Annotated in this window: 102 protein-coding genes, 1 tRNA gene and 1 pseudogene (2 of these 104 only partly in view); 67 read left to right on the plus strand and 37 right to left on the minus strand. The window is 56.8% G+C overall.

Annotation, left to right across the window (positions count from 1 at the left end):
* Both hisM and hisP read left to right on the plus strand, forming a co-directional pair.
* Positions 1–429, plus strand: the 3' portion of a protein-coding gene (gene hisM / locus SIK97_RS07480) for a histidine ABC transporter permease HisM (protein ID WP_004852883.1). The gene continues 288 nt to the left of window position 1, outside the view; 429 of the gene's 717 nt are visible here — the last part of the coding sequence; the start codon falls outside the window, past its left edge; it ends in the stop codon at positions 427–429.
* A 7-nt stretch (positions 430–436) separates the two neighbouring features.
* Entirely contained in the window at positions 437–1,210 is a 774-nt protein-coding gene (gene hisP / locus SIK97_RS07485; RefSeq protein ID WP_004852881.1) for a histidine ABC transporter ATP-binding protein HisP, read from the plus strand.
* Positions 1,211–1,251: 41 nt separating this feature from the next.
* On the opposite strand, the gene SIK97_RS07490 is transcribed toward hisP, so the two are convergent.
* The 6 genes from SIK97_RS07490 to yfcG all read right to left on the minus strand — a co-directional run bounded on the left by SIK97_RS07490 (position 1,252) and on the right by yfcG (position 4,824).
* Positions 1,252–1,749 carry a GNAT family N-acetyltransferase gene (locus tag SIK97_RS07490; RefSeq protein ID WP_071957318.1) on the minus strand — a complete coding sequence of 166 codons (498 nt, stop codon included), beginning with the start codon at positions 1,747–1,749 and terminating at the stop codon, positions 1,252–1,254.
* A gap of 67 nt (positions 1,750–1,816) precedes the next feature.
* Positions 1,817–2,383 carry a hypothetical protein gene (locus SIK97_RS07495; protein ID WP_032750748.1) on the minus strand — a complete coding sequence of 189 codons (567 nt, stop codon included), beginning with the start codon at positions 2,381–2,383 and terminating at the stop codon, positions 1,817–1,819.
* A gap of 3 nt (positions 2,384–2,386) precedes the next feature.
* Positions 2,387–2,641 carry a hypothetical protein gene (locus SIK97_RS07500; RefSeq protein WP_032720494.1) on the minus strand — a complete coding sequence of 85 codons (255 nt, stop codon included), beginning with the start codon at positions 2,639–2,641 and terminating at the stop codon, positions 2,387–2,389.
* A 211-nt stretch (positions 2,642–2,852) separates the two neighbouring features.
* Complete coding sequence (locus tag SIK97_RS07505) at positions 2,853–3,746, minus strand: TIGR01777 family oxidoreductase (protein WP_047723159.1); 894 nt, start codon at positions 3,744–3,746, stop codon at positions 2,853–2,855.
* Positions 3,747–3,766: 20 nt separating this feature from the next.
* Positions 3,767–4,129: a dihydroneopterin triphosphate 2'-epimerase gene (gene folX, locus SIK97_RS07510; protein ID WP_004104107.1), complete on the minus strand. Its 363-nt coding sequence runs from the start codon at positions 4,127–4,129 to the stop codon at positions 3,767–3,769.
* Between the two features lie 65 nt (positions 4,130–4,194).
* On the minus strand, positions 4,195–4,824 hold the full coding sequence (gene yfcG / locus SIK97_RS07515; RefSeq protein ID WP_025106668.1) for a GSH-dependent disulfide bond oxidoreductase: 630 nt from the start codon (positions 4,822–4,824) through the stop codon (positions 4,195–4,197).
* A 209-nt stretch (positions 4,825–5,033) separates the two neighbouring features.
* Here yfcG and yfcF point away from each other — a divergent pair, with 209 nt between their 5' ends.
* Genes yfcF through yfcD form a run of 3 tightly spaced genes read left to right on the plus strand, consistent with a single transcriptional unit; the run spans position 5,034 to position 6,899 of the window.
* Positions 5,034–5,678, plus strand: a complete 645-nt coding sequence (yfcF, locus tag SIK97_RS07520; protein ID WP_014839128.1) for a glutathione transferase — start codon at positions 5,034–5,036, stop codon at positions 5,676–5,678.
* Positions 5,679–5,734: 56 nt separating this feature from the next.
* Positions 5,735–6,286, plus strand: coding sequence for a phosphodiesterase (yfcE, locus tag SIK97_RS07525; RefSeq protein WP_014230262.1), 552 nt, complete (start codon positions 5,735–5,737; stop codon positions 6,284–6,286).
* 58 nt (positions 6,287–6,344) lie between these two features.
* Entirely contained in the window at positions 6,345–6,899 is a 555-nt protein-coding gene (gene yfcD / locus SIK97_RS07530) for an NUDIX hydrolase YfcD (RefSeq protein ID WP_004852867.1), read from the plus strand.
* 4 nt (positions 6,900–6,903) lie between these two features.
* Here the strand turns inward: yfcD and SIK97_RS07535 are convergent, their stop codons facing one another.
* A complete protein-coding gene (locus SIK97_RS07535) occupies positions 6,904–7,923 on the minus strand; it encodes a LacI family DNA-binding transcriptional regulator (RefSeq protein ID WP_004852866.1) in 1,020 nt (339 codons plus the stop codon).
* A 235-nt stretch (positions 7,924–8,158) separates the two neighbouring features.
* Here SIK97_RS07535 and SIK97_RS07540 point away from each other — a divergent pair, with 235 nt between their 5' ends.
* From SIK97_RS07540 to SIK97_RS07560, 5 genes are all read left to right on the plus strand, one after another.
* On the plus strand, positions 8,159–8,602 hold the full coding sequence (locus SIK97_RS07540) for a PTS sugar transporter subunit IIA (protein ID WP_032750745.1): 444 nt from the start codon (positions 8,159–8,161) through the stop codon (positions 8,600–8,602).
* A 79-nt stretch (positions 8,603–8,681) separates the two neighbouring features.
* Entirely contained in the window at positions 8,682–8,954 is a 273-nt protein-coding gene (locus tag SIK97_RS07545) for a PTS sugar transporter subunit IIB (protein ID WP_004870916.1), read from the plus strand.
* Between the two features lie 20 nt (positions 8,955–8,974).
* Positions 8,975–10,366, plus strand: coding sequence for a PTS ascorbate transporter subunit IIC (locus SIK97_RS07550; RefSeq protein WP_004852862.1), 1,392 nt, complete (start codon positions 8,975–8,977; stop codon positions 10,364–10,366).
* Positions 10,363–11,193, plus strand: coding sequence for a transketolase (locus SIK97_RS07555; RefSeq protein WP_014230259.1), 831 nt, complete (start codon positions 10,363–10,365; stop codon positions 11,191–11,193). The genes SIK97_RS07550 and SIK97_RS07555 overlap by 4 nt, the downstream gene beginning before the upstream one ends.
* Positions 11,186–12,139, plus strand: coding sequence for a transketolase family protein (locus tag SIK97_RS07560; protein WP_032750744.1), 954 nt, complete (start codon positions 11,186–11,188; stop codon positions 12,137–12,139). The genes SIK97_RS07555 and SIK97_RS07560 overlap by 8 nt, the downstream gene beginning before the upstream one ends.
* 46 nt (positions 12,140–12,185) lie before the next feature.
* Here the strand turns inward: SIK97_RS07560 and pta are convergent, their stop codons facing one another.
* Positions 12,186–14,330, minus strand: coding sequence for a phosphate acetyltransferase (gene pta / locus SIK97_RS07565; RefSeq protein ID WP_014230257.1), 2,145 nt, complete (start codon positions 14,328–14,330; stop codon positions 12,186–12,188).
* 200 nt (positions 14,331–14,530) lie between these two features.
* Positions 14,531–15,733, minus strand: coding sequence for an acetate kinase (gene ackA / locus SIK97_RS07570; RefSeq protein ID WP_004123156.1), 1,203 nt, complete (start codon positions 15,731–15,733; stop codon positions 14,531–14,533).
* A 336-nt stretch (positions 15,734–16,069) separates the two neighbouring features.
* On the opposite strand from ackA, the gene yfbV reads away from it, so the two are divergent.
* The 4 genes from yfbV to SIK97_RS07590 all read left to right on the plus strand — a co-directional run bounded on the left by yfbV (position 16,070) and on the right by SIK97_RS07590 (position 19,686).
* The gene (yfbV, locus tag SIK97_RS07575; protein WP_004104090.1) at positions 16,070–16,525 is read left to right on the plus strand and encodes a terminus macrodomain insulation protein YfbV; all 456 of its coding nucleotides are present in this window, start codon (positions 16,070–16,072) and stop codon (positions 16,523–16,525) included.
* A gap of 86 nt (positions 16,526–16,611) precedes the next feature.
* On the plus strand, positions 16,612–17,106 hold the full coding sequence (locus tag SIK97_RS07580; protein WP_004123152.1) for a YfbU family protein: 495 nt from the start codon (positions 16,612–16,614) through the stop codon (positions 17,104–17,106).
* Between the two features lie 11 nt (positions 17,107–17,117).
* Positions 17,118–17,777 carry a sugar phosphatase gene (locus tag SIK97_RS07585; protein WP_009654668.1) on the plus strand — a complete coding sequence of 220 codons (660 nt, stop codon included), beginning with the start codon at positions 17,118–17,120 and terminating at the stop codon, positions 17,775–17,777.
* Positions 17,778–17,853: 76 nt separating this feature from the next.
* Positions 17,854–19,686 (plus strand): SLC13 family permease, encoded by a 1,833-nt coding sequence (locus tag SIK97_RS07590; RefSeq protein WP_014230256.1) that lies wholly within the window; start codon positions 17,854–17,856, stop codon positions 19,684–19,686.
* 49 nt (positions 19,687–19,735) lie between these two features.
* Here the strand turns inward: SIK97_RS07590 and yfbR are convergent, their stop codons facing one another.
* Positions 19,736–20,335 (minus strand): 5'-deoxynucleotidase, encoded by a 600-nt coding sequence (gene yfbR, locus SIK97_RS07595; protein WP_004852850.1) that lies wholly within the window; start codon positions 20,333–20,335, stop codon positions 19,736–19,738.
* 87 nt (positions 20,336–20,422) lie between these two features.
* Positions 20,423–21,640, minus strand: a complete 1,218-nt coding sequence (alaA, locus tag SIK97_RS07600) for an alanine transaminase AlaA (RefSeq protein ID WP_004852849.1) — start codon at positions 21,638–21,640, stop codon at positions 20,423–20,425.
* An 886-nt stretch (positions 21,641–22,526) separates the two neighbouring features.
* Here alaA and SIK97_RS07605 point away from each other — a divergent pair.
* The 21 genes from SIK97_RS07605 to SIK97_RS07705 all read left to right on the plus strand — a co-directional run bounded on the left by SIK97_RS07605 (position 22,527) and on the right by SIK97_RS07705 (position 46,289).
* Positions 22,527–23,453 (plus strand): LysR family transcriptional regulator, encoded by a 927-nt coding sequence (locus SIK97_RS07605; protein WP_047723162.1) that lies wholly within the window; start codon positions 22,527–22,529, stop codon positions 23,451–23,453.
* Positions 23,454–24,104: 651 nt separating this feature from the next.
* Positions 24,105–24,551 carry an NADH-quinone oxidoreductase subunit NuoA gene (gene nuoA / locus SIK97_RS07610; RefSeq protein WP_004123140.1) on the plus strand — a complete coding sequence of 149 codons (447 nt, stop codon included), beginning with the start codon at positions 24,105–24,107 and terminating at the stop codon, positions 24,549–24,551.
* Positions 24,552–24,566: 15 nt separating this feature from the next.
* Positions 24,567–25,241 (plus strand): NADH-quinone oxidoreductase subunit NuoB, encoded by a 675-nt coding sequence (gene nuoB / locus SIK97_RS07615; protein WP_002913178.1) that lies wholly within the window; start codon positions 24,567–24,569, stop codon positions 25,239–25,241.
* Positions 25,242–25,327: 86 nt separating this feature from the next.
* Positions 25,328–27,136, plus strand: coding sequence for an NADH-quinone oxidoreductase subunit C/D (nuoC, locus tag SIK97_RS07620; RefSeq protein WP_100248247.1), 1,809 nt, complete (start codon positions 25,328–25,330; stop codon positions 27,134–27,136).
* A 2-nt stretch (positions 27,137–27,138) separates the two neighbouring features.
* The gene (gene nuoE, locus SIK97_RS07625; protein ID WP_004104075.1) at positions 27,139–27,639 is read left to right on the plus strand and encodes an NADH-quinone oxidoreductase subunit NuoE; all 501 of its coding nucleotides are present in this window, start codon (positions 27,139–27,141) and stop codon (positions 27,637–27,639) included.
* Positions 27,636–28,973, plus strand: a complete 1,338-nt coding sequence (gene nuoF / locus SIK97_RS07630) for an NADH-quinone oxidoreductase subunit NuoF (RefSeq protein WP_004852841.1) — start codon at positions 27,636–27,638, stop codon at positions 28,971–28,973. Before nuoE ends, nuoF begins: the two co-directional genes overlap by 4 nt.
* Positions 28,974–29,005: 32 nt before the next feature.
* A complete protein-coding gene (nuoG, locus tag SIK97_RS07635) occupies positions 29,006–31,732 on the plus strand; it encodes an NADH-quinone oxidoreductase subunit NuoG (protein WP_025106677.1) in 2,727 nt (908 codons plus the stop codon).
* On the plus strand, positions 31,729–32,706 hold the full coding sequence (gene nuoH / locus SIK97_RS07640) for an NADH-quinone oxidoreductase subunit NuoH (RefSeq protein ID WP_004104068.1): 978 nt from the start codon (positions 31,729–31,731) through the stop codon (positions 32,704–32,706). The genes nuoG and nuoH overlap by 4 nt, the downstream gene beginning before the upstream one ends.
* Before the next feature lie 14 nt (positions 32,707–32,720).
* Positions 32,721–33,263, plus strand: coding sequence for an NADH-quinone oxidoreductase subunit NuoI (gene nuoI / locus SIK97_RS07645; protein WP_004104066.1), 543 nt, complete (start codon positions 32,721–32,723; stop codon positions 33,261–33,263).
* A gap of 10 nt (positions 33,264–33,273) precedes the next feature.
* Positions 33,274–33,828 (plus strand): NADH-quinone oxidoreductase subunit J, encoded by a 555-nt coding sequence (gene nuoJ, locus SIK97_RS07650; RefSeq protein ID WP_014230252.1) that lies wholly within the window; start codon positions 33,274–33,276, stop codon positions 33,826–33,828.
* Positions 33,825–34,127, plus strand: coding sequence for an NADH-quinone oxidoreductase subunit NuoK (gene nuoK, locus SIK97_RS07655; RefSeq protein WP_004104062.1), 303 nt, complete (start codon positions 33,825–33,827; stop codon positions 34,125–34,127). The genes nuoJ and nuoK overlap by 4 nt, the downstream gene beginning before the upstream one ends.
* Complete coding sequence (gene nuoL / locus SIK97_RS07660; protein WP_057173171.1) at positions 34,124–35,965, plus strand: NADH-quinone oxidoreductase subunit L; 1,842 nt, start codon at positions 34,124–34,126, stop codon at positions 35,963–35,965. Before nuoK ends, nuoL begins: the two co-directional genes overlap by 4 nt.
* A gap of 163 nt (positions 35,966–36,128) precedes the next feature.
* Positions 36,129–37,658, plus strand: coding sequence for an NADH-quinone oxidoreductase subunit M (nuoM, locus tag SIK97_RS07665; protein WP_004104059.1), 1,530 nt, complete (start codon positions 36,129–36,131; stop codon positions 37,656–37,658).
* Between the two features lie 6 nt (positions 37,659–37,664).
* On the plus strand, positions 37,665–39,122 hold the full coding sequence (nuoN, locus tag SIK97_RS07670) for an NADH-quinone oxidoreductase subunit NuoN (RefSeq protein WP_004852828.1): 1,458 nt from the start codon (positions 37,665–37,667) through the stop codon (positions 39,120–39,122).
* Positions 39,123–39,323: 201 nt separating this feature from the next.
* Positions 39,324–39,875, plus strand: a complete 552-nt coding sequence (locus SIK97_RS07675) for a tyrosine-type DNA invertase (protein WP_025106679.1) — start codon at positions 39,324–39,326, stop codon at positions 39,873–39,875.
* A gap of 426 nt (positions 39,876–40,301) precedes the next feature.
* The gene (locus tag SIK97_RS07680; protein ID WP_014230249.1) at positions 40,302–40,838 is read left to right on the plus strand and encodes a fimbrial protein; all 537 of its coding nucleotides are present in this window, start codon (positions 40,302–40,304) and stop codon (positions 40,836–40,838) included.
* A gap of 62 nt (positions 40,839–40,900) precedes the next feature.
* Entirely contained in the window at positions 40,901–41,563 is a 663-nt protein-coding gene (locus tag SIK97_RS07685) for a molecular chaperone (protein ID WP_032750740.1), read from the plus strand.
* 30 nt (positions 41,564–41,593) lie between these two features.
* Positions 41,594–44,143 (plus strand): fimbria/pilus outer membrane usher protein, encoded by a 2,550-nt coding sequence (locus tag SIK97_RS07690; RefSeq protein ID WP_057173170.1) that lies wholly within the window; start codon positions 41,594–41,596, stop codon positions 44,141–44,143.
* A gap of 19 nt (positions 44,144–44,162) precedes the next feature.
* Complete coding sequence (locus tag SIK97_RS07695) at positions 44,163–45,203, plus strand: fimbrial protein (protein ID WP_057173169.1); 1,041 nt, start codon at positions 44,163–44,165, stop codon at positions 45,201–45,203.
* 12 nt (positions 45,204–45,215) lie between these two features.
* Complete coding sequence (locus tag SIK97_RS07700; RefSeq protein ID WP_032750733.1) at positions 45,216–45,725, plus strand: fimbrial protein; 510 nt, start codon at positions 45,216–45,218, stop codon at positions 45,723–45,725.
* Positions 45,726–45,758: 33 nt separating this feature from the next.
* Positions 45,759–46,289: a tyrosine-type recombinase/integrase gene (locus tag SIK97_RS07705; protein WP_025106684.1), complete on the plus strand. Its 531-nt coding sequence runs from the start codon at positions 45,759–45,761 to the stop codon at positions 46,287–46,289.
* Positions 46,290–46,335: 46 nt separating this feature from the next.
* Here the strand turns inward: SIK97_RS07705 and rnz are convergent, their stop codons facing one another.
* Positions 46,336–47,256, minus strand: coding sequence for a ribonuclease Z (gene rnz, locus SIK97_RS07710; RefSeq protein ID WP_014230243.1), 921 nt, complete (start codon positions 47,254–47,256; stop codon positions 46,336–46,338).
* Between the two features lie 59 nt (positions 47,257–47,315).
* On the opposite strand from rnz, the gene SIK97_RS07715 reads away from it, so the two are divergent.
* From SIK97_RS07715 to menE, 7 genes are all read left to right on the plus strand, one after another.
* The gene (locus SIK97_RS07715; protein ID WP_032750729.1) at positions 47,316–47,777 is read left to right on the plus strand and encodes a GNAT family N-acetyltransferase; all 462 of its coding nucleotides are present in this window, start codon (positions 47,316–47,318) and stop codon (positions 47,775–47,777) included.
* 97 nt (positions 47,778–47,874) lie between these two features.
* Positions 47,875–49,170: an isochorismate synthase MenF gene (menF, locus tag SIK97_RS07720; protein WP_057173168.1), complete on the plus strand. Its 1,296-nt coding sequence runs from the start codon at positions 47,875–47,877 to the stop codon at positions 49,168–49,170.
* Between the two features lie 77 nt (positions 49,171–49,247).
* Positions 49,248–50,918: a 2-succinyl-5-enolpyruvyl-6-hydroxy-3-cyclohexene-1-carboxylic-acid synthase gene (menD, locus tag SIK97_RS07725; protein ID WP_057173167.1), complete on the plus strand. Its 1,671-nt coding sequence runs from the start codon at positions 49,248–49,250 to the stop codon at positions 50,916–50,918.
* The gene (gene menH / locus SIK97_RS07730; protein ID WP_032750726.1) at positions 50,915–51,673 is read left to right on the plus strand and encodes a 2-succinyl-6-hydroxy-2,4-cyclohexadiene-1-carboxylate synthase; all 759 of its coding nucleotides are present in this window, start codon (positions 50,915–50,917) and stop codon (positions 51,671–51,673) included. Before menD ends, menH begins: the two co-directional genes overlap by 4 nt.
* A gap of 14 nt (positions 51,674–51,687) precedes the next feature.
* Positions 51,688–52,545, plus strand: coding sequence for a 1,4-dihydroxy-2-naphthoyl-CoA synthase (gene menB, locus SIK97_RS07735; RefSeq protein WP_004123101.1), 858 nt, complete (start codon positions 51,688–51,690; stop codon positions 52,543–52,545).
* Positions 52,545–53,510, plus strand: a complete 966-nt coding sequence (gene menC / locus SIK97_RS07740; protein WP_032750724.1) for an o-succinylbenzoate synthase — start codon at positions 52,545–52,547, stop codon at positions 53,508–53,510. The genes menB and menC overlap by 1 nt, the downstream gene beginning before the upstream one ends.
* Entirely contained in the window at positions 53,507–54,898 is a 1,392-nt protein-coding gene (menE, locus tag SIK97_RS07745; RefSeq protein WP_057173166.1) for an o-succinylbenzoate--CoA ligase, read from the plus strand. Before menC ends, menE begins: the two co-directional genes overlap by 4 nt.
* On the opposite strand, the pseudogene SIK97_RS07750 reads toward menE, so the two are convergent.
* From SIK97_RS07750 to SIK97_RS07765, 4 genes and pseudogenes are all read right to left on the minus strand, one after another.
* Positions 54,875–55,042: pseudogene (locus SIK97_RS07750) on the minus strand (DUF2238 domain-containing protein); the annotation flags it as partial. The gene menE and the pseudogene SIK97_RS07750 sit on opposite strands and share 24 nt — an antisense overlap.
* A 138-nt stretch (positions 55,043–55,180) precedes the next feature.
* Entirely contained in the window at positions 55,181–56,701 is a 1,521-nt protein-coding gene (locus SIK97_RS07755) for a tripartite tricarboxylate transporter permease (RefSeq protein ID WP_032750713.1), read from the minus strand.
* Positions 56,702–56,712: 11 nt separating this feature from the next.
* Positions 56,713–57,144: a tripartite tricarboxylate transporter TctB family protein gene (locus SIK97_RS07760; RefSeq protein WP_025106692.1), complete on the minus strand. Its 432-nt coding sequence runs from the start codon at positions 57,142–57,144 to the stop codon at positions 56,713–56,715.
* Positions 57,145–57,159: 15 nt separating this feature from the next.
* Positions 57,160–58,134 carry a Bug family tripartite tricarboxylate transporter substrate binding protein gene (locus tag SIK97_RS07765; RefSeq protein ID WP_171972776.1) on the minus strand — a complete coding sequence of 325 codons (975 nt, stop codon included), beginning with the start codon at positions 58,132–58,134 and terminating at the stop codon, positions 57,160–57,162.
* Positions 58,135–58,274: 140 nt separating this feature from the next.
* On the opposite strand from SIK97_RS07765, the gene tctD reads away from it, so the two are divergent.
* Positions 58,275–58,949, plus strand: a complete 675-nt coding sequence (gene tctD / locus SIK97_RS07770; protein WP_032750708.1) for a transcriptional regulator TctD — start codon at positions 58,275–58,277, stop codon at positions 58,947–58,949.
* Complete coding sequence (locus SIK97_RS07775) at positions 58,936–60,351, plus strand: sensor histidine kinase (protein ID WP_057173165.1); 1,416 nt, start codon at positions 58,936–58,938, stop codon at positions 60,349–60,351. The genes tctD and SIK97_RS07775 overlap by 14 nt, the downstream gene beginning before the upstream one ends.
* Here the strand turns inward: SIK97_RS07775 and nudI are convergent.
* A complete protein-coding gene (nudI, locus tag SIK97_RS07780) occupies positions 60,343–60,768 on the minus strand; it encodes a nucleoside triphosphatase NudI (RefSeq protein WP_046877167.1) in 426 nt (141 codons plus the stop codon). The two genes, SIK97_RS07775 and nudI, sit on opposite strands and share 9 nt — an antisense overlap.
* 137 nt (positions 60,769–60,905) lie before the next feature.
* Between nudI and SIK97_RS07785 the strand changes: the two genes are divergently transcribed.
* A complete protein-coding gene (locus SIK97_RS07785) occupies positions 60,906–61,886 on the plus strand; it encodes an Rpn family recombination-promoting nuclease/putative transposase (RefSeq protein ID WP_014839101.1) in 981 nt (326 codons plus the stop codon).
* Between the two features lie 48 nt (positions 61,887–61,934).
* Here SIK97_RS07785 and SIK97_RS07790 read toward each other — a convergent pair whose 3' ends face one another.
* Positions 61,935–63,383: a catalase gene (locus tag SIK97_RS07790; RefSeq protein WP_047723175.1), complete on the minus strand. Its 1,449-nt coding sequence runs from the start codon at positions 63,381–63,383 to the stop codon at positions 61,935–61,937.
* Between the two features lie 269 nt (positions 63,384–63,652).
* Here SIK97_RS07790 and SIK97_RS07795 point away from each other — a divergent pair, with 269 nt between their 5' ends.
* The 6 genes from SIK97_RS07795 (at position 63,653) to yfaU (ending at position 69,854) form a co-directional block, all read left to right on the plus strand.
* On the plus strand, positions 63,653–64,195 hold the full coding sequence (locus tag SIK97_RS07795; protein WP_004123076.1) for a YfaZ family outer membrane protein: 543 nt from the start codon (positions 63,653–63,655) through the stop codon (positions 64,193–64,195).
* 96 nt (positions 64,196–64,291) lie between these two features.
* The gene (locus SIK97_RS07800; RefSeq protein WP_049079639.1) at positions 64,292–65,488 is read left to right on the plus strand and encodes a nicotinamide mononucleotide deamidase-related protein YfaY; all 1,197 of its coding nucleotides are present in this window, start codon (positions 64,292–64,294) and stop codon (positions 65,486–65,488) included.
* 204 nt (positions 65,489–65,692) lie between these two features.
* On the plus strand, positions 65,693–66,475 hold the full coding sequence (locus SIK97_RS07805) for an IclR family transcriptional regulator (protein ID WP_004852774.1): 783 nt from the start codon (positions 65,693–65,695) through the stop codon (positions 66,473–66,475).
* Positions 66,476–66,488: 13 nt separating this feature from the next.
* Positions 66,489–67,694: an L-rhamnonate dehydratase gene (rhmD, locus tag SIK97_RS07810; protein ID WP_014839100.1), complete on the plus strand. Its 1,206-nt coding sequence runs from the start codon at positions 66,489–66,491 to the stop codon at positions 67,692–67,694.
* A 52-nt stretch (positions 67,695–67,746) separates the two neighbouring features.
* Complete coding sequence (locus SIK97_RS07815) at positions 67,747–69,036, plus strand: MFS transporter (RefSeq protein ID WP_004852770.1); 1,290 nt, start codon at positions 67,747–67,749, stop codon at positions 69,034–69,036.
* A 14-nt stretch (positions 69,037–69,050) separates the two neighbouring features.
* Positions 69,051–69,854 (plus strand): 2-keto-3-deoxy-L-rhamnonate aldolase, encoded by an 804-nt coding sequence (gene yfaU / locus SIK97_RS07820; protein WP_025106698.1) that lies wholly within the window; start codon positions 69,051–69,053, stop codon positions 69,852–69,854.
* Between the two features lie 22 nt (positions 69,855–69,876).
* On the opposite strand, the gene glpC is transcribed toward yfaU, so the two are convergent.
* From glpC to glpA, 3 genes are read right to left on the minus strand one after another with little or no spacing between them, the layout of a single operon-like run.
* Positions 69,877–71,055, minus strand: a complete 1,179-nt coding sequence (glpC, locus tag SIK97_RS07825; RefSeq protein WP_049079640.1) for an anaerobic glycerol-3-phosphate dehydrogenase subunit GlpC — start codon at positions 71,053–71,055, stop codon at positions 69,877–69,879.
* Positions 71,052–72,311, minus strand: a complete 1,260-nt coding sequence (glpB, locus tag SIK97_RS07830) for a glycerol-3-phosphate dehydrogenase subunit GlpB (RefSeq protein WP_057173321.1) — start codon at positions 72,309–72,311, stop codon at positions 71,052–71,054. Before glpB ends, glpC begins: the two co-directional genes overlap by 4 nt.
* Entirely contained in the window at positions 72,301–73,923 is a 1,623-nt protein-coding gene (gene glpA / locus SIK97_RS07835; RefSeq protein WP_057173322.1) for an anaerobic glycerol-3-phosphate dehydrogenase subunit A, read from the minus strand. The genes glpB and glpA overlap by 11 nt, the downstream gene beginning before the upstream one ends.
* A gap of 271 nt (positions 73,924–74,194) precedes the next feature.
* On the opposite strand from glpA, the gene glpT reads away from it, so the two are divergent.
* Together glpT and glpQ are read left to right on the plus strand one after the other, a co-directional pair.
* The gene (gene glpT / locus SIK97_RS07840) at positions 74,195–75,541 is read left to right on the plus strand and encodes a glycerol-3-phosphate transporter (RefSeq protein ID WP_004852762.1); all 1,347 of its coding nucleotides are present in this window, start codon (positions 74,195–74,197) and stop codon (positions 75,539–75,541) included.
* A 9-nt stretch (positions 75,542–75,550) separates the two neighbouring features.
* Positions 75,551–76,621: a glycerophosphodiester phosphodiesterase gene (gene glpQ, locus SIK97_RS07845; protein ID WP_057173323.1), complete on the plus strand. Its 1,071-nt coding sequence runs from the start codon at positions 75,551–75,553 to the stop codon at positions 76,619–76,621.
* Positions 76,622–76,692: 71 nt separating this feature from the next.
* Here glpQ and yfaE read toward each other — a convergent pair whose 3' ends face one another.
* From yfaE to ubiG, 4 genes are all read right to left on the minus strand, one after another.
* On the minus strand, positions 76,693–76,947 hold the full coding sequence (yfaE, locus tag SIK97_RS07850; protein WP_004104002.1) for a class I ribonucleotide reductase maintenance protein YfaE: 255 nt from the start codon (positions 76,945–76,947) through the stop codon (positions 76,693–76,695).
* Positions 76,947–78,077 carry a class Ia ribonucleoside-diphosphate reductase subunit beta gene (gene nrdB, locus SIK97_RS07855; protein ID WP_004852757.1) on the minus strand — a complete coding sequence of 377 codons (1,131 nt, stop codon included), beginning with the start codon at positions 78,075–78,077 and terminating at the stop codon, positions 76,947–76,949. Before nrdB ends, yfaE begins: the two co-directional genes overlap by 1 nt.
* A gap of 103 nt (positions 78,078–78,180) precedes the next feature.
* Positions 78,181–80,466, minus strand: coding sequence for a class 1a ribonucleoside-diphosphate reductase subunit alpha (gene nrdA, locus SIK97_RS07860; RefSeq protein ID WP_004852755.1), 2,286 nt, complete (start codon positions 80,464–80,466; stop codon positions 78,181–78,183).
* 344 nt (positions 80,467–80,810) lie between these two features.
* Positions 80,811–81,539 (minus strand): bifunctional 2-polyprenyl-6-hydroxyphenol methylase/3-demethylubiquinol 3-O-methyltransferase UbiG, encoded by a 729-nt coding sequence (gene ubiG, locus SIK97_RS07865; RefSeq protein WP_057173324.1) that lies wholly within the window; start codon positions 81,537–81,539, stop codon positions 80,811–80,813.
* Between the two features lie 185 nt (positions 81,540–81,724).
* Here ubiG and gyrA point away from each other — a divergent pair, with 185 nt between their 5' ends.
* A complete protein-coding gene (gene gyrA / locus SIK97_RS07870) occupies positions 81,725–84,358 on the plus strand; it encodes a DNA topoisomerase (ATP-hydrolyzing) subunit A (RefSeq protein WP_014839094.1) in 2,634 nt (877 codons plus the stop codon).
* Between the two features lie 130 nt (positions 84,359–84,488).
* Positions 84,489–87,335, plus strand: a complete 2,847-nt coding sequence (gene rcsC / locus SIK97_RS07875; RefSeq protein ID WP_057173325.1) for a two-component system sensor histidine kinase RcsC — start codon at positions 84,489–84,491, stop codon at positions 87,333–87,335.
* A gap of 44 nt (positions 87,336–87,379) precedes the next feature.
* On the opposite strand, the gene rcsB is transcribed toward rcsC, so the two are convergent.
* Both rcsB and rcsD read right to left on the minus strand, forming a co-directional pair.
* Complete coding sequence (rcsB, locus tag SIK97_RS07880) at positions 87,380–88,030, minus strand: response regulator transcription factor RcsB (protein ID WP_004103995.1); 651 nt, start codon at positions 88,028–88,030, stop codon at positions 87,380–87,382.
* A gap of 16 nt (positions 88,031–88,046) precedes the next feature.
* Positions 88,047–90,707 (minus strand): phosphotransferase RcsD, encoded by a 2,661-nt coding sequence (gene rcsD, locus SIK97_RS07885; protein ID WP_057173326.1) that lies wholly within the window; start codon positions 90,705–90,707, stop codon positions 88,047–88,049.
* Between the two features lie 771 nt (positions 90,708–91,478).
* On the opposite strand from rcsD, the gene SIK97_RS07890 reads away from it, so the two are divergent.
* The 6 genes from SIK97_RS07890 to mgtE all read left to right on the plus strand — a co-directional run bounded on the left by SIK97_RS07890 (position 91,479) and on the right by mgtE (position 98,840).
* A complete protein-coding gene (locus SIK97_RS07890) occupies positions 91,479–92,573 on the plus strand; it encodes a porin OmpC (RefSeq protein ID WP_057173328.1) in 1,095 nt (364 codons plus the stop codon).
* Positions 92,574–92,675: 102 nt separating this feature from the next.
* Positions 92,676–93,728 (plus strand): FAD:protein FMN transferase ApbE, encoded by a 1,053-nt coding sequence (gene apbE, locus SIK97_RS07895; RefSeq protein WP_057173329.1) that lies wholly within the window; start codon positions 92,676–92,678, stop codon positions 93,726–93,728.
* A gap of 72 nt (positions 93,729–93,800) precedes the next feature.
* Positions 93,801–94,865 carry a bifunctional DNA-binding transcriptional regulator/O6-methylguanine-DNA methyltransferase Ada gene (gene ada / locus SIK97_RS07900; RefSeq protein ID WP_057173330.1) on the plus strand — a complete coding sequence of 355 codons (1,065 nt, stop codon included), beginning with the start codon at positions 93,801–93,803 and terminating at the stop codon, positions 94,863–94,865.
* Positions 94,865–95,515, plus strand: a complete 651-nt coding sequence (gene alkB / locus SIK97_RS07905; protein ID WP_057173331.1) for a DNA oxidative demethylase AlkB — start codon at positions 94,865–94,867, stop codon at positions 95,513–95,515. Before ada ends, alkB begins: the two co-directional genes overlap by 1 nt.
* 76 nt (positions 95,516–95,591) lie before the next feature.
* Positions 95,592–97,235: a multidrug ABC transporter permease/ATP-binding protein gene (locus SIK97_RS07910; RefSeq protein ID WP_032750684.1), complete on the plus strand. Its 1,644-nt coding sequence runs from the start codon at positions 95,592–95,594 to the stop codon at positions 97,233–97,235.
* 168 nt (positions 97,236–97,403) lie between these two features.
* Positions 97,404–98,840, plus strand: coding sequence for a magnesium transporter (gene mgtE / locus SIK97_RS07915; RefSeq protein WP_014230209.1), 1,437 nt, complete (start codon positions 97,404–97,406; stop codon positions 98,838–98,840).
* Here mgtE and SIK97_RS07920 read toward each other — a convergent pair.
* Positions 98,803–100,050, minus strand: coding sequence for a SulP family inorganic anion transporter (locus tag SIK97_RS07920; protein WP_057173332.1), 1,248 nt, complete (start codon positions 100,048–100,050; stop codon positions 98,803–98,805). The genes mgtE and SIK97_RS07920 overlap by 38 nt on opposite strands.
* 279 nt (positions 100,051–100,329) lie before the next feature.
* On the opposite strand from SIK97_RS07920, the gene mqo reads away from it, so the two are divergent.
* Entirely contained in the window at positions 100,330–101,964 is a 1,635-nt protein-coding gene (gene mqo / locus SIK97_RS07925; RefSeq protein WP_025106713.1) for a malate dehydrogenase (quinone), read from the plus strand.
* Between the two features lie 44 nt (positions 101,965–102,008).
* Here mqo and eco read toward each other — a convergent pair whose 3' ends face one another.
* The 5 genes from eco to SIK97_RS07950 form a co-directional block, all read right to left on the minus strand.
* Complete coding sequence (gene eco, locus SIK97_RS07930; protein ID WP_032750679.1) at positions 102,009–102,500, minus strand: serine protease inhibitor ecotin; 492 nt, start codon at positions 102,498–102,500, stop codon at positions 102,009–102,011.
* Positions 102,501–102,771: 271 nt separating this feature from the next.
* Complete coding sequence (locus tag SIK97_RS07935; protein ID WP_009653963.1) at positions 102,772–103,878, minus strand: AI-2E family transporter; 1,107 nt, start codon at positions 103,876–103,878, stop codon at positions 102,772–102,774.
* Between the two features lie 178 nt (positions 103,879–104,056).
* A tRNA-Pro gene (locus SIK97_RS07940) sits at positions 104,057–104,133 on the minus strand.
* A 77-nt stretch (positions 104,134–104,210) separates the two neighbouring features.
* Positions 104,211–105,971 carry an LPS biosynthesis-modulating metalloenzyme YejM gene (gene yejM, locus SIK97_RS07945; protein ID WP_014230182.1) on the minus strand — a complete coding sequence of 587 codons (1,761 nt, stop codon included), beginning with the start codon at positions 105,969–105,971 and terminating at the stop codon, positions 104,211–104,213.
* 19 nt (positions 105,972–105,990) lie between these two features.
* Positions 105,991–106,218: a YejL family protein gene (locus SIK97_RS07950; RefSeq protein WP_004133900.1), complete on the minus strand. Its 228-nt coding sequence runs from the start codon at positions 106,216–106,218 to the stop codon at positions 105,991–105,993.
* A 178-nt stretch (positions 106,219–106,396) separates the two neighbouring features.
* Here SIK97_RS07950 and yejK point away from each other — a divergent pair, with 178 nt between their 5' ends.
* On the plus strand, positions 106,397–107,404 hold the full coding sequence (yejK, locus tag SIK97_RS07955) for a nucleoid-associated protein YejK (RefSeq protein WP_004122954.1): 1,008 nt from the start codon (positions 106,397–106,399) through the stop codon (positions 107,402–107,404).
* 48 nt (positions 107,405–107,452) lie between these two features.
* Here the strand turns inward: yejK and SIK97_RS07960 are convergent, their stop codons facing one another.
* Positions 107,453–108,211 carry a DeoR/GlpR family DNA-binding transcription regulator gene (locus tag SIK97_RS07960; protein ID WP_014230181.1) on the minus strand — a complete coding sequence of 253 codons (759 nt, stop codon included), beginning with the start codon at positions 108,209–108,211 and terminating at the stop codon, positions 107,453–107,455.
* A gap of 80 nt (positions 108,212–108,291) precedes the next feature.
* Between SIK97_RS07960 and SIK97_RS07965 the strand changes: the two genes are divergently transcribed.
* A complete protein-coding gene (locus SIK97_RS07965; RefSeq protein WP_032693687.1) occupies positions 108,292–108,885 on the plus strand; it encodes an NUDIX domain-containing protein in 594 nt (197 codons plus the stop codon).
* 61 nt (positions 108,886–108,946) lie between these two features.
* On the opposite strand, the gene rplY is transcribed toward SIK97_RS07965, so the two are convergent.
* A complete protein-coding gene (rplY, locus tag SIK97_RS07970) occupies positions 108,947–109,231 on the minus strand; it encodes a 50S ribosomal protein L25 (RefSeq protein WP_004114143.1) in 285 nt (94 codons plus the stop codon).
* A 137-nt stretch (positions 109,232–109,368) separates the two neighbouring features.
* Positions 109,369–111,126 carry a DEAD/DEAH box helicase gene (locus SIK97_RS07975; RefSeq protein ID WP_057173885.1) on the minus strand — a complete coding sequence of 586 codons (1,758 nt, stop codon included), beginning with the start codon at positions 111,124–111,126 and terminating at the stop codon, positions 109,369–109,371.
* 148 nt (positions 111,127–111,274) lie between these two features.
* Between SIK97_RS07975 and rsuA the strand changes: the two genes are divergently transcribed.
* The 3 genes from rsuA to SIK97_RS07990 all read left to right on the plus strand — a co-directional run bounded on the left by rsuA (position 111,275) and on the right by SIK97_RS07990 (position 113,862).
* On the plus strand, positions 111,275–111,994 hold the full coding sequence (gene rsuA, locus SIK97_RS07980) for a 16S rRNA pseudouridine(516) synthase RsuA (protein ID WP_057173884.1): 720 nt from the start codon (positions 111,275–111,277) through the stop codon (positions 111,992–111,994).
* Entirely contained in the window at positions 111,991–113,187 is a 1,197-nt protein-coding gene (locus tag SIK97_RS07985; RefSeq protein WP_057173883.1) for a Bcr/CflA family multidrug efflux MFS transporter, read from the plus strand. Before rsuA ends, SIK97_RS07985 begins: the two co-directional genes overlap by 4 nt.
* 330 nt (positions 113,188–113,517) lie before the next feature.
* A complete protein-coding gene (locus SIK97_RS07990) occupies positions 113,518–113,862 on the plus strand; it encodes a YejG family protein (protein WP_004122937.1) in 345 nt (114 codons plus the stop codon).
* A 3-nt stretch (positions 113,863–113,865) separates the two neighbouring features.
* On the opposite strand, the gene yejF is transcribed toward SIK97_RS07990, so the two are convergent.
* Positions 113,866–115,343 carry the 3' portion of a microcin C ABC transporter ATP-binding protein YejF gene (gene yejF / locus SIK97_RS07995; RefSeq protein ID WP_057173882.1) on the minus strand. The gene runs 112 nt beyond the window's last position, so 1,478 of the gene's 1,590 nt are visible here — the last part of the coding sequence; the start codon falls outside the window, past its right edge — the gene reads right to left on this strand; it ends in the stop codon at positions 113,866–113,868.

Genomic DNA, 115,343 nt, shown 5'->3' on the forward strand with positions numbered 1-115,343 from the left:
TTCTTTCGCAGCGGCCTGAACTGTACGGTGCTGGCGCTGACGCTGAATACCTGCGCCTACACCACGGAGATTTTCGCCGGGGCGATTCGTTCAGTGCCGGCAGGCGAGATAGAAGCCGCCCGGGCGTACGGTTTTTCTTCGGTCAAAATGTATCGCTGCATTATTTTGCCTTCCGCGCTGCGTATTGCGCTGCCTGCATACAGCAACGAAGTGATTCTGATGCTGCATTCCACCGCGCTGGCTTTTACCGCCACGGTGCCGGATCTGCTGAAAATTGCCCGCGATATTAACTCGGCAACCTACCAGCCGTTTACCGCCTTCGGTATTGCCGCAGTACTGTATTTAATTATCTCGTATGTGTTGATTAGCCTGTTCCGCAGGGCGGAAAAGCGCTGGCTCCAGCATATCAAACCTTCTTCGACGCACTGAGAACGCCATGTCCGACAATAAATTAAATGTAATCGATCTGCATAAACGTTACGGCGAGCATGAAGTACTGAAGGGCGTCTCACTGCGGGCGAAAGCCGGAGACGTGATCAGTATTATTGGTTCATCCGGTTCCGGGAAAAGTACCTTTTTGCGCTGTATTAACTTTCTTGAGAAGCCCAGCGAAGGGACGATCGTTGTTAACGGGCAAAACATTGGCCTGGTTCGCGATAAAGACGGTCAGTTAAAGGTTTCTGATAAAAATCAGCTACGTTTGCTACGTACTCGCCTGACGATGGTATTCCAGCATTTTAACCTGTGGAGCCATATGACGGTGCTGGAAAACGTGATGGAGGCGCCGATTCAGGTACTGGGCCTGAGTAAACAGGAAGCGCGCGATCGGGCGGTAAAATACCTGGCGAAAGTCGGTATTGATGAACGTCAGCAGATTAAATATCCGGTTCATCTCTCCGGCGGCCAGCAGCAGCGCGTTTCCATTGCCCGCGCGCTGGCGATGGAGCCCGACGTACTGCTGTTTGATGAACCGACGTCGGCGCTTGACCCTGAACTGGTGGGCGAAGTGCTGAGGATCATGCAGCAGCTGGCGGAAGAGGGGAAAACCATGGTCGTGGTCACCCATGAAATGGGCTTTGCACGCCACGTCTCCTCGCACGTGATCTTCCTGCATCAGGGCAAAATTGAAGAAGAAGGGCATCCTGACGAGGTTTTCGGCAACCCGAAAAGCCAGCGTCTGCAGCAGTTCCTGAAGGGCTCTTTGAAGTAAACACTGTCCAGCCCCCGGCGGAACACTCTCCGTCGGGGCGGCTAACGCTCCAGCCGATACACCCAGTCGTCATAGTCAATGCCGTTCAGATGATACGCTTTTTCGAGCACCTGAATGCGGATAAAGCCGTGTTTTTCCAGCAGACGGGAAGAGCCCGCGTTACTGCCCAGCACCCAGGCATTTATTGCGTGAACGCCGAGCTGCTGAAATCCGTAGTCGCAAATCGCTTTTAGCGCTTCACTGGCGTAACCCTTCCCCTGAGCATCAGGCAGGAGAGCGTATCCGACATCTGCTTCGTGCGGATTTTTACCGCTGATGCGCAGGCCAATATCGCCAACCGCCGCGCCGCTGGCGTCGCGCAGTACGAATACGCCCGGGTCAGCGCAGCGTGATGCAAACAGCGTCCGCAGCGCCGGCTCCTCAAGAATCTCGCCCATATAGCGCATCACTTCCGGGTCTCGTCGTAAGCGCAGGAAAAAAGGCCAGTCGGATGAGTGAAACGGAGAGAGGCGCAGGCGCGGAGTGGTGAGTATTCTCATAAAGCGGTCCATAGCGGTGGATTATTCCGCCACCTTAACATCATAAAGCGCCGGAAGGGCAATGCGTCTAAGCAACCGTCGGACAAGCCCGGGGCTGATTTCCGAAGCCGCGCAGATAGCGCAGCACGGTGGTGCTCTCCGGCGTCGCCCTCAGTTGTAGCGCCAGGTTGAGGTTATCCAGAACTGTCGCGTGGGCGACCAGCGGTGAATCTTCGGCAAGCCGTCCTTCCATCACCAGCCAGCCCACGACGGTTTTCCAGCGCCACAGCGGGGAATTGCCTTTAACCCGCTGTACCGGCCCGGGAAACTGACCTGAGCCTCTTGCGCCATCTTTTAATAAGGCGACGGCCTGTCGCGTCAGGCCGGTAAGTTCGGCAATATCGCTTAACCCTACCAGCGCGGAATCGACGGATTCAACCCGCGCGTTCAGAGCCGATGCGGATTCGATATCGGCAATCGCTGACAGAATAGCCTGCTCAAGAGAGTCTCTTTCGCGATCGAACTCCAGATAGACCGCCGTTCCGTAAAAACAGACCAGGGCGTCAGCGCAGCCTGCGGCATGCAGCGCATCTTCCAGACCCACGGTACGAGCAGTTACGCCGGAGAGGGTGAGCGTAAAATTATACAGCGCCATGGTTTAATCCTTCTTGTGGTTAATCTGACCCGAGGCAGGCGGCTGGCAGCGGTCGACCATTCTGATAATTTGCCTGGCGTGGTTAATGGGTACCGCAGGCGTTGACCAGATGCTCATCATATGTTCCCGGTGCCGGGCTGTCCCACACATCAACCTGCCAAAACAGTGAGCGCTTTTGCCGCCAGTGATAAAAATCCAGTCTCGTGCCAGCGCGTAGTCAATAGCTGCTCTGATATGTTTATCCGGATGTTCCTTCATCAATTCGTCCTGGTAATGCTGAATAAATTGTTGACGAATGTCAACGGTGTGATGGTGTTAAATTACACACAGGGGTTATGGCAGAGTGAAAGGCATATCACTGGAATGCGATTCACAGTTAAGGGGACACAGGACGGGTGATTTTTGCGCGCTGCGAGGCTGGTTCCATAAATTAATCAGGGAGAGCGATACTCTCCCTGATGGAGCTGGACTACCGCAGCACGTTGGCCAGCGCTTCTTCCAGATCGTACCAACGAAAGCCAAATCCGGCGGCTTCCAGGCGTTTAGGCAGCGCGCGCTGGCCGCCGAGTACCAGAACGGAAGATTCTCCCATCAGCAGGCGAATAGCCGCCGCCGGGACGCGGAAAATGGCAGGGCGATTTAGCGCATGCCCCAGCGCGTGGGCGAACTGCTCGTTGCGCACAGGGTAAGGGGAAACCATATTAAACGGCCCCCGCAGGTCGTTATCCAGCAGCCAGAGAATACCGTTGACCATGTCGTCGATGTGGATCCACGCCAGATATTGCCTTCCGCTACCGATAGGGCCGCCGAGGCCGAGCTTAAAGGCCGGCGTCATTTTGGCCAGAATGCCGCCTCGCGGCGCCAGCACCACGCCGGTACGCAGCAGGCAGACGCGGGTGCGATCGCTCTGCGCTTCGCAGGCGATTTGCTCCCAGCGGGCGCAAAGCTTGTGGGTAAACTCGTTGTGCGGCGGCTCCTCTTCGGTTACCACGACTTCACCGAGGTCGCCATAATAACCGGCGGCGGAGCCGCTAATCAGCACCGCGGGCGGCGTATCGCTGGCGTTGAACAGCGTGACCAGCTTTTGGGTGGTATCCCAGCGGCTGTGGCAGAGACGCTGTTTCTGCTCCGCCGTCCAGCGCTTATCGGCGATCGGCTCGCCGGCCAGATTAATGACGGCATCAATGCCGTTGAGGTTCGCCTGATGCTCGAAATCGCGCCACAGGGTGACGCGCGAATCGAGGCGGCTTTTGGCCTTTTCAGGGCTGCGCGTTGAAACCGTTACGTGATGTCCAAGCTCCAGTAGCCGGGGGATCAGATGGCGGCCAATCAGGCCGGTACCGCCAGTAAGCAGAACGTTCATAGCGCCTCCCTAAGATGCGTCTAGCGCCGCCAGCTCATCGTCATGGATACCGAATCGGCGTAGCGCAGCGCATGCAGTTTATCGATCTCTACTTCAGCATATGTGACCCAGTGATGTTCGCGTGCGATGTCGAGCACATCCTGAGTTAATTTTTCCAGCAGAGAGAAGCGGTTATTCTCAATATGGCTAATAATGCGCTTGGTGATGGTGCGGTAGTTCAGCGCATCGTTAATATCTTCGCTGTTGCGTGATTTTTCCGCCGGGTAGTGGATCGCGACGTTAACCACCACGTCCTGGCGGTTGGCGATCTCTTCCTCTTTAATTCCGATAAAAGTACGCAGGCGCAGGTTCTTAATTCGAATAATGGCGTCTGGTTGAGACATGGCAGGCTTCCTCCGTGTAGTAATTTCCGCAATCATACATCAAAGCTTCCCGGGCGAGCAGGGGGTTAATGGGCTTCTGTTTTCAGAAGCGCTTCAACGGTGGCCGGGCGCTGGCGAATGCGTTCAAACCAGTTATGCACCGCCGGGAAATTGGCAAGGTCGATACGCTGGCGCTGATGGGCATTCACCCACGGCCAGCAGGCGATATCGGCGATGCTGTAGTGATTGCCGCCAAGCCAGGGACTCTCGCCAAGGCGCCGATTGAGCACGCCATACAGGCGCTGCGTTTCCACCTGATAGCGCTCAATGGCGTAGGGCACAGCCTGCGGAGCAAAGTGGTTGAAGTGATGATTTTGTCCGAGCATCGGCCCCAACCCGCCGACCTGCCAGAATAACCACTGTAGGGTGACGTGGCGCTCGCGGAGCTCGCCGCTCAGTAATTTTCCCGTTTTTTCAGCCAGATAGAGCAGGATGGCGCCGGATTCAAACAGGCTTAATGGGCCACCACCGTCGGCGGGAGCGTGGTCAACGATCGCCGGGATCTTGTTGTTGGGTGAGATCGCGAGAAACTGCGGATGAAACTGTTCCCCCTTGCCGATATCCACCCGGATGAGGCGATACGCCAGCTGCGCTTCTTCGAGGAATAACGTGATTTTGTGGCCATTAGGAGTGGGTGCGTAGTAAAAATCGATCATGAAAATTCCTCGCCGTCACAGGTCGCAAACTTTTCGAGTATAGGTGAACTGGCATCATCCGACAGGTTTGCCTTATCCTGGATGACTTTCGCCGATCGCATTCACCCCCTGAGAAGTATGTAAGATCCTCAGCGTGGCGGTCAGTGACATCATCTGAAAGACAGGATATGTTGGCGTATCGCCCCATTACATTAGCCATTGAGGATGCTATGAGCCAGCCCGCGATTACCCTGTGGTCCGACGCCGATTTTTTCTCGCCATATGTGATGTCCGTATACGTTGCCCTGCAGGAAAAGAGCCTGCCTTTTACCCTAAAAACCGTCAACCTCGACAGCGGCGAACATTTGCAAAGCGGCTGGAAAGGCTACAGCGCGACGCGTCGCGTACCGCTGCTGGAGATCGGGGAGTTCTTCCTGAGCGAATCCTCCGCGATTACCGAATATCTGGATGAGCGCTTTGCGCCCCCAGAATGGGAGCGGCTTTACCCGCATGACCTGCAAAAGCGCGCGCGGGCGCGTCAGGTGCAGGCCTGGCTGCGTAGCGATTTAATGCCGATTCGCGAAGAGCGCTCCACGGACGTGGTCTTTGCCGCAGCAAAGAAACCTCCGCTCAGCGAAGCCGGGAAAAAAAGCGCCGACAAGCTGTTTGCAACGGCTGGCGTTCTGCTGTCCCATGGCGGGCAGAATCTATTTGGCGAATGGTCCATTGCCGATACCGACCTGGCGCTGATGCTCAATCGCCTGGTCCTGAACGGCGATGAGGTTCCCGCCGCGCTGGTGGATTACGCCACCTTCCAGTGGCAGCGGGCGTCGGTTCAGCGCTACGTCGCACTCTCAGCCAAACGCGCGGGCTGATAAGCGCCAGCGGTTCCGTTATCATAGCGGCATCGTAATGCGTGGAGATGAAATGTATGAAGCTGATGTTTGCCTCGGATATCCACGGCTCTCTGCCTGCCGCTGAACGCGTGCTTGCGCTGTTCGCGCGCAGTGGGGCGCAGTGGCTGGTTATCCTCGGCGATGTGCTCAATCACGGGCCGCGTAACGCCCTTCCCGAAGGCTATGCGCCAGCCCAGGTCGCGGAGGCGCTAAATAGCGTGGCGGAGCGGGTGATTGCCGTACGCGGCAACTGCGACAGCGAAGTCGATCAAATGCTGCTGCGGTTCCCCATTACCGCCCCCTGGCAGCAGGTTTTGAGCGCGCGAACCCGTCTGTTTCTGACCCACGGGCATCTGTATAGCCCCGAAAATTTGCCTCCTCTCGCCGCTGGCGATGTGCTGGCTTATGGCCATACTCATATTCCGGTTGCCGAGAAACGCGGCGAGATTTTTCTCTTCAATCCCGGCTCGGTCAGCATCCCTAAAGGGGGATTTACCGCCAGCTACGGTCTTCTGAACGAGGGGCAATTGCAGGTTTTAGCACTCGATGATAATCAGGTTATTGCAGAGGTCGCAATTTACCCGTAATTTACCCCTCAACCGTATAGACGCGCCGCAAGAGCGCTTTAAAAAGTAAGGTTTCCTGATGGCGGAACAGAATCATTTGGCAAGCACAGAATGGGTCGATATTGTTAATGAAAACAATGAGGTGATAGCACAGTCCAGCCGCGAACAAATGCGTGCGGAGTGCCTGCGTCATCGAGCGACCTACATTGTTGTTCATGATGGGATGGGCAAAATCCTGGTGCAGCGTCGTACCGAAACAAAAGATTTCCAGCCGGGCATGCTGGACGCCACCGCCGGCGGCGTGGTGCAGGCTGACGAGCAAATGCTGGAATCCGCGCGCCGTGAGGCGGAAGAAGAGCTCGGTATTGCCGGCGTGCCTTTTGCTGACCACGGGCAGTTCTACTACGAAGATAAACACTGCCGCGTCTGGGGCGGCCTGTTTAGCTGCGTATCGCACGGGCCGTTCGCGCTGCAGGAAGAAGAAGTGAGCGAAGTATGCTGGCTGACGCCGGAAGAGATCACCGCCCGCTGCGATGAGTTCACTCCGGACTCATTAAAAGCGCTGGCGCTGTGGATGACCCGCAATGCGAATAATGAGTCAGCAAAAAGCGAAAAGCAGGAAGAGGCTGAGTAGTTTTCTAACAGCTGTCCCTCATGCATAAACTGGACGCGATGGGCTTTCTGTCGCTCCAGTTTCCCTCCGTAAGACGCTCCAGAAGGGCGCGCCCGGCTTCTATACCAATCTTATGGTGCGGTACCGCCATGGTCGTTAACGGCGGCTGGCAGACCCGGCTCACGTCGCTGTCGCCAAAACCGACGACGGCTAAATCATCCGGTACCTTTATGCGCCGACGCTGACATTCATACAGCGCTCCGCATGCCAGTTCATCGGAAACGCAAACCAGCGCATCCAGCTCCGGCCATGCCAGCAAAAACTCCGGCAGCTGTGAAGCGCCGGTGGAAAAGTTGGCGGGCAGCGCGGCGTTAATTACCCGGTTAGGCGACATATGATGGCGCAGCATGGCTTTATACCACCCCTGCAAATGCTGCTGAAAAATCCACTGTTCCTGATTGGCGCATAGCAGACCGATATTCTGATAGCCGCGGTGGATAAGCATCTCGGTCAGCTCGAACATCGCCGCTACGTTATCAATGCCAATATTCATGTCGATCGGATCGGCGCGCATTGCGCCCATCTCCACCACCGGAATCGAGGCGTTCTTCAGCCAGTGGCGTACGGTATCGCTGTGTTCAACGCTAAGCAGAATGGCGGCGGCGATGTTAGAGGCCAGCAGCGTTTCCAGCAGCTTTTCTTCCTGCTCCAGACGGTGCAGCGATTCTGCCAGCATGATTTGATACCCTGCCGGCTGTAATACCTGCTGAAGCCCGGCAAACATCGCCGAACAGCCCGCCTCTGCAAGATTTGGCACCACCATCGCGATGGTTCTTGAGGAGGCAGACGCCAGCGCGCTGGCGGCGAGATTAGGCATGTACCCTAGCTCTTGCACCGCCGCTTCGATTTTTTCACGTAGCTTATCGGAAACCTGTTCCGGCGTGCGAAGGGCGCGGGACACGGTCATGGTTCCCACACCAGCCAGCTGAGCAACATCGGCGATCGTGACTTTACCGGTACTACGCCGTTTTCGGGTTAGAGACATACATATTCCTGCTAAACAGACGTTTTTATTATCATCCATTACTTCACGTGTCAGGGAGTATACGCCTTAAACGGGTCTTTTTGCTGCGTTTTGATGGGATGATTACGAATTGATAGCGCTATCACAAATCTGAATGTTCAGCATTGGTAGCGCTATCTTTGTGATCGTTCTCGCAGATAACTATTGGCTGCTTGCATAAAGTTTGCCCATCTTTTGCTAAAAGAGGCGGGACAAAATGCTCAAGACTTGGCTCTCTGATGCCACCATCGCGCTGCGGCAAAGCGTAGAGACCTGGCCACAGGCGCTGGACATCTGCGCCCGGCCGCTGCTGAAGGCCGACGTTATCGAACCTGCCTACGTGACGGCCATCGTGGAGCAGCATCAGCGGCTCGGGCCGTACTACGTGCTGGCCCCGGGACTGGCGATGCCGCATGCGCGGCCTGAGGAGGGCGCGAAGGGCCTGGGGCTGTCGCTGTTGAAACTGCAACAAGGGGTATCGTTTGGCTCTGAGGAGTTCGACCCGGTTGATATTATTATTATGCTTGCGGCGCCGGATAAACATAGCCATATCGAAATGATTTCTGCCCTGGCGGAATTATTTTCCAGCGATGAAGATATGAATAAATTACATCAGGCAACCAATATTGAGGAGATAAAAACGATCATCGCGCGCTACTGATTCAATTTTATTATCCGGCTTATAACCCATTACGCGCCTGCGTGATGTGGACGTACTCTACCCAAAAAAGGTGATAACAATGAAAATTATGGCAATTTGCGGCTCTGGCCTGGGCAGTAGTTTTATGGTTGAGATGAATATAAAAAAAGTGCTTAAAAAACTCGATATCGAGGCCGAGGTAGAGCACTCCGATCTGTCGTCGGCAACGCCGGGCGCGGCGGATTTATTCGTGATGGCAAAAGACATTGCCGCCAGCGCCAGCGTGCCGGAAAGCCAGCTGGTGGTGATTACCAACATCATCGATATTAACGAACTCGAAGCGCAGCTGCGCGCGTGGTTCGCCAGACAATAATTATTGATAGCGAGGTGGATATGTTTATCCTTGAAACGCTGAATTTTGTTGTTGATATTCTAAAAGTACCCTCGGTGCTGGTCGGTTTAATTGCGTTAATTGGTCTGGTAGCGCAAAAGAAATCTTTCTCAGATGTCGTCAAGGGAACCATTAAAACAATTCTGGGTTTTATTGTTCTTGGCGGCGGTGCGACGGTATTAGTCGGTTCGCTGAATCCGCTGGGGGGCATGTTTGAACATGCTTTTAATATTCAGGGCATTATTCCTAATAACGAGGCGATTGTTTCTATTGCCCTGGAAAAATACGGTGCTTCAACCGCGCTGATTATGGCGTTCGGGATGGTAGCGAATATTGTGGTCGCCCGGTTTACACGTCTGAAGTATATCTTCCTGACCGGTCACCACACTTTCTATATGGCCTGTATGATCGGCGTGATTCTTACCGTGGCGGGTTTCGAAGGCGTCGGGCTGGTCTTTACCGGCTCCCTGATCCTCGGGCTGGTGATGGCGTTCTTCCCGGCGCTGGCCCAGCGCTATATGAAGCGTATTACCGGTACGGATGATATCGCTTTCGGCCATTTCGGCACCCTGGGCTATGTGCTGTCGGGTTGGATCGGTAGCGTCTGCGGTAAAGGATCGCGTTCAACTGAAGAGATGAACCTGCCGAAAAACCTGAGCTTCCTGCGCGACAGCTCCATCTCCATTTCGCTGACCATGATGATCATTTATCTGATTATGGCGGTGAGCGCGGGGCGCGAGTACGTGGAAAGCACCTTTAGCGGCGGCCAGAATTACCTGGTTTACGCCATCATTATGGCGATTACCTTCGCCGCCGGGGTGTTCATCATCCTGCAAGGGGTACGTCTGATCCTCGCGGAAATCGTGCCGGCCTTTACCGGATTTTCAGAAAAGCTGGTGCCCAACGCCCGTCCGGCGCTGGACTGCCCGGTCGTTTATCCCTACGCGCCCAACGCGGTGCTGATTGGCTTCCTGTTTAGTTTCCTCGGCGGTCTGGTCGGGCTGTTCCTCTGCGGGCAGTTTAAATGGGTGCTGATCCTGCCCGGCGTGGTGCCGCATTTCTTTACCGGCGCGACCGCAGGCGTCTTTGGCAACGCCACCGGCGGGCGTCGCGGGGCGATGATCGGCGCGTTTGCCAACGGCCTGCTAATCACCTTCCTGCCGGTGCTGCTGCTGCCGGTACTGGGGGCGATTGGCTTTGCCAACACTACTTTCTCGGATGCGGATTTTGGCGCCGTGGGTATCGTGCTGGGTAACCTGGCCCGCTACCTGTCGCCGTTTGCGATTACCGGCCTTGTTGTGGCGTTGTTTGTGCTGCTGGTGGCGTACAACGTTTTTGTGAAAAAGAAACCTGTGGGCGGCGGCGCGCAGGAGAACAGCGGAGCGAAATCATGAATGTGCAAGAAGTGACTAACCTGGCGCGGGACATTCGCGTCGCTACCCTGAAATCGCTGACGGACCTCGGTTTCGGCCACTACGGCGGCAGTATGTCGGTCGTGGAGACGCTGGCGGTACTGTACGGCGCGGTGATGAAAATTGATCCCGCGGACCCGGACTGGCCAGAGCGCGACTACTTTGTGTTATCAAAAGGTCATGCCGGCCCCGCGCTGTACAGTACGTTAGCGATTAAGGGGTATTTCCCGATGGAGGAGCTGAGCACGCTAAACCAGAACGGTACGCGGCTGCCAAGCCATCCGGACCGGCTGAAAACGCGTGGGGTGGACGCCACTACGGGCTCGCTGGGGCAGGGGATTTCCATCGCCGGCGGCATGGCGCTGTCGCATAAGCTGGCGGGGCGGGCGAATCGCGTGTTCTGTATCGTTGGCGACGGCGAGCTGAATGAAGGCCAGTGCTGGGAGGCCTTCCAGTTTATTGCCCATCACCGTCTGAATAATCTGACCGTGTTTGTTGACTGGAACAAGCTACAGCTTGACGGCAGGCTGGATGAAATCATTTGCGCTTTCAACCTGGAGGATAAATTCCGCGCCTTTGGTTTTGATGTTGTCACCGTCAAAGGCGATGACATCCCCGGGCTGCTGGCCGCGGTTCAACCCGTACCTCCCGTCGATGCGCGCCCGCGCGTGGTTATTCTCGATAGCGTGAAAGGCCAGGGCGTGCCGTATCTCGAGAATCTCAGTAATAACCACCATTTACGCCTGACGGCGGAGATGAAAGAGACGCTAAACGAGACGATTCGCCAACTGGAGGCTGAACATGATTAAGGTTGCACCCGCAGGGCAAAAAGATGCCGTAGAGATGCGTAAAGTCTATGCCGGATTCGTCGCGCAGCAAATTGAAGCCAGGAGCCCGATTATCGCGCTGGAAGCGGATCTGATGAGCTCCATGGCGATGGATGGCGTCGCGCGGCAGCATCCGCAGCACGTCATCAACTGCGGCATTATGGAAGCCAACGTGATCGGCACCGCCGCCGGGCTATCGTTGACCGGACGCAAGCCGTTTGTCCATACCTTTACCGCTTTCGCCAGCCGCCGCTGCTTCGACCAGCTGTTTATGTCGCTCGATTATCAGCGGAATAACGTCAAAGTGATCGCCTCTGACGCCGGGGTGACCGCCTGCCATAACGGCGGAACCCATATGTCGTTTGAAGATATGGGGATTGTGCGCGGTCTGGCGCATTCGGTGGTGCTGGAAGTGACCGATGCGGTGATGTTTGAGGATATTCTGCGGCAGCTTATCGATCTCGACGGTTTTTACTGGGTACGCACGATCCGCAAACAGGCACCGAGCGTCTATGCGCCGGGTTCAACGTTTACTATCGGCAAAGGGAATGTGCTGCGCGAAGGCGACGACATCACCCTGATTGCCAACGGGATCATGGTGGCGGAAGCCCTTGAGGCGGCGCGTCAGCTTGAGCAGGAAGGGGTCAGCGCGGCGGTGATTGATATGTTTACCCTGAAGCCCATCGACCGCATGCTGGTGAAAAATTATGCCGAGAAAACCGGGCGTATCGTGACCTGTGAAAACCACAGTATTCATAACGGACTGGGATCGGCGGTGGCGGAAGTGCTGGTGGAGACCTGCCCGGTTCCGATGCGTCGCGTGGGGGTGAAGGAGCGCTACGGCCAGGTGGGAACGCAGGAGTTTTTGCAGAAGGAGTATGGCCTGACGGCGCATGATATTGTCTCGGCGGCGCGAGAGCTGCTGTAAATAAAAAGGCGACCGGATGGTCGCCTTTTTTCATGCAGCGGGCAGATTATGCTTGCTGCTGGGACGACTGAATCGCGGTCAGGGCGATGGTATAGACGATATCGTCAACCAGCGCGCCACGGGACAGGTCGTTCACCGGCTTACGCATCCCTTGCAGCATCGGCCCGATGGAGATCAGGTCGGCAGAACGCTGTACGGCTTTGTAAGTGGTGTTACCGGTGTTCAGATCCGGGAAGATGAACACGGTCGCGCGGCCGGCAACCGGGGAGTTCGGCGCTTTGGATTTCGCAACGTCAGCCATGACCGCCGCATCGTACTGCAGCGGGCCGTCGATCATCAGGTCAGGACGTTTTTCCTGCGCCAGACGCGTGGCTTCGCGTACTTTCTCTACATCGCTGCCGGCGCCAGAGGTGCCGGTGGAGTAGGAGAGCATGGCCACGCGCGGTTCGATGCCGAAGGCAATTGCGGAGTCTGCGGACTGGATGGCGATTTCAGCCAGCTGTTCAGCGGTCGGATCCGGGTTGATCGCGCAGTCGCCGTAAACGTAAACCTGTTCCGGCAGCAGCATGAAGAATACGGAGGAGACCAGGGAGCTGCCCGGCGCCGTTTTGATCAGCTGCAGCGGCGGACGGATGGTGTTGGCGGTGGTGTGAACCGCGCCGGATACCAGACCGTCGACTTCGTCCTGCTCCAGCATCAGGGTGCCGAGAACCACGTTGTCTTCCAGCTGCTCGCGGGCAACCGCTTCGGTCATCCCCTTGCTCTTACGCAGCTCGACCAGGCGAGCAACGTAGCTTTCGCGAACCACTTCCGGGTCAACGATTTCAATACCGGCGCCCAGCTCTACGCCCTGAGAGGCGGCCACGCGGGTGATTTCATCCGGGTTACCCAGCAGTACGCAGGTGGCGATACCGCGCTCGGCGCAGATAGCCGCGGCTTTAACGGTACGCGGCTCGTTGCCTTCCGGCAGCACGACGCGCTTGCCTGCTTTACGCGCCAGCTCGGTAAGCTGATAGCGGAAGGCTGGCGGAGAGAGGCGACGGCTGCGCTCGGAAGTTGCGGTCAGCGATTCAATCCAGTCGGCGTTGATATAGTTAGCCACGTATTCCTGAACTTTCTCGATGCGCTCGTGATCGTCAACCGGAACTTCCAGGTTGAAGCTCTGCAGGCTCAGAGAGGTTTGCCAGGTGTTGGTGTTAACCATGAATACCGGCAGGCCGGTTGCAAACGCGCGTTCGCACAGTTTGCTGATGCGGGCGTCCATTTCGTAGCCGCCGGTCAGCAGGATAGCGCCGATTTCCACGCCGTTCATCGCGGCCAGGCAGGCGGCGACCAGAACGTCAGGACGGTCTGCGGAAGTGACCAGCAGGGAGCCTGCGCGGAAGTGTTCCAGCATGTGCGGAATGCTACGCGCACAGAAGGTGACGGACTTCACGCGACGGGTATTGATGTCGCCTTCGTTGATGATGGTGGCGTTCAGGTGATGCGCCATATCAATCGCGCGGGTGGCGATCAGATCGAAGCTCCACGGCACCGCGCCCAGAACCGGTAATGGGCTACCGCTCTGCAGCTGAGCCGGATCGATCTTCACGACTTTTGCTTTGGAAGAGTCGTCGAAGATTTCCGACAGGTCAGGGCGAGTACGGCCCTGTTCGTCAACCGGCGCATTCAGCTTGTTGACGATCACGCCGGTGACGCTGGTGTTTTTCGCGCCGCCGAAGCTGCTGCGAGTCAGCTCAATGCGCTCTTTCAGCTGTTCCGGAGTATCGGTACCCTGGGACATCACAAAAACGATTTCAGCGTTCAGCGTTTTCGCGATTTCGTAGTTCAGAGACTGGGCAAACTGATGTTTGCGGGTCGGGACCAGACCTTCAACCAGCACCACTTCCGCATCCTGCGCGTTGGCGTGGTAGTTGGCGATGATCTCTTCCATCAGCACGTCTTTCTGGTTGCTGGAGAGCAGCGACTCAACGTGGCTCATCTTCAGCGGTTCTGCGGCCGGAAGGTCGGAGTTCGCGCGAATAATAGTGGTAGTCTGGTCTGGCGCATCGCCACCGGCACGCGGTTGAGCGATAGGTTTAAAGACGCTCAGACGAACGCCTTTACGTTCCATAGCACGGATAACACCGAGGCTGACGCTGGTCAGGCCTACGCTGGTTCCGGTAGGGATCAGCATGATTGTACGGGACACGATATATCCTCTTTCGTTACCGCCAGTATCAGGCGGGATACAAAACTGCACCACCAGCTTCCCGTCATACTTCAAGTTGCATGTGCGTTGGCTTTACTCGCTCACCCCAGTTACGTACTACTCGTACGCTCCTGGGGATTCTCTGCGTCGCCGCCTTCCTGCAACTCGAATTATTTAGGGTTATGGCTGGCGGTGTGGAATCAGGCGGTCAGACGGTTGGCGTCTTGCGCGATGACCAGCTCTTCGTTGGTCGGAATGACGATAGCCGGGCGAGTGCCTTCTTTGTTGATGAAGCCAGACTTGCCGAAACGGGCTGCCAGGTTGCGCTCGTGATCAACTTCAAAGCCCAGTACGCCCAGTTTGCCCAGAGACAGTTCGCGAACCATCGCGGCGTTCTCACCGATACCACCGGTGAATACGACGGCGTCCAGACGACCGTCCATCAGCGCGGTGTAGGAGCCGATATATTTCGCCAGGCGGTGGCAGTAAACGTCCATGGCACGTTTAGCGTCAGCTTTTTCCTGGTAGTTGTCTTCAACGTAGCGGCAGTCGCTGGTCACTTCGGTCAGACCGAGCAGACCGGACTCTTTGGTCAGCATTTTGTTGATGGCGTCTACGCTCATGCCCAGCGCATCGTGCAGATGGAAAATGATTGCCGGGTCGATATCGCCAGAACGCGTACCCATAACCAGACCTTCCAGCGGAGTCAGACCCATGGAAGTGTCAACGCATTTACCGTTGCGGATAGCGGAAACGGAACCACCGTTGCCCAGGTGGCAGGTGATGATGTTCAGTTCTTCAACCGGTTTGTTCAGAACTTTCGCGGCTTCCTGAGTCACGTAGAAGTGGCTGGTGCCGTGCGCGCCGTAGCGACGTACGCCGTGTTCTTTGTACAGGCTGTACGGCAGGGCATAGAGGTAAGATTCTTCCGGCATGGTCTGATGGAACGCGGTGTCGAACACGGCAACGTTCTTGTCTTTCAGATTAGGGAAAGATTTCAGCGCCTCAGCGATACCGATCAGGTGCGCCGGGTTGTGCAGCGGAGCGAAAGAGGCGGAGTCTTTGATTCCCTGAATCACGGAGTCATCGATAACGACGGAGCTGGTGTATTTTTCACCACCGTGAACGATGCGGTGGCCGATTGCGGTCAGCTGAGCAGACAGTTCTGGTTTTTGTGCCAGAATAGTGTTAACGATAAAGTTCAGCGCTTCACTGTGAGCAGCGCCAGCGCCTAATTCGGCTTCTTGCTTGCTGCCGTCCATTTTCCATTTGATACGGGCTTCAGGAAGATGGAAACATTCTGCTAAACCAGACAGGTATTCGTCGCCGTTGACGGCATCAAGGATAGCGAATTTCAGAGAGGAGCTACCGCAGTTCAGAACCAGTACTAACTTACTCGACATGGAAGTACCTTTTATGATACGTGGCTAAAAAAACGTCAGTGTGTCACAAAGCGTAGCGCAGGATGACATCGACATTTATGATTAACATCATGCCTTGTACTGTTTTCGGGCACGATGAGAGAAGTACATTTGATTTTATGTCATTTTGCATAATTTTCAGCCGGTGGCAGAATATGCGATAATTTGACTAACCTGGTAAAAGGGTCTAACCGCCCCTCAGGTGCGCACAGAATACCTGATTGAGGCCGCCATTGCCAAAATCTTTTGAACGTTGTCATGCACAGTTGGTGTTTTGCACAAATTTTTTAAGTTTTATATGTAAAGTTGAGGTAAGCCATGTCCGGTCCCGAGAATCGCCCTGTGAGTTTTTTTGGCTTGTTTCGCCACGGGCAGCACTATGCAAAGACCTGGCCTCTGGATAAGCGCCTTGCCCCGGTGTTTATTGAAAACCGTATTATTCGCGCCACGCGCTATGCGATTCGCATCATGCCGCCGGTGGCGATTTTCACGCTGTGCTGGCAAATCGCCCTCGGCGGCCAGCTGGGCCCTGCCGTGGCTACCGCGCTGTTCGCGCTGAGTCTGCCGATGCAAGGCTTATGGTGGCTGGGTAAGCGTTCGGTAACGCCGCTGCCGCCGTCGATACTGAACTGGTTTTATGAAGTACGGGGTAAACTGCAGGAGGCGGGACAGGCGCTGACGCCGGTTGACGGCAAGCCGGATTATCAGGCTTTAGCTGACACGCTTAAGCGCGCCTTCAAACAACTGGATAAAACTTTCCTTGATGATTTGTAATTGCATCGGGAAAACGCATATAAAAGAAGGCGCATGAATTATGCGCCTTCTTTTTTCACGTCGTAAAAGTGCCACAGGAGTCAAAAATGGAAATGACCAATGCGCAGCGTCTGATTCTGTCGAATCAATACAAAATGATGACGATGCTCGATCCGGACAACGCTGAACGTTACCGCCGCCTGCAGACCATCATTGAGCGTGGATACGGGCTGCAGATGCGCGAGCTGGACCGCGAGTTTGGCCAGCTTACCGAGGAAACGTGTCGTACCATCATTGATATCATGGAGATGTATCACGCGCTGCATGTCTCCTGGACGAACCTGAAGGATGCCAGCGGAATTGACGAGCGTCGGGTCACCTTCCTCGGCTTCGACGTGGCGACCGAAGCCCGCTATCTCGGCTATGTTCGCTTTATGGTTAACGTTGAAGGGCGCTACAGCCACTTTGACGCCGGCACTCACGGTTTTAACTCCCAGACCCCGATGTGGGAAAAATACCAGCGCATGCTGAGCACCTGGCACTCCTGCCCGCGTCAGTACCATTTAAGCAGTAACGAAATTAACCAAATTATCAACGCCTGATGGAGGTTCCCGTGCAGTGTAAAGGTTTCCTGTTTGATCTTGACGGGACATTGGTCGATTCGTTGCCGGTTGTGGAGCGTTCGTGGTGCAAATGGGCGGATCGGTTCAGTATCCCTCATGATGAAGTGCTGAACTTCATTCATGGCAAACAGGCGATAACCTCGTTGCGTCATTTTCTCCCCGGCCGCAGCGAAGAGGAGATTCAGGCAGAGTTCACCCTGCTGGAAACGGTAGAAGCAACGGATACGGATGGCGTAACGGCGCTGCCGGGCGCGGTGGCGTTGCTCAGGACGCTCGATCGCGCGGGGATTCCGTGGGCGATCGTGACGTCGGGGTCGATACCCGTCGCCCACGCTCGTCATCGTGCCGCGGGGCTGCCTGAGGCGAAGGTTTTTGTTACCGCCGAGCGCGTAAAGCACGGGAAACCCGCACCGGACGCCTACCTGCTGGGGGCCGAACTGTTGGGGCTGGCGCCGGGGGATTGCGCCGTCGTGGAGGATGCGCCTGCCGGTCTGCTCGCCGGGCTGAACGCCGGCTGTCGCACCATCGCGGTCAATGTGCCCGCCGATGCGCCGCGTCTTGATGAAGCGGATTTAGTATTAACGACGCTGGAGAGCCTGCAGGTTGAACGCCTGCCTGACGGCAACGTGAATATTATCCTTAAAGATTAATCTCATGATTTAGCCCCGCGCCGGCGGGGCTTTTTTATGCCAGACTTCCAACTCCATCTTCTGACAAGGATAAGTTGTGAACGGTGAATTGATTTGGGTGTTATCTCTTCTTGCCGTAGCCGTCGTGCTCTTTGCCACCGGAAAAGTGCGCATGGACGCTATCGCATTGCTGGTGATTGTCGCTTTCGTCCTCAGCGACACTTTAACGCTCAGCGAGGCCTTCTCCGGCTTTAGCGATCCTAACGTTATTCTTATTGCCGCGCTTTTTATTATTGGCGATGGGCTGGTGCGCACCGGGGTCGCCACCAAAATGGGCTCCTGGCTGGTGAAGGTTGCCGGCAACAGCGAAACCAAAATGCTGGTCTATTTGATGTTAACCGTTGCCGGATTAGGGGCGTTTATGAGCTCGACCGGCGTGGTGGCCATTTTTATCCCCGTGGTGCTCAGCGTGTCGATGCGCATGAACACCTCCCCTTCGCGGTTGATGATGCCGCTCAGTTTTGCCGGACTTATCAGCGGGATGATGACCCTGGTGGCCACACCGCCCAACCTGGTCGTTAACAGCGAACTTTTACGCGAAGGGCTGCAAGGATTCAGCTTTTTTAGCGTTACGCCGATAGGTCTGGTGGTGCTGGTTCTGGGCGTTTTCTATATGCTGGTGATGCGCTTTATGCTCAAAGGGGAAGAGGGCGAGCAAGCGCGAGATGGCCGAAAAAGAAGCACCTTCCGCGATCTCATTAAAGATTATCATCTCACGGGGCGCGCGCGCCGCCTGGCCATACGCCCCGGCTCGCCGATGATTGGCCAGCGCCTGGACGACCTGAAGCTACGCGAGCGCTACGGGGCGAACGTTATCGGCGTTGAGCGCTGGCGGCGCTTTCGACGGGTTATCGTTAACGTTAACGGCGTATCGGAATTCCGCGCCCGCGACGTCTTGCTGATCGATATGTCGGCCTCAGACGTGGATTTACGCCAGTTCTGCGGCGAGCAGATGCTCGAACCGATGGTGCTGCGCGGCGAATATTTTTCCGATCAGGCGCTGGACGTGGGGATGGCGGAAGTCTCTCTGATCCCGGATTCAGAACTGATTGGCAAGTCGGTGCGCGAAATCGCCTTTCGTACCCGTTTTGATTTGAACATCGTGGGGCTGAAACGCGATGGCAAAGCCCTTGACGGCGCGGTGACCGATGAAGCCTTGCAGCTTGGCGATATCATGCTGGTGGTGGGCAACTGGCGGCAGATAGCGCTGCTGGCTAAGCGGGGCCGTGACTTTGTGGTGCTGAATATGCCCATCGAGGTCAACGACGCCTCGCCGGCGCACAGCCAGGCGCCGCACGCGATTTTCTGTCTGGTGCTGATGGTCGCGCTGATGCTGACTGACGAAATTCCTAACCCTATAGCGGCCATCATTGCCTGCCTGCTGATGGGGAAATTCCGCTGTATTAACGCCGAGAGCGCCTATAAAGCTATCCACTGGCCGAGCATTATCTTGATTGTCGGAATGATGCCTTTTGCTCTGGCGCTGCAGAAAACCGGCGGCGTGGATCTGGTGGTTCAGGGACTCATGGATGTGGCGGGGAGCAAAGGACCGTACCTGATGCTTGGCTGTCTGTTTGTGATGTGCGCGGCTATCGGCCTGTTTATTTCCAATACCGCCACCGCGGTGCTGATGGCGCCCATTGCGCTGGCCGCGGCAAAGTCGATGGGGGTTTCGCCTTATCCCTTTGCGATGGTGGTCGCCATGGCGGCCTCGGCGGCGTTTATGACCCCGGTATCGTCGCCGGTGAACACCCTGGTGCTGGGGCCGGGGAAATATTCATTCAGCGATTTTGTCAAAATCGGCGTGCCGTTCACCCTCCTGGTGATGGTGGTGTGCGTCCTGCTGATCCCGGTGCTGTTTCCGTTCTGATTCAGCGGCGTCCTTCCCCGGTCAGGCTGACGCTGGCCGGGGAAGGGGGTTATAACGGCGAATCCTGGCTGATTTCATCGAGGGAAAGATGGAAGCTCGGGACGAACACCTGCATAAAGTAGTCCATCTCTGCGCTGCGGCGCGATTCCAGCGTTTTCTCAAGGCGGCCTTTGGCCAGCAGAAATTCATTGTTCCCCGCCGATAGCTCTTCCAGACACTTCAGGTAGGCGCAAAGCGCATCCGCCTGCTTGACAAGGGATTTTTCCTCTTCGCTGTAGTGATGCTCATCGATCAGCGGTTCAAAAATGTCGCGCAGTTCATCAGGAACCATATCGACCAGCTTCTGCTGGGCGATTTTTTCGATGGCTTTGTACTCTTGCGCGATCTGCGAATTGAAATATTTTACCGGCGTCGGCAGGTCGCCGGTCAGGACTTCCGAGGCATCGTGATACATCGCCAGCAGCGCGATGCGTTCGGCGTTAACCCGCCCGCCGAATTTACGATTTTTGATCGCCGCCAGCGCATGGGCCACCATCGCGACCTGTAAGCTGTGTTCGGAGACGTTTTCGGTGCGCACATTACGCATCAGCGGCCAGCGGTTGATCAGTTTCAGGCGGGAGAGGTGGGCAAAGAAATGACTCTGACTCATAGGAACCCTTAATCAGTTACGACGTCGGGTGCCATTGTGCGCAGGGATTGCCGCCGGATGCAAATCCCGGCGGCTGGACAGATAAAATCAGAGCTGGTGGTAGCCGGAAAGGAAACGCCCGAAACGGGTAATTGCCATTTCAAGATCGTCTTCGCGCGGAAGGGTCACAATACGCACGTGGTCCGGCCACGGCCAGTTAAAGGCGGTACCCTGAACCAGCAGGACTTTCTCCTGCAGCAGAAAATCGAGCACCATCTTCTGGTCATCGTGAATATTAAAGCGTTTAGCGTCGATTTTCGGGAACATATACAGCGCGCCTTTCGGCTTAGTGCACGAGACGCCCGGAATGTCGTTAATCAGCTCCCAGGCGCGATTACGCTGTTCATACAAGCGTCCGCCGGGAACAATAAATTCGCTGATGCTCTGATAGCCGCCGAGAGCGGTTTGGATCGCATGCTGGGCCGGGACGTTGGCGCACAGGCGCATAGAGGCCAGCATCTCCAGGCCTTCGATATAGCCTTTTGCGTGTTTCTTCGGCCCGTTCAGTACCATCCAACCCTGGCGGAAGCCGGCAACGCGGTAGGTTTTTGACAGGCCGTTAAAGGTAACGGTGAGCAGATCCGGGGCCAGCGGCGCAATTGAGTGGTGCTGCGCTTCATCGTAGAGGATCTTATCGTAGATCTCATCGGCGAAAATAATCAGGTTATGCTGGCGGGCGATCTCGACGATCTCCATCAGCAGCTCTTTTGAGTACACCGCGCCGGTTGGGTTATTCGGGTTGATAATCACGATGCCGCGGGTACGCGGGGTGATTTTCGCGCGGATATCGTCGAGGTCCGGGAACCAGTCGGAAGACTCATCGCAAAGATAGTGCACCGCTTTACCGCTGGAAAGCGCGACCGCGGCGGTCCACAGCGGATAATCCGGCGCCGGGACCAGCATTTCATCGCCGCTGTTAAGCAGCGCCTGCATGGCCTGGACGATAAGCTCCGAAACGCCGTTACCAATATAGATATCTTCGACCGTCACATCACGCATACCGCGGGCCTGGTAATGCTGCATGATGGCTTTACGGGCGGAATAGAGGCCCTTTGAATCGCTGTAGCCCTGCGAGGTAGGGAGGTTGCGGATAACGTCAACGAGGATTTCGTCAGGCGCGTCAAAGCCAAACGGCGCTGGGTTGCCGATGTTCAGCTTCAGGACTTTATTGCCTTCTTCTTCAAGGCGTTTCGCCTCTTTCAGAACCGGGCCGCGGATGTCGTAACAGACGTTATCTAACTTGCTGGATTTTTCGATGGGGGACATGAACCTTGACCTTTTAGCTGTTATCGCCACTCCCTGCCGTGGAAGTCAGCACGGAATAATGTACTCCGCCTCCCCGCTGTTTTGAAGGGTTAACAGGAGAAGATTTTGCTATTCATCGCTTTTTGGTTTAATCAATTTCTCTGGTGGAAAGCGATTTTGTTTATACATTACACCTTTAATAATTTTATTGATGGTCTTATGTTGTGCCTGGTGGTGTTTTGGTGAACGTTTATCTGGTTTGTTGATTTAAAGAAGATGGGCGCTTGTTTTTTGCGCGTAAAACGAATCATCGTCTGGTGAACGTTTAATTCACAATACGCTGAAGGTTGTAACAACTTTGCTAGATATTTTTAATGAAAGATTTAATAGTTAAATGAGTTTTATTTTATGCAAGGAATATTCTTAGATTTGTTAATTTAATTAAAGCGCTGACCAGCATTTAAAGTGGCCTGAGATAATACTGATTAACGCTTATAAATATTGTGGTTTTCGGTTAGAATATCGCCGTTAATACCGACATATGGCTATGCCAGGTAGCTTATTTCTTTATTAATACATTGTTATTGCAGGTTTTTGTTCTGCCTGAGCCCGATGGTAAGGTTTGTCGCCGGTGAGGATGCAGACAATGGTCATTGACGGCTATTTTTTGCGTCACATCACAAAAACAAATGCGTCGTAATTAAAAGTGCTTAGGCGTACGAGCAAAATATTACTCTGAAATTCCGCGCATTTGCTGCGGATGAGTGCTTTCTAATGCAATAACGTTCGTCCAGTTGTTCATCCGTCCGTCTCTGGCGGGTAACGCGAAGCTTAAGGATTAGCCGGAAGCCTGGAGCACAGCATCAACAAGGCAGGTCAGCATTAGCCGCCTGAATGTGAAGCAAATATGATAAATGAAAATCGTTCGATACTAAATTTAGACCTCGATCTCTTGAGAACCTTTGTTGCCGTCGCCGATCTCAGTACCTTTGCCGCTGCCGCCGTCGCGGTGCGCCGGACCCAGTCAGCGGTTAGCCAGCAGATGCAGCGGCTGGAGCAGCTGGTTGGCAAAGAGCTTTTTGCTCGCCACGGGCGCAATAAGCTTCTGACCGAGCAGGGCATTCAGCTGCTGGGCTATGCGCGGAAAATTCTGCGCTTTAACGATGAAGCCTGTATGTCGCTCATGTTTGGCAGCCTGCAGGGAACGCTGTCCGTGGGAGCCTCTGATGAGACGGCGGATACCATTTTACCGTGCCTGTTAAACCGGATTGGTAGTTTTTATCCCAGGCTGACGCTGGAAATCAAAGTCCTCAAACACCTTGATATCGTCGATATGCTGAAGAGCGGGGCAATCGATCTTGCGCTGACGACCCGACAAACCAAGGGTTCTGACATGCTGACGCTGCGCACGTCGCCAACGCTGTGGTACTGCGCAGCGGATTATGTCCTCCCTCAGGGCGAGTCTGTCCCGCTTGTTTTGCTGGATGCCCCGGATCCGTTTCGGGAAGAGATCGTTGAGGTACTCAACGCCGCCGGCGTTGCGTGGCATCTTTCCCATGCGGCAAGCTCAATGGCCGGGGTGAAGGCGGCGGTGAAAGCCGGGCTTGGCGTGACCGCGCAGCCGGTAGAGATGATGAGCCCCGAATTTCGCGTACCGGGCCGGAGTGACGGTTTACCCGTGCTGCCGGATACCCGCTACATGCTGAACTGCAATCCGCAGAAGGCAAGCGAGCTGACGCAGGCCATTTTTCAGTCGCTGAGCGCAGAGTACCAGCCGTGGTCCACGCAACGCGTTTATACTCCCGAAGGGGGAGATAATTCCCTTATTTCCTGAGCGGGAAAAGCTAACAAACATCACAAAAACTGGTAACAAAATGTAAGTGTAAAAACGAACCCCAGACGTGTGAAATTGCCGCTGCGGTTCGTTTTTTTCAAATTTTATTGATTAATAGAAACTTTTGTTGATTTCTTTTGAGCTAAATCAGTAAGTTAGATCCGCTCCTCCTCTCATTTCTCGACTTTTCTCTGCACTTTCAATACTTCCTGCTAATGTTAAAAAACCATCTGGTTTGTTGCTGTTTTCTTGGTTGAATTAACAAAAGCGTGTCGCAGATCAAGAAAATACCCCTCCTTAGGGGGAGGAATCGTGTCTGAATCCTGTCAAAATAGGCGGGCCATTTTGATTTACGGCGGAAACGGACACGATTCAACAACACTAAAGCCGAACAGTATGCAAGGTTATTCCGCATGAAAGGGCATTTAATGTTAATGAAAAAAATCCAATGTAAATTAATGTTGTGAAAACTTTTGTTAAAGTTGACAAAAGGTTAATGAAAGGAGTAAAAAGCCACCGCAACTGGCCTTCCACATCACCCAGGGACGCTTTTTTGCACGGCTATTTTTTTATTCCTCCCCGTGAAACGCTGTGGCGTTCATCTGCCAGTAAGAGCAGAGGGTTTTAGCGCTACACTTTTTTGGTTAAGCAATGCGTATGTCAACATCCACTGAAGTCATCGCTCATCATTGGGCATTCGCTATATTTCTCATCATCGCTATCGGCCTGTGCTGCCTGATGCTCGTCGGCGGCTGGTACCTTGGCGGACGCGCGCGCGCGCGAAGCAAGAACACGCCGTTTGAATCCGGGATCGACTCCGTCGGTTCGGCTCGCTTACGTCTTTCTGCGAAGTTTTATCTGGTTGCCATGTTCTTCGTTATCTTCGACGTGGAAGCCCTGTATCTCTACGCATGGTCGACTTCTATCCGTGAAAGCGGCTGGGTCGGCTTTGTGGAAGCCGCAATTTTCATTTTAGTGCTACTGGCTGGTCTGGTTTACCTCGTTCGTATCGGCGCACTGGACTGGACGCCTGCGCGCTCCCGTCGCACGCTGGTTAACCCGGAAACAGACAGTCCCACTAACCGTCATACGCAGTAAAAGCGAGGCAATAAGATGGATTATACGCTCACCCGCATCGATCCTAACGGTGAGAACGACCGTTACCCCCTGCAAAAACAGGAGATCGTAACCGACCCCCTGGAGCAAGAAGTCAATAAAAGCGTGTATATGGGGAAACTCGAACACGCCTTGCATGACATGGTGAACTGGGGCCGTAAGAACTCAATCTGGCCTTACAACTTCGGCCTTTCTTGCTGCTACGTGGAAATGGTGACGTCATTCACCGCGGTGCATGACGTTGCGCGCTTTGGTGCAGAAGTATTACGTGCCTCCCCGCGTCAGGCTGACCTGATGGTGGTTGCCGGCACCTGCTTTACCAAAATGGCGCCGGTCATTCAGCGTCTTTATGACCAGATGCTGGAGCCGAAGTGGGTTATCTCGATGGGCGCATGTGCCAACTCCGGCGGAATGTACGATATTTACTCTGTCGTCCAGGGCGTGGATAAGTTTATTCCGGTCGATGTTTACATCCCGGGCTGCCCGCCGCGTCCGGAAGCTTATATGCAGGCGCTGATGCTGCTGCAGGAATCCATTGGTAAAGAACGCCGTCCGCTCTCGTGGGTGGTTGGCGATCAGGGCGTGTACCGCGCCAATATGCAGTCGGAACGCGAGCGTAAACGCGGCGAACGTATTGCAGTGACCAATCTGCGGACTCCGGACGAGATTTAACTTGCGCCTGCGGGCGGGATAAAAACTTCGCAAATCAATCTACTACAGCGCGAAGCCTCGCCGGCAGTCACCACGGACCTTTTGCAATGGTGAACAATATGACCGATTTAACCGCGCATGACGCCGCACCAGCCTGGCAAACCCGCGATCACCTTGATGACCCGGTGATCGGCGAACTGCGCAACCGTTTTGGGCCGGATGCCTTTACCGTTCAGCCAACCCGCACCGGCGTTCCGGTGGTTTGGGTGAAGCGTGAACAGCTGCTTGAGGTGGGTGATTTCCTGAGGAAATTGCCGAAGCCTTACGTGATGCTGTTTGACCTGCACGGCATGGACGAACGTCTGCGCACGCACCGCGACGGTTTACCCGCCGCGGATTTTTCCGTTTTCTATCATCTGATTTCAATAGACCGCAACCGCGACATCATGCTCAAGGTTGCCTTGTCTGAAAACGATCTGCATCTGCCGACCTTCACCAAACTGTTCCCTAACGCCAACTGGTATGAGCGTGAAACCTGGGAGATGTTTGGCGTGACCTTCGATGGTCACCCGAATCTGCGCCGCATCATGATGCCGCCGACCTGGGAAGGTCATCCGCTGCGTAAAGACTACCCGGCGCGCGCCACCGAATTTGACCCGTTTGAGCTGACCAAAGCCAAACAGGATCTGGAAATGGAAGCGCTGACCTTCAAACCGGAAGAGTGGGGCATGAAGCGCGGGACCGAAAACGAGGACTTCATGTTCCTTAACCTCGGCCCGAACCACCCCTCCGCTCACGGTGCGTTCCGTATTATTCTGCAGCTTGATGGCGAAGAGATCATCGACTGCGTGCCAGATATCGGCTACCACCACCGCGGCGCCGAGAAAATGGGCGAGCGCCAGTCCTGGCACAGCTACATTCCGTATACCGACCGTATTGAATATCTCGGCGGCTGCGTTAACGAAATGCCTTACGTGCTGGCGGTTGAGAAACTGGCGGGGATAACCGTGCCGGATCGCGTCAACGTGATCCGCGTGATGCTCTCCGAGCTGTTCCGTATCAACAGCCATCTGCTGTACATCTCCACCTTTATTCAGGACGTCGGGGCGATGACGCCGGTGTTCTTTGCCTTTACCGACCGTCAAAAGATCTACGATCTGGTGGAAGCGATTACCGGTTTCCGTATGCACCCGGCCTGGTTCCGTATCGGCGGCGTCGCGCACGACCTGCCCCGCGGTTGGGATCGCCTGCTGCGTGAATTCCTCGAGTGGATGCCGAAGCGTCTGGATTCCTATGAAAAGGCCGCGCTGCGCAACTCCATCCTGATCGGTCGTTCGAAAGGGGTTGCCGCCTACAACGCCAAAGAAGCGCTGGAGTGGGGCACCACCGGCGCGGGCCTGCGCGCGACCGGCATCGGCTTCGACGTGCGTAAATGGCGTCCTTATTCTGGCTATGAAAACTTCGACTTTGAAATCCCGACCGGCGGTGGCGTCTCCGACTGCTACACCCGCGTGATGCTGAAAGTGGAAGAGCTGCGCCAGAGCCTGCGCATTCTTCAGCAGTGCCTCGATAACATGCCGGAAGGCCCGTTCAAGGCGGATCATCCGCTGACGACGCCGCCGCCAAAAGAGCGCACGCTGCAGCATATCGAAACCCTGATTACGCACTTCCTGCAGGTTTCCTGGGGCCCGGTCATGCCGGCGCAAGAATCCTTCCAGATGATTGAAGCGACCAAGGGTATTAACAGTTACTACCTGACCAGCGACGGCAGCACCATGAGCTACCGCACCCGCGTGCGCACGCCAAGCTTCGCGCACCTGCAGCAGATCCCGGCCGCTATTCGCGGCAGTCTGGTCTCCGACCTGATTGTCTATCTGGGTAGTATCGATTTTGTTATGTCAGACGTGGACCGCTAATTATGCACGAGAATCAACAACCACAAACCGAGGCTTTTGAGCTGAGTGCGGCAGAGCGTGAGGCGATTGAGCACGAGAAGCACCACTACGAAGACCCGCGTGCGGCGTCCATTGAAGCGCTGAAGATCGTTCAGAAGCAGCGCGGCTGGGTGCCGGACGGCGCGATCTATGCTATCGCCGATGTGCTGGGGATCCCGGCCAGCGACGTAGAAGGCGTTGCGACCTTCTACAGCCAGATTTTCCGCCAGCCGGTGGGCCGTCACGTGATTCGCTACTGCGACAGCGTGGTGTGCCACATCACCGGGTTCCAGGGCATTCAGTCGGCGATTGAGAAGAAGCTGGATATCAAACCGGGTCAAACCACCTTTGATGGCCGCTTCACCCTGCTGCCGACCTGCTGCCTGGGCAACTGCGACAAGGGGCCGACCATGATGATTGATGAGGACACTCACAGTTATCTGACGCCGGAAGCGATTCCTGACCTCCTGGAGCGGTATAAATGAAAACCATTATTCGTACTGCCGAAACCCATCCGTTAACCTGGCGTCTGCGCGACGACAAACAGCCGGTATGGCTGGATGAATACCAGAGTAAAAACGGCTACGCCGGGGCGCGTAAAGCGCTCTCCGGCATGGCGCCGGATGAAATCGTCACTGCGGTAAAAGACGCTGGCCTGAAAGGGCGCGGCGGCGCGGGCTTTTCCACCGGTCTGAAGTGGAGCCTGATGCCGAAAGACGAGTCCATGAACATCCGTTACCTGCTGTGTAACGCCGATGAAATGGAGCCGGGCACCTATAAAGACCGCCTGCTGATGGAACAGCTGCCGCACCTGCTGGTGGAAGGCATGCTGATCTCCGCGTTCGCGCTGAAAGCCTGGCGCGGCTATATCTTCCTGCGCGGCGAATATATCGAAGCGGCGCAGCATCTGCGCCGGGCCATTGCCGAAGCGACCGAAGCGGGCCTGTTGGGTAAAAATATCCTTGGCACCGGTTTTGACTTCGAACTGTTTGTGCACACCGGGGCAGGGCGCTATATCTGCGGCGAAGAAACCGCACTGATTAACTCCCTCGAAGGCCGCCGCGCCAACCCACGTTCGAAGCCGCCGTTCCCGGCCAGCTCGGGCGTCTGGGGCAAACCGACCTGCGTAAACAACGTTGAAACCCTGTGCAACGTCCCGGCGATTCTGGCCAACGGCGTCGAGTGGTATCAGAACATTTCGACCAGTAAAGACGCCGGCACCAAGCTGATGGGTTTCTCCGGCCGCGTGAAGAATCCGGGCGTCTGGGAGCTGCCGTTCGGCACCACCGCGCGCGAGATCCTCGAAGAGTACGCGGGCGGCATGCGCGATGGCCTGAAGTTCAAAGCCTGGCAGCCGGGCGGCGCGGGCACCGACTTCTTGACCGAAGCGCATCTCGACCTGCCGATGGAGTTCGAAAGCATTGGTAAAGCGGGCAGCCGTCTGGGCACCGCGCTGGCGATGGCGGTTGACCATGAGATTGGCATGGTGCCGCTGGTACGCAACCTGGAAGAGTTCTTTGCCCGTGAGTCCTGCGGCTGGTGTACGCCTTGCCGTGACGGTCTGCCGTGGAGCGTGAAAATTCTGCGCGCTCTCGAGCGCGGCGAAGGCCAGCCGGGTGATATCGAGACGCTTGAGCAACTGTGTCGATTCCTCGGTCCGGGTAAAACCTTCTGCGCGCACGCGCCGGGTGCGGTTGAGCCGCTACAGAGCGCGATTAAATATTTCCGCGAAGAATTCGAAGCTGGCATTAAACAGCAGTTCAGCAATACCCATGCAATCAACGGGATTCAGCCGAACCTGCTTAAGACGCGCTGGTAATCTAAAGGTTTTTTTATTTTGGAAGCACGCTAATGGCTACGATTCATGTAGACGGCAAAGAGTACGAGGTCAACGGAGCGGACAACCTGTTAGAAGCTTGTCTCTCTCTGGGCCTTGATATTCCTTACTTTTGCTGGCATCCGGCGCTGGGAAGCGTTGGTGCTTGCCGCCAGTGTGCGGTGAAGCAATATCAGAACGCGGAAGACACGCGTGGCCGCCTGGTGATGTCCTGTATGACACCGGCATCCGACGGCACTTTTATTTCCATCGATGACGCAGAAGCGAAGCAGTTCCGCGAAAGCGTAGTTGAGTGGCTGATGACCAACCACCCGCACGACTGTCCGGTGTGCGAAGAGGGCGGCAACTGCCACTTACAGGATATGACCGTAATGACCGGTCATAGCTTCCGTCGCTACCGCTTTACCAAGCGTACCCACCGCAACCAGGATCTGGGGCCGTTCATCTCTCACGAAATGAACCGCTGCATCGCCTGCTACCGCTGCGTTCGCTACTACAAAGACTATGCTGACGGTACCGACCTGGGCGTCTACGGCGCTCACGACAACGTCTACTTTGGCCGTCCGGAAGACGGTACGCTGGAAAGCGAGTTCTCCGGTAACCTGGTGGAAGTCTGTCCGACCGGCGTCTTTACCGATAAAACGCACTCCGAGCGCTATAACCGTAAGTGGGACATGCAGTTTGCGCCAAGCATCTGCCAGCAGTGTTCCATCGGCTGTAACATCAGCCCCGGCGAGCGCTACGGCGAACTGCGTCGTATCGAAAACCGTTATAACGGTACCGTTAACCGTTACTTCCTCTGCGACCGCGGTCGTTTCGGCTATGGCTATGTCAATCTGAAAGATCGTCCGCGTCAGCCGGTTCAGCGCCGCGGCGACGATCTGATCACCCTCAACGCCGAACAGGCGATGCAGGGGGCGGCAGATATCCTGCGCCAGTCGAAGAAGGTGATTGGTATCGGCTCCCCGCGCGCCAGCATTGAAAGCAACTTTGCGCTGCGCGAGCTGGTCGGCGCCGAAAACTTCTATACCGGCATCGCGAAGGGCGAACAAGCGCGCCTGCAGATGATGCTGAAAGTGCTGCGCGAAGGCGGTATTCATACCCCGGCGCTGCGCGAGATCGAATCCTACGATGCGGTGCTGATCCTCGGTGAGGACATCACCCAGACCGGCGCGCGTATCGCGCTGGCGGTGCGTCAGGCGGTGAAAGGCAAAGCGCGTGAAATGGCGGCGGCGCAGAAAGTCGCCGACTGGCAGATCGCCGCGATCCTTAACATCGGCCAGCGCGCGAAGCATCCGCTGTTCGTGACCAATATCGACGACACGCGTCTTGATGATATCGCCGCATGGACCTACCGCGCGCCGGTGGAAGATCAGGCGCGTCTTGGCTTCGCCATCGCCCACGCGCTGGACGATAGCGCGCCGGCGGTCGAAGGGCTGAGCAGCGAGCTGAAAGGCAAAATCGACGTGATCGTTCAGGCGTTAGCCGGAGCGAAAAAACCGCTGATTGTTTCCGGAACCAACGCCGGCAGCATCGAGGTGATTCAGGCCGCCGCGAACGTGGCGAAAGCCCTGAAAGGCCGCGGCGCTGACGTTGGCGTGACCATGGTCGCCCGGGCAGTGAACAGCGTAGGACTCGGGATGATCGGCGGTGGCTCGCTTGAAGAGGCGCTGAGCGAACTGGAGACCGGTAACGCCGATGCGGTTATCGTGCTGGAAAACGACCTGCACCGCCACGCTTCAGCCGCCCGCGTTGACGCGGCGCTGGCGAAAGCGCCGCTGGTCATGGTGGTTGACCATCAGCGTACCGCGATTATGGAAAAAGCGCATCTGGTGCTCTCCGCGGCAAGCTTCGCGGAAAGCGACGGTACCGTGGTCAACAACGAAGGTCGCGCCCAGCGCTTCTTCCAGGTTTACGACCCGGCCTACTACGACGCGAAAACCGTGATGCTGGAAAGCTGGCGCTGGCTGCACTCATTGCACAGCACCGTTAACAATCGCCAGGTTGACTGGACGCAGCTGGACCACGTGATTGACGCCGCCATTGCCGCGCTACCGCAGCTGGCCGGTATCAAAGACGCCGCGCCGGATGCGACCTTCCGCATTCGCGGTCAGAAGCTGGCCCGTGAACCGCACCGCTATAGCGGTCGTACGGCGATGCGCGCCAACATCAGCGTGCATGAACCCCGTCAACCGCAGGATAAAGACACCATGTTTGCCTTCTCCATGGAAGGGAACAACCAGCCGTCCGCGCCGCGCTCGCAAATTCCCTTTGCATGGGCTCCGGGCTGGAACTCCCCGCAGGCGTGGAACAAGTTCCAGGATGAAGTGGGCGGTAAACTGCGCCACGGCGATCCGGGCGTGCGTCTGATTGAAGCCTCCGCCAGCGGTCTTGAGTACTTTACCGCGGTACCGGCAAGCTTCCAGGCTGAAGAAGGGAAATGGCGTATCGCGCCTTACTACCATCTGTTCGGCAGCGACGAGCTGTCGCAGCGTGCTCCGGTATTCCAGAGCCGCATGCCGCAGCCGTACGTTAAGCTGAACCCGGCAGATGCCGCGAAGCTTGGCGTGAACGAAGGGGCGATGGTTTCCTTCAGCGTTGATGGCCAGGCGCTTAGCCTGCCGCTGGTAATCTCGGCGGGGCTGACGGCAGGGCAGGTTGGCTTACCGATGGGCATGCCAGGGATTGCGCCGGTGCTGACCGGAGCGCGTATTGATACTCTGCAGGAGGCGAAAGCATGAGTTGGTTAACTCCCGATCTCATCGACATTCTGTTAGGCATCCTTAAAGCGGTAGTGATTCTGCTGGTGGTGGTGACCTGCGGCGCGTTTATGAGCTTTGGCGAACGTCGTCTGCTGGGCCTGTTCCAGAACCGTTACGGGCCTAACCGCGTGGGCTGGGGCGGTTCGCTGCAGCTCGTCGCCGACATGATCAAAATGTTCTTTAAAGAGGACTGGGTTCCGCGCTTCTCGGATCGCGTGATCTTTACTCTGGCGCCGGTGATTGCCTTTACTTCGCTGCTGCTGGCCTTCGCCATTGTGCCGGTCAGCCCGACGTGGGTGGTGGCCGATCTGAACATCGGGATCCTGTTCTTCCTGATGATGGCAGGTCTGGCGGTCTATGCGGTGCTGTTCGCCGGCTGGTCGAGCAACAACAAATACTCGCTGCTTGGCGCGATGCGTGCTTCTGCCCAGACCCTGAGCTACGAAGTGTTCCTCGGGCTTTCCCTGATGGGCGTGGTGGCGCAGGCCGGTTCATTCAACATGACCGATATCGTCAACAACCAGGCGCATCTGTGGAACGTCATCCCTCAGTTCTTCGGCTTCGTGACCTTTGCGATTGCGGGCGTAGCGGTATGTCACCGTCACCCGTTTGACCAACCGGAAGCGGAACAGGAGCTGGCTGACGGTTATCACATCGAATACTCCGGCATGAAGTTCGGTCTGTTCTTCGTCGGTGAATATATCGGGATTGTTACCGTATCGGCGCTGATTGTGACGCTGTTCTTCGGCGGCTGGAATGGCCCATGGTTACCTCCTTTCATCTGGTTCGCGCTGAAAACCGCGTTCTTTATGATGATGTTCATTTTGATCCGCGCATCATTACCGCGTCCGCGCTATGACCAGGTAATGTCCTTTGGCTGGAAGGTATGCCTGCCGTTAACGCTGATCAACTTGTTGGTAACGGCGGCTGTCATTCTCTGGCAGGCGCAATAAGGGGTGAATTGACCATGACCTTAAAAGAATTATTGGTAGGGTTTGGCACCCAGGTCCGCAGTATCTGCATGATCGGGATGCACGCCTTTGCCAAACGTGAAACTCGGATGTACCCGGAAGAGCCGGTATATCTGCCGCCGCGCTACCGTGGCCGCATCGTGCTGACGCGCGATCCGGACGGCGAAGAGCGCTGCGTTGCCTGTAACCTGTGTGCGGTAGCCTGTCCGGTAGGCTGTATCTCTCTGCAAAAAGCGGAGACCAAAGACGGCCGCTGGTACCCGGAGTTTTTCCGCATCAACTTCTCGCGCTGCATTTTCTGCGGCCTGTGCGAAGAAGCGTGCCCGACCACGGCGATTCAGTTGACCCCGGACTTTGAGCTGGGCGAATACAAACGTCAGGATCTGGTGTACGAAAAAGAGGATCTGCTGATTTCCGGTCCGGGTAAATACCCGGAATATAACTTCTACCGGATGGCGGGTATGGCAATCGACGGCAAAGATAAGGGCGAAGCAGAGAACGAAGCTAAGCCTATCGACGTCAAGAGCCTGTTACCGTAAGGAGAGGGCAATGGAATTCGCTTTTTATATCTGTGGCCTGATAGCCATCCTCGCAACCCTGCGGGTGATCACCCACACCAATCCGGTGCACGCGCTGCTGTACCTGATCATTTCGCTGTTGGCGATCGCCGGGGTGTTCTTCTCCTTAGGGGCTTATTTCGCCGGTGCGCTGGAAATTATCGTCTACGCCGGGGCCATCATGGTGCTGTTCGTGTTCGTGGTGATGATGCTCAACCTGGGCGGCAGCGAAATCGAGCAGGAGCGCCAGTGGCTGAAACCTGGGATCTGGATCGGTCCGGCCATTCTCGCAGCGGTACTGCTGGTGGTTATCGTTTACGCCATCCTTGGTATTAACGATCAGGGTATCGACGGCGCGGCGATTAACGCCAAAGAGGTCGGTATTGCGCTGTTTGGTCCGTACGTTCTGGCGGTGGAGCTGGCCTCCATGCTGCTGCTCGCGGGCCTGGTTGTTGCCTTCCATATCGGCCGTGAAGAGCGCGTCGGGGAAGTGCTGAGCAACCGTCCGAACGACAGCGATAAAAGAAAAACGGAGGAACACGCATGATCCCCTTAACACATGGACTGATCCTCGCCTCTGTCCTGTTTGTCCTCGGCCTGACGGGGCTGGTCATCCGCCGCAATCTGCTGTTTATGCTGATTAGCCTGGAGATCATGATCAATGCCGCGGCGCTGGCTTTCGTGGTTGCAGGGAGCTACTGGGGCCAGACCGATGGCCAGATAATGTATATCCTCGCCATCACCCTCGCCGCCGCGGAAGCGAGTATCGGCCTGGCGCTGCTGCTGCAGCTCCATCGTCGTCGCCAAAACCTGAACATCGATTCAGTAAGTGAGTTGCGCGGATGAACATGCTTGCCTTAACCATTCTTTTGCCATTGATTGGCTTTGTTTTGCTGGCCTTCTCTCGCGGCCGCTGGTCGGAAAACTTATCCGCCACCGTGGGGGTAGGCTCGGTAGGCCTGGCGGCGCTGGTCACGGCCTTTGTCGGCATTGACTTCTTCGCCAACGGCAAACAGGCGGTCAGCGTGCCGCTGTGGACCTGGATGTCGGTGGGCGACTTCAACGTCGGCTTCAACCTGGTGCTGGACGGTCTCTCTCTGACCATGCTGTCCGTGGTGACCGGCGTCGGCTTCCTGATCCATATGTTCGCCTCCTGGTACATGCGCGGCGAAGAGGGCTACTCTCGCTTCTTCGCCTATACCAACCTGTTTATCGCCAGCATGGTGGTTCTGGTGCTCGCTGATAACCTGCTGCTGATGTATCTCGGCTGGGAAGGCGTGGGCCTGTGCTCCTATCTGCTGATCGGCTTCTACTACACCGATCCGAAGAACGGCGCGGCGGCGATGAAAGCCTTTGTGGTGACCCGCGTCGGCGACGTGTTCCTGGCGTTCGCGCTGTTCATTCTCTACAACGAGCTGGGCACCCTGAACTTCCGCGAAATGGTCGAACTGGCGCCTGCGCACTTCGAAGCCGGTAATAACATGCTGTGGTGGGCAACTCTGATGCTGCTGGGCGGCGCGGTGGGTAAATCTGCGCAGCTGCCGTTGCAGACCTGGCTTGCGGACGCGATGGCCGGTCCAACCCCGGTCTCCGCGCTGATCCACGCCGCCACCATGGTGACCGCCGGCGTCTACCTGATTGCGCGTACCCATGGCCTGTTCCTGATGACCCCGGAAATTCTGCATCTGGTGGGTATCGTCGGAGCGGTAACGCTGGTGCTGGCAGGCTTCGCCGCGCTGGTGCAGACCGATATCAAACGCGTGCTCGCGTATTCCACCATGAGCCAGATTGGCTACATGTTCCTCGCGCTTGGCGTGCAGGCGTGGGATGCGGCGATTTTCCATCTGATGACCCATGCGTTCTTTAAAGCGCTGCTGTTCCTGTCGTCCGGTTCGGTGATTCTGGCCTGCCACCACGAACAGAATATCTTCAAGATGGGCGGCCTGCGTAAGTCTATTCCGCTGGTATACGTCTGCTTCCTGGTGGGGGGCGCGGCGCTGTCCGCGCTGCCGCTGGTGACGGCAGGCTTCTTCAGTAAGGATGAGATTCTGGCGGGCGCGATGGCGAACGGTCATCTGAATCTGATGGTTGCCGGCCTGGTCGGGGCGTTTATGACTTCCCTGTACACCTTCCGTATGATTTTCATCGTGTTCCACGGCAAAGAACAAATTCACGCTCACGCAGGGAAGGGGATTACCCATCATCTGCCGCTGATTGTGCTGCTGGTGCTCTCGACCTTCGTTGGCGCGCTGATTGTGCCGCCGCTGGAAGGCGTACTGCCGCAGACCACCGAGCTTGAACACGGACGCGTCATGACGCTGGAAATTGCCTCCGGGGTGATTGCTATCGCCGGTATTCTGATTGCCGCCTGGCTGTGGCTGGGTAAACGCACGCTGGTGACGTCGATTGCCAACAGCGCGCCGGGTCGTCTGCTCGGTACCTGGTGGTACAACGCCTGGGGCTTTGACTGGCTGTATGACAAAGTGTTCGTTAAGCCGTTCCTCGGCGTGGCGTGGTTGCTGAAGAGCGACCCGCTGAATGCCCTGATGAACATTCCGGCGATCCTTTCCCGCTTCGCAGGCAAAGGCCTGGTGGTGAGCGAGAACGGCTATCTGCGCTGGTATGTGGCTTCTATGGGCATCGGCGCTGTCGTGGTGCTGGCGCTGCTGATGGTATTGCGTTGAGTTTGAGGATTGTGGGCGTTGTCGGTTAACCCGACTTACAAGCAGTAGGCCCGGCAAGCATAGCGCTGCCGGGCAATAACACCCGCAATCCGAAGTGAATTTTCTGTGAGAATTCGTTGAAAATCGGTCCTGAACGGGACTTTAACAAGGAATAAAGATCGCCATGTTATTACCCTGGCTAATATTAATTCCCTTCATCGGCGGCTTCCTGTGCTGGCAGACTGAACGCTTTGGCGTGAAGATGCCGCGCTGGATCGCGCTGATCACTATGGGATTGACGTTTCTGCTTGGCCTGCAGTTGTGGATGCAGGGCGGCTATTCTCTCACGCAATCTACCGGTATTCCGCAGTGGCAGTCGGAATTCGTGATGCCGTGGATCCCGCGATTCGGGATTAGCATTCATCTGGCTATCGACGGTCTGTCGCTGCTGATGGTGGTGCTGACCGGGCTGCTGGGCGTGCTGGCGGTGCTCTGTTCATGGCGCGAAATCGAGAAATATCAGGGGTTTTTCCATCTTAACCTGATGTGGATCCTGGGCGGCGTGATCGGCGTATTCCTGGCTATCGACCTGTTCCTGTTCTTCTTCTTCTGGGAAATGATGCTGGTGCCGATGTACTTCCTGATCGCGCTGTGGGGCCATAAGGCTTCCGACGGTAAAACGCGTATCACGGCGGCAACCAAGTTCTTCATTTATACCCAGGCGAGCGGTCTGGTGATGCTGATATCCATCCTGGCGCTGGCGTTTGTGCACTTCAACGCTACCGGCGTATGGACCTTCAACTATGAAGAGCTGCTGAAGACGCCGATGTCCCACGGCGTGGAATACCTGCTGATGCTGGGCTTCTTTATCGCTTTCGCGGTAAAAATGCCGGTGGTTCCGCTGCACGGCTGGCTGCCGGATGCGCACTCTCAGGCGCCGACCGCGGGTTCCGTTGACCTCGCGGGGATCCTGTTGAAAACCGCTGCCTACGGCCTGCTGCGCTTTGCGCTGCCGCTGTTCCCGAACGCTTCCGCCGAATTTGCCCCCATCGCGATGTGGCTGGGCGTCATCGGTATCTTCTACGGCGCGTGGATGGCCTTCAGCCAGTACGATATCAAGCGTCTGATTGCTTATACCTCCGTTTCCCACATGGGCTTCGTGCTGATTGCTATCTACACCGGCAGCCAGCTGGCTTATCAGGGCGCGGTGATTCAGATGATTGCTCACGGTCTGTCCGCTGCCGGCCTGTTTATTCTTTGCGGTCAGCTTTACGAGCGTCTGCATACGCGCGATATGCGTCAGATGGGCGGTCTGTGGAGCAAGATAAAGTGGCTGCCTGCGCTGTCGATGTTCTTTGCGGTCGCGACCCTCGGGATGCCGGGTACCGGTAACTTCGTCGGCGAATTTATGATTCTGTTCGGCAGCTATAAAACCGTGCCGGTGATTACCGTTATTTCGACCTTTGGTCTGGTGTTCGCTTCCGTGTACTCGCTGTCGATGCTGCATCGCGCGTACTTTGGTAAAGCAAAAAGCGAAATCGCCGCGAAAGCGCTGCCGGGAATGTCCCTGCGTGAACTGTCGATCATCCTGCTGCTGGTCGTTCTGCTGGTGCTGCTGGGCTTCTTCCCGCAGCCGATTCTGGACACCTCGCACTCTGCGATGAGCAACATTCAGCAGTGGTTTGTTAATTCTGTTTCTACTACAAGGCCGTAATTCGCCATGACAATAACTCCACAACAACTGATCGCACTGCTACCGCTGCTGATCGTCGGCTTGACGGTGGTGGTTGTGATGCTCTCCATTGCGTGGCGACGCAATCATTTCCTCAATGCCACGCTGTCGGTTCTCGGCCTGAACGCCGCGCTGATATCACTCTGGTTCGTGGGTCAGAACGGAGCGATGGACGTCACGCCGCTGATTCGCGTTGACGGATACGCGATGCTCTATACCGGGCTGGTGCTGCTGGCGAGCCTCGCCACCTGTACTTTCGCCTACCCGTGGCTTGAGGGTTACAAGGACAACAAAGAAGAGTTCTATCTTCTGGTGCTGATCGCCGCGCTGGGCGGTATTCTGCTGGCGGGCGCTAACCATCTGGCGGCGCTGTTCCTCGGCATTGAGCTGATTTCGCTGCCGCTGTTCGGCCTGGTGGGCTACGCCTTCCGCCAGAAACGTTCGCTGGAAGCCAGTATCAAATATACGATTCTGTCCGCCGTTGCCTCTTCGTTTCTGCTGTTCGGTATGGCGCTGGTGTATGCCAACTCCGGTAACCTCTCCTTCCTTGCGCTCGGTAAGAGCCTGACGGATGGCATGCTGCACGAGCCGCTGCTGCTGGCTGGTCTCGGTCTGATGATTGTCGGTCTCGGCTTTAAGCTGTCGCTGGTGCCGTTCCATCTGTGGACGCCGGACGTATACCAGGGCGCGCCTGCTCCGGTTTCCACCTTCCTGGCGACCGCCAGTAAAATCGCCATCTTTGGCGTGGTCATGCGCCTGTTCCTCTATATGCCGGTGGGCGACAGCGAGGCGGTACGCGTGGTGCTGGGCCTGATCGCCTTTGCTTCGATTATCTTCGGGAACCTGATGGCCCTGAGCCAGACCAATATTAAACGTCTGCTCGGCTACTCTTCCATTTCTCATCTTGGCTATCTGCTGGTGGCGCTAATTGCTCTGCAGAGCGGTGAGATGTCGATGGAAGCGGTGGGCGTTTATCTGGCAGGGTACCTGTTCAGCAGCCTCGGCGCGTTCGGCGTGGTGAGCCTGATGTCCAGCCCATACCGCGGCCCGGATGCCGATTCGCTCTACTCCTACCGTGGCCTGTTCTGGCATCGTCCGATTCTGTCGGCGGTAATGACGGTGATGATGCTGTCTCTTGCCGGTATTCCGATGACGCTGGGCTTTATCGGTAAGTTCTACGTGCTGGCGGTGGGTGTGCATGCGCACCTGTGGTGGCTGGTCGGCGCGGTAGTGGTGGGTTCAGCGATTGGCCTCTACTACTACCTGCGCGTGGCGGTGAGCCTCTATCTGAGCGCGCCGGAGAAACTGAATCGCGATGCGCCGTCTAACTGGCAGTACAGCGCCGGAGGCATCGTGGTGCTCATCTCCGCGCTGCTGGTGCTGGTGCTGGGCGTTTGGCCGCAGCCGCTCATCAGCATCGTACAATTGGCTACGCCGCTGATGTAATGCTATCTTTAGCCAGAGAAAAGGATCGCTTCGGCGGTCCTTTTTTTATCTACGCAAAAGCGCCAGGCGCTTTCTTTACTCTTTTTCGTATTATTCATGCTTTTTATCATATTAATCTCACTTTACGTTTCCACTCATCCTCTTATTTTCCGTACTATTATTACTACGCACGCTATTGTGTTTTGTAGATGGAGAAAGTGAATGAAAACAAGACGTAAGCATTTGACTGTCGGGGAGGTTCAGCGTTTGGTTGAAGCGGCCAGGCGGGGAGCAAACCCGGAGCGCGATGTCTGTTTACTGTGGATGTGTTTTAATCATGGTTGTCGAGTGAGCGAAATTCGTCACTGGAAGCTCTCTGATATCGATATTCAAAGCGGGGTCATTTATATTCGTCGACTGAAGAACGGCTTTTCTACCACTCATCCTATTTATAAACAAGAGGTAAAGGTACTCAACGAATGGCTGCGCGTGCGTGATAATTATCCCGGAAATAATTCTGGCTGGCTCTTTCTGTCACGAAATGGCCAGCCTTTATCCCGGCAGAGAATATACCAGATGATGAAGAACCTGAGCCTCGTCGCCCAGCTGGAAATCAACGCGCATCCGCATATGCTGCGCCACGCATGCGGTTTCGCGCTGGCTAATAAGGGGGTGGATACGCGATTAATTCAGGACTTTCTTGGACACCGGAATATTCAGCACACGGTTATCTATACAGCCAGTAACGATGCGAGGTTTAGAGAAGTTTGGTAAACGAAATAGTCATTTTGTATCAAACTGACTCCTATGCTATCCACAGGTAGTAACAATGTCAATTTATGATTAACAATATTTTTTACTATTATTTTCATATAGTTATATTAAGTATAGGTGTCATTTATTTTTTTAATTGTTTTAATTGGCTTTATGTATGGTTTGTTCCGCCTCTCATTCTTTAGCTTTTTATCGTGTTTATTGGGATTTTTCCTGATAAATATGAAATTAAAAACGCCGTCCCTGGCAATTTATATTCTAATTAATTGAAGTGGTCATATTGATACATAATGACCACTTCAAAATATTATATCCATTTCATGGGTCAATGTTTTGTTGCGTTATTAATATCAAACGTAAATAAAAGGATGCGCAGGGTATTGCGCTTATAAGTTAATGCATCGACTGCATTGAAAAGGATAAATCATGAAAAAAACATTACTTGCTGCTGTTGTCGCCGGTTGCGCGGCGTTCTCTGGTGCTGCGCTGGCGGATGACGGTCAGGTGAAGTTTATCGGCGATATTATCGATGCGGGCTGCGACGTGGTGAACGACCTGTCCAATCCGCTGGAAGTTCAGATGGGGCAGATTGCCAAGACCGCATTTAGCGGTACGGGGTCTACTGCGGCTGAACAGAATTTCGCGATTAAACTGGAAAACTGCCCGACTACCGTCACCAAAGCATCGGTACTGTTCTCCGGCGCTAACGTCAACGGTGATAATGATAAACTGCAGCTGACCGGAGCGGGTACCGATCCTGCCGTTGCCGAAGGCGTGGCCCTGCAGCTGGTTGACGCCAGCAGCAACGCGACGCTGCCGCTCTATACGCGTTCTGCCAGCCTGACCATCCCCGCTACCGGCAATATCGATCTGCCGTTCCGCGTCCGTTATATCCAGACTGAAAGCACTATCGTTGCGGGTAAAGCTGACGGTACAGCCAACTTTACCATCAGCTATAACTAATTTTCCGTCTAAATGACAGTGTTAGCGAGCCCTATGTGGCTCGCTTTTCCAGGGAGCTGGAGATGCAAAAATACCTGAAAGTGCTAATAGCTGGATGGCTGTTGGTCGGCGCTGCGGCGCATGCGGGCGTGGTGACCGGCGGTACTCGTCTGATTTATCCCGGCGGTAAAAAAGAGTCCTCACTGAGCGTAACTAATAATGATGCTACGCCTTATCTCATTCAAAGCTGGGTTGAAAGTAATAAGGGCGCAGCCCCATTTCTGTTAACGCCGCCGTTATTTCGCCTTGAGGGCGAGCAGCAAACCCGACTGCGGGTAATTTACAGCGGCGGCTTACCGGAAAATAAAGAAAGTATGTTCTGGATGAACATCAAAGCGATTCCCTCCTCGCAGGCTAAAGCCGGCGCCAATACCCTACAGATCGCTATCAAAACGCGCATCAAATTAATTTATCGACCTAAATCCATTGAAGGAACGCCGGAGATGGTGACGGAGCAGCTTCGCTGGACGCGCAGCGGCAATACGCTACAGGTCATGAATCCCACCGCCTTTTATATGAATTTTGCCGAGGTCAAAGTGGGGGGCGCCGAAGTTAAAGAGGCCAATTGGGTGGGGCCGGGGGAAACGGCGCGCTTTCAACTGCCGGGCGTCAGCGCGGGCGCTTTGCAGTGGAAACTGATTAACGATTATGGCGGTACCGGCGCGCTGCACCACGCGACTTTGTAGAGGCTTTCAGGCCAGGGAGTTCCAGAGAAAATGAAAAATAATCATAATAAATGGCGGCTGAACCGGATAGCCGGCGCTCTGGCCGTTGCGCTGCTACCGCTGTGCGATGAGGTCCTGGCGCGGGAGGTTTTTAACCCTGCCCTGCTGGAAATGGACGGCCCGCATACGGGCGTCAGGGATTTATCCGCCTACGAGAAGGCTGGAGGCCAGCTGCCTGGCACCTATCGGGTTGATATTTATCTTAATAACGTTTTTATGGATACCCGCGATGTGGTTTTTCAGCAGAGCAAAGGGCCGGGAATAACGGAATTACAGCCTTGCCTGACGGTAGACGATTTGGCCGAATGGGGCGTGCGCGTCTCCCAATTTCCAGAGCTGGGCCGCAGAACGCCTGGCTGCGCGGATATCAGCGTGATACCGCAGGCAAAATCCGATTTTCGCTTCAGCCAGCAGCGCCTGCTATTGAGCTTCCCGCAGGCGGCGGTAGCCAGCGCCGCCCGCGGCTGGGTGGATCCGAAACAGTGGGATGACGGGGTGCCGGCGCTCCTGCTGAATTACTCCTTCAGCGGGGCAAATAACTGGTCACGTCAGAACGATACGCCGGACAGCGATAACCAATACGTTAACCTGCGCCCCGGTATCAACGTCGGGCCGTGGCGTTTACGTAACTACACGACCTGGTCGCGCAGCAGCAGCGGGGGAGAGTCCAGCAATAGTTGGGACACGGTTTATACCTATGCGCAGCGCAACATCAAATCGCTACAGGGGGTGATGACGCTGGGCGATAGCAGCACGGACGCCGACGTTTTTGAGGGTGTTCCCTTTCGCGGGGCGATGCTGGCTTCCGATGACGATATGCTGCCGGAAAGCCTGCGCGGCTACGCGCCCGTCGTTCGCGGGATTGCGCGCACTAATGCTCAGGTCATTATTCGCCAGAACGGCTATGAGATTTACCAGACCTACGTCGCGCCTGGCGCTTTTGAAATCACCGATATGTACCCGACCGGCGGCTCTGGTGATTTAGCCGTCACCATCAAAGAGGCGGACGGCAGCGAGCAGAACCTGATCGTACCTTACGCTTCGCTCCCTGTCCTGCAGCGCGAAGGGCGGCTGAAATATAGCATGACCTCCGGCGTGTATCGCGCCTACGACAACAGCATTGACGAAACGCCCCTCACGCAGGCGACGGCAATCTACGGCTTGCCCTGGGGGTTAACCCTGTACGGCGGCGGCCAGTTTAGCAGTAAGTACCAGTCGGTGGCGCTGGGAATGGGGAAAAACCTCGGTGAACTGGGCGCCGTATCGACCGATATCATCCAGGCCTGGTCGACCCGACAGGATAAAGATAAAGAGAGCGGGCAGTCGGTACGTCTGCGTTACAGCAAAGACCTACCGGGCCTGGGGACTAACGTAAGCCTGGCGGGATATCGCTATGCGACCAGCGGTTACTGGGATATGCAGGAAGTGCTGGATACCTATCGGGATGACAACTACACGCCTTCTATTGAACGGCGGCGCAACCGCGGGGAGGTGACGATCAGCCAGAGCCTTGGCGAAGAAATGGGGTCGCTGTCGCTGAGCTATATTCGCGAAGATTACTGGAATACCGGCCGCACTATGGAGTCAGTGGGCGTCGGATACAACAATAGCTGGCGCGGCATCAGCTATAGCATGAACTACAGCTATAACCGCAATACGACCGACCAGAACACCGGTAAGCGTAATGACGAAGACCACCTTTTTGCCCTGAGCATCAGCGTGCCTTTGGGGGAATGGCTACCGAAGCCGGTTTATGCCAACTACTCCCTGAACAGCAGCAAAAATGGCTCCACCAGCAACAATCTGGGCCTCTCCGGCACCTTGCTGGAGCGTAATAACCTGAGCTGGAGCGTGCAGGAAGGCTACACCAGCCAGGGAAGAGGGGAGAGCGGCAGCGTCAATGCGGACTGGCGCGCAACCTATGCTGAACTTACCGGCGGCTATAGTCATGATAAATACAGCCATCGGCTGAACTACGCTCTGCGCGGCGGAGCGCTGGTACATGAAAACGGCCTGACGCTGGGGCAGCCTTTCGGCGAAACCGTCGCTCTCATCAAGGCGCCCGGCGCCGCCGGCGTCGGCGTGAATAGCCAGACAGGGGTCAGAACCGACTGGCGAGGGTATACCGTCGTGCCTTACGCCTCGCCGTATCGTAAGAATATCCTGACGCTCGATACCACGACGATGCCGGACGATGTCGACCTCGAGTTGGCGACGCAGACGGTCGTGCCTACCCGTGGGGCGGTGGTTCGCGCAAATTATGCCACCAGCGTGGGTAACCGGGTACTGATGACGGTACGCCTGGAGAACGGGCAACCCCTGCCTTTCGGGGCCATGGTCAGCGTCCCCGGGGCGGCATCCTCTGAGCAGGCGTTTATCGTTGGCGATGGCGGACAGGTCTACCTGACCGGACTGGAATCTAACGGCGTACTCAACGTGAAGTGGGGCTCCGGGACGCAAGACCGCTGCCAGATCCACTATGCGCTGCCGTCAGCAAAAGAACTTACCGGCATTATTGTGGCCCAGGCGCAATGCCGATAATCGAAAGGATGCAGAGACAATGAAACGATTTTCATGGGGAATATTAGCGGGCCTGACGGCGCTGGCGATCGCGCCGCAGGCGATGGCGGCAACCGGGTGGTGTCAGAATACCGGTAATGGCGGGGCGCCTTTTCAGGACAGCTTTTCATTTATTGAAAGCTTTACTAATCCCTCACAAAATCAGGCCGGAATGGAGTTTTCCCGTTTGTACCACTGGAGTACCGGGGGAACCTACAAGGCAAAGTGTGACTGTGATAGTGCCAGCGGGGTGACGTATTTTAAAGCCACGGTGCCAGGCCTTACCGCGACGCAAAGCCGCAACGGATTAAATTATTACCAGCTAAATAAATACCTGGAAATTGCCACCGAGTTATTTATTGCAGGGGGCGTGAATAAATATATTCCTACGCCGATTGAGGATAAGAGTAATCAGAATAATCAAGGTTTTGCCTGTAATCCCGGCGGCTCCATTTTTGATACAGGGTCACTGGGATATATTTCGCTTTATTTTACCCGGCCTTTTGTTGGCCAGGTGACGATCCCTCCGACGGTTATCCTGAGTGTTTACGGGACGCGAAAAACGGGCAGCTACAGCGGTATCCCCCTGACGCAAATTTCAATGAGCGGGTCGGTAACGGTTCCGCAGTCCTGCGAGATTAATACCGGTAAAGCGATTAATATTGATTTTGAGGATATTGCCGCCAACCATTTTAAAACCGCGGGCCAGATGCCGAAGGACTTCTCTCCACATGTTGTTAATATGACGGTGGCCTGTACCAATATTTCTGCCGGGGTAAAAATCGCGCTGTCGTTCCAGGGGATGGCGGATACTAACGATAGCACTGCGCTGGCGACCACCAATCGCGATATTGCGGTGCGCATTGAAAATATTACCGGCGTCAAAATACCGGTCATTTCAGGTCTGCTGCCGGTCAATTTTAATTACCCGAGTCAGACCGGGGACACCACTATGAAAATTTATCCGATTAATACCACCGGGAATTTACCCAGCGGCGGAGGCTTTACCGCTACGGCAACCATTCAGGCAGAAATTGAATAGCAGGAGTAGATAATGAAAAAGACGCTATGGCTGGCATTATTGCTGCCTGTTTTTTCATCCTCGGGCGGGATCCCTTTGAATATTACCGGTAATATTTATTATCTCCCCTGTGACGTCAGCACCGACACGAAGTATCAAGAGGTTAATTTTGGCCCGCTCCTGAATATTGACTTTCAAACGGCAGGCAACGCTTCAGAGTGGAAATCCTTTTATCTGAATGTCGAAAACTGCCCGGCGGGGACAACAAAAGCAACGGTAAAATTTGACGGCGTTATCGACGGTGATGATGCCAGACATTTTGCCAATATGGCCGCCAGCGATGCGGCGCAGAATATCGCACTGCAAATCACCAGTAGCGATCACTCTACTCTTTATAAAAATCAGGACCAGATGAGTATTGCTATCGACGGCAGTACCGGGAAAGGCGTATTCCCGCTGGCTGCCCGTTTATATTCAACCCGGGGTGGAGCAACGGTGGGTAAATTTGAGTCTATTGTACAGCTGACATTTACCTATCAGTAATTTTATAGTCAAATGGATGAAAAGGAATAACGTATGCAGGTAGATACGGAATATCTTAGCGTCAAGGACGTTGAGCGTCTGGTACTTGCTGCACATTATTGTGCGCACCCGGAAAGAAATAGCTGCATGATCCAGATGTGTTTTTTGCACGGTTGTCGGATTAACGAAATTACCGCCTTGACCTTGCGGGATGTCGACCTGTCGCGAAAACGGGTTTATATTCGCCGGGCGCGTCACGGTATCTCTGGGTATCATCCCTTACAACCCAAAGAAATTATCTCATTACAGCGCTGGCTACTGGCCAGAGAGTGTTACCCGGCTCATAACGATTTGCTGTTTATCTCTTCCCGGGGCAATCAGATGACGCGCCAGCGTTTTTATCAAATTATTCGCGAGTGCTGCGAGCTGGCGAAGCTGAAGCAAAATATTCATCCCAGGATGCTGCGCCACGCGTGCGGCTATGAGCTGGGAAAAAAAGGAATTGATGACGACTCGATCCAGGATTACCTGGGCTATCGCAATTTAAAATCTATTCTGCGTTATAACAGCTATGCTGAAGAGTAATGGCTGGCGTATTCGCGGCGTCTCTCTGCCGCGGTACGCCGTTTTTTTATTCTACGCTATACGCCATGAAATCTTCCGCCAGCACGGTAGATGGAAATATCTCTCTGCACTCTGCCAGCAGACGCTGGCAGCCTTCAGCGTCATAGCGAGAGCTAAAGTGGGTGGCGATAAGCGTGCCGACGCCCGCGTCGCGCGCCAGCGCCGCCGTTTGCTGGCTGGTTGAATGCCCGCGGCTGTTCGCTTTTTCCGCCATCGCCTGTTCGAGCGTCACCTCGTGAACCATGACATCCACGCCGCAGGCCAGCTCCCGCGCCGCCTCGCAGGGGGCGGTATCGCCGAAAATAGCCAGCTTCTTACCCGGCGTTGCCGGGCCGAGGTAGCGGCTGCCGTCAATCCGCCGTCCATCTTCCAGCTCAACCGTTAATCCCTGTTTTAAGCGCTGAAATAACGGACCGGGAGGCACGCCTTCGGCGATAAGCTGCGCGGCGTCAAGGGTGCCCGGCTTATCATGCTGTTCGATACGATAGCCGTAGCATTCGACCGGGTGGTTGAGCGGCCAGGCGGTGACCCGGAAGCCGGCTTCATCGAGCACCAGCCCCGGCCCGACTTCGATAATCGTCAGCGGGTAATCGGTCCAGGAACCGCTGAGGCGCAGCGCGGTTTCCACGAACGCTTTAAGTCCTTTCGGTCCGTACAGCGTCAGCGGCAGAGAATTACCCTGCATCGAGCGGCTGCACAGCAGGCCGGGGAGACCGAAGAGATGATCGCCATGTAAATGCGTAATAAAAATCTTATTCAGCTTGCCGGGATGATAAGGGGTGCGCAGAAACTGATGCTGAGTTCCCTCCCCGCAGTCGAACAGCCACATCTCAGCCATTGTTGGCTGTTGCAAATTCAGCACTATCGACGTCATATTACGCGTACGGGTAGGCACGCCAGCGGATGTCCCCAAAAAGAGTAATTCCATCGTCCAGTGTCCTCAGGGCGAGAGTCAAAAAACAAAGTATATCAATTAAGGAAGCGCAGATGATTACATGGCAGGATCTTCACCACGGTGAACTGACCGTCCCACAGCTCTACGCCGTGCTGAAATTACGCTGTGCGGTGTTCGTTGTCGAACAAACCTGCGCCTATCAGGACGTCGACGGCGACGATCTGGTGGGGGAGAATCGCCATCTTCTCGGCTGGCGCGGCGATGAGCTGGTAGCCTACGCGCGCATTCTCAAGAGCGAGGATGAGTTTGAACCGGTGGTGATTGGCCGGGTGATTGTCAGCCAGGCGGTGCGCGGCGAGAAGCTGGGCTATCAGCTGATGGAACAGGCGCTGGCCAGCTGCCGGCAACACTGGCCGCAAAAGGCTATCTATCTTGGCGCCCAGGCGCACCTGCAAAAATTCTACGCCAGCTTCGGTTTTGTGCCGGTGACTGAGGTTTACGACGAGGACGGCATCGACCATATCGGCATGGCGTTCGAAATCGCCACTCACTAACCGCCGCGCTAATTAAAAACCGCTCCCTCATCGTGGGTACTGCTATTCCTCAGTAGTACCCCGTATAATGTGGGGTTTTTACTCCGTGGAGGTTTGCGTGCTGTCTGTATCCACCGCGCTGGAAAGCCTGTATCGCTGCCTGGATGAAGCGTTCCCGCCATCGCCCGGCACGCGAATTTTCGATGTCCCCTTCGCGCTGAATGACGCATTTGATCCCCTTCTGTGGTGCACGCATCAGCCGCAGTGGCCGCAGTTCTACTGGCAGCAGCGCAGCGGCGATGAAGAGCTGGCCGCGCTGGGGGCGGTGCAAATCTTTGCTTCCCTTGAGCAGGCGCACGCTTTTTTGCGCCAGCAGGGGCGTGAAGATCTGCGAATTTGCGGCCTTAACGCCTTTCATCCTCAGCAGGGTCTGTTGATCTTACCGAGGCTGGAGTGGCGTCGACTGGGCGGCAGCGCCACGCTACGCCTGGTGTTATATAGCGAGACCTCGCTCCGCGACGATGCCCGTGCGGCACGTGAATTTCTCGATTCGCTGGTGGCGAAACAGGCGCAGGCTACCGCGGTGCCCTCTCTGCTGAGCGAACAGCATTTCCCGGCTTATCCGCAGTGGAGAGAGCTGATTGCGCAGGCGACGCAGGCGATAGCGGCGGGGGAGATGGATAAAGTGGTGCTGGCTCGCGCCACCGATTTGCACTTCGCCGCTCCGTTAAACGCCGGAGCGATTATGGCGGCCAGCCGCCGCAGCAACCTTAACTGCTTCCACTTCCTGATGGTCTTTAACGCGCAAGAGGCCTTTATGGGGTCTACGCCGGAACGGCTGTGGCGGCGTCGCGGGGCGCTGCTGCGTACCGAAGCGCTGGCGGGAACCGTTGCCAGTCATGCGGACGATCGCCAGGCGCAGCGTTTGGGTAGCTGGCTGATGGCCGACGATAAGAACCAGCGCGAAAATATGCTGGTGGTGGAGGATATCTGTCAGCGGATGCAAGGGGAGACCCGCGCGCTGGAAGTCCTGCCGCCGCAGATTGTCCGTTTGCGGAAAGTACAGCATCTCCGGCGCTGTATTTGGGCCGAGCTGGAGAAGCCTGACGATGCCCGCTGCCTTCATCAGCTCCAGCCCACGGCGGCGGTTGCTGGTTTACCGCGCCGGGTTGCGCTGGATTTTATCACCCGTAATGAGCTTTTTACCCGCGGCTGGTATGCAGGCTCCGCCGGCTATCTGTCGCTGGCGCAAAGCGAATTTTGCGTTTCTCTGCGTTCGGCGAAAATCGAACAGCGTACGCTCAGACTCTACGCCGGTGCGGGGATCGTCAGCGGTTCCGACCCGGAGCAGGAGTGGCAGGAAATTGAAAATAAAGCCGCGGGATTGCGTTCGTTACTGCTGTCAGAAGTATAGAGAAAACGATGCATATCAAAACGGCAACAGTTTGCTTTATCTATACTTAGCCTCAATATTTGATACTGGACAAATTCATGTCTGTAAGCGCATTTAACCGACGCTGGGCGGCGGTGATCCTTGAAGCATTGACGCGCCACGGCGTGCAGCATATCTGCATTGCGCCCGGATCGCGCTCGACACCTTTAACCCTGGCGGCGGCGGAAAACCGCGCATTTATTCACCATACCCACTTTGATGAACGCGGCCTCGGCCATCTGGCGTTAGGGCTGGCGAAAGCCAGCGGTCAGCCGGTGGCGGTGATTGTGACCTCCGGTACCGCGACGGCTAACCTCTATCCGGCGCTGATTGAAGCCGGGCTGACCGGTGAAAAACTCATTTTACTGACCGCCGACCGGCCGCCGGAGCTGATTGACTGCGGCGCGAATCAGGCGATTCGCCAGCCGGGCATGTTCGCCTCGCATCCGTCGCACACAATATCCCTGCCGCGTCCGTCGCAGGATATCTCCGCCCGCTGGCTGGTCTCGACCCTCGACCAGGCGCTCGGCGCGCTACACTGCGGCGGCGTTCATATTAACTGTCCGTTTGCCGAACCGCTGTATGGCGATATGGACGACACCGGCGCCGAGTGGCAGCAGCAGCTCGGCGATTGGTGGCAGAGCGACAAGCCCTGGCTGCGTCACTCTCTGCATCTGGAAAGTGAAAAGCAGCGCGACTGGTTTTTCTGGCGGCAGAAACGCGGCGTGGTGGTCGCCGGACGGATGAGCGCGGAAGAGGGCGTCAAGGTGGCCGAGTGGGCGAAGACCCTCGGCTGGCCGCTGATTGGCGATGTGCTCTCGCAAACCGGGCAGCCGCTCCCCTGCGCCGACCTGTGGCTGGGTAACGGCAAGGCGGTCAGTGAACTGGCGCAGGCGCAAATCGTTGTTCAACTGGGCAGCAGCCTGACCAGCAAACGCGTTTTGCAGTGGCAGGCCACCTGCGAACCCGAAGAGTACTGGCTGGTGGACAATCTGCCGGGGCGACTGGATCCCGCCCAGCATCGCGGTCGCCGGCTGGTGTGCGCCATCGACCGCTGGCTTGAACAGCATCCGGCGGAAAAACGACAGCCGTGGCCCACCGTCATTCCCGAGCTTTCGCGCCAGGCATGGCAGGCGGCGGTCGCCAGCAGCGAGGATTTCGGCGAAGCCCAGCTGGCGCAGCGAATCCGGCGCTATCTGCCGGAACAGGGGCAGCTGTTTGTCGGCAACAGCCTGGTGGTGCGCTTAATTGACGCGCTGTCGCAGCTACCGGCAGGTTACCCGGTCTACAGCAATCGCGGGGCCAGCGGAATAGACGGCCTGCTGGCGACGGCGGCCGGGGTGCAGCGCGCCAGCGCGCGTCCGACGCTGGCTATCGTCGGCGATCTTTCTGCGCTTTACGATCTCAACTCGCTGGCCCTGCTGCGTCAGGCCTCCGCGCCGCTGGTGCTGATTGTCGTCAACAATAACGGCGGGCAGATTTTTTCTCTGCTGCCCACGCCGCAGGAGCAGCGCAGCCAGTTCTATCTGATGCCGCAGAATATCCATTTCGCGCACGCGGCGGCGATGTTCAATATGACTTACCATCGCCCTGCGGACTGGAATGAGCTGGAGCAGGCGCTGGACGTTGCCTGGCGAGGACCCGGCGCGACGTTGATTGAGCTGGCGGTTAATGAAACCGACGGTACGCAAACGCTTCAGCAGCTGCTGGCGCAGGTGAGTCAGCTATGACGCTGCACGCGGTGGCTGAAAGCGGCCTGCCGGGCTATCCCTGGCTGGTCTTTTTGCACGGTTTTGCCGGGGATAGTCATGAGTGGCGCACGGTGGGGCAGGCGTTTGGCGCGTATCCGCGTCTCTATATTGACCTGCCTGGCCACGGCGGATCGGCGCATATTACCGTCAACCATTTTGCCGATGTCAGCGAGCTGATTAAGAATACGCTTAATAGTTACAACATACTTAAGTACTGGCTGGTGGGATACTCCCTCGGCGGACGGGTGGCGATGTTCTATGTCAGCCAGCCGCGCGAAGGGCTCTGCGGGCTTGTCGTCGAGGGGGGGCATCCGGGCCTGGGGGATGATAACCAGCGTAGGCTGCGCCGGCACAGCGATGCCGCCTGGGCTGAACGCTTTCGCCGCGAGCCGCTGACCCAGGTCTTTGCCGACTGGTATCAGCAGCCGGTCTTCGCTTCCCTGGACGCAGCGCAGCGGGCGTCGCTGGTTGCGCTACGCAGCCGCAATAACGGCGGAGCGTTGGCGGCGATGCTGCAGGCCAGCTCGCTGGCGGAACAACCCGATCTGCGCGCGTCGTTACGGGCGCGCGATTTCCCTTTTCATTACCTTTGCGGAGAACGCGACGGCAAGTTTCGCGCCATCGCCGATGAGCTATCGGCCACCGCGCACGTGATTAATCATGCCGGACACAACGCGCATCGGGAAAACCCCGATGCTGTCGTGGCTTGTCTGGCGCAGTTTTTAGCGAGTTAACCGAAGGACACTTTATGATCTCTCTTGATGAAGCCATGCTTTACGCCCCGATTGAATGGCAGGACTGCTCCGAAGGCTACACCGACATTCGTTACCAAAAATCGGCGGACGGGATTGCCAAAATTACCATCAACCGCCCGCAGGTACGCAACGCTTTCCGCCCGCTGACCGTCAAAGAGATGATTCAGGCGCTGGCGGATGCCCGCTATGACGACAATATTGGCGTCATCGTTCTGACCGGTGAAGGCGATAAAGCATTTTGCGCCGGCGGCGATCAGAAAGTCCGCGGCGACTACGGCGGCTACCAGGATGATTCCGGCGTTCATCACCTCAACGTTCTCGATTTTCAGCGCCAGATCCGCACCTGCCCGAAACCGGTGGTGGCGATGGTGGCGGGGTACTCCATCGGCGGCGGCCACGTCCTGCATATGATGTGCGATCTGACTATCGCGGCGGAAAACGCCATCTTCGGCCAGACCGGCCCGAAAGTCGGCTCTTTCGACGGCGGCTGGGGCGCCTCCTATATGGCGCGCATCGTCGGGCAGAAAAAAGCCCGTGAGATCTGGTTCCTGTGCCGCCAGTACGACGCGCAGCAGGCGCTGGATATGGGGCTGGTGAATACGGTGGTGCCGCTGGCGGACCTGGAAAAAGAGACCGTGCGCTGGTGCCGGGAAATGCTGCAGAACAGTCCGATGGCGCTGCGCTGCCTGAAGGCGGCGCTGAACGCCGACTGCGACGGCCAGGCGGGACTGCAGGAGCTGGCGGGTAACGCCACCATGCTGTTTTACATGACCGAAGAGGGTCAGGAAGGGCGCAACGCTTTCAATCAGAAGCGCCAGCCGGACTTCAGCAAATTTAAACGGAATCCGTAATGCGGCAGGCGCAGGTCTACCGCTGGCAGCTACCGATGGACGCGGGAGTGGTGCTGCGTGAACGGCGGTTAAAAACCCGCGATGGTTTGCTTCTGCGCCTGCGCGACGGCGAGCGCGAAGGCTGGGGGGAAATTTCTCCCCTGCCCGGATTCAGCCTGGAAACGCTGGATGAGGCGCAGGCTGCGCTGCTGGCGTGGGCGAGCGCCTGGCGCGACGGCGAAGAGGGCGCGTTGCCAACGCCGCCGTCGGCGGCTTTCGGGGCGAGCTGCGCACTGGCGGAACTGTGCGGCGAGCTGCCGCAGGCGGCGGACTATCGCGCGGCGCCGCTCTGCGCCGGCGATCCGGACGAGCTGTTCGCCAGGCTTTCGCTGATGCCCGGCGAAAAAGTCGCTAAGGTCAAAGTCGGCCTGTATGAGGCGGTGCGCGACGGCATGGTGGTCAACCTGCTGCTGGAGGCGATTCCCGATCTGACGCTACGCCTCGACGCTAACCGCGCCTGGACGCCGCTGAAAGCGCAGCAGTTTGCCAAATACGTGGATCCGCACTATCGCAGCCGCATCGCCTTTCTCGAAGAACCCTGTAAAAACCGCGATGATTCGCGCGCTTTCGCCCAACAAACGGGTATCGCTATCGCCTGGGATGAGAGCCTGCGCGAGGCGGACTTTACCTTTGCCGCCGAGCCGGGGCTGCGGGCGGTGGTGATTAAACCGACGTTGACCGGCAGTCTGCAAAAAGTGCGGCAGCAGGTGGCGCAGGCGCATGCCCTGGGGCTGACGGCGGTCATCAGTTCAGCCATTGAGTCGAGCCTTGGCCTGACGCAGCTGGCGCGAATCGCCGCCTGGCTGACCCCGGACACGATCCCCGGTCTGGACACGCTGAGCCTGATGCGTGCCCAGCTGGTGCGCCCTTGGCCGGAAAGCGAGCTGCCGTGTCTGAACGTTGATGAGCTGGAGCCGCTGCTGTGACCTTTAGCGACTGGCCCTGGCGCCACTGGCGGCGGCTGCGGGAAGAGGCTCAGGCGCTGCGCCTGAACGAGAGGCGGCTAAGCTGGCGGGAACTGTGCGCGCAAATTGATGCGCTGGCGGGGGGATTCCACGCCCAGGGCGTTCGCGACGGCGATGGCGTGCTGCTTCGCGCTTACAACCAGCCCGATGCTCTGCTGGCGTGGCTGGCCCTCCTGCAGTGCGGCGCGCGCGTCCTGCCGCTGAATCCGCAGCTGCCTGCTCCTCTGTTGGTGGAACTGCTGCCGTCTCTGGGACTGCGCCACGCGCTGGTGCTAAACGGCGGCGACCTTCCGGTGGCGCTTAATTCATTAGCGTTGTGCGCCGGCGACGGCGTGCACGCGGTCGCCTGGCGAGAAGATCGTATCGCGTCCATGACGCTAACCTCGGGGTCGACGGGACTACCGAAAGCGGCGGTGCACGCTTTTCGCGCCCATCTTGCCAGCGCAGAAGGCGTGCTGGCGATGATACCCTTTGCGCCGCAGGACGACTGGCTGCTGTCGCTGCCGCTGTTTCACGTTTCCGGCCAGGGGATTCTCTGGCGCTGGCTGTTAGCTGGCGCAGGCCTGACGGTACGCGACAAGCAGCCGCTGGAACAGGCGTTACGCGGCTGTACCCATGCCTCTCTGGTGCCGACCCAGCTCTGGCGCCTGCTCAGCGGCGACGCCGAGGTGTCGTTGAAAGCGGTTCTGCTCGGCGGCGCGGCGATCCCGGTGGCGCTAACCGAGCAGGCCGGTAAGCGCGGTATCCGCTGCTGGTGCGGCTACGGGCTCACCGAGTTTGCCTCCACGGTATGCGCCAAGGAGGCGGACGGCCTGGCGGATGTCGGGCAGCCGCTGCCGGGGCGCGAAGTGCGGATTGTCGATGGCGAAGTGTGGCTGCGGTCGGACAGCATCGCCGCAGGCTACTGGCGCGATGGGCAAATGGTCCCCCTCGCTAATGCCGACGGCTGGTTCGCCACTCGCGATCGGGGCCGGCTGGAGCACGGCAGGCTGACTATCCTCGGACGAGTGGACAACCTCTTTTTTAGCGGCGGAGAAGGTATTCAGCCGGAAGAAGTGGAGCGGGTGATTGGCGCTCATCCGTGGATTACGCAAGTTTTCATCGTGCCGCAGGATGATGCGGAGTTTGGCCAGCGGCCGGTGGCGGTGGTGGAGTGCGGTGAGCATGACGACCCGTCCGCGCTGGCGGGCTGGTGCGCCGATAAGCTGGCGCGCTTTCAGCAGCCGGTGCGCTGGCTGCGGCTGCCTGAATCGCTGAAAACCGGCGGAATTAAAATTTCCCGCCGGGCGCTACGTGACTGGGTCAACCAGCAGGCGATGCCCGACTCAGACGCGCTGGACGTTCAGTAGCTGCTTCGTATGCCAGCGGCCCAGCGCTAAAACGGTGGTCAGCGCGCCAGGCAGGGCGCAAAACATATCGGACTGGGTATCTCAGGGATCGCCCTGGGTGCCGAGAAACTCATCCGCGCCCTGTCCCAGCGCCAGCGCGGCGAATGTTAACCCCGAACGGGATGCGGCGACGGTCATAACGGATCACCAGAAAGTTAAAACGATAACTATCAGGCAGATGTGGTGGAAATTCAACGTATAGCGTCATTGGCGGCGCTGAGCGACCGCCAATGACGTTGAGCATCAGGAAGAGGGCAGGTCGCCCTGCGTATTCAGCTGACGTTTGCGCCAGTACCGCAGCAGCGGGGGGACAACAATCACCGCGATGGCCAGAAACAGAAGCGTTTTTGTCACGCCGCTTTGCCACAGAATCGCCACGTTGCCGTTGCTGATGGACAGCGCGCGGCGCAGGTTCTGCTCCAGCATCTCTCCCAGCACAAACCCTAAGATCAGCGGCGACATCGGGAAGTGCATTTTACGCATAATGTAGCCCAGCACTCCCAGCCCAACCATCAACAGCAGGTCGAAGGTGGTGCTGTGCACCGCGTAGACGCCGACCGCTGACACGGCGGCGATGGCCGGGGCCAGAAACCATAGCGGAATCGTCAGCATGCGGGTGAACAGGCCGATCAGCGGAATGTTCATAATCAGCAGCATCACGTTGGCGATGAGCAGCGCGGCAATTAACCCCCAGACGATATCCGGCTGTTCGGTAAACATCGCCGGTCCCGGCGTGATGTTGTAGAGGGTCAGGGCGCCCATCATCACTGCGGTGGTCCCGGAGCCGGGGACGCCGAGCGTGAGCATCGGAATAAACGAGCCGCAGGCGGAGGCGTTGTTCGCCGCTTCCGGCGCCGCGACGCCGCGAATATCGCCCTTGCCGAAGGTAGCGCTATTGCCGCTGAGCTTTTTCTCGGTCATATAGGTGATGGCGCTGGCAATGGTCGCCCCTGCGCCCGGCAGAATGCCGACAAAGAAACCCACCACCGATGAGCGCAGGGTTGCGCCCACGCACTGGCCCGCCTCTTTGGCGTTAAACAGCATGCGTCCGGTTTTCCGTACCAGCTTCTGCCCGCCGCTGGTGCTCTCCAGCATCAGCAAAATCTCCGAAACCGAAAAGAGCCCAATCACCACCACGATAAACTGCACGCCGTCGGAAAGATGAACGCTGTCGAACGTGAAGCGGTACACGCCGGTATTGGCATCAACGCCCACCGTCGCCAGCCCCAAACCGATTAACGCGGCGAGAAATGACTTCAGCGGATTTTCCGCCATCATGCTGCCAAGGCAGGCGATGGCAAAAATCATCAGGGCGAAATATTCCGCCGGGCCGAACGCCAGCGACCACTGCGCCAGCACCGGGGCGAACAGGATGATCCCGCCGATAGCGATTATTGAACCAACAAAGGAGCTCACGGCAGAGATCGACAGCGCTACGCCGCCGCGCCCCTGCTGCGCCATCGGATAACCGTCGAGAGCGGTCATAATGGCGGCGGCATCACCGGGTACGTTAAGCAGGATAGACGAAATGCGCCCGCCGTATTCACAACCAATATAGACCGTAGCCAGCAGGATTAGCGCTGATTCCGCGGGCAGGTGCAAAGCAAAGGCCAGCGGCAGTAAGATCGCGACACCGTTAATCGGACCCAGACCCGGCAGGAGACCGACGATAGTGCCAACAAAGCAGCCAATTAGCGCGATGGTCAGGTTGCCCGGCGTCATGGCAACGGCGAAGCCCTGTGATAAATAAATCCAGATATCCATAACCTTCTCCGTTAACTCAACCAAACGCCGAGCGGCAGGGTGACATCAAGCAGGGCGTCAAAGACGTACCACAGCGCGATGCCCATCGCGACGCCGGCTACCCCGGCGGCGGGCAGGGTGGCGCCAAACAGCAGGCCAAACGCGGCGGTCAGCAGCGCGGTGGCCAGAGGAAAACCCAGCCATTCAAAACCCCACGCATAGATCCCCAGCGCAACCACCATGGTTAATAGTCGTTGTAAAACCCGGCGCCCGGGCCACGTGATGGCGTCGGGCCGACGCAGAAGCAGCAAAACAGAGCATGCCAGCATCAGGCCGATAATGCCGACCGGGAAAGGGCGTGGGCCGACGGGCTCATAGGCGTATTCGCTGTGAATTTGCCAGGCGATAAACATTCCACCCGCGCAGAGCAGCAGCCACACTCCGGCAAAAATACGATCGCTCATCGCAACCTCCGTAAATTATTTGGCCAGGCCAAAGGATTTCGCCTGCAGGCGATACGCTTCCACCTGTTGTTTAACGTAGGCGTCCAGTTCCTTACCGTTCATGTTGAATTCGAACAGGCCGCGCAGCTCGCGCTGCTTTTTGAACGCGTCGGTCTGCTGCAATTTCGTGAACTCATCCACCCACCACTGATAGTCGGCGTCGCTGACTTTCGGACCCACGAAAAAGCCGCGAATAATCGGCCAGACCAGGTCATAGCCCTGCTCTTTGGCGGTCGGCACATCGGCGAGGGCACCCGGCAGCCTTTCGTTAGCGAACACCGCCAGCACGCGGATTTTATTGCCCTGGAGATAAGGCACCATTTCGCTGAGATCGCCGGAGACCGCCTGCACGTGATTGCCCAGCAGCGCGGTGACCGGTTCGCCGCCGCCCTCAAACGCCACGTAGCGCATTTTGTGCGGATCGACGTTGGCTTTTTGCGCCAGCAGCGCCGCTTTCATCCAGTCCTGGCTACCAATGGAGGCGCCGGCGCCGATGACGATACTGGCGGGATTTTTTTCCATCGCCGCCAAAAACGACGGCAGGTCTTTCCACGGCGAGTCGGCGCGGACGGCGATCATGCCGTAATCGGTGCCGACGCTGGCCAGCCAGCGCACATCATCCACGCCGTAGCGGCCAAACTTGCCCTGCGCCAGGTTGAGCAGCGAGCCGCCGGAGAACGCGACTACGGTACCGGGTTCGCCGGGGCGCTGGGCGACGATCGCGTTGTAGGCCACAGCGCCTACGCCGCCGGGCATGTAGGTGACGCGCATCGGTTTTTCGATGGCGCCGGTTTCCATCAGGCTGACCTGGATCAGCTTGCAGGTGAGGTCGAAGCCGCCGCCGGGCTTGGCGGGCGCGATACATTCGGTACGGGAAGGCGCCTCGGCGGCCAGGGCAGAGGCGGTTAAAAGGCATAATGCAATGGCGCCAGCACGGCGCAGGAATGGCATATTCATAAGCTTCCTCAGTCAGATACAGGAGACGTTTTTTTAATTATGTGAACCGGCATGTGGCTATTCGGTTGCGTGATTGTTAAAACAATTACCTTTCATTTCCCTTTCAATGCGGCAGCAACTTTTCAGGATGTGATATGCGTCTCTTACTGGCAGAAGATAACCGTGAGCTGGCTCACTGGCTGGAGAAAGCGCTGGTGCAGGGCGGGTTTGCCGTGGACTGCGTATTTGATGGTCGCGCGGCCGATCATCTGCTGCAAAGCGAAAAATATGCGCTGGCGGTGCTGGATATTGGCATGCCGGGACTCGACGGTCTGGAAGTGGTGCAGCGCCTGCGAAAGCGCGGGCAGACCCTTCCCGTCTTGCTACTCACCGCCCGCAGCGCGGTGGCGGATCGGGTTAAAGGGCTGAACGTCGGCGCCGATGACTATTTGCCGAAACCTTTTGAGCTTGAAGAGCTGGATGCCAGGCTACGCGCGCTGCTGCGGCGTAGCGAAGGCCAGGTGCATGAGGTTCAGCAGATCGGCGCGCTGGAATATCGCGATGAAGGCTATTTTTTACTCTGCGGACAAACGCTGTCGTTGACGCCGCGCGAGCAGGCGCTGCTGACGGTGCTGATGTTTCGCCGTACGCGGCCGGTGTCGCGCCAGCAGCTGTTTGAACAGGTTTTCAGCCTGAACGATGACGTCAGCCCGGAAAGCATCGAGCTGTATATCCATCGTCTGCGTAAGAAACTTCAGGAGAGCAACGTGCGTATCGTGACCCTGCGCGGCCTGGGCTACGTGCTGGAGCTCGCTCATGAGGTGGGATAAACCGCAGTCGTTATTCGCTCAACTGTTGCTGTTTCTCGGCCTGCCGCTGGTTTTGCTATGGGGGCTGTCGGCGTTCAATAGCTACGTCAGCGCTCTGCAGGCGGCAACCCAGGCTTACGATCGCACGCTGCTTTCATCCGCCCGCACGGTGGCGGAACGCCTGGTGGTTCGCCGCGGTAGGCTGGAGGTGAATGTCCCCTGGGTGGTGCTGGACAGCTTCGAGCTGAATATGAACGATCGGCTGTACTATAAGGTACTCGATCCCGAGAAGCGGGTGATTTCCGGTTTTGACGACCTGCCATCGATGCCGCCATCGACCTCTCGAACCGAGCTCTATCCGGCGCTGGCGTGGTTTTATCATACTGAATATCGCGGTCAGGCTATCCGCGTGGCGCGCCTGCTGCAGCCGGTTAACGAAGGCGGCGTTGTCGGCATGGCGGAAATCTACATCGCCGAAACGCTGCAGTCGCGGCGCTGGCTGGCGGGACAGCTGCTGTTTTCATCATGGATCTCGCAGGGGCTACTAGTGCTGTTGACGCTGGTGCTCACCGGCTGGCTGCTGCGCCGCGTGCTGCGGCCGATGCGCCGGCTTTCGGCGCTCATGGTGCGGCGCGAACCCGGCCTGCTGACGCCGCTGCCGGAGCTGCTGCCGTGGTCGGAAACCCGTCTGCTGATCGTGGCCTTTAACCGCTATATCGACCGGTTACGGGTGATGATCTCCCGCCAGGAGCGCTTTAGCGCCGACGCGTCGCATCAGCTCAAAACGCCGTTAGCGGTGTTGAAAACGCAGGCCTCAGTGGCGCTGGCGAGCGGCGATCCCCGGCTGTGGCGAGAGAGCCTGGAGGCGATGAGCGGCACGCTTGACAGTACTATTCTGCTTACCGAACGCCTGCTGCAGCTGGCTACCATCAAACGGAAAGAGCAGGGCGAGCACGCGTTCCCGCCGGTGGACCTGTATGAGATTGTCCACAATAGCTGCTTTTCGCGTCTTCAGCAGGCGCGGAGCAAGGCTATCGATCTCGGCTATGAGGGGGAACCCTCGACGGTGACCATTGCCGGCGATGGCGTGCTGTTGAGCGAGCTGTGCGCGAATCTGCTGGATAACGCGATTCGCTATACGCCGCAGGGCGGTATCGTCACGGTCAGCCTGCATCGTGACGGAGAGGCGGTGCTGCTGGATGTCGAAGACAGCGGGTCGGGGATCGATGATGCGCAGATTCAGCAGGCGCTCATGCCGTTCCATCGTCTGGAAAACGTGGGTGATAACCCCGGCGCCGGGCTCGGACTGGCGCTGGTCAGCGATATTGCGCGCCTGCACCGCAGCCATCCGCAGCTGCTGCGTAGCGAAACGCTGGGCGGGCTGAAGGTCAGGCTGCGCTTTTTGCGCGCTTGTTCAGAGTAGGCCTTTCAGGGTGAGCGTCTTGCGGGTCGCCGCGTTCAAATCATAGTGGGGAAGATCTTCTGCCTTCACCCAGGCGTAGTCCTGAAACTCCTCGTTGATCGTCACTTCGCGATTGGCGCTGATGCAGTCGAAGATCAGGTAAATCATATAAATCTCTTCCCGGCGGCCATCGGCGTAGGTTTTAACCCGGATATCGTCGCTAAAGGTCCACGGCGTAATCTGGGTCAGCTGCAGTTTTTCGCCCAGCTCCTCGCGAATTTCTCGCCGCAGCGCTTCTTCAATGCGCTCGCCTGGCTCGACGCCGCCGCCGGAGAGCGCCCACTGGCCGGGAAATACGCCGCGATCGTCGGCCATTTTGCACAGCAGATAGTGGCCTTCATGTTGAATGAGCGGGCAGACGATAGTCCTTTGACGCATGATTTCTCCTTACTGATGACAGGGATAACTAACGGGAAGGCCCAGTTTGCGAGCCGCCTCGGCAAACCGCAAGCGAAAACGCGCGGCGAACGCGTGCGGTGGTAGGGTGAGCGTAGGTTAACGGGTCAGGGGCCATCATGGAACAGATAGCAAGCCACTCACCGCACGATGCGGTGTTTAAACACCTTTTGTCCCAACGGGCAACGGCGCGCGATTTTTTGTCTATTCATTTGCCGAAGCATTTGCGGGAACAGTGCGATCTGCGAACGCTGCAGCTGGAATCCGGCAGTTTTATTGAAGAGGACCTACGCGCAAGCCATTCGGATATTCTTTATTCGCTAAAAACCCAGCACGGAGAGGGGTACATCTACATTCTTATAGAGCATCAAAGCTCTCCCGACAGGCATATGGCGTTTCGCCTGATGCGATACGCCATCGCGGCCATGCAGCGCCACCTTGATAAAGGGCATCATCAGCTGCCGCTGGTTATTCCTCTGCTATTTTATCACGGCAGGATCGCTCCTTACCCGTACTCGACGCGCTGGCTGGATGATTTCCCTCAGCCAGAGGTGGCCGAGCGGCTGTATAGCCAGCGTTTTCCACTGATAGACGTCACGGTGATTCCTGACGATCGGCTTGTGCAGCACCGCCGTGTCGCTATGCTGGAACTGCTGCAAAAACATATCCGCCAGCGGGATTTGATGGATATTTCTGAGCAGCTGGTCAGGATATTATCCTTGGGATACACTACGCGTCGGCAGTTTAAAACTTTGCTGAATTATATGCTTCAGGCGGGTAACGCCGCCGATCCGGTGGCCTTTTTACGCAAGCTCGCGCAAAAGACGCCACTCAAGCCGCATAAGGAGACGCTGATGAATATTGCTCATTTTCTGGAAGAGCGTGGCCGTAAAGAGGGGGTCCTTCAGGGAATGAAGGCGGGGATAGAAAAAGGTTTACGAAAGGGTCGACAGGAAGGCCGGAATGAAGGCCGGCATCAAGGACAGCAGGAGGCGACGCAACGCATTGCTCAGGCGATGCTGGATGATGGGCTTGAGCCCTCTCAGGTCGCAAAGCTAACCGGTTTGTCGCTGCGGCAGCTCGCTAAGCTTCGGCACTAAGCGCGTTTAAAAACCGTAAAATGGCAGCCGCAAGGGCTGCCATCAGCATTACTCTCCGTGCTTTAAGGCTTTCAGCGCCGCAGCTACGCCCGCGCCGTAGTCGGGGTGAACTTCACTGAACAGGCCAATTTGTCGCTGCTGAATAAACTCAGGGACATCCCGCATATCATTGGCGATACGCTGGAACATACGCTGATGTTCATCTTCGCTTAATAGCTCAAACAGCCTGCGCGGCTGGCTGAAGTAGTCGTTATCTTCCCGATGATTCCAGTGGGCCGCCGCGCCTTCAAGGCTTAAAGGCGGCTCGCTAAAGTCCGGCTGTTCCTGAAACGCGCCAAAGCTGTTGGGTTCATAGGTGACGCCGTTGCCGCTATTGCCGTCAACGCGCATCGCGCCGTCGCGGTGGTAGTTATGGAACGGGCAGCGCGGCGCATTGACCGGAATTTGATGATGGTTGACGCCCAGACGATAGCGCTGGGTATCGCCGTAGGAGAACAGCCGTCCCTGCAGCATGCGATCCGGAGAGAAGCCGATCCCGGGCACCACGTTGGCCGGATTCATCGCGACCTGTTCAACTTCTGCGAAGTAGTTGTCCGGGTTGCGGTTGAGCTCCAGCACGCCGACTTCCATCAGCGGATAATCAGCGTGCGGCCAGATTTTGGTCAGATCGAAGGGGTTATAAGGGACCCGGCTGGCGTCCGCTTCCGGCATGATCTGCACGTAGAAGGTCCAGCGCGGGAAATCGCCTTTTTCAATCGACTCATAGAGATCGCGCTGTGAACTCTCGCGGTCCTCTGCCACCAGGCGTTTCGCTTCATCATCCATCAGGTTGGCGATCCCCTGCTGGGATTTGAAGTGGAATTTCACCCAAAAACGTTCGTTATCGGCATTAATAAAGCTGAACGCGTGGCTGCCGAAACCGTGCATATGGCGATAGGAACGCGGGAGGCCGCGGTCGCTGAAATCAATCGTTAACTGATGCAGCGTTTCCGGCAGCAGGGAGAAAAAGTCCCATTTCCAGGTGGGGTTACGCAGGTTGGTGCGCGGGTCGCGCTTCACGACGTGGTTAAGGTCGGGAAACTTCAGCGGGTCGCGAAGGTAGAAAATGGGCGTATTGTTGCCCACCAGATCCCAGTTGCCTTCTTCGGTATAAAACTTGATCGAGAAACCGCGAATATCGCGCTCGGCGTCAGCGGCGCCGCGTTCTCCGGCGACGGTTGAGAAGCGCAGGAACAGATCGGTGGTTTTACCGATTTCGGCAAACAGTTTTGCGCGGGTATAGCGGGTGATATCGCGGGTAATGGTCAGTTTACCGTAAGCGCCGGAGCCTTTAGCGTGCATTCGGCGTTCCGGGATAACCTCACGGTCGAAGTGGGCCAGTTTTTCCAGAAACCAGACATCCTGCAGCAGCATCGGGCCGCGCGGGCCAGCGGTGACGACATTATTATTATCGACAACCGGGGCGCCAGCGGCGGTGGTTAATCCTTTTTTGCTCATCTTTATCTCCTGACAAAGTTTTATGTAACTTATTCATCTCGTTGCGACGACGAAATAAGCTGGAGCCTATTTGTATAATAAAGGCTGAGAACCAGCAATTTGACCCTGACTATTGAATTGATATCTGAGACCGTTAACAAGGCTCCCGAAGCAACTGGTTACAATCACGCGGTAAAAGCGCGCTATAACGCATTGATTCCTTAAAACGGAGCAGTACAATTTCGCGGTTTTTTGGGATTTTCTTATTATTATTTTCTGGATAGATAAAAATGAAAAAAAGCATATTTATGGCCCTGGCCGGCATGATGTTCGTCTCGACGGCGGCAAATGCGATCAGCGTCAGCGGGCAGGCCGGCGAGCACTACACTAACCTTGGCGTCGGATTCGGTACGGAATCGACCGGCCTGGCGGTAACCGGCAACTGGCTGCACAATGATGACGACGGCGATGCGGCGGGGCTGGGATTGGGCCTGAACATTCCCCTGGGGCCATTCCTGGCCACCGTGGGCGGAAAAGGCGTTTACACCAACCCGAACAATGGCGATGAGGGCTACGCGGCGGCGGTTGGCGGCGGTCTGCAGTGGAAAATCGGCGACAGCTTCCGTCTGTTCGGCGAATACTATTACTCTCCCGATTCACTCTCCAGCGGTATCGACAGCTATCAGGAAGCCAATGCCGGCGCGCGCTTTACTATTATGCGTCCTCTGAGCATCGAAGCCGGTTACCGCTACCTTAACCTGGCGGGTAAAGACGGCAACCGCGATAACGCGGTCGCGGACGGTCCGTACGTCGGCGTCAACGCCAGCTTCTAATCTCTCCGGCGCGGTATTCCGCCGCGCCTGATTTTCAGGCTTTTTCGCCAGCCGCTTTGCGATATAGTATTTCTACTTATCAGGCTGGAGTTCACAATGTTAAACGTGGAAATGCTGTCCACCGGCGATGAAGTGCTGCATGGGCAAATCATCGACACCAATGCCGCGTGGCTGGCGGATTTCTTTTTTAATCAAGGATTACCCTTAAAGCGTCGCCATACCGTGGGTGACGACCTCGACTCCCTGGTGGCGATTTTACGCGAGCGCAGCGAACACGCTGACGTGCTGATCGTTAACGGCGGCCTAGGGCCGACCAGCGACGATTTGAGCGCGCTGGCCGCGGCGACGGCCAAAGGCGAAGGGTTAATTCTGCACGAAGATTGGCTGGAAACCATGACCCGTTTCTTTGCCGAGCGCGGAAGACCCATGGCCGCCAGCAATCGTAAACAGGCGGAAATTCCGCAAAGCGCCGAGATGATCAACAACCCGGTCGGGACCGCCTGCGGTTTTGCCGTGCAGCTAAACCGCTGCCTGATGTTTTTTACTCCCGGCGTGCCTTCCGAATTTAAGGTGATGGTTGAACAGGAAATCTTACCGCGCCTGCGCGAACGTTTCCCGCTATCCGCTGCGCCGCTGTGTTTGCGCCTGACCACCTTCGGCCGTTCCGAAAGCGAACTGGCGCAGAGCCTCGACCATCTGCAGCTGCCGCCGGGCGTCGTGATGGGCTATCGCTCCTCGATGCCGATTATCGAACTGAAGCTGACCGGGCCTGCCGAACAGCGCGAGGCGATGCTGGCGCTGTGGCCGGAAGTGCAGAAGGTGGCCGGAGAGAGCATGATTTTCGAAGGTACAGAAGGCCTGCCTGCGCAGATCGCCCGTCGCCTGCAGCAGCGTCAGCTAAGCCTGACGCTGAGCGAGCAGTTTACCGGGGGGCTGCTGGCGCTTCAGCTTTCTCGCGTCAACGCTCCGCTGTTGGCCAGCGAAGTCATTCCGGCGCAGGAGGAGACCCTGGCGCAGTCTGCGCGCTGGGCGGCGGAACGGCGCGAAAAACACTTTGCCGGTCTGGCGCTGGCGGTGAGTGGTCAGGAGAGCGATCACCTGAACTTTGCGCTTTCCACGCCGGACGGCACCCACGCGCTGCGGGTGAAATTCACCACCAACCGCCACAGCCTCCAGGTGCGTCAGGAAGTGTGCGCGATGATGGCCCTCAACATGCTGCGCCGCTGGCTGAACGGCCAGCCGGTGGCCGGTGAACACGGCTGGATTTACGTCGTCGAATCTCTCTCAGCGTAAACCCACCTCCGCGTCGGGAGCCCCTCCCGGCGCGCGATGAGTCCAGCCTGTTGTACTTGCTTTAAAATATTCTGTGCACTATCTCGCATTTTTCTCCCTCTGAACGTCCACCCGGCTGGAATAGCGTCGTCATTTGAAGTTGCTCACAATTTACACGCCCGACAACCGCAACACTGATTCCAGTATTCAGGATTGGAGTCCAGTATGTTGGAATCAAGCAAAGTCCCGGCGCTGACCCGCGCCATTGATATTCTCAATCTGATCGCCCGCATCGGCCCCTGCAGCGCGGCGACCATTATTGACGAACTGGGTATTCCGAAAAGCACCGCCTATCTGCTGCTGGGAGAGCTGAAAAAACAGCGCTTCCTCAGCATGGATAATCAGGATAACTACTGCCTGTGGACCAAGCTGGTTGAGCTGGCCGGGCAGGCGCTGAGCAAAATGGACCTGCGCGAACTGGCGCGCCCGCGCCTGACGCAGCTGATGGATCAGTGCGGGCTGCTCTGCCACCTGGGCATCATCGACAGCGGCAACGCCTACTACATTCTGAAGATTGAATCCCCGGCCACCATCAGCGTGCGTTCGCACGAAGGTAAGAGCCTGTCGTTATATCGTTCCGGCATTGGTAAATGCCTGCTGGCCTGGCAGCCCGAGCGGGTTCAGGAGTCGATTATCAGCGAGCTGCAGTGGGAGCGGGCGACGCCAACCACCATCACCAGCGCCCAACAGCTTCGTGATGAACTGGGCCGTATTCGCGCCCGCGGCTGGAGCTTTGATAACGGCGAAGACTATCCCGATGTTCGCTGCGTGGCGGCGCCGGTTTTTAATGCCAATAACGAGCTGACCGCCGCCATTTCCGTGGTGGGTACCCGTCTGCAAATCAATGAAGACAATCGCGATTACCTCGCCGGTAGGGCGATTGCCTGCGCCAAAGATATTTCCCGTCTGCTGGGGTGGAAAAGCCCCTTCGAACAACAAGCCTCATAATAAGGAGAAGATCATGACCCTACCGAAAATTAAACACGTCCGCGCCTGGTTTATCGGCGGTGCTACCGCAGAGAAAGGCGCTGGCGGCGGCGATTATCATGACCAGGGGGCAAATCACTGGATTGACGATCATATCGCCACGCCGATGAGCAAATATAAACAGTATGAACAGTCCCGCCAGTCGTTTGGCATCAACGTTCTCGGCACGCTGATCGTTGAGGTCGAAGCCGAAAACGGGCAGACCGGTTTTGCGGTATCGACCGCCGGCGAGATGGGCTGCTTTATCGTGGAAAAACACCTCAACCGCTTTATCGAAGGCAAGTGCGTCAGCGATATCAAACTGATCCATGACCAGATGCTCAACGCCACCCTGTACTACTCCGGATCCGGCGGCCTGGTGATGAATACGATTTCCTGCGTCGACCTGGCGCTGTGGGATCTGTTCGGCAAAGTGGTGGGATTACCGGTATACAAACTGCTGGGCGGCGCGGTACGCGATGAAATTCAGTTCTACGCCACCGGGGCGCGTCCGGACCTGGCGAAAGAGATGGGCTTTATTGGCGGCAAGATGCCGACCCACTGGGGGCCGCACGATGGCGACGCGGGGATCCGCAAAGATGCCGCCATGGTGGCCGATATGCGCGAAAAGTGCGGCCCGGACTTTTGGCTGATGCTGGACTGCTGGATGAGCCAGGACGTTAACTACGCCACTAAACTGGCCCACGCCTGCGCGCCCTCTAATCTTAAGTGGATCGAAGAGTGCCTGCCGCCACAGCAGTATGAAGGCTATCGCGAGCTGAAACGCAATGCCCCGGCCGGCATGATGGTCACCAGCGGCGAGCACCACGGCACGCTGCAATCCTTCCGCACGCTGTCGGAAACCGGCATCGATATTATGCAGCCTGACGTAGGCTGGTGCGGGGGCCTGACCACGCTGGTGGAGATTGCGGCGATCGCCAAATCGCGCGGCCAGCTGGTGGTGCCGCACGGCTCGTCGGTCTATTCGCATCATGCGGTTATTACCTTTACCAACACGCCGTTTAGCGAATTCCTGATGACCAGCCCGGACTGCTCAACGATGCGTCCGCAGTTTGACCCGATTCTGGTTGATGAGCCGGTACCGGTGAACGGGCGCATTCATAAAACCGTGCTGGACAAACCGGGCTTCGGCGTGGAGCTGAACCGCGACTGTAATCTGAAACGTCCTTATAGCCACTGATCCCGTCGTGCCGCACAGCGCAGATGTGCGGCCTATTGTTGAGGATATTACGATGAGCAACGCCTTGCTTGAGAGCGTGGTGAAGAAAAACCGCGCCCGTTTGATCCCCTTTATGCTGGCGCTGTACGTGCTGGCGTTTCTTGACCGTTCGAATATCGGCTTTGCCAAAGAGACCTATCAGCTGGATACCGGCCTGAGCAACGAAGCCTATGCGCTGGGGGCGGGGATTTTCTTTGTGGTCTACGCCTTTCTCGGGGTGCCCGCTAACCTGCTGATGCGCAAATTCGGCGCAAGAAAGTGGATCGGCTGCACCACCTTGCTGTGGGGGCTTCTCTCCGCGGCGATGGCGTGGGCGGATACCGAAGCGAAGTTTCTGCTGGTGCGCACCCTGCTGGGCGCCGCGGAAGCGGGTTTTTTCCCGGGCATGATCTACCTGACGTCCCAGTGGTTTCCGCAGCAGAACCGCGCCAGCATTATGGGGCTGTTTTATATGGGCGCGCCGCTGGCGCTGACCCTCGGGTCGCCGCTCTCCGGCGCGCTGCTGGAAATGCACGGTTTTATGGGGCATCCCGGCTGGTTCTGGATGTTTATCATTGAGGGGCTGCTGGCGGTCGGCGCGGGGTTCTTCACCTTCTTCTGGCTCGACGATACGCCGCAAAAGGCGCGCTTCCTGAGCGCTGCCGAAAAACAGGCGTTAATCAGCGAGCTGGCCAGCGAAGAGCAGAAAAAGGTGACCTCGCGTTTGTCCGATGCGCTGCGCAACGGCCGCGTCTGGCAGCTGGCGATTATCTATCTCACCATTCAGGTGGCGGTTTACGGCCTGATCTTCTTCCTGCCAACCCAGGTTGCCGCGCTGCTCGGCACCAAGGTGGGGTTCGTGGCGTCGGTGGTGACCGCGATCCCGTGGGTGGCGGCGCTGTTCGGTACCTGGCTGATTCCGCGCTACTCCGACCGCACCGGCGAGCGGCGTAATGTGGCGGCATTCACCCTGCTGGCGGCGGCAATTGGCATTGCGGTCTCCGGGCTGGTGTCGCCGGTGCTGGCGATTATCGCGCTGTGCGTTGCCGCCGTCGGCGTCATTGCCGTGCAGCCGGTCTTCTGGACCATGCCGACGCAGCTGTTGTCCGGTACGGCGCTGGCCGCTGGCATCGGCTTTGTGAACCTGTTCGGCGCTATCGGCGGGTTTCTGGCGCCCATTATCCGCGTCCAGGCTGAAACCATGTTCGCCAGTGATTCTGCCGGATTAGTGACGCTCGCCTGCGTGGCGATTGTCGGGGTGGTTATTATCTTTTCACTGCGCGTGAACCGCGCCGTGCCGCAGGCTGGCAGCGTACAGCATTAATGTAAGGGAGAACTATGAACGCAATTTTATCGAACCCATTTAAAGCGGGATTATTACAAGGGGAAGCGCAAATTGGCCTGTGGCTGAGCTCGACCTCTTCTTATATGGCTGAGATTGCCGCCACCTCGGGTTACGACTGGCTGCTGATTGACGGCGAACATGCGCCCAATACCATCCAGGATCTTTATCATCAGCTGCAGGCCATTGCGCCCTACGCCAGCCAGCCGGTCATTCGCCCGGTAGAGGGCAATCGCAGCCTGATTAAACAGGTGCTGGATATCGGCGCCAGAACGCTGCTGATCCCCATGGTCGATACCGCCGAACAGGCGCGGGAGATTGTCTCGGCTACCCGCTACCCGCCGCTGGGTACCCGCGGGGTGGGGGCCGGAGTGGCCCGCGCCGCGCGCTGGGGACGGGTCGAAAACTATATGGCGCAGGCCAACGATGAGCTGTGCCTGTTGATTCAGGTAGAGAGTAAAACGGCCCTCGATAATCTGGATGCGATCCTTGAAGTGGAGGGCATTGACGGCGTGTTTATCGGCCCGGCGGACCTGTCAGCCTCGCTGGGCTACCCGGATAACGCCGGTCATCCTGAAGTGCAGCGGGTTATTGAACAGAGCATCCGCCGCATTCGCGCGGCGGGTAAGGCGGCCGGATTCCTTGCCGTCGATCCGGAGATGGCGCACAAAGCGCTGGCGTGGGGGGCGAATTTTGTTGCCGTTGGCGTCGATACCAACCTTTACACCAGCGCGCTGGATAAACGGCTGGCGATGTTCAAGCCGATAGCCGAACAGGCGGAGGGAAAGGGGAGCTACTAGCCCCCCGGTGCTGGCGCTGGCGTCAGGCCAGTGCCTGTGCCAGCAGGGTGATGGGGTGTTCGCAGCGTTTGCTGGTGGACATCTCTATCTGCCATTTGCAGGTTTCACAGTCGGTCACCACCAGATCCGCGCCGCTCTCCTCAATTTGCCGGAACAGCGGCGCGCCCATCGCCTGCGATGAGTCGTAGTTCTCCGCCTTGAAGCCGTATGTGCCGGCAATACCGCAGCATTGCGAGTCGAGTACCTCCAGCTGCAAGCCGGGGATCAGCCGCAATAGCTCAAGGGTATACAGCGACCAGCCCATTTTTTCCATATGGCAGGGCGTGTGATAGACCACCTTCAGCGGCAGCGTTTTTAGCTTCAGAGGCCGCCCATTATCCAGCTGACGCCATAGCCAGCGAGTCGCCAGCTCAATCCGGTCGCGGATATCGTGATTATCGATATCAAGGAGATGCGGATATTCATCGCGCAGCGTAAAGGTGCAGGTCGATGAAGTCGCAATAATGGGCAGACTATTTTCCCGCATCGCGATGACGTTGCTCAGCGCCTGCTTGCGCGCTTTCGCAAAAAAACCGTTGGCAATCAGCGGTACGCCGCAGCATTTCTCTTTGCTCAATAACTGCACCCCGATGCCCATGGCGTTCAGCACCCGGATAAGATCTTTGCCCAGCTGCGGATTGTTGTAGTTCACATAGCAGCCGTGAAAAAACGCCACCTGTTCGGCGTACTGCCCCTGCCGGGCGGCCAGCTGACGATACGCGCGGCGAAAGGTACCAAAGCCATATTTCGGCAGCGTGCGGCGGTGGTCGATTTTAAGCGCGGCATCAAGGATTTGGCGTACCGGCCTCAGCCCGGTGGCGGCGTTCACCAGCGGGGCAAAGGGCGTGGAGAGGGTGCCCATCAGGTCGGTATGGCTGAGGATCGCATCGCGCAGCGTGGGCTTTTGCCGACCGTACTCCATGCGCGCTCGCTGGATTATATCGCCAATTTTGACGTCCGAAGGGCAGGCAACTTCGCAGCGTTTACAGTTGATGCAGTATTTCAATGCCTCGTCGTAGAGCGCGCCGTCTTTCAGGCGCAGGCGTTCGCCGTCCGGCCCGGCCTGTTTTGGCCCGGGATAGCGCGGATTAACCCGGCTAACCGGGCAGGCGGTGGTGCAAACGGTGCATTTTATACAGTGTTCAAAGCGCGTGTCGTTCATGATTCACCTCCGGCAAGCTCGCCGATTAACCCAGCGGCATGCAGCGCGGTCACCGCGCAAACGCCGCCGCCGCATCCCAGCGCGATGGCGTCAAAACCGCCGAGGATCGCGCCTACGGCGAACAGATTCTCCAGCGTCTGTCCCTGAAGCTGCGGACGCAGAGCCGTATCGGTTTTCAGGCCGAAACGCTGCCAGGGCTGGGAAGCAAAAAAGTCCTGCTGATACCAGCTCTCCCGCGGCAGCGTCTGCTGTAGGTCAAGGCCAAGAATCGGCTCGCGCACGCCGCTGCGTTCGGCGACCAGACCATTGCTGAAAAAGCTGCCGCTGGCCAGCACCGCGAAGCGCGGGCGCAGCGGGATATCACCGTGGTTGCGCGTCCAGATAGCATTAACGATACCGTTCTGCTGGCTGATATTGATGACTTCGTCCCCGGTAAGCCAGGTACCGCCGCCGCGGATAAAATGCCGCTGGAGCTGGGCGTGCAGGCGCATCCCCGGCACTGACGGCGGCAGCGTAGGCAGCAGGCGCAGCGGGCAGGGAAGACGCTGCTGTAGCCACTGGTACAGGCGATCGTCGGCGAGGCCGAAGCAGGCGGGCATGATAATGAAACTGTGCCGCTGCGCCAGCGGGCGCAGCGCCGCCAGCAGCGCCGGCCACTGCGTTTCATCATCCAGACGGCGGGCGATATTGGCGGCGCGAAATTCGGATGGGCTATCGCGCAGAACATCAAGGAGCGGTAAATCTATCTCCTGCGCTTCGGCGTTAACGCCGTACTGGTTCAGCGAGGCGGCGGCAAGATGCGGCTGGAAGTCGCCGAATCCGCTGATGCCGATCACGCCGACGCCGCTGGCGGGCAGCGGCGCGGTGGCGATTTCCTGCGGAGATAGCCAGGCCGCGCGTAAGGTTCCCAGCGGCGTCACGCGCAGATGCGGCTGGCTGGCGTCGCCCTGCATGGCGATACCGCAGTCGGCAAACAGCGCCTGACTCTGGCGGGCGTAATCCATCACCCGTTCGGCGCCGAGCCTGGCATAGGGATGTTCGGGAAGCTGGCGGGCCAGCTGGCCGATGCCGTGAGCGACATCGGTGACCGTGTCGCCATTCGGCAGCGTGGTAAGCAAATCCAGCGAGGCGGAAGAGAAGTGCAGGGCGCTTTGGCCGCGGCTGATAATCACGCTGCGCAGGCCGCGCTGGTTGAGCGCCAGCCCGCAGAGCAGTCCGGCGAGGCCGCCGCCGATGATGGCGCAATCAAACTTCATCCTGATGCTCCTTTTGTAATCCGCACAGGCCGAGATAGACCCAGCGGGTGAACTCGCTTTCGCGCAGCGCGTCCCCCCAGGCCACCGGCTGGACGCCTTTCCAGCGTTCGTTCAAAAATTGAGACAGCTGGGTAAGGGATCGCGCGGAAGTGGTGACGTTAAAACGCGCGAGCAGCCCGGCGGCGCGGCAGGCGCACAGTTCGCCCTGACAGGTTCCCATGCCGACGCGGGTGCGCCGGCGCAGGTCGAGCAGGTTTTTCACCGCCAGGTTTTCGACCGCGTACTGAACCTCGCCGGCGGTCACCGCCTCGCATTCGCAGACCAGGCTGCGGTGCTGGCGGCTATCGCCAAGCCAGGCCGGGGTGCGATCGCCGTGGCGATAGATGGCCGACCCGCGCAGCGACGCAGGTAAAGAGATGATTTTGCGTAGCGTGGCTTCCGCCGGCTCCTGCGAGCCCGGCAGCGGCGTATCGGCGGTCGTACAGGGGACGGTATTTCCGAGCTTGCGGCAGAGCGCATCCGTGGCCCACTCCGCCATCAGACGATAGGTCATCAGCTTACCGCCGGTGATGGTGATAAAGCCCTCCAGTCCGTCGCGCCGGGCGTGGTTGAGCAGCACAATACCGCGACTGACGCTGCGCCCGCTGGGATCGTCATCGCTGGCGACCAGCGGACGTATGCCGGAGTAGGCGCGCAGTACCCGCGTCCGCCCCATGATCGGCGCCAGCTTTTCCCCTTCGCGCAGCAGCGTTTCGACCTCCTCGGCCGTTACCCGGTTGTCGTCAATTTCGTCATAGGGAATATGCATCGAAGTGGTGCCAATCAGCGAAATAGTATCGCCGGGCACCAGGATATCGGCGTCAGCCGGTTTGCGGCAGCGGTTGATAACCTGACGGTTAATGCGGTGGTCGAGGATTAACAGCGATCCTTTTGCCGGAAACATCGAGATGCGCAGGTCGGCATACTCTGCGATGCGCTGCCCCCAGATCCCGGCGGCGTTGACCACCACCTGCGCGCGCAGCGTGCGCGATTCACGGAGCTGATGGTTGTAGATCGTGACGCCATGGACGCGATCGCCCTGACGCAGCAGGCCGGTGACTTCGCAGCCGGTGAGGATAGCGGCGCCATGTTCGCGGGCATCGAGCATATTTGCGGCGGTGAGGCGGAAAGGATCGACGGTGCCGTCGGGGACCTGCACCGCGCCGAGCAGCGCCGGGTTAACCGCAGGCTCAATGCGCAGCGCCTCGGCGGGCGTCAGAGGCTGGGCCTCAATACCCGCCTGTTGGCAGGCGGTGATAAAGGTGTGCTGATACGCCGGATCGTCTTCCGGCAAGGTAATAAACAGGCCGCTGGTGGGCTCAATGCAGTGCCGGGCGATGCGGCGTAAGATGCGGTTTTCGCTGATACACTCCCGCGCCGATTCGCTATCGGTTACCGCATAGCGCGCGCCGCTGTGCAGCAGGCCGTGGTTGCGGCCGGTCGCCCCGGTGGCGATATCGTAGCGCTCAACCAGCGCCGCCTTCAGCCCGCGCAGCGCGCAGTCGCGCGCGATCCCGGCGCCGGTGGCACCGCCGCCAATAATAATGACGTCATATTCACGACTATCGGCCATCTCCCTGTCCTCTGTGTTCGTTTTACATCATTTAGCCATATCGACCACGTATAATGTTTGATTTCGAGCATATTTGCGCGTAATTCGAGCGTTTGTTGTGACTTTATGCGCATATTGGAAAGTTCTGTCATATTTCTGTAACAAAGTGTGCGACATTTCACAGTATTAGATTTACGCTTTGCCTACTATCGCGACCAAATCAGAAGTCAGTGAATAAATTACGTTTTTTTGCGACGACGTCAGAAGAACAGCAATGGCCACGGAGGCTGATATGTTAAGTATATTTAAACCCGCAGCGCATAAAGCGCGTTTGCCAACGGCGGAAATCGATCCGCTATATCGTCGATTACGCTGGCAGATCTTTATCGGTATCTTCTTCGGATATGCCGCTTACTATTTGGTTCGTAAGAACTTTGCTTTGGCGATGCCCTATCTTATCGAGCAGGGGTTCTCCCGCGGCGATCTCGGCTTTGCGCTTTCCGGTATCTCTATCGCCTACGGATTTTCGAAATTCATCATGGGCTCGGTTTCTGACCGTTCGAATCCGCGCATTTTTTTACCGGCAGGCCTGATCCTTGCCGCGCTGGTGATGCTGGTGATGGGCTTCGTCCCCTGGGCGACCTCCAGCATTATGGTGATGTTCGTCCTGTTGTTCCTGTGCGGCTGGTTCCAGGGGATGGGCTGGCCGCCGTGCGGACGTACGATGGTGCACTGGTGGTCGCAGAAAGAGCGCGGCGGTATTGTTTCAGTATGGAACTGCGCGCACAACGTCGGCGGCGGGATCCCGCCGCTGCTGTTTCTGCTGGGGATGGCGTGGTTTAACGACTGGCACGCGGCGCTGTATATGCCGGCTTTCGGCGCGATCCTGCTGGCGATTTTCGCCTTCGCGATGATGCGCGATACTCCGCAGTCCTGCGGCCTGCCGCCGATCGAAGAGTACAAAAACGATTATCCTGACGACTACAGCGAGAAGCACGAAGAAGAGCTGACCGCAAAGCAGATCTTTATGCAGTACATCCTGCCGAACAAGCTGCTGTGGTACATCGCTGTCGCCAACGTGTTTGTTTATCTGCTGCGCTACGGCATTCTTGACTGGTCGCCGACCTACCTGAAAGAGGTTAAGCACTTCGCGCTGGATAAATCGTCCTGGGCCTACTTTCTTTATGAATACGCGGGGATCCCGGGCACCCTGCTGTGCGGCTGGATGTCGGATAAAGTGTTTAAAGGCAACCGCGGCGCGACCGGCGTCTTCTTTATGACCCTGGTCACCATCGCCACCGTCGTCTACTGGCTGAACCCGCCGGGTAACCCGGGCGTGGATATGGCCTGTATGATCATCATCGGCTTCCTGATTTACGGTCCGGTGATGCTGATTGGCCTGCATGCGCTGGAGCTGGCGCCGAAAAAAGCCGCCGGCACCGCCGCGGGCTTCACCGGCCTGTTTGGCTATCTCGGCGGCTCCGTGGCCGCGAGCGCCATCGTTGGCTATACCGTCGATTTCTTCGGCTGGGACGGCGGCTTTATGGTGATGATCGGCGGCAGCGTGCTGGCGGTTCTGCTGCTGATTATCGTGATGCTGGGTGAACGACGCCATCACCAACAGATGAAACAAGCTTAAGGAGCGGCGATGAAAAGCACATTAACCACCCTGATGAGCGGAATGCTGCTGGCCGCGACGGCGCTCTCTTTCAGCGCCGTCGCGGGGGAAAAAATCGTTATCGCCCACCGCGGCGCCAGCGGCTATCTGCCGGAACATACCCTGCCGGCGAAAGCGATGGCCTACGCGCAGGGGGCGGACTACCTCGAGCAAGACCTGGTGATGACGAAAGACGACCGGCTGGTGGTGCTGCATGACCACTATCTGGATCGGGTGACCGACGTGGCCCAGCGTTTCCCGCAGCGGGCGCGTCAAGATGGCCGCTTCTACGCCATCGACTTTACCCTCGCCGAGATAAAGTCGCTGAAGTTTACCGAAGGGTTTGAGCCGAAAGATGGCAAGAACGTGCAAACTTATCCGGGCCGTTTCCCGATGGATAAATCTGATTTCCGTATTCATACCTTTGAAGAGGAGATTGAGTTTGTGCAGGGGCTGAACCATTCGACCGGCAAAAACATCGGCATCTACCCGGAGATCAAAGCGCCGTGGTTCCACCATCAGGAAGGCAAGGACATTGCCGCCAGCACGCTGAACGTGCTGAAGAAATATGGCTATACCGGCAAGCAGGATAAGGTTTATCTGCAGTGCTTTGACGCCAACGAGCTCAAGCGCATCAAGCAGGAGCTGGAGCCGAAAATGGGGATGGATCTCAATCTGGTGCAGCTTATCGCCTATACCGACTGGAATGAGACCCAGCAGCGGCAGGCCGACGGCAAGTGGGTGAACTACAGCTATGACTGGATGTTCAAACCGGGGGCGATGGCGCAGATCGCGCAGTACGCTGACGGCATTGGTCCGGACTACCATATGCTGGTGGCGGAAGGCTCGACGCCGGGTCACGTGAAGCTGACGGCGATGGTGAAAGAAGCCCATGCCAGCGGCATGCAGGTACATCCGTATACGGTCCGCGCGGATCAGCTGCCAGCGTATGCAGCGGACGTGGATCAGCTTTACGACATTCTGTATAACCAGGCGGACGTGGACGGGTTGTTTACGGATTTCCCGGATAAGGCCGTGCAGTTTCTGCACGCTAAGCAGTAAAAAGCCGGGTTTACCCGGCCTGTGAACGGCAGTTTTGTCGGGCGCATAAGCGTTACGCCGCCCGACAAAACTTACATCTCAATTTCGATATCGCCTTTTGCCCGGCAGCAGCAGGGCAGAATCTCTCCCGGCTGGACAAACGCCAGCGGTTCGGTGAGCCAGTCAACCTGGCCCGAAACCAGCCGTAGACGGCAGGAGCCGCAGTAGCCTTCGCGGCACTGATACTCCACGTCGATATTGTGCGATTCCAGAGCCGCCAGCAGGGAGGGATGTTCATCCTGACACTCAAGGCGAGTGTCAGAAATCTTCAAAAAAATGCGTTTCATCAGAGCTGGAAGTTGCTCAGATCGTCGGCGTCGACTTCGGAATCGATCTGTCCGACGAGGTAAGAACTGACTTCCACTTCCTGCGGCGCGACCTGCACGTTATCGGACACCAGCCAGGTGTTGATCCACGGGATCGGGTTGGAGCGGGTCTGGAACGGCAGATCGAGACCTACCGCCTGCATGCGGATGTTGGTAATGTACTCAACGTACTGGCAGAGAATATCTTTGTTCAGGCCGATCATCGAACCGTCGCGGAACAGATAATCCGCCCACTCTTTTTCCTGCTGCGCCGCCTGCACGAACAGGTCGTAGCACGCCTGTTTGCACTCTTCGGCGATTGAAGCCATCTCCGGATCGTCGACGCCGGAACGCAGCAGGTTCAGCATGTGCTGAGTGCCGGTCAGGTGCAGCGCTTCGTCGCGAGCGATCAGGCGGATAATCTTGGCGTTACCTTCCATCAGCTTGCGCTCGGCAAAGGCGAAAGAGCAGGCGAAGCTGACGTAAAAACGGATGGCTTCCAGCGCGTTCACGCTCATCAGGCACAGGTAGAGTTTCTTTTTCAGCTCGCGCAGGTTCACGGTAATGGTTTTACCGTTCACGCTGTGGGTCCCTTCGCCCAGCAGATGCCAGTAGCTGGTCAGCTCGATCAATTCATCGTAATAGCTGGAAATGCCTTCCGCGCGTTTCTGAATCTGCTCGTTGGTGACGATATCGTCAAACACCATCGCCGGATCGTTAACGATATTGCGGATGATATGGGTGTAGGAGCGCGAATGGATGGTCTCCGAGAACGCCCAGGTTTCCACCCAGGTTTCCAGCTCCGGAATTGAAATCAGCGGCAGCAGGGCGACGTTCGGGCTGCGGCCCTGGATGGAGTCCAGCAGCGTCTGATATTTCAGGTTGCTGATAAAAATGTGTTTTTCGTGTTCCGGCAGCGCCTGATAGTCGATACGGTCGCGGGAAACGTCAACTTCTTCCGGACGCCAGAAGAAGGAGAGCTGTTTTTCAATCAGCTTTTCGAAGATGTCATATTTTTGCTGATCGTAGCGGGCGACGTTCACCGGCTGACCGAAGAACATCGGCTCTTTGAGCTGGTCATTTTTCGTCTGTGAAAAGGTGGTGTATGCCATGAGTGGGGATCCTGTCCTGGAATTATACGCCGGGCGGCGCTTCGCTAGCCCGACCTACATTAGACCGTAGGCCCGGCAGGCAACGCGCCGCCGGGCAATATTATCAAATCTTACATGCGCCGCTTTCGCAGCCGTCGTCCTGGATGGACGGCGCCAGGTCATCCTGGGCATCTTCCGCGCCATCGCGCGTGTTGTGATAGTACAGCGTTTTAACGCCGAACTTATAGGCATTGAGCAAGTCTTTCAGCAGCTGCTGCATCGGCACTTTGCCAGACGGGAAGCGCGTCGGATCGTAGTTGGTGTTAGCAGAAATCGACTGGTCGATAAACTTCTGCATAATACCGACCAGCTGCAAGTAACCGTCGTTGTTCGGCATTTCCCACAGCAGCTCGTAGCCGTTCTGCAGTTTTTCGTAATCCGGCACCACCTGGCGCAGGATACCGTCTTTCGACGCTTTGATGCTGACGTGACCGCGCGGCGGCTCAATGCCGTTGGTGGCGTTGGAGATCTGCGAAGAGGTCTCGGACGGCATCAGCGCGGAGAGCGTGGAGTTACGCAGACCGTGCGTTTTGATCGACTCGCGAAGCTGCTCCCAGTCGTAATGCAGGGATTCGCTGACGATAGCGTCCAGGTCTTTTTTGTAGGTATCGATCGGCAGAATGCCTTTCGCATAGGTGGTTTCGTTAAACCACGGGCACGCGCCTTGCTCGATAGCCAGCTCGTTAGAGGCTTTCAGCAGATAGTACTGAATCGCTTCGAACGTTTTATGCGTCAGGTTGTTAGCGCTGCCGTCAGAGTAGCGTTTACCGTGCTTCGCCAGATAGTAGGCAAAGTTAATCACCCCAATACCCAGCGTACGACGGCCCATCGCGCCGCGTTTGGCCGCCGGGATCGGGTAGTCCTGGTAATCCAGCAGGGCATCCAGCGCGCGAACGGCCAGCACCGCCAGCTCTTCCAGCTCATCAAGGCTATCGATAACGCCGAGGTTGAAAGCGGACAGGGTACACAGCGCAATTTCACCGTTTTCGTCGTTTACATCTTCCAGCGGCTTGGTTGGCAGGGCGATTTCCAGGCACAGGTTGGACTGGCGCACCGGCGCGACAACCGGGTCAAACGGGCTGTGGGTGTTGCAGTGGTCCACGTTCTGGATGTAGATACGGCCGGTGGAGGCGCGCTCCTGCATCATCAGCGAGAACAGTTCTACCGCTTTAATGCGCTGCTTGCGGATGCTGTCGTCCTGCTCGTATTGGGTGTACAGGCGCTCGAACTCGTCCTGGTCGGCGAAGAACGCATCGTACAGGCCCGGGACGTCGGACGGGCTGAACAGGGTGATATCGCCGCCTTTCAGCAGACGGGTGTACATCAGCTTGTTGATCTGTACGCCGTAGTCCATGTGACGAACGCGGTTGGCGTCGGTACCGCGGTTGTTTTTCAGCACCAGCAGGCTTTCGACTTCCAGATGCCACATCGGGTAGAAGAGGGTCGCCGCACCGCCGCGGACGCCGCCCTGGGAGCAGGATTTCACCGCCGTCTGGAAGTGCTTATAGAACGGGATACAGCCGGTATGGAAAGCTTCACCGCCGCGAATCGGGCTACCCAGCGCGCGGATGCGGCCGGCGTTGATGCCGATACCGGCGCGCTGAGAGACGTATTTCACAATTGCGCTGGAGGTGGCGTTAATAGAATCCAGGCTGTCGCCGCACTCGATCAGTACGCAGGAGCTGAACTGACGGGTCGGGGTACGCACGCCGGACATAATCGGCGTCGGCAGCGAGATTTTGAACGTCGACACCGCGTCATAGAAACGCTTGATGTAGTCCAGACGCGTCTCGCGCGGGTAGTTGGAGAACAGGCAGGCGGCAACCAGAATGTACAGGAACTGGGCGCTTTCATAGATCTCACCGGTGACGCGGTTCTGCACCAGATATTTGCCTTCGAGCTGCTTAACCGCAGCGTAGGAGAAGGTCATATCGCGATCGTGCTCGATGAACGAGTCCATCTGCTTGAACTCTTCTTCCGTGTAGTCTTCCAGCAGATGAGTATCGTATTTGCCGTTTTTCACCATTTTCGACACGTGGTCGAACAGCGCTGGCGGCTCAAACTGGCCGTAGGCTTTTTTACGCAGGTGGAAAATCGCCAGACGGGCGGCGAGATACTGGTAATCCGGCGCCTCGCGGGAGATAAGGTCCGCGGCGGCTTTGATAATGGTTTCGTGAATGTCGGCGGTTTTAATGCCGTCATAGAACTGAATGTGGGAACGCAGTTCTACCTGGGAGATGGATACGTTATTCAGCCCTTCTGCCGCCCAATCCAGCACGCGGTGGATTTTATCGAGATTGATGCGCTCGGTGCTACCGTCACGCTTTGTCACCAGCAGACTCTGATTCATGTGGATTATACCTGTCCGTGAAAGAAAATATCCCCCACTTATCCACAGAACGCCGTTGTGACTAACTCTGTGGATAAATACTATATGTAGGGGGTTGTCGATAAAAGAAACGCTATATGGTGAGTATTCTAGTAAGGATTCTTTTGAGTACAAGAGTTGATTTTGACGTTAAATTGAGGTTGCGGAAGGGTAATAATCGCCAAGTCCACGCCACATAAGGCCTGGAGAAGATGTCAATAAATCAGAAAAAAAAATGAAAATTTGATCGAGTGCTGATTTCTTCATCGGAAGAAAAAATCACGCGGCTTGATGCCGCGCAATCATCATAGGAAATACAGCTGACGTTATGCTTTTTTCGCCGTTGTATGCAACATATAGTTAACATCCACCCCTGGCGCCAGCTTGAAGGTATTGGTCAACGGATTGTAATGAAGACCGGTAATATGCTGCTCTTTCAGAATTGTCTCATCTACCCAGCCGATCAGCTCCGCGGGCTTGATGAATTTCTTCACGTCGTGGGTTCCCTTCGGCACCATTTTCATGATGTATTCGGCGCCGACGACCGCCATCAGCCACGCTTTACCGTTGCGGTTAATGGTTGAGAAGAACACCTGACCGCCAGGTTTGACCAGCCGCGCGCAGGCGTGGACGACCGACTGCGGATCCGGGACGTGCTCCAGCATCTCCATGCAGGTCACGACGTCATACTGCTGGGCATGCTTCGCCGCGTGCTCTTCAACGGTTTCCTGGACGTATTCGACCTGAATACCGCTCTCCAGGGCGTGCAGCCTGGCCACCTGTAACGGTTCGAAACCCATATCCAGACCGGTCACCGCTGCACCTTCCCGGGCCATGCTTTCCGCCAGGATGCCGCCGCCGCAGCCGACATCAAGTACTTTTTTGCCAAACAGGCCGCCGGAGCGCTCCGCGATATAGCCGAGGCGTAGAGGATTGATGCGATGTAACGGCTTGAATTCGCCCTCTAAATCCCACCAGCGCGAGGCGACGGCTTCAAATTTAGCGATTTCATTATGATCAACATTGTGGGCCACCGACGGTTTTTCGGCATTCATGGGCGCTTTTACTCCTGTTCAGTTCAGACCCGCGAGTATATCAGGCCTCAGGGATGAATAAACCGTCTATCCCTGTCGCCTTTCGCCGCGCGAAAATCATTGGGTATAGGTTTACCCGTATCACCGCGGCTGTGTTATAATTTGCGACCTTTGAATCCGGGATACAGTAGAGGGATAGCGGTTAGATGAGCGACCTTGCGAGAGAAATTACACCGGTCAACATTGAGGAAGAGCTGAAGAGCTCCTATCTGGATTATGCGATGTCGGTCATTGTTGGCCGTGCGCTGCCGGATGTCCGAGATGGCCTGAAGCCGGTACACCGTCGCGTACTATACGCCATGAACGTATTGGGCAATGACTGGAACAAAGCCTATAAAAAATCTGCCCGTGTCGTTGGTGACGTAATCGGTAAATACCACCCTCATGGTGATATTGCCGTGTATGACACCATTGTACGTATGGCGCAGCCATTCTCCCTGCGCTATATGCTGGTAGATGGCCAGGGTAACTTTGGTTCGGTCGACGGCGACTCCGCCGCAGCGATGCGTTATACGGAAATCCGTATGTCGAAGATCGCCCATGAGCTGATGGCCGACCTCGAAAAAGAGACGGTGGATTTCGTCGATAACTATGACGGCACGGAAAAGATCCCTGACGTTATGCCGACTAAAATCCCGAACCTGTTAGTCAACGGTTCGTCAGGTATTGCGGTAGGTATGGCGACGAATATTCCGCCGCACAACCTCACCGAAGTGATCAACGGCTGTCTGGCCTACGTTGAAAATGAAGACATCAGCATTGAAGGGCTGATGGAACACATCCCAGGTCCGGACTTCCCGACCGCCGCGATCATCAACGGTCGCCGCGGTATTGAAGAGGCCTATCGTACCGGTCGCGGTAAAGTGTACATTCGCGCGCGCGCGGAAGTGGAAGCTGACGCGAAAACCGGCCGCGAAACCATCATCGTGCATGAAATTCCGTATCAGGTGAACAAAGCGCGCCTGATTGAGAAAATCGCCGAGCTGGTCAAAGACAAACGCGTCGAAGGCATCAGCGCGCTGCGCGACGAGTCCGATAAAGACGGTATGCGCATCGTGATTGAAGTGAAGCGCGATGCGGTGGGTGAGGTGGTGCTGAACAACCTCTATTCGCAGACCCAGCTCCAGGTCTCCTTCGGTATCAACATGGTTGCCCTGCACCATGGTCAGCCGAAGATTATGAACCTGAAAGAAATTATTGCTGCGTTCGTGCGCCATCGCCGCGAAGTGGTGACCCGTCGTACGATTTTTGAACTGCGTAAAGCCCGCGATCGCGCGCACATCCTCGAAGCGCTGGCGATTGCCCTGGCCAACATCGATCCGATTATCGAACTGATTCGCCGCGCGCCGACCCCGGCGGAAGCGAAGGCCGCCTTAATCGCCCGTTCATGGGATCTGGGCAACGTTTCCGCGATGCTGGAACGCGCAGGCGATGACGCCGCCCGTCCGGAATGGCTGGAGCCCGAGTTCGGCGTACGCGACGGCCAGTACTACCTGACTGAACAGCAGGCGCAGGCGATTCTGGATCTGCGTTTGCAGAAGCTGACCGGCCTTGAGCATGAAAAACTGCTCGATGAATACAAAGAGCTGCTGGAACAGATCGCGGAGCTGCTGCACATTCTGGGCAGCGCCGATCGCCTGATGGAAGTTATCCGCGAAGAGCTGGAGCTGGTCCGTGAACAGTTCGGCGACGCGCGTCGTACCGAGATCACCGCGAACAGCGCGGATATCAACATTGAAGACCTGATCAACCAGGAAGATGTTGTCGTGACCCTTTCGCATCAGGGCTACGTGAAGTATCAGCCGTTGACCGACTACGAAGCCCAGCGTCGTGGCGGTAAAGGTAAATCTGCGGCGCGTATCAAAGAAGAAGACTTTATCGACCGCCTGCTGGTGGCCAACACCCACGATACGATCCTCTGCTTCTCCAGCCGCGGTCGTCTCTACTGGATGAAGGTTTATCAGCTGCCGGAAGCCAGCCGCGGCGCGCGCGGTCGTCCGATCGTCAACCTGCTGCCGCTGGAAGCCAATGAGCGTATTACCGCGATCCTGCCGGTCCGCGAATACGAAGAGGGCGTGAACGTCTTTATGGCGACCGCCAGCGGTACGGTGAAGAAAACGGCGCTGACTGAATTCAGCCGTCCGCGTTCCGCCGGTATTATCGCGGTTAACCTCAACGAAGGCGACGAGCTGATTGGCGTCGATCTGACCTCCGGTCAGGACGAAGTCATGCTGTTCTCCGCCGCCGGTAAAGTGGTGCGCTTTAAAGAGGACGCCGTCCGCGCGATGGGCCGTACCGCCACAGGCGTGCGCGGCATCAAGCTGGCCGGCGAGGACAAAGTGGTTTCTCTGATCGTTCCGCGCGGTGAAGGTGCCATCCTGACCGTCACGCAGAATGGCTACGGTAAACGTACCGCAGCTGAAGAGTATCCCACTAAGTCGCGTGCGACCCAGGGCGTTATCTCAATCAAAGTGACCGAACGCAACGGTTCCGTTGTGGGCGCGGTGCAGGTTGATGACTGCGACCAGATTATGATGATCACCGACGCGGGCACGCTGGTACGAACCCGCGTATCTGAAGTGAGCATTGTCGGTCGTAACACTCAGGGCGTGATCCTGATTCGTACTGCGGAAGATGAAAACGTGGTCGGCCTGCAGCGCGTGGCTGAGCCGGTTGATGACGAAGAGCTGGATGCCATCGACGGCAGCGCGGCGGAAGGCGACGAAGATATCGCGCCGGAAGCGGATACTGACGATGACATCGCCGAAGACGAAGAGTAATTCTCTGCGGTAATTGTCTGAAAGGGTCGGGGCTCTCCCCGGCCCTTTTTGTTTTCCCGTTGCGGGACCGTTGTTTTATCGTTACCTTAACGCCATTCTGTTGAGCCCCTGACGGCCGAGCATCGCCACATTGAAATATCTAGCTTCTTTCCATAACACGTTAAAGGTTTCACGCTATCTGTTCAGAGCGCTGGCGATACTGCTGTGGGTGCTGGTCGCTTTTGTTTCGGTGTTTTACATCGTCAATGCGTTGCACGACCGCGAATCGGAAATTCGCCAGGAATTTAACCTCAATGCCGATCAGGCGCAGCGCTACATACAGCGTACGGCCGATGTGATCAAAGAGCTGAAATACGTTGCCGGCAACCGGCCGATGGACGGCAGCGAAGGCGGCGATACGCCGGTGCAGCGCGGCGATATTACGATCCCTAATTTTGAACCGCTCTACCCGGATTCCGACTGCGCGCTGATGAGTACGACCTGGCGTAACTCGCTGCAGTCACTGGCGTGGTTTATGCGCTACTGGCGCGACAATTTCTCAACGGCCTACGACCTCAATCGTATTTTTATGATTGGCAGCGACAATCTGTGTATGGCCAACTTCGGCCTGCGCGATATTCCGCTGGAGCGAGACCAGGCGTTAAAAGTGCTGCATCAGCGTATTGAGCAGTATCGCGACGCGCCGCAAAACGAGCGCGGTAACAATCTGTTCTGGATAAGCCAGGGCGTGCGTCCGGGCGTTGGCTATTTCTATGCGCTGACCCCAATCTATGTGGCGAACCGCCTGCAGGCCATGCTCGGCGTAGAGCAAACCATCCGCATGGAAAGCTTCTTTACCCCAGGCAGTCTGCCGATGAACGTGACGATTCTCGACGATAACGGACAGACGCTGATCTCGCTTGCCGGGTCGGACAGCAATATTAAACCGGATGCGAAGTGGATGCAGGAGCGTCTGTGGTTCGGCTATACCGCCGGTTTTCGCGAGCTGGCGATGAAAAAAAGCCTGCCGCCGTCATCGTTGAGCATTGTCTATTCGGTGCCGGTGGATCAGGTGCTGGAACGCATCCGGATGCTGATACTGAACGCCGTGGTGCTCAATCTGCTTACCGGCGGGCTCCTTTTTGCGCTTGCCCGCATGTATGAACGGCGGATTTTTATTCCGGCTGAAAACGACGCCCAGCGCCTCGAAGAGCACGAGCAGTTCAACCGAAAAATCGTTGCCTCCGCGCCGGTGGGGATCTGTATTTTACGTACGATCGACGGCACCAATATCCTGAGTAACGAGCTGGCGCATAACTATCTCAATATGCTAACCCATGAGGATCGGCAGCGGCTGACGCAAATTATCTGCGGCCAGCAGGTGAACTTTGTCGATGTGCTGACCAGCAACAATACCAATCTGCAAATCAGCTTTGTCCACTCGCGCTACCGTAACGAGAACGTGGCGATTTGCGTGCTGGTGGATGTCTCGGCGCGCGTCAAAATGGAGGAGTCGCTGCAGGAGATGGCCCAGGCCGCCGAGCAGGCCAGCCAGTCGAAATCGATGTTCCTTGCCACCGTCAGCCACGAACTGCGAACGCCGCTGTACGGGATTATCGGTAACCTCGATTTATTGCAGACCAAAGAGCTACCGAAGGGCGTCGATCGTCTGGTGACGGCGATGAACAACTCTTCCAGCCTGCTGCTGAAAATTATTAGCGACATCCTCGATTTCTCGAAAATTGAGTCCGAACAGCTCAAAATTGAGCCGCGGGAGTTTTCGCCGCGCGAGGTCATGAACCATATTTCCGCCAACTATCTGCCGCTGGTGGTGCGGAAACATCTCGGGCTGTACTGCTTTATTGAACCTGACGTACCGCAGCTGATGTCCGGCGATCCGATGCGCCTGCAGCAGGTTATTTCAAACCTGCTGAGTAACGCGATTAAGTTTACCGATACCGGCTGCATTATCCTGCACGTAGAGCGGGCGGAGGATTATCTGCGCATCAGCGTGCGCGATACCGGGGAAGGGATCCCGGCGAAAGAGGTCGTACGCCTGTTTGACCCGTTCTTCCAGGTGGGGACCGGCGTGCAGCGTAATTTCCAGGGGACCGGACTCGGTCTGGCGATTTGTGAAAAGCTTATCAGCATGATGGATGGCGATATTGCCGTTGAAACCGAGCCAGGTATGGGCAGCCGCTTCACTATTCGTACCCCGCTTTATGGCGTACAAAATATGCCGTCGCCGAATATTGATGGCCTGGCGGAAAAATGCTGCTGGCTGGCGATTGATAACAGCTCGCTGGCGCTGTTCGTCGAGCAGTTGCTCAAATACCACGGTATTCCGGTCCGTCATTTTGACGGGCAAGCGCCGGACGCGGAGGATATTCTGTTGACCGATAGCGAGACGCATGACGCCTGGGACGGCGGCGCGATGGTGATCTTCTCTCGTCGGCATATCGGTATTCCACAGGAGCGGGCGCCCGGCGAGTGGCTGCATAGCGTGGCCACGCCGCACGAGCTGCTGCCGCTGCTGGCCCGCATCTTCCATATTGCCATGGCCAGTACGGAAAACGGCCCTGCGCTATCCGCGGCGGATGCGCAAACCGCCAGCAATGATGACATGATGATCCTGGTGGTGGACGATCATCCGATTAACCGACGTCTGCTGGCCGATCAGCTGGGATCGCTGGGCTATCAGTGCGTGACGGCAAATGACGGGGTCGATGCGCTGAATGTCCTGAGCAAGCAGCATATTGATATCGTGCTCAGCGACGTCAACATGCCGAATATGGATGGTTATCGCCTGACCCAGCGCATTCGCCAGCTAGGGCTTACGCTGCCGGTTATTGGGGTGACCGCCAACGCGCTGGCGGAGGAGAAGCAGCGCTGCCTGGAGTCCGGTATGGACAGCTGCCTTTCAAAACCGGTCACTCTGGATATTATCAAGCAGACGCTGACGGTCTACGCCGCGCGGGTACGTAAGGGCAGGGAATAAAAGACGTTTCCCGGATAGCGCCGCGCTATCCGGGAAGAGAGACGTTAGTCTTTGTCCGTTGAGCTCAGGGAAACGGAAGAGAGGTAGTTGAGCAGGGCGATATCGTTTTCCACGCCGAGCTTCATCATCGCCGATTTTTTCTGGCTACTGATGGTTTTGATACTGCGGTTGAGCTTTTTGGCTATCTCGGTGACCAGGAAGCCTTCGGCGAACAGACGCAGCACTTCACTCTCTTTGGGCGACAAACGTTTGTCACCGTAACCGCCGGCGCTGATTTTTTCCAGCAGGCGCGAAACGCTTTCCGGGGTGAATTTTTTGCCTTTTTGCAGCGCGGCGAGCGCCTTAGGCAGATCGGTCGGCGCACCCTGTTTCAGGACGATCCCTTCGATGTCCAGATCCAGAACCGCGCTCAGGATCGCCGGGTTGTTGTTCATTGTCAGTACAATGATTGACAGGTCCGGGAAATGACGCTTGATGTATTTAATAAGCGTAATGCCATCGCCGTATTTATCACCGGGCATCGATAAATCGGTAATCAGGACGTGTGCGTCCAGTTTAGGCAGATTGTTGATTAATGCGGTGGAGTCTTCAAACTCGCCAACAACGTTCACCCACTCAATTTGTTCAAGTGACTTACGAATACCGAACAGTACGATCGGATGGTCATCGGCAATAATTACGTTCATATTGTTCATGTATTAGGCTACCTTGCTACAGCAAGCTCTTGACGTAAACGTCAATGTCGCTGATATATTTTTCTATGCCTTGCGCATCTTTTTCACGAATCAGATGCTCAAGCGTTTCACATAACTGCTTGCCGGGTACCAGATTTAGCATAGCAAATGCCCCTTTGAGGCGGTGGGCGGTTTGCGCCAGCGCGGCGAAATCGCCCGTCGCCAGTTCATTATACAGCCTCTTAACATCATCTGGTACCGTGTCAGCAAACAGCGTGTAATAGCCGCTGGCATGCAGTTCGGCGTTACTTTCGTTCCCGGGAGAGGATGGCTGCTCCTCTTCCTCAGCAAGCTGCTGCTCAATCAATTGCAGGATAGCTTCCTGCAGCGCAGCGCTGATATTAAAGTTTACGCGGAGCTGACCAGGACCAATCTTATGAACCCGGGCTTCATCATCGCTTAAAAGCAAGCCCGAAGCAGTAAGATTAGACGGATTATCCGTTAAAAAGAGATCATATTGTTGACTTGTGATTCTGTCATCCGGGGTGATGCAGGTGGCTCCCCAGCTCTCCAGCTGACGGGTCACGATACGGCGGACTTCATTGGCGGTCACATCAAGCATAATCACCACTTCATCCAGCAGATGTTCACCCGAATCACTCTCCTCCGCGCTGGCGGCCATTTTTAGATGCAGGGAGTAGCGGGTACCCAGCGATTCGCGCGCTTTGATATTGAGCTGTCCGCCGAGCTTGCGCGTCAGGCGATCGCAGAGCCAGAAGGTGAGGGCGTTGGCTTTGCCGTAAAGGTCTGCCTGCGTATCGTTGAGGAACGGGAAGTGCATATTGTCGATTTCGTTCGCCGAAACGCCGTTGCCGGTATCCAGAATACGGAAGGTCAGACGATCGTCCGCGGATTCATCTTTACTGACTTCCAGGGTTATTTTGCCAATAGACGTGGTGGTCACCGAGTACTGAATCAGCAGTAAAAGGGTGCGGCGCAGGGCGTCGCGATCGCCGTAGCGCTGCTCATTGGCCGGTAGCGAGTTGTTAATCAGCAGCTGCAGACCTTTACGTTTGATGATGGGCAGGACTTCAGGTACCACTTCATCGATCAATTCCTGAATTGAGAACAGGTCCTGAACGCTCTTCCAGCTATCGCTCTCCAGCAGATTTGCCAGCTCTATTTCATCGACCAGCTGTACCAGTTCATCGGCATGCTGGGCCAGCCTGCGGCTTTCGGCCATGCCGAGCGCCGCGGCTTCTTCCGCCAGCGTTTGCGCCGGCTGTTTCAGCGCCGTGCCGATATGCTGCATAAACGCCGTACGGCCCTGCTGGTTTTTCTCATACAGGCGCTGGGCCTGCTTGAGTTTCTTATTCACCAGCACCTCGCGGTCCTGATCGCGAATAATAAAGATTTGCGTGCGCGGCGACACCTGGCTGCGGAACTGACGGATTTCATACAGTTCATTGTTCACCGTCGCCTGAATCACGCCCTGGTGCTGATCGGCCATGTTGATGATGTTTTGCAGATTCAGATGCGGCAGCAGATGATCGGCAATCGGATTGCTGATCACCGTCCGGTTAGCGTCCTGATCGTGCACCAGCAGCCCCAGCGGCAGCAGAGAAACAATCTCTTCGTGAATGGCGCGCTGGGCGCGTAATTCACTATTGGCGGCCGAGGAAACGGCCGTTCCCACGATGCTTTTACGGCCGCTGTAGTGACGGAAGGTGGTAAATCCGAACAGCGCCAGCGCCAGCAGACCAATGGTCAGCAGCAGCGGCAGTAAAATACTCTGCAAGGACTCCAGAATCAGCTCGCTAAAGGGCACCATCCAGACCAGGCGCATACCGGTGGTATTAATTGTGGTGATAATTTCAATCTGCGGGCCGTTAAAGTTAATGCTGACGATGTCGGCGGTTTCTTTATCCGGATTGGCGCTGACGTTCTGCGACGGATCGGGCTCCAGGCGGAAACTCTCCAGCGACATACTGGGAGGGATGAGATCGTTAATGGGCAGATCGAAGGCCACAACGGTCGCCAGGTGGCCGGGCTGGTTAAAGGTGGTGCGTAAGGTGAAGTAGTAGCCGTTTTGCCAGGCGAGGTGGCGCAGCGACGAAAACGTCTCGCGTTCATCTAACGTGTTGGCCTGTAGCAGCATTTCTGCCCGTCGCGATTCAACGACGCTGCTGATGGTCGACTCTTTGAAGCTGGAGGAGAGATCTTTTAACGGCAGCGTTGAAACCAGAATCAGGCTGTTATCCAGGCCGTTAAGGTAATACATCGACCAGGGAATGGTCTCGGCGCCCCACAGGATATCGAGATAGTTGGAGATTTTTTGCGTCATTTCCAGCGTTGAGCTGTCATGAGAGCCAAAAATCAGCGCTTCAGTTTTGCGCCGGGGTTTCTCAAGGTAGTAAACGTCCTGCTTTAAACGCGTCTCTTGTAACCCTGTTTCTGCGGCTGAACTGGACGAGGTCGCGGCAATGTTGTCATAGATTTGCCAGGTGGCGTAGCGCCAGGTATCAATGCGTTTATGTAAGTCGTAGCTGACATCGACAACCTGGTAGCTTTTATCTTTTAGCCAGGTGTTAACGGCGCTTTGGATCATGACCCCCATCGTCGCCAGCAGGACGATGACCATGAGAATAAAGAAGCGGGTAATGTTACCGGGTATCAGGGAAAATTTTTTCGGGGTCATCGTGTGAGAGTACGACTCATCAGTATGTGTAAACGGACTGTTGCACCAAGTTAACCGGGGGCAGCGCAGATGCTATGAACAGTATAAAGGTTAACGCCCAAAATCCATACATCTGAATACTATACAACGACTTTTTTGCCTTGAGATTTATCCCAAACCCGCGCGGCGAGCAAAGATGTACGGCCCGAGTGATTTTGTACAATTATTTACGGATTGACTAACGAAAATAGCACTAAATAACAAGAAATTATATAAATAGCCTTGAGTTTATTCGCAAGTTGTTTGATTAATAACCGTTATTTTTTCCGCCGGTAGCATGGAATAATTAAAGATGTGTAAAGAAGGGTAAAAAAAACCGGATGCGAGGCATCCGGTTGAAATAGGGGTAAACAGACATTCAGAACTGAATGACGGTAATAAATAAAGTTAATGATGATAGCGAGGGTAATTTTAGTCGCAGACGAGAATTTTGTTTTACCATTCAGTGCTATAGATATGTAACCGTGTAACTCATTGACAGGGATTAAAAATTTTTATTTTTTGATTATTAGTGCTTATTTCGCTACCCATTTAGGGCCGAAAAAAAGTTCCCTCACATTTACAAATTGAAACATCTTGTGGGTATTTTGAAACATCTTAGAAGTTTTAGTATCATATTCTTGTTGGATTATTCCGCGTTTTGCAGCACAATGAAATAGCCGACTGATTAGAAGGGTAATCAGTAAGCAGTGGCAATAATAAAAGGCATATAACAAACAGAGGGTTAATAACATGAAAGTTAAAGTACTGTCCCTCCTGGTACCGGCACTGCTGGTAGCAGGCGCAGCGAATGCGGCTGAAGTCTATAACAAAGATGGCAACAAATTAGACCTGTACGGTAAAATCGACGGTCTGCACTATTTCTCTGACGACAAATCTTCCGATGGCGACCAGACCTACATGCGTCTGGGCATCAAAGGCGAAACTCAGATCAACGACCAGCTGACCGGTTACGGCCAGTGGGAATACAACGTTCAGGCGAACAACGTAGAAGGTTCTGACAAGCAGTCCTGGACTCGTCTGGCATTTGCGGGTCTGAAATTCGGCGACGCGGGTTCTTTCGACTACGGTCGTAACTACGGTGTTGTTTACGACGTAACTTCCTGGACTGACGTTCTGCCGGAATTCGGCGGCGACACCTACGGTTCTGACAACTTCCTGCAGTCTCGCGCTAACGGCGTGGCAACCTACCGTAACTCTGACTTCTTCGGTCTGGTTGACGGCCTGAATCTTGCTCTGCAGTATCAGGGCAAAAACGGCAGCACCAGCGGTGAAGGTTCCACCAACAATGGTCGTGACTGGAATAAACAGAACGGCGACGGTTACGGCACTGCTGTGACTTATGATATCTGGGAAGGTATCAGCGCTGGTTTCGCGTACTCTCACTCTAAACGTACCAGCCAGCAGAACACTGTTCCTGCTCTGGGCCGCGGCGACAACGCTGAAACCTACACCGGTGGTCTGAAATATGACGCCAACAACATCTACCTGGCGACTCAGTACACCCAGACCTACAACGCAACTCGCGCTGGCAACCAGGGTTTTGCTAACAAAGCGCAGAACTTTGAAGTGGTTGCCCAGTACCAGTTCGACTTCGGTCTGCGTCCGTCCGTGGCCTATCTGCAGTCCAAAGGTAAGGATCTGGAAGGCTACGGCGACCAGGATCTGCTGAAATATGTTGATGTAGGCGCGACCTACTACTTCAACAAAAACATGTCCACCTACGTTGACTACAAAATCAACCTGCTGGACGACAACAGCTTCACTCGTAACGCCGGTGTTTCTACCGACGACATCGTTGCTCTGGGCCTGGTTTACCAGTTCTAAGCACGCTGAAGTTTGAAAAAAGGCGCCGATGGCGCCTTTTTTTATGCCCGGTTTAACCTTGCTGGTGTACTCTTTGCGCCTTAGCCAGAGGAAGCCAATTTTATGGATATCACTTTTTTCCGCACCGTCCTGTTCGGCGCCTGCGTATTACTTTCAGGCTGTGATTCAGCCACCACTCCCCAGACGCCAAAATCCGCCGCCACCGTGCTGGAGGGTAAAACCATGGGCACATTTTGGCGGGTTAGCGTCATCAATATTGATGAGGCAAAGGCCGAGGCGCTGCGCCAGAAAGTTCAGGCTCAGCTGGATGCCGACGATCGTCTGCTTTCCACCTGGAAGAACGATTCAGCGCTGATGCGCTTTAACCATTCGCCGGGCACTTCGCCGTGGCCGGTCAGCGAGGCGATGGCGGATATCGTGACGATGTCGCTGCGCATTGGCGCAAAAACCCATGGCGCCATGGATATCACCGTCGGGCCGCTGGTCAATTTATGGGGCTTTGGCCCGGATAAACAGCCGGTCAAAACGCCGGATGCGCAGCAGATTGTCGCGGCAAAAGCGCGCAGCGGATTACAGCATCTGACGGTGATCAACCAGGCCGGCAAGCAGTTTCTGCAAAAAGATATTCCGGATCTGTTTGTCGATCTCTCTACCGTAGGTGAAGGCTACGCCGCCGATCATCTGGCGCGCCTGATGGAGCAGGAGGGGATCTCGCGCTACCTGGTCTCGGTGGGCGGCGCGCTGGCGAGCCGGGGAATGAATGCGGAAGGGCAGCCGTGGCGGGTGGCGATCCAGAAGCCAACCGATCGCGAAAACGCGGTACAGGCGATCGTTGATATCAACGGCCACGGCATCAGCACCTCCGGCAGCTATCGCAACTACTATGAGCTGGACGGTAAACGCATCTCGCACGTTATCGATCCGCAAACCGGGCGGCCTATCGATCATAAACTGGTTTCGGTGACCGTTATCGCCCCGACGGCGCTGGAAGCCGACGGCTGGGACACCGGGCTGATGGTGCTGGGTCCGGAAAAAGCGCGTGACGTGGTACGCGAACAGGGGCTGGCGGTCTATATGATTATCAAAGAGGGGGAAGGGTTTAAAACCTGGATGTCGCCGCAGTTCCGCACTTTCCTCGTTGGCGAGAAAAATTAAAGCGCAAGATTTCGAGTTTTTGATGACGGACTTCGGCCCACACTGAAGATACACTTACAGCAGGAGTCCGTGATGAAAACGATAATGATTGATACCGATGAGCGCCGCTGGCAGGCGGTATGCGAACGCGATGCCAGCGCCGATGGTCAGTTTGTCTTTGCCGTGCTGACCACCGGCGTCTGCTGCCGCCCCTCCTGCCGCTCGCGCCGCGCGCTGCGGGAAAATGTTCGCTTTTATCCTGATGTGGCAAGCGCGCAGGCGGCAGGCTTTCGTCCGTGCAAACGTTGCCAGCCGGAAAAAACCGATCCGCAGCAGCAGAAGGTAGAGAAAGTGGCTGCCGCGTGCCGTCTGCTGGAGCAGGAGACGCCGATAACCCTGGAAGCGCTGGCACGCCAGCTTGCGGTCAGCCCCTTTCATTTTCACCGCCTCTTTAAATCCATCACCGGAATGACCCCTAAAGCCTGGCAACAGGCGTGGCGCGCTCGCCGTTTACGCGAAGCGCTGGGACAGGGGGCGAAAATTACCGATGCAGCGCTCTCTGCCGGTTTTCCGGATAGTAGCAGCTACTACCAGCAGGCTGACGCCGCGCTGGGAATGACCGGCCGCCAGTTTCGCCGCGGCGGGGGGGATATCGATATTACCTGGGTATGCGGCGACGGTCCGCTGGGGCGCTGTCTGGTGGCTGAGAGTGAGCGGGGCGTGTGCGCCGTGCTGCCCGGAGAGGACGACGCCTTGCTCTATGCGGAATTAGCCAGCCTGTTCCCCAATGCGCGGCTGCATCCGGGCGACGAGATTTTTCGTCAGCGGGTGGCGCAGGTATTTTCCCATCTTGATGACCACCGGCAGCCGTTTTCCCTGCCGTTGGATCTGCGCGGCACGGCGTTTCAGCTTCAGGTCTGGCAGGCGCTGCGTCAGATCCCGGCGGGGGAGACCCGCAGCTATCGCCAGGTGGCGCAAATTATTGGTCGCCCCCGCGCGGTGAGGGCGGTGGCAAGCGCCTGCGCTGCGAATAAACTGGCGCTGGTTATTCCCTGTCATCGGGTCGTTCGCGAGGATGGGGCGCTATCCGGCTATCGTTGGGGGACGGCGCGCAAGGCGCTGCTGCTGGCGCGAGAAGCGTCATCCGAGGAGAAATAATGCTCGATCTTTTTGCCGATACGCCGCCCTGGCAGGAGCCGCTGGCTCCGGGGGCGATAATTTTGCGCCGCTACGCCCGAGAGCGCGCGCCGGCGCTTTTGCAGGCAATCAGCGAGATTGCCTGCAGTTCGCCTTTTCGCCAGATGGTCACCCCCGGCGGCTATACGATGTCGGTGGCGATGACCAACTGCGGCGAGCTGGGCTGGACCACCAACCAGCACGGCTATCTTTATGCTGCCGACGATCCGCTGACGGGCAAGCGCTGGCCGCAGATGCCGCCGCTTTTCCGCGAACTGGCCGCAGAAGCGGCGGCGGCGAGCGGCTATGCGCGCTTTACCCCGGATTCGTGTCTTATCAACCGCTATCAGCCGGGAACGAAGCTGTCGCTGCATCAGGATAAAGACGAGCAAAACCTGCGAGCGCCGATTGTTTCCGTCTCTCTGGGGCTTCCGGCGATATTTCAGTTTGGCGGCCTGCGGCGTAACGATCCGCTGCAGCGGGTGCTGCTGGAGCACGGCGACGTGGTGGTCTGGGGCGGCGAATCGCGGCTGTTTTACCACGGTATTCAACCGCTGAAAGAGGGCATCCATCCGGCTACCGGCGGCTGTCGTTACAATCTCACTTTCCGCCTGGCGGGTAATAAAGAATAAAAATAAGAATTATTCTTGCTGTCATCGTCGAGCAGTTTAAACTGCTGGCTGTTTTTGCTTGCCCGGATTACGCGTTATGGAACTTCTTCTTCTTGTCTGGCGCCAGTATCGCTGGCCGTTTATCTCCGTCATTGCCCTGAGCCTGCTGAGCGCGGCGCTGGGTATTGGGCTTATCGCCTTCATTAACCTGCGCCTGATAACCCTTGTCGATACCTCCCTGACGGTCCTGCCGGAGTTTCTCGGGCTGCTATTACTGTTGATGGCGGTCACCCTCGGCTCGCAGCTGGCGCTGACCACGCTCGGCCACCATTTCGTTTACCGCCTGCGCGGCGAATTTATTAAGCGCATTCTGGATACGCAAATCGAGAAGATCGAGAAAATCGGCAGCGCGTCGCTGCTGGCCGGGCTAACCAGCGATATCCGCAATATCACCATTGCCTTCGTACGCCTGCCGGAGCTGGTGCAGGGGATTATTCTGACCTTTGGCTCCGCCGCTTATCTGGCCTGGCTGTCAGGAAAAATGATGCTGGTTACCGCCCTGTGGCTGGCGTTGACCATCTGGGGCGGATTTATGCTGGTATCGCGGGTTTATAAGCATATGGCGTCGCTGCGCGAAAGCGAAGATAAGCTGTATCACGACTACCAGACGGTGCTCGAAGGTCGCAAAGAGCTCACTCTCAACCGCGAGCGCGCCGAATATGTGTTTAATCAGCTCTATCTGCCGGATGCGCGAGAATACCGGCACCATATTGTTCGCGCCGATACCTTTCATCTGAGCGCGGTCAACTGGTCGAATATTATGATGCTGGGCGCGATTGGCCTGGTCTTCTGGATGGCCAACAGCCTGGGCTGGGCCGATACGGCGGTGGCGGCGACCTACTCGTTGACCCTATTATTCCTGCGCACGCCGCTGCTCTCGGCGGTAGGCGCGCTGCCCACTCTGCTCAGCGCGCAGGTGGCATTCAACAAGCTGAATAAGTTTTCGCTCGCACCGTACCGCGCTGAGTTCCCGCAGCCGCAGGCGCATCCCCACTGGCAGACGCTCGAGCTGCGCGACATCACCTTCCATTATCCTGACAACAGCTTTGCGGTCGGGCCGATCAACATGACCCTCAAGCGCGGCGAACTGGTCTTTCTGATCGGCGGTAACGGTAGCGGGAAATCGACGCTGGCTATGCTGTTGACCGGTTTGTATCAGCCCCTTTCCGGGCAGATCCTGGTCGACGGGCAGGCGATGGCGGCGGATAAGCCGGAAGATTATCGCAAGCTGTTCTCGGCGGTGTTTACCGACGTCTGGCTGTTTGACAGACTGCTGGGGCCGGAAGGGAAGGCGGCTGACCCGGCGCTGGTGGAGAAGTGGCTGGGTTATCTGCAGATGAACCATAAGCTACGGCTCGACGATGGCAAAATCCTCGACCTGAAGCTGTCAAAAGGGCAGAAAAAGCGCGTGGCGCTGCTGCTGGCGTTAGCGGAAGATAGAGATATCATCATGCTGGATGAATGGGCGGCGGATCAGGACCCCCATTTCCGCCGTGAGTTCTATCAGGTGCTGCTGCCGCTGATGAAGGAGATGGGTAAAACTCTCTTTGCTATAAGCCATGACGATCACTACTTTCAGCACGCCGACAGGCTGCTGGAAATGCGCGGCGGCCAGCTGTCTGAGCTGACCGGAAATGAGCGCGAGCTGGCGACCCGCGACGCGGTTGCCCGTACCGCCTGATCGCTTTACGCCGTCCCGGAGGCGTCAGCCGACCTCCGGGCTTCCCGCAGGCTGCTGTTTTTTCCGTCGACTGAATTCATAGCGGTTATTATTTCCGCCTCCTCGCGCTATGCTTAAGGCTTCCGGCCTGCTGGTCTGACAGATATTTTTACAAGGATTGCCTGACCGATGTCCGTTTTGCATAAAAAAAGCGCCAGATTGCGTGACGAAGAGCGCGCCCGCCTCATTTGGCTCCTGAGCACCGATAAAGCCGTCACATCCTCGCTGCTGGGTAAATTAACCCTCGCTGAACGTTACGATGACAGCACGCTTGCCGATGATCTGGCGGAAGTGGAGATGCTGGTTTCCCACCTGCCGCCTCCGGACCTTGCCGATGCGCTCGAAGCGCTGCCTTACGATGCGCGCAACGCGCTCTGGCGGCTGGTCGCTGACGATAAGCGCGGTGAAGTGCTGCTGGAGGCATCGGAAAGCGTCTGGGGCGACCTCATCGAGGAGATGAGCGATCACGACCTGCTGTTCGCGCTGCAAAATCTCGATATTGATGAACAGGTCTACCTGCTGCAGCACCTGCCGCGCGATCTGACCGGACGTTTGCTGGCCACGCTGCCCGCGGATAAACGCGCGCGTATTCGCCAGATGATGCGCTACGCCGACAATACCGTCGGCGCGATCATGGAGTTCGAGGTCATTACCGTTCGTCCGGAAGCCACTCTCGCGGCGGTACAGCGCTATCTGCGGCGACTAGGGAAAATGCCGGAGAACACCGACAAACTGTTTGTGACCACCCGCAATAAGCTGCTGCTCGGCGAACTCGAGCTGCAAACCATTCTGCTCAACGATGCGCAGAAGCGGGTGGGGGAAGTGATGGAAGGCGATCCGGTGACCTTCCAGCCGCACGAGGACGCGGAAAAAGTCGCGCGTACCTTTGAACGTGATGACTTACTCAGCGCGGCGGTGATTGATGCCGACGGCAAGCTGATGGGGCGTTTAACCATCGATGAGATCGTTGACGTGGTCTATGAGGAGACGGATAACGATCTACGCCGGATGGGCGGCCTGAGCAACGATGACGATGTGTTTGCCCCGGTGAGCAAAGCGGTGAAGACCCGCTGGGCCTGGCTGGCGGTCAATCTGTGCACCGCCTTTATCGCCTCCCGCGTTATCGATGGTTTCGAGCACACCATTTCGCAACTGGTGGCGCTGGCCTCGCTGATGCCGATTGTCGCCGGAATCGGCGGTAACACCGGCAACCAGACGATCACCATGATCGTGCGGGCGATGGCGTTACAGCATATTCAGCCGGGAAGCTTTTCGTTCCTGATCCTGCGTGAGATGGGCGTCGCGCTGATCAATGGGATCGTCTGGGGCGGGATTATGGGGGCGATCACCTGGTGGCTGTACGACGATCCGCAGCTGGGCGGCGTAATGACGCTGGCGATGATGCTCAACCTGCTGATGGCGGCGATGATGGGGGTGATTATCCCGATGGTGATGGTCAAGCTGGGACGCGACCCGGCGGTCGGCTCCAGCGTGATGATTACCGCTATTACCGACACCGGGGGATTCTTTATTTTTCTTGGGCTGGCGACGCTTTTTCTGATGTAGCCTGCGCTTGAGTGCGCAGACGGCGAGGGAGCAGGGCCATTGAGAGCAGGCCTGCCAGAACGCCGATTGCCAGATTGCTGGTGCCGACGGTCGCGCCGACGGTCACCAGCATCACCAGCGTTTCCGGCCACGGATTGCGCGCCAGCTCCGCCGGACGAATGCTGTGCCAGCTAAAGGTTTTTACCGCCACTATCACCATCACGCCGGCGAGCACGGCCATCGGGATTCTCGCCATCACTTCGCTTAACGCGGTTACCAGCAATAGCAGTACCAGGCCTGCGGCAACGGTCGAGACGCGGCTGCGCGCTTTGCCCATTTCAACGTTAACGATGGTCTGACCGATCATCGCACACCCGGCGATGCCGCCGTAAAACCCGGCGAGAATGTTGGCGACGCCCAGACCGGCGCTCTCGCGCGCCTTACTGGAAGGGGTATGGGTCAAATCATCGACCAGCTTCGCCGTCAGAAGCGACTCCATCAGGCCGACAAAAGCGATGCTCAGCGCGCAGGGCCAGATGATGCGCAGCGTGGTTAAGTCGAGGGGCACCATCAGGCTGGTTAACCCCTGCAGTCCGCCGCTCATGGAGCCTTCGTCGCCGACGGTCGGCAGCAGCTGGCCGCTGAAAACGGTAAACAGCGTCAGCAGAACGATAGCAATCAGCGGAGAAGGGATCGCTTTAATAAAGCGCGGCGCCCACAGGACAATCAGCAGCGTCAACACGAACAGGCCGATAATCAGCGGCTGCTTGCTCCAGAAATGGGGTACCTGAGCAAAAAAGATGAGAATACCCAGCGCGTTAACAAAACCGGTCATCACCGGCTGTGGGATAAAGCGCATCAGGCGCGCCATGCCGCATAGGCCAAACAAAATTTGAATAACGCCTGCCAGCACGACCGCCGGCAGAATGTAGCCGACGCCGTATTGGTGCACCATGGGCCCGATAACCAGCGCCACCGAGCCGGCAGCCGCGGTGACCATCGCCGGCCGGCCGCCGAGGACCGACATCGCCAGGCACAATACCACGGAGGCAATCAGGCTAACTTTCGGGTCAACTCCAGCGATGACGGAGAAGGAGATGACTTCGGGGATCAGGGCCAGCGCGGTGAGCACGCCTGCCAGCGTTTCACGCGTCAGCAGCGCGGGCGAGCGCAGTATCTGGCCTAATGCGCCAGCGTGACCAGAGGTAGCGGAATCGGAAACTGGGGGCATAAAAAAAGTTCGCAGAATTTAAAAAATTTTGGCCGGGATCGGTCGCTGCTTACGTGCGGTCGGTCACAAAACCGAGGATAATAGCGCGGATGCATCGCTGACACCAGTACAAAATGTGATTTGTGATACACATTTATTAAACATTTTTATAACAGATCTCAAAACTCAACTTAAAATTTAAACAATATTTAAATTTTTTTTCTTCAGTGTTACCTTTGAAGCCGAGAATCGTTTCACCTGCGCTAAATAAAAAAGCGAGTAAAGTAAGGCTCAAATCCGATGAAGAAAAAGATGGCCGTACCCAGCTCACAGGCGGTTGGTTCCAATAACACTCGGACCAACACCCGCCATGAGCAAGAGACGGATGTATTGTTGATTGGCGGCGGCATCATGAGCGCCACGTTGGGAACCTGGCTGCAGGAACTGGAGCCGGACTGGTCTATTACCATGGTCGAGCAGATGTCCAGCGTCGCGGAAGAGAGCTCGAACGGATGGAACAACGCGGGCACCGGCCACGCGGCGCTGATGGAATTGAACTATACGCCGCAAACCGCTAACGGTATCAATATCGATAAAGCGGTTGATATCAACGAATCTTTCCAGATTTCTCGTCAGTTTTGGGCCCACCAGGTGACCCGGGGCATACTGAAAAAGCCTAAATCCTTTATTAACAGCGTGCCGCACATGAGCTTCGTGTGGGGCGAAGACAACGTTAACTTCCTGCGCGCCCGCTATGCGGCGTTACAACAAAGCGAGCTGTTCCGCGGTATCCGCTACTCTGAAGATCATCAACAAATTAAAGAGTGGGCTCCGCTGGTGATGGAAGGGCGCGATCCGCAGCAGAAGGTGGCCGCGACCCGCTCGGAAGTCGGCACCGACGTGAACTACGGTGAAATTACCCGTCAGCTGATCGCCGGACTGCAAACCCATGATAATTTCTCGCTTCAGCTGGGTACCGTGGTCCGTCGCTTTAAGCGCAACGCCGACAAAAGCTGGAGCGTAACGCTGGCGGATGCGAACAATCGCCACCAGAAACGGGTTATCAGGGCTAAATTTATCTTTATTGGCGCCGGCGGCGCCGCGCTGACCCTGCTGCAGGAAACCGGTATTCCGCAGGCGAAGGAGTACGCGGGCTTTCCGGTCGGCGGTCAGTTCCTGGTCTGCGAGAACCCGGAAGTGGTGACTCACCATCTGGCTAAAGTCTACGGCCAGGCGGAAGTGGGCGCGCCGCCGATGTCGGTTCCGCACATCGACACCCGTATTATCGACGGCAAACGCGTGGTGCTGTTTGGGCCGTTCGCGACCTTCTCAACCCGCTTCCTGAAAAACGGTTCGCTTTGGGATCTGCTGGCCTCCACCAACACGTCGAATATCATGCCGATGCTCAACGTCGGGCTGGATAACTTCGATCTGGTAAAATACCTGATTAGCCAGGTGCTGCAAAAGGACAAAGATCGTCACGCGGCGCTGTGCGAGTACTATCCGGAAGCGCGCAAAGAAGACTGGCGCTTATGGCAGGCCGGCCAGCGCGTGCAGATTATCAAGCGCGACGCGAAGAAGGGCGGCGTTCTGCGCCTGGGAACCGAAGTTGTCAGCGATGATGAAGGCACGGTAGCCGCGCTGTTGGGCGCCTCGCCGGGTGCTTCCACCGCGGCACCAATCATGCTGCAGCTGATGGAGAAAGTGTTCAAAGAGAAGATCAACTCAGCGGAGTGGCAGGCGAAACTGAAAGCGATTATCCCGAGCTACGGTACGCGTCTGGATGGCAACGCAGCGGAAATTGAAAAGGCGCTGGCGTGGACCAGCGAAGTGCTGGAACTGCGCTATGAGCCGCTTACCGAGGCTGATAACGTTCCGCAGGCGACGCTAAAGCCGCTGCCGGAAGGGAAACCTATCGCTGACATCGCGCTGTAAGCGCTTCTCCGGCGGCGCAGGCCGCCGGATTCACTCTTCAGGCATTAACGCTGAACGGCTACGCCGATGGTTTCGTCCGCTCTCCAGATACGATATTTCACGTCGATATTCGCCGGGGTATAAACCACGATCGGCAGCTTGCTGTTATAGCGCAGCATGCCCGCATCGCCCAGGCCAGCCATCACAAACTGCTTCTCTTTTTTACCATCCGGGCAGGCCATCATGGTTGAGACGGGTGACGTCACTTTATCAAATACGTAGTAGTCGTAGCCCCAGCCTTCCAGGGTTTTGCTTTCCAGCTGGCCGCCAAGGCGGTGGCGGTTGCAGTCGACTTCCAGCGTCTGGCCAATCATCAGCTCGACTTTCAATGCGGATTCATCCTGCTGCTGCGGCAGCTGAATCACCTGACGCTTCATCCCTTGTTCCGCCTTTGGAAACGGGGCGATCTTCTCCAGCGGCTGCTCAGCTGCAGCGGCGCTGGTGGACATGCAGGCAACGGCCAGCAGGGAGGCAGCAAACGTAGTGATTTTTTTCACGTGGGTAATCCTTTGTTATCAATCATAAGCAGCATAATGTTAGCATTTGTTACGTTGGTGGGCAGTGGCGTTTACCAAAATTTTCACAGATACCAGTTATAAATTCTGCTTATTGGTGCGGGGGTAGGGGATTTCATCGCGGTTGAGCAAGGGGTATCCCCCTGACCTCGCTGCCCCCGCGATGTTTTACTAATTACAGAGCCGCTAAGGTGCCGGTCATTACCTGACAGGAATGCCGCTCTATGCCTGTAAAGTTGTGCAATACCGGCCGCTACTCCTCGTGATTTTTACCCTCTTCTAAGAAATCCTCATCAAGTTCATCGATGTTTCCGGCGTGATCGCGTCCGGACAGCAGGTTCCAGCAGGCGATAAACAGGGCGGCGATCAGCGGGCCGATAACAAAGCCGTTGATGCCGTAGATTTCCATTCCGCCGATCGTGGTGATCAGGATCAGGTAGTCCGGCATTTTGGTATCTTTACCCACCAGTAAAGGTCGCAGAATGTTATCAACCAGGCCTACGATGATCACAAAGAAACCGACGATAAACGCGCCCTGCCAGAGCTGACCGGTCGCGAAGAGATAGATCGCCGCAGGCACCCAGATAATCGCCGAACCCACCGCCGGGATCAGCGACAGAAACGCCATCAGCGCGCCCCACAGGATGCTGCCATCAATGCCCACGATCCAGAACGCCAGCCCACCAAGCGCGCCCTGGGCGAGCGCGACCGCCACGGTGCCTTTGACCGTCGCCCTGGCGACGGCGGCAAATTTGGCGAAAAGATGCTGCTTCACGTGATTTGATAGCGGCAGGGATTCCAGAATCAGCCTGACCAGGTACGGACCATCTTTTAGCAGGAAAAACAGCAGATAAAGCATGATGCCGAAGCTGATGGTAAAACCGAACGTGCCTTTACCAATCAGGAATGCGCTACCGGCCAGGTACTGGCCTCCTTTAAGCGCAACGTCCGAAAGCTGCCGCTGAATCTGTTCCGCGCTATCAAGATTATGCTCTGAGAGAAAGCTCCTTGCCCATTCCGGCAGGTGAGCAAACAGGCTGGCTACCACGGTCGGGAACTGGGTATCGTTATGCTGCAGTTTGGTGTAAACCACGTTGAGCTCGAAGGCCAGCGACGAGAGGATGATCGCCAGCGGGGTAAACACGATCAGACAGATAATCACTATCGTCAGAAACGCCGCCAGGCCGTTACGCTCGCCGAGCCGATCGCGCAGTTTGTTCTTCACCGGGTGGAAGATCACCGCCAGAATGGCCGCCCATAAAATGGCTGAATAATAGGGGGAGAGAACGTCGAAAAAAGCAAGGGTGACGATCAGCACGATCAGGATGAAAAATCCTTTCGTAAGTCCATTAACTCTCATGTAAATCCTTCAGAAAAATGACGTGTACAGTCAAATAATAGAAGTTTTTCCGGGATTTACAATTAGAGTCGCGGTGGTGTTTCGCTTAGAACAGGGTGGAAATATGACATTAAAAAACCCGCAAACTCTGTGAGAGTGCGGGTTCTTAAGGGGTTACCGATTTAATCGGTGAATAATTTGGTCGGCACGAGAGGATTTGAACCTCCGACCCCCGACACCCCATGACGGTGCGCTACCAGGCTGCGCTACGTGCCGATTCGTGGGGAACAATATTACCCGTTCCCCAAGCGAATGCAAGCCGGGAAATGACTGATTGATTTATAAATAATCAATCAGTTAGCGATAAAGCGTTTTTCATCGGTCAGCACCTGCAGCAGCAAGCTGAGCTGCGGTTTTTGATCGTTAATTTTCTCGCCGTCGCTGTTCCACGTTCTGTAAGTGCCGTTGTGATTAAGCACAACCGTGAATTTCGGCGTGGTAATGGCCAGCGTATCGCTATTGGCCGCGGTGACCCAGGCACGACGGCGGGCGGCGCTAAACAGATCCTCACCTTGCGAATACTCGTTGGCCGGGGTAGAGACGTGGAGCAAACGCTGCATCAGCGTCGTCATCACGTCTTTATTATCGGTCAGCGTCGCGATCTCCTGAGCCGGCGTGCCCGGCCAATGGATCACTAAGGGAACCTGCAGCTGCTCGCGCGACCAGCCAAACTGCTCATGCTGCGGGTTCAGCGGCATTCCACGGCCCGCGGTCACGATAACCACCGTGTTGTCCAGCTTGCCCGCTTCCCGCAGCGCGTTCAGCACGCGGCCAATTTGCGTATCGACCGCGCCCGCGGCGTTACCGTAGCGGCGGACGAAGTTTTGCTGCTGCCCGTCGTCAAAGGTAGTGCCGTTGAGAGAAACCCACGAGAACCAGCGGTTTTCATCCTGGGCGTAGCGGTCCAGCCAGTTAATCCACTGGTTTGCCGTCTGCTCGTCGCTTTGCGCTTTCGCGACGGGCAGTGAGAAATCTGACAGCAGCGCCTGACGGTAGAGCGGGCTGCTAAAGCCATCTGATGAGAACAGGCCCAGCTGATAACCCTGCTGATTCAGCGACGTAATCAGGGCCGCGGGGATACGCGCAGACAGAACGCCGTCCATATAGCTCGGGGAAATACCGTAGAACAGGCCAAACATGCCGCTGTCAGCGGTGTTGCCGGAGCTCATGTGCTGGGTAAAGTTCACGTTGTCTTTCGCGAACCCGGCCAGCGCAGGCATGTTTTTCTCAAAGCGCGAATAATTAAGGTTATCAACGGTAATCAGCAGCACGTTATAACCGGTACCGAGATCGCGATAACGCAGATCGCTCAGCGGATATTGCACCGAGACGGCTTCTGGCGCGCCTTGTTCCACCAGACGGCGCTGGTAGTCCTGCGCGTCGAGCAGGCCATGTTTTTCCAGGAAACGGCGCGCCGTCATCGGATAGGAGAGCGGCAGGTTGGCCCGCTGCATGGTGATCGGACGATAGAAGTTGGCATCCGCCCAGATATAGACCAGATGGCTACTGATAAAGGAGATAAAGAAGAACCAGGCAACGGGTCGGGCGTAGTGGCGGCGACGCGTCAGGCTGCGCAGCTTCTGCCAGCTCCAGGTCGCGAAGAGCATTTCCAGCAGGAAAATGATCGGTACGCTGATAAACATCAGCTGCCAGTCGCGCGCCATCTCGTTCTGGTCGGGGTTGATAACCAGTTCCCAGACAAAGGGATTAAGATGCAGGTGGAAACGGGTGAAAACTTCGCTGTCGATTAGCAGCAGCGTCATGCCCACGGTCGCCAGAATAACCGAGATAAAGCGCATTAAGCGCTGAGAGACGACGATAAAAGTCAGCGGGAAAAGAATCAGCACGTAGCTGGTAAAGACCAGGAAGCTGAAGTGACCAACGAGGCTGACGTACGAAAAGAGGCGTCCGGCAAGCGTCGTTGGCCAGTCGGCGACAAACAGATAGCGACTGCCGAGCACCATAGCCAACAACATGTTGAAAAGGGCGAACCAGTGCCCCCAGCTGACCATCTGGGAGACTTTTTCTCGGTAGGGCTGACGAAGAGTCACCATATACTGTTGTTCGTTATCCTTAGTGCGCTGGATCGTCGTTGATAGATGACTGCAGCGCCTGGGCAAAAGAACGGGCGATGGCCTGACGCTGCGCCGGCGCGACGCTACTGTTGATCAGGTTAGTCACCATATTGCCCAGAACCATCAGTGAAAGGTCAACGGGCGCTTTATGTGTTTCCAGAACGCTCGTCAGTTCGCTGAGCAGCTGTTCGACGTGTTCATCGCTATAGCGGGATAATTGCGGCATAAACTCAAAATCTGTTTGTTCGTGAAAGGGCAACATATTACCGTAGCAGCAGCTTTTTTTCCGCATTTTTTCGCCACGACGCAAAAGCGCGCGGCTTCGCTCGCAAAGAGTCACGCGGCGGTTGCGTCGTTGCCCCCGCGGTGGTTGAATACCGCCCGGTCTAAAAGGAGAGTTTAACATGAGTCTGGATATCGACCAGATTGCCCTGCATCAGTTAATCAAACGTGATGAACAAAATCTGGAGCTGGTGCTGCGCGAATCGTTGCTGGAGCCGACGGCGACGGTTGTCGAGATGATGGCCGAACTGCATCGTGTCTACAGCGCAAAAAATAAAGCCTACGGCCTGTTTAATGAAGAGAGCGAGCTGGCGCAGGCGCTGCGCGGGCAGCGTAAGGGCGAAGAAGCGTTCCTGCCGTTTAGCCGCGCCGCTACCGGGCGCCTGCGCGACGAACTGGCAAAATATCCCTTTGCAGAAGGCGGTATTGTGCTGTTTTGCCAGTATCGTTATCTGGCGGTGGAATATCTGATGGTGGCGGTGCTGAACAACCTAAGCAGCATGCGCGTCAACGAAGAGCTGGATATCAGCTCCACCCATTATCTGGACATCAATCACGCGGATATCGTCGCGCGTATTGATTTAACCGAGTGGGAAACCAACCCGGAGTCAACGCGCTATCTGACCTTCCTGAAGGGGCGGGTAGGGCGCAAGGTGGCGGATTTCTTTATGGATTTCCTCGGCGCCAGCGAAGGGCTGAACGCCAAAGCGCAGAACCGCGGCCTGCTGCAGGCGCTTGATGATTTCGCCGCCGATGCGCAGCTGGATAAATCTGAACGTCAAAACGTGCGCCAGCAGGTATACAGCTACTGCAACGAGCAGCTGCAGGCCGGTGAGGAAATCGAGCTGGAGTCGCTGTCGAAAGAGCTGGCGGGCGTCAGCGAGAAAACCTTTCAGGAATTTACCGCCGAACAAGGCTACGAGCTGGAAGAGAGCTTCCCGGCGGATCGCAGCACGCTGCGTCAGTTAACCAAGTTTGCCGGCAGCGGCGGCGGGTTAACCATTAATTTTGACGCTATGCTGCTGGGCGAGCGGGTGTTCTGGGATCCGGCTACGGATACCTTAACCATTAAAGGCACGCCGCCGAACCTGCGCGACCAGCTACAGCGCCGTACTTCTGGCGGAAATTAATGCGCAAAATCCCGACGTCGAGTCGGGATTTTTTTGCCTGAACCCGTATTACAGGGCGTAGAGGATTTCTACACCCGCCAGGGTTAGCTGCTGTCGCAGCGCCTCGTCCAGGGTCGTATCCACGATCAGCGTACTGGCTGCCCCCAGCTCGCCGATGGCAAAGGCCGACGCGGAGTTAAGCTTTTCTTGTGACGCCATCACCACCGTTTCGGCAGCCCGCGCCGCCAGCGCGCGTTTAATGCCCGCTTCTTCATAGTCACCGGTGGTGAATCCCGCCCGGGGGTGAACGCCGGTGACGCCCATAAAAAACAGATCGGCGTTGATACGGGAAATACTCTCGAGGGCCGCAGACCCGACGCTGACGACGGAATGTTTAAACAACCGGCCGCCGATCAAAATCACCTCGATGAGCGGTTTTTCCACCAGCGCGACGGCAATCCCCGGGCTATGGGTGACCACGGTACACGCGAGGTTATCCGGCAGCAGGCGCACCATCTCCCCGGTGGTGGTGCCGCCGTCGACAACCACTACCTGACCGGGCTGAATGAGCTCAACCGCGCGCTGGGCAATGCTCTGCTTTGAGGCGATTTGCACGTTCTTTCTTGTTTCAATAGGCGCGATGGCTTCGGAAACCGGCAGCGCGCCGCCGTGGACGCGCTGCAGCTTGCCTTCTGCGGCCAGCTCCCGCAGATCCCGGCGAATGGAGTCCTCTGATACGCTAAAGCGCTGGCTGAGATCCCCGGACATCACCTGTTTTTCCTCGGCGAGGATCTGCAAAATCTGCTGTTTTCTCTGGCTGGCGAGCATCAAAATACCTTCATGAGTGATCTTGTTTGTGCACGATTATGCATGTTATGTTGCTAACTGTCACCTAAAAGGGGAAAAACATGCACGCTGACGCACCGCGCGTTCGCCATATCCGCGAAACGCTGTTATCGGATAACTGGTACACGCTCAAGAAATATACTTTTGAACTATTGCGCCGGGACGGACGCTGGCAGGAGCAGAGCCGGGAAGCTTACGACCGCGGCAACGGCGCGGTGATCCTGCTCTACAATCGTGAAAAGCAAACGGTAGTGCTGGTTCGCCAGTTTCGCTTTCCGGCGTGGATTAACGGTCATGATGGATTTTTGATCGAAGCCGCCGCCGGACTGCTGGATAACGCTTCCCCGGAAGCGCGCATCGTTGCCGAAGCCGAAGAGGAGACCGGTTTTCGCGTCACGCGCATTGAGCCGGTATTCACCGCTTACATGAGCCCCGGTTCGGTGACGGAGAAGCTTTACTTTTTCATTGCCGAATACTCTGCCGACGATCGGCGCGGCGACGGTGGCGGACTGGCGACGGAAGGGGAAGATATCGAAGTGCTGGAGTGGCCGCTGGAAAAAGCGCTGCAGGCTATTCGCGAAGGGGAAATCGTCGATGCGAAAACGATTATGCTGGTGCAGCATCTTGCGCTGAACAGGTCAACGCTACTCGACTGATAAACAAAACGCCCCGAACCTTGCGGAGCGGGGCGCTTGCCATACAACTTTCAGTCGGCGATTAAGCGCGAACGAAGTCGATGTGAGTCAGCTTCGGCTTGAACGGGTGACGCTGAACAGCCTGAGCTTTAACTTTCTCTTCTTTGCCATCAACAACGATGGTCAGAACTTCGTTGTAGAACTCAGCGTTGGTCTGCATGTTCCACACTTTGTCGTGATCCAGTTCGATTGCTACTGGCGCAGCTTCGCCGCCATAGATGATGGCCGGGAATTTGTTAGCTGCACGCAGGCGGCGGCTCGCACCCTTACCCTGCTCTTTACGTACTTCTGCGTTGATAGTAAACATTGATGTCTCTCTATATATAAATCCTGCTACAGGCGACCCAGCAGCAGGCAGATTATCTGCTTTGCGAATGCAAAAGCGGGCGGCATTATAGCCGCCATAGGTGTTTGCAGCAACCAAAACCTCAGACGTGAGGGCGATTAGCGTAGTTCGTTGGCCCGGCGGAATCGGCCCTGATAATCAAATACTTTCTCCCGCACCTGCCAGTATTGCCCCTTCATGCGCGCCACGACAAAGTCCGGATGGCGCAGAAGCGCCTGCTGGGCGAGGATATCGGCGGGCGTTATCCAGCGCAGCGGTACGCCCGGCGTTCGGGTATGCGGGCGGATAAAGAGCTGCTCAAAGGCGGTGCGCTGGGCGGGCGTATGCAGTCGGAAGCGCTCACTAACATCCGCGCCATCTTCATCGTAATAGGTGATTTTTAGCCAGGCGCCTTTATCATCCGCGCCGTGCTGCAGATCCATACCGCTACAGCGCAGCACCAGCGCATCTTTAAGCTTCAGCGCGGCTTTCAGCATGTCGTCGGGGTCGACCAGGATGGTATCGCACTCGCGGCAGCGGCGGGCGGCGATATCGTTTTCCGCGTTACACTGCGGGCAGTTTTTAAAGCGAAAACGAAAATCACACTGCTCGCGATGGCCTTCCTCATCCTCAAACCAGCCCTGACAGCGGCGGCCAAAGTGTTCAATCAGCGTGCCGTCGGCGGTGGTTTTCCCCCAGAACGTATTGGCGAAACCGCATGCCGGGCAAAAAACCTGGACCGGCACGTTGTCGCTTTTCCCCTTCGGTGTTCCCACTTCAGGCGCGTAAAGGTCGTGCGGATTACCGGCGTAATCGAGAATCAGGCAGTCCGTTTTACCCGGCGCCAGGCGCAGGCCGCGGCCGACGATCTGTTGGTAAAGGCTCACCGACTCGGTCGGGCGCAGGATGGCGATCAGATCGACATGCGGCGCATCAAAGCCGGTCGTCAGTACCGCGACGTTAACCAGATAGCGGTACTGCTGAGCTTTAAACGCGTCGATGATGCGATCGCGCTCCGGCCCCGGCGTTTCACCGGTGATTAAGGCCGCTTCGCCCTGCGGAAGCAACCCGGTCACTTCGCGGGCGTGTTCAACGGTGGCGGCGAAAATCATCGCCCCTTTGCGCGTTTGGGCGAATTCAACGATTTGGCTGACGATATGCGGCGTGACGCGCTGCTGTTTTTTCAGTTCGTGGTTTAAATCAGCCTCGCTGAACAGGCCGTTACTTTGCGACTGCAGGCGGCTGAAGTCATATTGAACCACCGGCATATCCAGCCGCTCCGGCGGCGTCAGGTAGCCGTTCTTAATCATATAGCGCAGCGGCAGCTCGTAGATGCAGTCGCGAAACAGCGCGTTTTCATCGCCGCGCACCATGCCGTGGTAGTGGAACTGGTAAATCCACCCCTTACCGAGGCGAAAAGGCGTCGCAGTCAGCCCCAGAAGGCGCAGGTGCGGATTGACCTGCTGAAGGTGGCTGATAATCTGCTGATACTGGCTGTCATCATCGTCGCTGATGCGGTGGCACTCGTCGACGATCAGCAGCGAAAACTCGCCCTGAAACTGGTCGAGGTTGCGGGCGACCGACTGCACGCTGCCAAAGACCACTTTACCGTGGCTCTCTTTACGCTTGAGGCCCGCGGCGAAAATATCCGCTTCCAGGCCGAGCGCGCAATACTTGGCGTGGTTCTGCGCCACCAGCTCTTTAACGTGCGCCAGCACCAGCACGCGACCGCGCGCCAGGCGCGCAAGTTCGGCGATAACCAGGCTTTTACCTGCGCCTGTCGGCAGCACAATCGCGGCAGGTTCATGATGGCGGCGAAACCAGGCGAGCGTCGCGTCGACCGCCTCTTTTTGGTAGGGACGTAATGTAAATGTCATGAATTTATGGCGGTTAATTAACTCGCGAATAGTATGCCACGAATCTTTTCCCTTGAGTGGTGTTAATAGCCCGTTATACTACCCCATGAAATTCTTCTTTTTCGGGCGCGTTGCCCGCTCCAGCACTTGTACAGGCTAAAAAAATCTCATGCGACTTGATAAGTTTATCGCTCAGCAACTTGGCGTTAGCCGGGCTATTGCCGGGCGTGAAATCCGCGGCAGCCGCGTTACCGTGGACGGCGACATTGTAAAAGACTCCTCCTTCAAGCTTCTGCCGGAGCATGACGTCGAGTATGACGGCAATACGCTGGTTCAGCAGACCGGCCCGCGCTACTTTATGCTCAACAAGCCGCAGGGTTACGTTTGTTCCACCGACGATCCGGATCATCCGACGGTCCTTTATTTCCTCGACGAGCCGGTGGCGCACAAGCTGCATGCCGCGGGGCGTCTGGATATCGACACCACCGGACTGGTATTGATGACCGACGATGGCCAGTGGTCGCACCGCATTACTTCCCCACGCCACCATTGCGAAAAAACCTATCTGGTGACGCTGGAAAATCCGCTGGATGAGTCCACCACCGAGCAGTTTGCCAAAGGCGTTCAGCTGCATAATGAGAAAGACCTGACCAAACCGGCGGTGCTGGAAGTGGTGACGCCGACCGAAGTCCGCCTGACCATTAGCGAAGGGCGCTACCATCAGGTGAAGCGGATGTTTGCCGCGGTGGGGAATCATGTGGTTGGCCTGCATCGCGAACGTATTGGCGATATCGCGCTTGATGCGTCGCTGGCGCCGGGTGAATATCGTCCGCTGACGGCAGAAGAAATTGCCAGCGTTGGCGTCCAACATGCGCGGAGTAAAACGTGACGGCAAAGCAGAATTCTTCATTAGGGATTGTGTTTATTCTTGGCCTGCTGGCCATGTTAATGCCGCTGTCGATTGATATGTATCTTCCGGCGCTGCCGGTGATTGCGGCGCAGTTTAATGTGCCGGACGGCAGCGCGCAGATGACGCTCAGTACCTATATTCTGGGCTTTGCCCTGGGCCAGCTTTTATATGGCCCAATGGCGGACAGCATGGGGCGTAAACCGGTGATACTGGGGGGTACGTTGGTTTTTGCCGCGGCGGCGGTGGCCTGCGCGCTGTCGCAGACTATCGATATGCTGATCACCATGCGCTTTTTCCACGGCCTGGCGGCCGCGGCGGCGAGCGTGGTGATTAACGCCCTGATGCGCGATATCTATCCCAAGGAAGAGTTCTCGCGGATGATGTCGTTCGTCATGCTGGTGACCACCGTCGCGCCGCTGGTGGCGCCGATGGTCGGCGGAGCGGTGCTGGTGTGGTTTAGCTGGCATGCGATCTTCTGGATCCTCGCGGTGGCGGCGCTATTAGCCTCGGCGATGATCGCCTTCTTTATTAGCGAGACCCTGCCGCCGGAACGCCGGCAGAAATTTCATATTCGCACTACGCTCGGCAACTTCGCGACGCTGTTTCGCCACAAGCGGGTGCTGAGCTATATGCTGGCAAGCGGTTTCAGCTTCGCCGGGATGTTCTCGTTTCTGAGCGCCGGCCCGTTTGTCTATATCAATATCAACCACGTTTCACCGCAGCACTTTGGCTACTATTTTGCGCTGAACGTCGTCTTCCTGTTTGTCATGACCATGATCAACAGCCGCTTTGTGCGGCGGGTTGGGGCGCTGAACATGTTCCGCGCCGGGCTATGGATCCAGTTTGCGATGGCGGCGTGGATGGTCGTGTGCGCGCTGTTTGGCGTGGGGTTCTGGGCGCTGGTGTTTGGCGTGGCGGCGTTCATCGGCTGCGTTTCGATGGTCTCCTCTAACGCGATGGCGGTGATTCTCGATGAGTTTCCGCATATGGCCGGGACCGCTTCCTCGCTGGCAGGGACGTTCCGTTTCGGGATTGGCGCCATTGTCGGCGCGCTGCTGTCGATGGCGACGTTTACCACCGCCTGGCCAATGCTGATTTCTATCGCCTTCTGCGCCAGCAGCTCCATCCTCTTTTACCTCTACACCAGCCGACGGCGCAAAGCCGCGCGCTAAGCGACTTTCAGGGGGCGATATCGCCCCTTTTTTTGATGCATGTCAACCAAATCTGGCTTCTCTGTTCAGCGATTTGTTTATTTTATGTAAAATCAAATCGTTCAAAAAGTCGCATGATTGCGATAAAAAAGTTGTTTTAGATCACAGAAACGGGTACATATAGCCCGAAGATGTTCCATCTGCACAATTATAAACTTTTACATTACAAACCAATAACACGGCTATGCCACTGGTGTAAGCGTTTTCTGTGCAGGAAGAGGACTGGTTGTCAATAATGTGTTAGTATTGATGTAAAATTATTGTGAAGTATTTTGCTTCCGGGGTAAACACGTGAATACACTGCAACTCTCTATCGTACACCGTCTGCCGCAGAGCTATCGCTGGCTGGCCGGTTTTGCAGGTTCAAGAGTTGAACCGATTCCGCAAAACGGCGCCCAGAGCGAAAACAGCCTCGTGGCGTTGAAATTACTCAGCCCCGATGGCGAAAGCGCGTGGCCGGTCATGCATAAGCTCAGCCAGGCGCTTAGCGACATCGAGGTCGACAGCTCTGTCGTTGAATGCGAAGGGGAACCGTGCCTGTTTGTTAACCGTCAGGACGAATTCGCTGCAACCTGCCGCCTGAAAAATTTCGGCGTGGCGATTGCGGAACCTTTTTCCGGCAACAATCCCTTCTGACCGTCAGCTTAACGCCAGCAGCTGACGGGTATACTCCTGCTGCGGAGCGGTAAATACGCGCTCGCACTCACCTTGCTCGACGACTTCTCCCTGCCGCAGCACCATCACCTGATGACACAACGCCCGCACGACGCGTAAATCATGGCTGATAAAAATATAGGCCAGCTGATGCTTTTGCTGTAACGCCTTCAGCAGCGCGAGGATTTGCGCCTGTACGGTTTTATCCAGCGATGAGGTGGGCTCATCCAGCACGATAAGCTGCGGTTTGACGACCAGCGCCCTGGCGATCGCGATGCGCTGACGCTGGCCGCCGGAGAAGGCGGCAGGGTAGCGATGCCGTGAGTGTGGATCGAGGCCGACCTCCTGCATCACCTGAATCACCGCCTGCTCCCGTTTGGCCGGCGCGAGCGTCGGTTGATGGACGCGCAATCCCTCTTCGATAATTTGCAGCACGTTGAGCCGCGGGTTTAGCGATGAGTTAGGATCCTGAAAGACCACCTGCATGCGACGACGCAGCGGCAGCATCTGCCGGCGATTGCGTCCCTGAAGCGCCTCACCGTCAAAGGCGATCGCGCCAGCGGAATGAATCAGACGCAGAAGCGCCAGCCCGGTGGTGCTTTTGCCCGATCCGGACTCGCCGACCAGCCCCAGCGTTTCTCCCGCGCGCAAATGAAAGCTGAGGGCGTTAACGACCCGGTTATGATCGACAACTCGCCGCAGCAGACCTTTACGTATCGGGAAAGCGATACTCAAATTTTCCGCCCGCAGCAACACCGGGGCATCGGGTGCGAGCGGGACGGGATCGCCCGACGGCTCGCTATCCAGCAGGCGGCGGGTATAAGGGTGTTCGGGGGCGGAAAACAGCGCCCGGCAGCCGTTTTGTTCCACGCAGCGGCCGTTCTGCATCACCGCGACGCGGTCGGCGAGCTGACGAACGATGCTCAGATTATGGGTGATAAACAGCAGCCCCATATTCAACTCTTGCTTCAGCTCCCGCAGCAGCGTGAGGATTTGCGCCTGCACCGACACGTCCAGCGCGGTGGTGGGTTCGTCGGCAATAAGCAGCTCCGGGCGGGTTAACAGCGCCATGGCGATCATCACCCGCTGGCGCTCGCCGCCGGAAAGCTGATGGGGATAGTCGGCCAGCCGCCGGGGCGCGTTGCGGATGCCGACGCGATCGAGGCAGTCGAGGATTTCCCCGCGCGCCGCTTCTTTGCGCATCCCGCGATGCAAAGAGAGCACTTCGTACAGCTGTTTTTCCAGAGTATGCAGTGGATTAAGCGAAACCATCGGCTCCTGAAAGATCATCGCAATACGGTTACCGCGCACGCCGCGCAGGGTGCGTTCATCCACGTGCAGCAGCGACTGGCCGTGAAAACGGATGTCGCCGGCAGGATAGCTGACCGGCGGCGACGGGAGTAGCCGCAGCACCGATAGCGCGGTCACGCTCTTCCCGGAGCCGGACTCGCCGACCAGCGCCA

This window comes from Klebsiella sp. JN_Kp126, from assembly GCF_033843325.1.
Classification (GTDB): Bacteria; Pseudomonadota; Gammaproteobacteria; order Enterobacterales; family Enterobacteriaceae; genus Klebsiella; species Klebsiella michiganensis.

Excerpts from the sequence above, each read along its gene's own strand:
- SIK97_RS07965 (WP_032693687.1), top strand. The coding sequence starts at position 108,292 with ATGCACGCTGACGCACCGCGCGTTCGCCATATCCGCGAAACGCTGTTA.
- nuoL (WP_057173171.1), top strand. The coding sequence starts at position 34,124 with ATGAACATGCTTGCCTTAACCATTCTTTTGCCATTGATTGGCTTTGTT.
- SIK97_RS07490 (WP_071957318.1), bottom strand. The coding sequence starts at position 1,749 with ATGAGAATACTCACCACTCCGCGCCTGCGCCTCTCTCCGTTTCACTCA.
- SIK97_RS07975 (WP_057173885.1), bottom strand. The coding sequence starts at position 111,126 with ATGACATTTACATTACGTCCCTACCAAAAAGAGGCGGTCGACGCGACG.
- glpB (WP_057173321.1), bottom strand. The coding sequence starts at position 72,311 with ATGAAGTTTGATTGCGCCATCATCGGCGGCGGCCTCGCCGGACTGCTC.
- nuoM (WP_004104059.1), top strand. The coding sequence starts at position 36,129 with ATGTTATTACCCTGGCTAATATTAATTCCCTTCATCGGCGGCTTCCTG.
- SIK97_RS07605 (WP_047723162.1), top strand. The coding sequence starts at position 22,527 with ATGATAAATGAAAATCGTTCGATACTAAATTTAGACCTCGATCTCTTG.
- yfcD (WP_004852867.1), top strand. The coding sequence starts at position 6,345 with ATGGCGGAACAGAATCATTTGGCAAGCACAGAATGGGTCGATATTGTT.
- nuoI (WP_004104066.1), top strand. The coding sequence starts at position 32,721 with ATGACCTTAAAAGAATTATTGGTAGGGTTTGGCACCCAGGTCCGCAGT.
- yfbR (WP_004852850.1), bottom strand. The coding sequence starts at position 20,335 with ATGAGTCAGAGTCATTTCTTTGCCCACCTCTCCCGCCTGAAACTGATC.
- nuoA (WP_004123140.1), top strand. The coding sequence starts at position 24,105 with ATGCGTATGTCAACATCCACTGAAGTCATCGCTCATCATTGGGCATTC.
- SIK97_RS07705 (WP_025106684.1), top strand. The coding sequence starts at position 45,759 with ATGCAGGTAGATACGGAATATCTTAGCGTCAAGGACGTTGAGCGTCTG.
- apbE (WP_057173329.1), top strand. The coding sequence starts at position 92,676 with ATGGATATCACTTTTTTCCGCACCGTCCTGTTCGGCGCCTGCGTATTA.
- SIK97_RS07700 (WP_032750733.1), top strand. The coding sequence starts at position 45,216 with ATGAAAAAGACGCTATGGCTGGCATTATTGCTGCCTGTTTTTTCATCC.
- rnz (WP_014230243.1), bottom strand. The coding sequence starts at position 47,256 with ATGGAATTACTCTTTTTGGGGACATCCGCTGGCGTGCCTACCCGTACG.
- alaA (WP_004852849.1), bottom strand. The coding sequence starts at position 21,640 with ATGTCCCCCATCGAAAAATCCAGCAAGTTAGATAACGTCTGTTACGAC.
- nuoG (WP_025106677.1), top strand. The coding sequence starts at position 29,006 with ATGGCTACGATTCATGTAGACGGCAAAGAGTACGAGGTCAACGGAGCG.
- mgtE (WP_014230209.1), top strand. The coding sequence starts at position 97,404 with ATGTCCGTTTTGCATAAAAAAAGCGCCAGATTGCGTGACGAAGAGCGC.
- SIK97_RS07495 (WP_032750748.1), bottom strand. The coding sequence starts at position 2,383 with ATGGCGCTGTATAATTTTACGCTCACCCTCTCCGGCGTAACTGCTCGT.
- rplY (WP_004114143.1), bottom strand. The coding sequence starts at position 109,231 with ATGTTTACTATCAACGCAGAAGTACGTAAAGAGCAGGGTAAGGGTGCG.
- tctD (WP_032750708.1), top strand. The coding sequence starts at position 58,275 with ATGCGTCTCTTACTGGCAGAAGATAACCGTGAGCTGGCTCACTGGCTG.
- menD (WP_057173167.1), top strand. The coding sequence starts at position 49,248 with ATGTCTGTAAGCGCATTTAACCGACGCTGGGCGGCGGTGATCCTTGAA.
- nuoC (WP_100248247.1), top strand. The coding sequence starts at position 25,328 with ATGGTGAACAATATGACCGATTTAACCGCGCATGACGCCGCACCAGCC.
- SIK97_RS07695 (WP_057173169.1), top strand. The coding sequence starts at position 44,163 with ATGAAACGATTTTCATGGGGAATATTAGCGGGCCTGACGGCGCTGGCG.
- SIK97_RS07785 (WP_014839101.1), top strand. The coding sequence starts at position 60,906 with ATGGAACAGATAGCAAGCCACTCACCGCACGATGCGGTGTTTAAACAC.
- ubiG (WP_057173324.1), bottom strand. The coding sequence starts at position 81,539 with ATGAATGCCGAAAAACCGTCGGTGGCCCACAATGTTGATCATAATGAA.
- SIK97_RS07800 (WP_049079639.1), top strand. The coding sequence starts at position 64,292 with ATGTTAAACGTGGAAATGCTGTCCACCGGCGATGAAGTGCTGCATGGG.
- yfcE (WP_014230262.1), top strand. The coding sequence starts at position 5,735 with ATGAAGCTGATGTTTGCCTCGGATATCCACGGCTCTCTGCCTGCCGCT.
- rhmD (WP_014839100.1), top strand. The coding sequence starts at position 66,489 with ATGACCCTACCGAAAATTAAACACGTCCGCGCCTGGTTTATCGGCGGT.
- SIK97_RS07535 (WP_004852866.1), bottom strand. The coding sequence starts at position 7,923 with ATGTCTCTAACCCGAAAACGGCGTAGTACCGGTAAAGTCACGATCGCC.
- SIK97_RS07685 (WP_032750740.1), top strand. The coding sequence starts at position 40,901 with ATGCAAAAATACCTGAAAGTGCTAATAGCTGGATGGCTGTTGGTCGGC.
- yfcF (WP_014839128.1), top strand. The coding sequence starts at position 5,034 with ATGAGCCAGCCCGCGATTACCCTGTGGTCCGACGCCGATTTTTTCTCG.
- glpC (WP_049079640.1), bottom strand. The coding sequence starts at position 71,055 with ATGAACGACACGCGCTTTGAACACTGTATAAAATGCACCGTTTGCACC.
- SIK97_RS07790 (WP_047723175.1), bottom strand. The coding sequence starts at position 63,383 with ATGAGCAAAAAAGGATTAACCACCGCCGCTGGCGCCCCGGTTGTCGAT.
- menH (WP_032750726.1), top strand. The coding sequence starts at position 50,915 with ATGACGCTGCACGCGGTGGCTGAAAGCGGCCTGCCGGGCTATCCCTGG.
- SIK97_RS07715 (WP_032750729.1), top strand. The coding sequence starts at position 47,316 with ATGATTACATGGCAGGATCTTCACCACGGTGAACTGACCGTCCCACAG.
- ada (WP_057173330.1), top strand. The coding sequence starts at position 93,801 with ATGAAAACGATAATGATTGATACCGATGAGCGCCGCTGGCAGGCGGTA.
- hisP (WP_004852881.1), top strand. The coding sequence starts at position 437 with ATGTCCGACAATAAATTAAATGTAATCGATCTGCATAAACGTTACGGC.
- glpQ (WP_057173323.1), top strand. The coding sequence starts at position 75,551 with ATGAAAAGCACATTAACCACCCTGATGAGCGGAATGCTGCTGGCCGCG.
- nrdA (WP_004852755.1), bottom strand. The coding sequence starts at position 80,466 with ATGAATCAGAGTCTGCTGGTGACAAAGCGTGACGGTAGCACCGAGCGC.
- nuoH (WP_004104068.1), top strand. The coding sequence starts at position 31,729 with ATGAGTTGGTTAACTCCCGATCTCATCGACATTCTGTTAGGCATCCTT.
- yfcG (WP_025106668.1), bottom strand. The coding sequence starts at position 4,824 with ATGATCGATTTTTACTACGCACCCACTCCTAATGGCCACAAAATCACG.
- rsuA (WP_057173884.1), top strand. The coding sequence starts at position 111,275 with ATGCGACTTGATAAGTTTATCGCTCAGCAACTTGGCGTTAGCCGGGCT.
- SIK97_RS07795 (WP_004123076.1), top strand. The coding sequence starts at position 63,653 with ATGAAAAAAAGCATATTTATGGCCCTGGCCGGCATGATGTTCGTCTCG.
- SIK97_RS07950 (WP_004133900.1), bottom strand. The coding sequence starts at position 106,218 with ATGCCGCAATTATCCCGCTATAGCGATGAACACGTCGAACAGCTGCTC.
- SIK97_RS07580 (WP_004123152.1), top strand. The coding sequence starts at position 16,612 with ATGGAAATGACCAATGCGCAGCGTCTGATTCTGTCGAATCAATACAAA.
- folX (WP_004104107.1), bottom strand. The coding sequence starts at position 4,129 with ATGTCTCAACCAGACGCCATTATTCGAATTAAGAACCTGCGCCTGCGT.
- yejK (WP_004122954.1), top strand. The coding sequence starts at position 106,397 with ATGAGTCTGGATATCGACCAGATTGCCCTGCATCAGTTAATCAAACGT.
- SIK97_RS07760 (WP_025106692.1), bottom strand. The coding sequence starts at position 57,144 with ATGAGCGATCGTATTTTTGCCGGAGTGTGGCTGCTGCTCTGCGCGGGT.
- nuoN (WP_004852828.1), top strand. The coding sequence starts at position 37,665 with ATGACAATAACTCCACAACAACTGATCGCACTGCTACCGCTGCTGATC.
- nudI (WP_046877167.1), bottom strand. The coding sequence starts at position 60,768 with ATGCGTCAAAGGACTATCGTCTGCCCGCTCATTCAACATGAAGGCCAC.
- nuoF (WP_004852841.1), top strand. The coding sequence starts at position 27,636 with ATGAAAACCATTATTCGTACTGCCGAAACCCATCCGTTAACCTGGCGT.
- SIK97_RS07755 (WP_032750713.1), bottom strand. The coding sequence starts at position 56,701 with ATGGATATCTGGATTTATTTATCACAGGGCTTCGCCGTTGCCATGACG.
- nuoB (WP_002913178.1), top strand. The coding sequence starts at position 24,567 with ATGGATTATACGCTCACCCGCATCGATCCTAACGGTGAGAACGACCGT.
- menB (WP_004123101.1), top strand. The coding sequence starts at position 51,688 with ATGATCTCTCTTGATGAAGCCATGCTTTACGCCCCGATTGAATGGCAG.
- glpA (WP_057173322.1), bottom strand. The coding sequence starts at position 73,923 with ATGGCCGATAGTCGTGAATATGACGTCATTATTATTGGCGGCGGTGCC.
- gyrA (WP_014839094.1), top strand. The coding sequence starts at position 81,725 with ATGAGCGACCTTGCGAGAGAAATTACACCGGTCAACATTGAGGAAGAG.
- alkB (WP_057173331.1), top strand. The coding sequence starts at position 94,865 with ATGCTCGATCTTTTTGCCGATACGCCGCCCTGGCAGGAGCCGCTGGCT.
- SIK97_RS07805 (WP_004852774.1), top strand. The coding sequence starts at position 65,693 with ATGTTGGAATCAAGCAAAGTCCCGGCGCTGACCCGCGCCATTGATATT.
- yfaU (WP_025106698.1), top strand. The coding sequence starts at position 69,051 with ATGAACGCAATTTTATCGAACCCATTTAAAGCGGGATTATTACAAGGG.
- SIK97_RS07935 (WP_009653963.1), bottom strand. The coding sequence starts at position 103,878 with ATGAGAGTTAATGGACTTACGAAAGGATTTTTCATCCTGATCGTGCTG.
- SIK97_RS07920 (WP_057173332.1), bottom strand. The coding sequence starts at position 100,050 with ATGCCCCCAGTTTCCGATTCCGCTACCTCTGGTCACGCTGGCGCATTA.
- rcsD (WP_057173326.1), bottom strand. The coding sequence starts at position 90,707 with ATGACCCCGAAAAAATTTTCCCTGATACCCGGTAACATTACCCGCTTC.
- SIK97_RS07560 (WP_032750744.1), top strand. The coding sequence starts at position 11,186 with ATGATTAAGGTTGCACCCGCAGGGCAAAAAGATGCCGTAGAGATGCGT.
- SIK97_RS07815 (WP_004852770.1), top strand. The coding sequence starts at position 67,747 with ATGAGCAACGCCTTGCTTGAGAGCGTGGTGAAGAAAAACCGCGCCCGT.
- SIK97_RS07775 (WP_057173165.1), top strand. The coding sequence starts at position 58,936 with ATGAGGTGGGATAAACCGCAGTCGTTATTCGCTCAACTGTTGCTGTTT.
- nuoK (WP_004104062.1), top strand. The coding sequence starts at position 33,825 with ATGATCCCCTTAACACATGGACTGATCCTCGCCTCTGTCCTGTTTGTC.
- SIK97_RS07545 (WP_004870916.1), top strand. The coding sequence starts at position 8,682 with ATGAAAATTATGGCAATTTGCGGCTCTGGCCTGGGCAGTAGTTTTATG.
- yfbV (WP_004104090.1), top strand. The coding sequence starts at position 16,070 with ATGTCCGGTCCCGAGAATCGCCCTGTGAGTTTTTTTGGCTTGTTTCGC.
- SIK97_RS07690 (WP_057173170.1), top strand. The coding sequence starts at position 41,594 with ATGAAAAATAATCATAATAAATGGCGGCTGAACCGGATAGCCGGCGCT.
- yejM (WP_014230182.1), bottom strand. The coding sequence starts at position 105,971 with ATGGTGACTCTTCGTCAGCCCTACCGAGAAAAAGTCTCCCAGATGGTC.
- SIK97_RS07910 (WP_032750684.1), top strand. The coding sequence starts at position 95,592 with ATGGAACTTCTTCTTCTTGTCTGGCGCCAGTATCGCTGGCCGTTTATC.
- mqo (WP_025106713.1), top strand. The coding sequence starts at position 100,330 with ATGAAGAAAAAGATGGCCGTACCCAGCTCACAGGCGGTTGGTTCCAAT.
- rcsB (WP_004103995.1), bottom strand. The coding sequence starts at position 88,030 with ATGAACAATATGAACGTAATTATTGCCGATGACCATCCGATCGTACTG.
- SIK97_RS07555 (WP_014230259.1), top strand. The coding sequence starts at position 10,363 with ATGAATGTGCAAGAAGTGACTAACCTGGCGCGGGACATTCGCGTCGCT.
- nrdB (WP_004852757.1), bottom strand. The coding sequence starts at position 78,077 with ATGGCATACACCACCTTTTCACAGACGAAAAATGACCAGCTCAAAGAG.
- SIK97_RS07675 (WP_025106679.1), top strand. The coding sequence starts at position 39,324 with ATGAAAACAAGACGTAAGCATTTGACTGTCGGGGAGGTTCAGCGTTTG.
- SIK97_RS07540 (WP_032750745.1), top strand. The coding sequence starts at position 8,159 with ATGCTCAAGACTTGGCTCTCTGATGCCACCATCGCGCTGCGGCAAAGC.
- menC (WP_032750724.1), top strand. The coding sequence starts at position 52,545 with ATGCGGCAGGCGCAGGTCTACCGCTGGCAGCTACCGATGGACGCGGGA.
- SIK97_RS07550 (WP_004852862.1), top strand. The coding sequence starts at position 8,975 with ATGTTTATCCTTGAAACGCTGAATTTTGTTGTTGATATTCTAAAAGTA.
- nuoJ (WP_014230252.1), top strand. The coding sequence starts at position 33,274 with ATGGAATTCGCTTTTTATATCTGTGGCCTGATAGCCATCCTCGCAACC.
- ackA (WP_004123156.1), bottom strand. The coding sequence starts at position 15,733 with ATGTCGAGTAAGTTAGTACTGGTTCTGAACTGCGGTAGCTCCTCTCTG.
- SIK97_RS07500 (WP_032720494.1), bottom strand. The coding sequence starts at position 2,641 with ATGAAGGAACATCCGGATAAACATATCAGAGCAGCTATTGACTACGCG.
- nuoE (WP_004104075.1), top strand. The coding sequence starts at position 27,139 with ATGCACGAGAATCAACAACCACAAACCGAGGCTTTTGAGCTGAGTGCG.
- SIK97_RS07960 (WP_014230181.1), bottom strand. The coding sequence starts at position 108,211 with ATGCTCGCCAGCCAGAGAAAACAGCAGATTTTGCAGATCCTCGCCGAG.
- glpT (WP_004852762.1), top strand. The coding sequence starts at position 74,195 with ATGTTAAGTATATTTAAACCCGCAGCGCATAAAGCGCGTTTGCCAACG.
- SIK97_RS07680 (WP_014230249.1), top strand. The coding sequence starts at position 40,302 with ATGAAAAAAACATTACTTGCTGCTGTTGTCGCCGGTTGCGCGGCGTTC.
- yfaE (WP_004104002.1), bottom strand. The coding sequence starts at position 76,947 with ATGAAACGCATTTTTTTGAAGATTTCTGACACTCGCCTTGAGTGTCAG.
- SIK97_RS07505 (WP_047723159.1), bottom strand. The coding sequence starts at position 3,746 with ATGAACGTTCTGCTTACTGGCGGTACCGGCCTGATTGGCCGCCATCTG.
- SIK97_RS07890 (WP_057173328.1), top strand. The coding sequence starts at position 91,479 with ATGAAAGTTAAAGTACTGTCCCTCCTGGTACCGGCACTGCTGGTAGCA.
- SIK97_RS07765 (WP_171972776.1), bottom strand. The coding sequence starts at position 58,134 with ATGCCATTCCTGCGCCGTGCTGGCGCCATTGCATTATGCCTTTTAACC.